This is a genomic window from Holdemania sp. Marseille-P2844, from assembly GCF_900120005.1.
Taxonomy (GTDB): Bacteria; Bacillota_I; Bacilli_A; order Erysipelotrichales; family Erysipelotrichaceae; genus Holdemania.
The window spans coordinates 288,357-403,699 of the sequence record NZ_LT635453.1; the positions used below are offsets into that span (position 1 = coordinate 288,357).

Here is a 115,343-nt window from a genome sequence, read left to right on the forward strand (position 1 = left end):
GGAACTGGCGGGGATCTTCAAGTGCCGGATCGAGCTGCGTCAGATCGGTCCGCGCGATAAAGCGAAGATCATCGGCGGTCTGGGCACCTGCGGCATGGAAACCTGCTGCTCGCGGTTCATGGATGATTTTGACGTCGTGTCGATCAACATGGCGAAGAACCAGCTGCTGGCTCTGAACATTCAGAAATTGTCGGGACAGTGCGGCAAGCTGATGTGCTGTCTGAAATTTGAGGATGAGAATTACAAACAGCTGCGCGCCGGATTACCGAAGATGAACGCTCAGGTCGAATATGAAGGCAAGCTGTACCGCGTGACGTCGATGAACGTGATCAACGGGACCGCCAAGCTGGAAAATCGGGAAAACGTACAGTTTATTACGCTTGCGGATTTAATGGAAAAGGGCGTGTTCCGTCGCCCGGAAGCCCAGAACGCAAAAAACAAAGAGAAAGAAAACCGGCCTGGCGAACGCAAGGATGACCGCCGGGATAACGAACGGAAAGAAAACAACCGTAAGGAAACGCACGAGCGTCGGGAAGCGGAGGCGAAGGAAACCGAGCGTCAGGACGATCGGAAAGTAACCGATCGAAAACCTGCCGAAGAGAAAAAGCAGGAACGCAGAGAACCTGCCCGGCGTCCGGCTGAGAAAAAAACGGAAAAGAAGCCGGAAGAAAGAAAACCGGAAGAAAAGCGCCGCGAGGATCGCAAACCGCAGGAGAACCGCAGACATCAGAAGCCGCGGGAGAGCGGGAAGGAAGTCAAACCGGAAGGCGAAGTTAAGGCGCAGGAAGGTGATGGCGAGGCGAAAACTCAGGAGCGGAAACGGCCGAATCGCCGCCGGCGGCACCCTGGCCGCAAAGAGGGTCAGCCGAAAAATGCGCCGGGAGAGGATCAGAAATGATTCGCCAGCAAAGCTTTTCCAATGAAAAACCGACGCTGTATCTCGTACCGACGCCGATTGGGAATCTTGAAGAAATGACGCCTCGGGCGATTGAGATTTTGCGCACAGTGGATGTGATCGCCGCGGAGGATACCCGCAACACGATGAAGCTGCTTCAAGTGTTCGATATTCATACCCGCATGATCGCCCATCATTCTCATAACGAACGGGAAAGCGCCAAAGGATTGTTAAATCTGCTTGAACAAGGTCAGTCCGTCGCGGTGGTTTCCGACGCCGGGTATCCCCTGATTTCCGATCCGGGGCAGAATATCGTCGAGCAGGTAACGGCCGCGGGGTATAACGTCGTGCCGGTGTCTGGCTGCAGTGCTTCGATCAACGCGCTGGTCGCGTCCGGTTTGAAAGCTCAGCCATTCTTGTTCAAAGGATTTCTTTCCAGCAATGACCGCGAGTGCGTGAAGGAGCTGGAAGGGTTGAAATCCTTGCCGTTCACCATGATCTTCTATGAAGCGCCGCATCGGATTGAGCGGATGCTGGGGCATTGTCTGGACGTTCTGGGCGACCGCAAAGCATGTCTGGCCCGGGAAATCACCAAGCGGCATGAGGAATTTCTGCGCGGAACCTTAAGCGAGCTGAAAGCGGCGGCGGCCGGTCTGAAAGGCGAAATGGTCCTCGTTGTGGAGGGCTGCGGACAGGAAAGCCAGCCGGCTCTGGATATGGCGCAGATCACCGATCAGATTAACGAACGGATCCGTTCCGGGATGTCCGCCGCTGATGCGATCAGGCAGATTGCGAAGGAATCCGGCGTGTCCAAGAATGAGATTTACCGCGCATATCATCAGGAATCATAAAGAAGAAAGCTCTTTTTGGATCGGAAATCCCCGATACCGAAAGAGCTTTTTATATCGAATTGGGAAATAATGAAAAAAATGCCGAAAGGATCAGAACGGATTCAACATAGACTAATGCGTTTTCTGCCGGATTTCCTTAAGTAAAGTTTTGAGGAAGCACAGGCAGAAACCGGTCAGCCCTGAAGCAAGAACTGTAAAAAAGATTCCCTGCGCACCTTTCTGCCTGGCAAACAGAACAATCGCCAGAGAACCGGATCCAAGGGTGATGACGGTAAGCACAAGAAATAAGCCGCTGAAGAAAATCAACCCCAAAATACGCAGCGGCCGGGGCGCGGAAGGATTTTAGGCAGACCAGCCTGACAAACGCACGAGCATTGCCGCGGCAAAATCAAGGAACAGCTGCATCATTCCACCTTCTTTTCATGGTTCTTTCCTTTATCTGCTTTCACAGCTTTTATAAACTTACGGCAGAAGGAAACAAAATCAACAGCCCGATCAACCAGAAAGCTGTAAAAAAGACTGATCCAAAAACAAAACGTCAGGGCCCGGATTATCCGGTATACCTGATTTTTTGTTTTCTTTTGTTCCACGGCAGAAGTCTGCCTGTCAACTTCTGTTTCCATTTTTGGCAATGCGCTTCATTCAGGATTTTTCCCCTCGTTGCCCACCGGAAGATCCCGGTTCTCAAACGTCGGCGTCCAAGGGGGGATATTCAGCATATCCGTTCGGAAAACCAATCAAAAATTTAAAAAATTTGAACGCAGCGGCTTGACTCTCAGAAAACTTATGCTATAATGATAACAGTTATCGTTATTAGGAGGTGAGATGATGATTCGCAGGAATTCAAGGCAACGCCAGCTGATCCTGGATGTGATGCGCGGCGAAGGAATTCACATGAATGCCGAGCAGGTTTACCAGAAGGTAAAAGAAGCTGATCCTTCCATTGGAATCGCAACCGTCTATCGCAACCTGAATCTGTTGTCGGAACTGGGTGAAATCCAGAAGTTCCAGGACCGCAGCGCTGGATTCATGTACGATGGAAATCCGAAAAAGCATCATCACTTCTATTGTCGATACTGCAAGCGGTATTTCGACGTTTCCTTCTCCGTTGAGGAGCAGATGATCAGCCAGGTGGAAGACCAGATGGGCGTCAGCGTGGAAGATCTGAATATCTCGTTGGAAGGCTGCTGCAACCAGTGTAAAGACAAACAGGAAAAAGAGAAAGAAAGAGGTAAAGAACAATGGAATTAAAAGGATCAAGAACTGAACAGAACTTAATGAGCGCTTTCGCCGGCGAATCTCAGGCCCGCAACAAGTACACTTACTATGCAATGAAGGCTCGTGCCGAAGGCATGGAGCAGATCGCGAATATCTTTGAGGAAACAGCGCGCAACGAACAGGAACATGCGATGCTGTGGTTCAAGGCTCTGCATGGCGATCAGATTCCTTCGACAGACGTTAACCTGCAGGATGCGGCCAATGGCGAAAACTACGAATGGACTGACATGTACGCTGAATTCGCCAAGATTGCGCGTGAAGAAGGCTTCAACAAGATCGCGGCCCAGATGGATATGGTTGCCAAAATCGAAAAGCGTCATGAAGAACGTTATCTGGCTCTGTTAAGCAATGTGAAGGAAGACAAAGTCTTCAAGAAGGAAGAAGACGTCATGTGGAAATGCCAGATCTGCGGTTATACTCTGGTCGGCAAGAACGCTCCGGGTCTGTGCCCGCTGTGCGGCTATGCGAAGTCTTTCTTCGAAGTTGAAAAAGCCAACTATTAATTTCTCTGATTCACAGGATCCGCTCGCCGGGTCCTTTTTCTTTTAATCCTTATTTCTATTTCAAGCTTTCGCTTCAGATTCCGCTCCGGTTTATCACCGATCTCATACATATTTATGGATTCCGGGACATACATTGGAAACAGAATCGGAGGAAAACGCAATGAAAATCAGAATCCTGCAATGCGATCCGATTGACCCGCAGGCCGAGGATCAGGTTCACCGGATCCGCCATCAGACGGGCGATCTCGTCATTGAGTACATCCAAATTCAAGATGCCGGCAGCCGTCCCGAAAAATGGGATCAGACAATTCTATGTTCCTCGAAAGCTGTGGATCCGCAGCTGGCCGCTTCCTTTCCCCAGCCAATTTTAATTATCAGTCCTCAACCGCTGGCTGATTATCCATCCTGGCAGATTCGCAGCCGATTGACGGACCCCTGGAATGGCGAATGGCTGGTCAAAATGATCAGTCAATTAGTGCATAACGGACAGCCGCTGAACCAAAGTCAATGCCTGGAATTTGTTAAAGTGAAAAAGGAGCGTAAAATCAGCGCGGAACTGGAACATCTGCTTTCTGGCATCAAGTCCCGGGATTATCCTGCGGCGTTATGGCTGTTTGTGCAGGATCGGCAGAATGAGGCGATGGAGCCGGAGGGAGAGGCGCTGCCTTTTCCTGTCCATTGTTACTGGATGAAACAGAAAGCAGACGTGAACGTCGCTTGTCTGATCTATCCCCAAGTTCCCTCAACTGTCTGAGGCAGGGGACAGGCTCAGACATTTCTCTTTTAAACCCTGAACCAAGAAGAAAAGCACTCGCAGGAGTGCTTTTCGCATGTCTGATTCGAAAAGACAATTAAAGCTTGCAGACGTTCGCAGCCTGTTCGCCGCGATCGCTCTGGACGACTTCAAAGCTTACCGCTTCGCCATCGTCTAAGGTTTTAAAACCTTCTGTCTGAATCGCGGAATAATGAACGAAGACGTCTTTTCCTTCATCCGTCGTGATGAATCCGTAGCCTTTTTCAGCATTAAACCATTTGACTTTTCCTGTAACCATGAGCTGTCCTCCTATGCCACTATAATAAAAGACACATGAGCGCGGGAATTAACTATCCTTTCCTCATGTGAAATTATAGTTATAGCCTTGAAAATCTAACTACAATATAGCACGATTTCCTGGCGGAATCAATCCGGATTTCATGATAAATTTGGACGAAATAGTCGGTTATTGTTCGAAATTGTAATAATTTTAATGGATTCCCGATAAAAATCAGAAGCGAAAAGAAGACAGAATCAGTCCTTTTTTCAAAGCTCTGCATCCTTGTTTGAAAGAGAATTCCCCGGGTCTGAAAGACCCCGCAAAATTGATCAGCAGGAAGCATTCTGATAGAAATTTGTTCAGAATTTGACTATGATAATCAGGAAAGAAAAGATTTCTGTTAATTTCCAGAATATTGGGAAAGAATGAATAAAGGAGTGATGCAGGATGGCAATCAATCAACAAATAACCAACGACCTGACCTGGGTAGGTGTCCAGGATCCGCAGCTGAAGGTATTTGATATCATCATGGAAACGGAATATGGAACGACGTACAACGCGTATATCCTTAAAGGTACAGCGAAAACGGCGCTGATCGAAACGGTCAAGCTTCCGTTTTTTGATGAGTTTGAAAAGCGTGTTGAAGCGGTGCTGCCAGTCGATCAAATCGACTATTTGATCGTGAATCACACCGAGCCGGATCATGCCGGTTCGATCGCGAAGTTGTTGGAAGTGAATCCGAATCTGACCATCGTCGGCAGTCCGGCGGCGCTGCAATTCTTAAAGGAAATCGTCAATCAGGATTTCCGCTCACTGACAGCGGCAGAAGGCATGACGCTGGATCTTGGCAAAAAGACGCTGCGGTTTATCATGGCGCCCAATCTGCATTGGCCGGATACGATGGTTACATTGGCACAGGAAGATGGGATTTTGTTTACCTGTGATTCGTTTGGCGCACATTATGCGTTTGAAGGGCTGCGCGTGAGTGAGGTCGAGGATCAAACGGCCTATCAGAGTGCGTTAAAATACTATTATGATCATATTTTAAAGCCATTTCGCCCATTCATGCGGAAAGCGCTGGACAAAGTGGCCGGGCTGGATGTGAAGATGATCTGTCCGGGTCATGGACCGGTGCTGGATTGCGGGCTGGAGGAGATTTTAAACCAATATCGTAGGTGGAGCGCGGAACCGCAGTTGGAAAACAAGCTGATTCTGGCCTATGTCAGCGCTTATGGCTACACGGAACAGCTGGCGCAGGCGATCGCCCGGGGCATTGAAAGTGCCGGCTGGAAAGCGGAATTGATGGAACTGACGCAGATCCCGGTGACGGAAGTGGTGGAAAAGCTGGAACAGGCCCGGGGATTTCTGTTGGGATCGCCGACGATTCTGGCGGAAGCACTGCCGCCGGTCTGGATGCTTCTCTCTTATTTGAATCCGGTCGTGCACGGCGGAAAGTTTGCGGCAGTCTTCGGCAGCTATGGCTGGAGCGGGGAAGCGTTCGCTCATCTGGAAGAACGGTTAAAACAGCTGCGGATTACGGTCATGCCAGCCTTGAAAGTGCGGTTTAAGCCGTCCATGGCGCAGCTTGAGGAAGCAGAACAGGCCGGACGGCGCTGGGTGGAACAGATCGCCGGGAAATAAACTGGGTTTATTAAGCAAACGGACTTCCTTTCAATTAAAGAAGGAGCTGCTTTCTTTCAAATTCATTTCAAGCGCATAATGGGAAGTCACGAAAACAGATGGCTGCCGCTGGGGAGGTTCTTAGTCGAATTTGCATGATGAAATGGGCAGGATAAACGGTTATACAACGCTTTATCCTGCCTGTTTCTTTGTATGGAAATTCTATTCTTACCCTGAGCCAGGGAAGAATTACTGCGGATACCGTCTGTTTTTTAATTGTCCTCAATCTTCAGAATCGCAGAGGGACTTTTGCCATAAGGAAAGTTTAAAACGCAGGGGAATGCCGCCGCTAAGAAAACGGTTCCGTCTGAAATATGATTCTTTTCGCCAGATTACAGGAACTTCCAGAAATCCGGTGAAAGGACGCTTGCTTTTTTTTCACAGTCATGGTAAGCTGATTACGCTTAAGGTTAGATATGGCTAACTAAAAAATAAAAGAATCGATCTGACGTCGACTCTTTTATTTTTCCATCAATGTTAGATTAAACTAACATTCAACGATGAAAGGAGAACGTTATGCTTCAACGATTTAAAAGTACGCTGATTCTGACCGCAGTTCTCTTGGGCTGTTCCGGGATTTCGTTATTGATCGGCGCGGCGGATTTCGGCGTATCCGACGTGCTGAATGGAAACTGGGAGGCGCTGGAGATTCTGGTTCTTTCCCGCCTGCCGCGGCTGCTGGCGATTTTATGCACTGGCATGGGCATGAGCGTGGCCGGCTTGATCATGCAGCAGCTGTGCATGAATAAATTTGTTTCCCCCTCGACCGGCGCGACGATTTCCTCCGCTCAGCTGGGAATTCTGTTCGCTTTTCTGTTCATGCCCGGCTCGACGCTGTGGGTGCGCGCGGGCTTTGCCTTCGTCAGCGCGATTGCGGGAACCTGGATCTTTGTGGCGTTTATCCAGCGGATTCAGTTCAAGGACGTTGTGATGGTGCCGTTAGTCGGCATTATGTTCGGCAATGTCATCGGCGGAATTACGAACTATCTGGCGTATAAATACGAAATGACGCAGGCGCTCTCCTCGTGGCTGGTCGGCCACTTCTCCCTGGTGATGAAGGGGCGCTATGAGCTGGTCATTCTGGTTGTGCCGTTAGTTCTGGCGGCGTTTGTGTTTGCCAACCATTTCAATATCGTCGGCATGGGCAAAGACTTCTCAAAGAACCTCGGCGTGCCCTATAACGCCGTGTTGTTTCTGGGATTGACGATCGCCGCGATGATCACCGCCAGCATCGTCGTGGTGGCCGGCAGTATTTCCTATGTTGGACTGATCGTTCCCAATCTGGTCACGATGTTCAAGGGTGATAAGCTGCGCGGAACATTAGCCGATACCGCGCTGTTCGGAGCGCTGTTCGTGCTGGTCTGCGACATGCTCGGCCGGATCGTGATCGCTCCGTATGAACTGCCGATCGAGCTGATCGTCGGGATTTTGGGCAGCCTGATCTTCATCGGCCTGCTTTGGATGCGGCTTAACGGAAAAGCCCGTATCGTCAGAAAACCGGAAGGAGGCTGCAGAGGATGAAGCGCTGTGATGCCAATCATTTTAAAGCGGCGGTTCTGATCACGCTGGCTATTCTGGCGGTGATCGGCTATCTGACGCTCAACGTCAATCCGAAATATGTCGAATTCGCAATGCGCCTGCGCGTGCCGAAATTATCAGTTATGCTCGTGACAGCCTTCTGTATCGGCGGCGCGTCGATCGTCTTCCAGACATTGATTCAAAACACGATTGTGACCCCCTGCCTGCTGGGGATGAATTCGTTGTACGCCCTGATCCATACCGCAGTGGTGTTCTTTCTTGGCTCCGGCAGTCTGATCGCCCGCCATCCGCAGCTTTCGTTTCTTGTCGATCTGACGATCATGGGGGCAGCCGCGATCCTGATTTACGGGACGTTGTTTAAGAAGATGAAGCATCAGATTCTCTATGTGCTGCTGGCGGGCACGGTCATGTCGACGTTGTTCTCCAGCATGCAGACGACGCTGACCCGGATCATGGATCCCAACGAATACGACGCGCTGTTAAGCTCGCTGGTCGCCAGCTTTTCCAACGTCAATTCCAGTCTGTTGGCGATCTCAGCCGTGCTGATCGGCTTGGTGATCTTCGCGCTGCGGAAGGAGCTGAAGCTGCTCGATGTGATCGCGCTGGGGAAGAATCAGGCGATAAATCTGGGCGCGGATGTGGACAAAACGATCCGCCGGTTATTGCTGGGCGTAACGGTGCTGATCGCGATCGCCACGGCGCTGGTCGGTCCGATTTCCTTTCTGGGCCTGATCATCGCGAATCTGTCGCGGCAGCTGTTTAAGACATACAGGCATACCTGGCTGATTTTTGGCGCGGCTGTGCTGGGGATGATCATTCTGGTCGGCGGACAGCTGATCGTCGAGCATGGTTTTTCTTACAGCATGCCGGTCAGCGTGTTCATCACGATCGGCGGCGGTTTGTATTTTTTGATTCTGTTATTTGGAAAAGGGAGGCAGCGGGCATGATTATTAAACAACTGACAAAGCACTATGGCGCAAAACGGGTCGTCGACGAGGTGAGCTTCGAAATTCCCAAGGGCAAGGTCCTGTCCCTGATCGGTCCCAACGGCGCGGGCAAGTCGACGGTCATGGGGATGATTTCCCGGCTGGTCGCTAAAGATGCGGGACTGGTGCAGTTTGAAGGAAAGGATCTGGCGAAGTGGAACAGCCGCGACCTGTCCAAACGGCTGGCGATCCTGACGCAGTCCAACAACATTCAGATGAAGCTCACGGTGCGCGAACTGGTCAGCTTCGGCCGTTTCCCTTATTGTCAGGGGCGGCTGCAGGAAGAAGACCGGCGGAAAGTGGATGAAGCGCTGGCCTACATGGAGCTGGAAGCGATCGCTGATCAATTTATCGACGAGCTGTCCGGCGGGCAGCGGCAGCGGGCAATGATCGCGATGGTGATCGCTCAGGATACGGATTATATTCTGTTGGACGAACCGACGAATAACCTCGATATCTACCACGCGTCAAACATGATGAAAATCGTACGCCGGCTGTGCGATGAATTGGGAAAAACGGTGATTCTGGTTCTGCATGAAATCAACTACGCGGCGTTCTACTCGGATTATATCTGCGCGTTTGTCGGCGGTAAGGTAGCACGATTCGGGACTGTTGAGGACGTGATCACCAAGGAAAACCTTTCGGCGATCTACGGCGTGAATTTCGAGATTCAACAGGTCGCGGGCCGGCCGCTGTCGATCTATTATTAATAGGTTTCTAAAATTTGAAAAAAGGCGAGAGAGAAATTTCAGCTGAATCGGAAAGGAAAGTCAGTTTGAATGATGTGAATCACAGGTTTTCCCGCAACAAATCATAGTTCACAAAGGAAAAACAAAAAGGAGAAAAGAATATGAAGAAATTAACGGGTTTCATGGTCGTCGGCTTGTTGATGCTGAGCGCCTGCACCGCAAAACCGCAGAAGGAGGAGCAGCCGAATCAACAACCAGTTGCGACGATGACGATCACCACACTCAACGGAAATCAGGAAAAAGGTCCGCTGGAAGTCCCGGTCGATCCGCAGCGGATCGCAATTCTGGACATGGCGGCGCTGGATATGCTGGACAGCTGGGGATTGGGCAACCGCGTCGTCGGCATGCCGAAATCCTCAACGGTCGATTATCTGAAAGCATATAATGAAAATAAAGCGATCGTAAATCTGGGGACGCTGAAAGAAGTCGATATGGAAGCGCTGATGGCCAGCGAACCGGATGTGATTTTCATCGGCGGCCGGCTGAGCGCGCAGTACGACGCGTTGTCTGAGATCGCTCCGGTTGTGTATCTGAGCACCGATGCCGAGCTGGGCATAGTGGAAAGCGTGAAGCAGAACGCCATGACTATCGCTTCTTTATTTAATATGGAAGACAAAGCGAAGGAACAGCTGGCTGGTTTCGACAGCCGAATTGAAACGCTGCGTCAGGCGGCCAAAGGCAAAACCGCGGTGATCGGCATGGTGACCTCCAGCAACTTCAATACCCTTGGCAACGGCAGCCGCTGCTCGCTGATTGGCAATGAAATCGGCTTTATCAATCTGGCGAACGATGTGGATTCCACCCATGGCAACGAATCGTCGATGGAATTGTTAGTCAAGCTGAATCCGGAATATCTCTTCGTGCTCGACCGTGATTCCGCGATCAATACCGAAGGGGCGAAGCTGGCGGAGGAAGTCATGAACAATGAACTGACCGCCAGGACGCTGGCCGCGCAGAACGGTAATATCGTCTACCTCACGCCGACGGTCTGGTATCTGGCAGAAGGCGGGATTACCGCGTTAGACGTGATGCTTCAGGATCTGGAAGCGGCGTTATTGAAATAAACAAAGCAAAAAGGATGAAGGTGACTTCCCTCAATGAGAAGTGCATGTTCATCCTTTTTTGTGAAAAGATTGGGAGGGAGTGTGAAGCAGGGAGAGAGAATCGGGATGTTATTGCAGCGTGACGTAGCCGTAATACGGTGTGGTTCCTTTCTTCGTGGCATTCTGGACTTTCTCACTCTTGAGGATCGGTGTGTTATAGCTGAACAGCGGAATGATATAGGCCTGCTGCTCAATCAGGTATTCTTCAGCCGCATGCAGTGCATTCATATACTCCGTATGATCCACAATCTTCGCAGCGTCCTCAATCATCTGATCATAAGCGGGATCCTCGACCGCAGGAACGACTTGTTGTCCAATAGTCCACAAGGTCAAAAACTGGGATGGATCATCGCTGGCGGTGTAGCCGTACCGGGAGAGTTCAAAGTCGCCGTTGTCGATCTGATTATAGAAGACGCCGGATTCCACAACCTCCAGTTCGCAGTCGATTCCGATATTTTTCCACATCGCTTCCAAAATCTGCGCAACGTCGGCGTGGATGAAGGAAGAAGAATATTTGTATTTGATTTTTAACGAATGGGCTTCGTCATAACCGGCTTCTTTCAGCAGCGTCTTCGCCTGTTCCGGGTCATACGCCTGCAGAGTCCCTTTCGCGTCGGCTTCCTTCCGGAAATCCCCATCTGCGCCGTTAAGTCCGGATGGGACATAGCCGCCTAATGCCTGATAGTATTCCTCAGGGCCCAGGGTGGAAGCCAGAGCTTTTTTGTCGATGGCAAGGGCCAGTGCTTTCCGGACCCGGCTGTCTTTCAGGCTTTCCGGAGCGGTAGAACCAGAGTTTATTGCGATGAAGTAGGAGGTTGGAGACGGAATATTCCAGACTTCGTTCTGGTTTGGATAATTGACGCCAACATCAACCGGAACGTTTAACGCGACATCAACTTCGCCATTTTTATAAGCGAGCGACTGGGCGTCGCTGTCCGGCATGACCAGAAATGTAATCTGATCCAGCGTGATTTCATCAGCTTTGTAATAGCTGTCATTTTTGACGATGACGGCTTTTTCGTTCTCATTGCATTCCGCCAGCTGGTAAGCGCCGATGCTTGGATAACCGGGTTTTAATGCCCATGTGGAATCGTGCGCATCCGCAAAATCTGGTCTTAACGGCGCAAAGACGTTGCCAGTTAACAGATTCAGGAAAAAGGCGCAGGGTTGTTTCAGAGTTAAAACCAGCGTAGACTCATCCGGCGTCTGGACTCCGTCAATTTCGATCGTTTCCGCGTCCAGATCGGTATTTGCCGCAATTTCTTCCGCGCCTTTTAAATAGGTGGTCAGATTGTAAATCGTCAGGGAGTTTTCCGCGCCATAGGTCAGGTTGCGCAGGATGGCATATTTAAAATCCTGTGAAGTCAGAGCTTTTCCATCACTCCAGGTCAGCCCTTCCTTGATTTTTATAGTATAGGTCAGACCATCGTCGCTTACGGTGCAGTTCTCGGCAAGCTCAGGAATGACGTTGCCATTTTCATCCTTGGTCATCAGACTGGAAAGGGTATGGGCAAGAATGTAATTGTTGACAGTCTCTGTATTGAAACCGGGGTCGAGCGTTGTGATCTGGCCTCCAACCGCGACGACAATGGAATTTTGTTTTGTTTCCGGTTCTGGTGAAGAAACATTAGCGTTGGAAGAACAGGCGGTGTTCAGGATGAATAAGCCTGCGCAGAGAAGCATATTTAATTTTTTCATGGTTATTTTCCTTTCTTAGATGAGTTTCGTTAAAGATGCAGAAACATCGTCGATAACGTTTCCTGGAATGTTGGATTTCTGATTTCTGTTTATGAATTGATATGTTTACAGCGGGAATCATCAACATCACTCCTTTCCAGAATCCTGAGGGAAAATAAAAATCGTCCCCAGCCTATGCTAGAGACGATGGATTCGCGGTGCCACTCTAATTGCCGGTTTATTCCGGCCTCCTCAAATCCTTAACGCGGATATTCGGACTTTCCTACTGAATTCAGAAAGTCATCTCCCAGATGCGTTTTCATTGGAAACGTGCCGCTGACCTTCCACTCTGTATCAGCTCGCTGATGGATTTTTCCAATTACTTTTTCTGTTCATTGATTTTATGGTTCTTAGTTTAAACGAGAAATGAAAAGATGTCAATGCTAGAATGATTATATTTTCATAAAATAAGAAATATTTTTCATGCGGAAAAGAAAGAGAAATTCATACTCTTTATTTTATTCCGGTCTCGTTTTGCTGACTATCAAATTTCTAAAAGCAGACAAAGAAAAATGAGGAGTAGTTCATCCTCATCTGTTCGTAAGTAAAGTTCTTCGGATCAGTTTGCTTTTTCAACTTTGACGGTAGTAAATTCAGTATCGCCGGTGACGCTGAGTTCGCCTGTGTAGGTGACTGTTACCTGATCACCATCTTTGATACCCTCCATTTTGAAATTTTCATCAATCGGGAAAACATAGGCGTCTTTTCCATCATCCAGAATAAACATGACATTTTTGATATCGCTGATTTTTCCGGTGATGGTTTTTTCTTCACCTTGTTTCGCTTCGGGAGCCATTGTCGGTTCTGTGGTTTCCGGCTTATCCGCCGGCGTTGCCTCCGGCATACTGGACGTTGCTTCCGGTGTCGGCGTTGTTTTGTCTTCCTTGGATTGGCAAGCGGCAGCCCCGAATAACAGACCTGCGGCTAAGATGATCATCACTATCTTTTTCATTTCTTTATCCTCCATGTATCCTTTTGGGTGATACTATAAGATTAGAGAAATTGAAAAAGGAAAAAATTGAAGGAAGCAGGAAATGTCATGAATTTGTCATAATTTTATTCGCTGTATTCGACAGGCTTCCAATTATTAGCCTGCATTTGAGTCCAAATATCATCCCAAGTACTGTTCATTACTTGAATATTTGCTGATGTGTGATAAAGAAGTAGTAGAAGTGTAAAAAATTTTGCCGTTCCTATCCGGCGTTTGCGCATTGCGCCGGATAGGTCGGGCGGTCATTCGGGCAGGTCTACCTTGCCAACGAAAGAGTAATAAATATCAATGTCCTGTCTGCGTGTGCCGTTCTCGTCATAGCTGCACTCATGCACAACGATTTTCTCCACAAACTCACGCAAAAGGGTAGGGGTAAGTTCTTCAAAGCTGGTGTACTTGCGGACAACATTCATAAACTTTTCTGCGTTTACCGTGGCTTCCTGCGCTTTGGAAAGCTCTGCCCGGATAGCGGCGGCTCTCTCTTTCAGTTCTTTCTGCTCGGCTTCATAGTCTGCCGACAGCTCCGTGAAACGCTCGTCTGAAATGCGCCCGGTCACGCTGTCCTCATACAGCCGCTTGAAGATAGCGGATAACTCGCTGATACGCTTCTCGGCGGCTTCCAGCTCCTTTTTCCTTGCGGCGTTCCTGCGCTTGCCCCCGTCCTCGTTCTGCTCGATCAGCAGCTTCATAAACCGGGCTTCGTGCTTCGCTGCATAGCTGGTGACTTTCCGCAGATTGTCGGTCACTCCGGCGGTCAACAGGTCGGTGCGGATAAAGTGCGCCGTACAGTCACGGGTACGCTTCTTGTAGCTCCCGCAGATATAACAATCCTGCTTGCGGGTGGCGTTCTGGTAACGCTGCTGGTAAAGGACGCTGCCGCAGTCGGCACAAAAGAGTATGCCGGAGAATAAGCCCACTTCATCATAGCGGTTCGGGCGTTTGCGCTGCTTGCGTAACTCCTGCACACGCTCCCACATCTGGGTGTCAATGATAGGCTCATGGTGGTTCTCGAAAATCGCCTGTTTCTCAATGGGGTTCTCTACGCTGTGCTTGGTCTTGTAGGACGGCTTCTCCGTCTTGAAGTTTACCAGACAGCCCGTGTACTCCCTGTTTTCAAGGATATGTACCACGGTATTGGTCGCCCACTTGCACTCATAGCCGGGGTGGTAGCGGCGGGTGCTTCCCGTCCGACGGTATTCCAGCGTTCCCGGCGTGGGGATCTCCTGCTCTGTGAGCATACGGGCTATCTTGGTCGGCCCGTTCCCGGCAAGGCACAAGCTGTAAATCTGCCGCACAACAGGGGCGGCTTCCCCGTCAATGATAAAATTTTCGTCCTCGTCCATAAAGTAGCCGTATACGGGTTTGCTCGTGACGGGCTTCCCGCTCATACCCTTAGACCGTTTTACTGCTTTGATTTTCTTGCTCGTATCTCTCACCAGCCATTCGTTAAAAATGTTCCGCAGAGGGGCAAAATCATTGTCGCCCTGTGCGCTGTCCACTCCGTCATTGATAGCGATAAAGCGGACGCCTTTCTGTGGGAAAATCATTTCCGTATACATTCCCACTTGCAGATAGTTTCGCCCTAACCGTGACATATCCTTGACGATAACGGTGCCGACTTTTCCGGCTTCAATGTCCGCAAGCATGGCTTGAAAACCGGGTCTTTGGAAGTTCGCCCCAGAATAACCGTCATCTGTGTACCATTGCAGATTGGAAAAGCCGTTCTGCTTCGCATAGGTTTCAAGAATACGCTTCTGGTTTGAAATAGAATTGCTCTCACCTTGCAGCTCGTCCTCGTGGGATAATCTCGGATAAAGGGCGGTAATAAGGTTTCGGGTGGTCTGTCTTAACATAGTGTCCTCCATTTCCGACAGCCAGCCCCACTATTCCGTATGACTATCATACCACACGCCGGGGCTGGCTGTACAGTCCTTTCTGCTTCTTTACGTCCCGTCAAATTGCCGATTTTTGTGTAGCAGCTTCCGCTTCCAGCACTTTCAGCATTTTATCGGCGGCGGTGGCGGTGGTGTCCTGCTTGAAATAGCCGGAAACGACAAGGACAGAATTACCTATGCGGATTTCCGTCACGCAATCCGGGCGGCGGGTGCTGCGGTCATTCTTTGGGGTGTTGGTCATAGGCGGCTCTCCTTTCTGTTCATCAGCTTTTTCAGTTGTCCCATTTTCTCCTGCGCCGTGGCTTTTCGGAAGTTGCTCCCGGTAAAGCGGACAGGAGAACACATTTCAATCAGACGGTCATAAATGCGGGCGTGGGCGGTGTCCTCCGGGTGCTGCAAGTCCTCCAGCGTGAGATTAGTCGTGACGATCAGCGGCCTGCCGCTGCGGTAACGGCTGTCAATCACGTTGTAGACCTGCTCTAAGCCGTATTCCGTTCCCCGTTCCATTCCAAAATCGTCAAGGATAAGCAGCGGGAAGCTGCAAAGTCGGGAGATATATTCATTCCTGCCCTCAAAGCTGGCGGCAAGGTCACCCAATATCAATGCAAAGTTTGTCATGCACACGGGGATTTCACGCTCCATAAGGGCATTTGCGATACAGCCCGCAAAATAGCTCTTGCCTGTGCCAACGCCGCCCCATAGCAGATAGCCAATGTTGCGCTCTTTCATGGTTTCCCAGTTCTCCACATAGAAATGGGCGTGTTCCATTTGCGGGCACTTGCCGTTGTCGTTCTCAAACGTCCAGCCCTGCATAGCCGGGTCTGTAAAGCCCCGCCGCTTCAACCGCTCGACAGTTTCAAGGTGACTGCGCTGTTTATCTGCGGCTTCCCGTTCCTCACGCTCTGCCCGCTGGCAGTCACATTCTGCCGGGTGGCGGTCACGCCCCAGCCATGCGGCGGTTTCTTTGGGGAAATAGCCCTCTTTGGGCTTGTGGCACTTCCCGCAGTATAAAAGCCCGTCCTCGCCGGTGTAGTCCTCCGGCTCCGGCGTGGTGTCGGTCATATTCAAAATCATTTCATCAAATCCATTCGTCATAAGCTCTCGCCCTCCTTACAGGTATAATCGGGTATGCCCTTTTTCGGGGCTTTCTTGGCTGCGTCCTCCTGCGCCCACTTGAAAATCGTGGCTGCATGGCTCTTGTATTTCCTCCCGCTGGAAGCGATATGGCAGGATAGGCGGTCAATGTAATACTCCCACTTGCCGGGAAGCTCTGTTTTCAGCCCGTCAAGCTCCGTATCGGAAAGAATGACATTGTGGTATCTGCCATAGGCGGCGGGGGCGGGGTGTCCCGTTTCTAACTCTCTCTCTTTTTCTATTTCTATATCTATCTCTTTCTCTATCTCTATCTCTGGTGGACAAATGTCCGCTCGATATGGTGGACATTTGTCCGCCCCTGTCTGCGGCAGGGCTTTTTGTTCCTGCAAAGCCAGCCGCGCCCTGCGCTTGCGCTCCCCCTCGGTAGAGGACTGGCCGATTAAAAGCTCAATGTTGCTCATGTAGAGTGCGCCGCTTGGCAAAGGCTCCACAAGCCCCAGCTTCATAAAGATTTTCAAAGCTCTCTCTACGGTACCTACCTGCTGGCGGGTAATGGTCGCAATCATCTGGGCGGTGTAGGGGATATTCTCGTCAAGCTGCAATTTCCCGCCGTTTTTCAGCGATTTCAAGTACAGCTTCAAGAGAATGTTGGAATAGATAACGCCGTCCTGCATACTTTCCAGCAGAACGATTGCATCATCGTCAAAATAGCTCTCTTTCAGCTTGAGGTAGTAATATTTGCGGTTATCTGCCATAGGCTGCGTCCTCCTTTTTCCAGCGTTTGGAATAATAGCGAGGGCATAGTATGATAACCGCCCGGAAGCTCTGTTTGCAGTCACGGGTGCAGCCCCGGCATAGGTCGTTGTAAGTGATACGGTTGCGGTGGTTGAGGAAGAAAGACCATTCCAGCCGCCGCTTCTTGCTCATTCTCGGCAATGGTAAGCTCCTTTCTGCCGTTCCTATCGGTGTAGCGGGATAGGGGGCATTTTCTGTATGTTCTCGGTATCATTTTCGGGCTTTTTCTGCCCTGTAAGCCCCGTTTGGAAGTCGGGGAGTATTGCGGTAAGGGTTCATATCATACCTGTATTTTTGTAGGGTTTCGGTATCATTTCGGGGCGGTCTTTAACGCTCCTGTTCACGCTTTTTCTGCTGGCTCGGTGCGCCCCTTAAAATCTGGTCGATATTGCGTCTGACTGTCTGAAGCTCCTGCGCCCGCTGGCGTTTCTCCCGGTAGTCGTTATATCCGGCGTTCTTCTGGACGGTAAGCTGCTCAATCTCCCTTTGCAGGGCTTTGCTGGCTGGCAGCTTGGTTATTCCATGCTCCCGGAAATAACGGGCGGCTGTGTCCGCTATGATAAAATCGCTTTCGTGCTGTTCCCGGTAGGCTCTCCGGGCTTTCTCCGATTTCTGCGCTTTCAGACCGTCACGGGCGGGCTTCGTGCCGATATAGCCCAAAAGGTTGCGCTGCAATTCCTTTTTCTCCCGGATAGCGGCTTCCAGCCCTTTCAGTCCGGCAAGGCTCTCCTGCGTGGCGGTGTTGGCTGCGGAAATGGCAGCGTCCAGCTCGTCCGGGGAAGAAAAGCCATACTGCTGGTAGAGCATGAGGGTAGCCGACATCTGTTTGAGGTTGTGCATGGTCGCCCACTTCTCATAGCCCCGTCCTTTCCCCTCGGCTCGCTTGGCGGCTATGTCTACCATGCGCTGTACAGCGTCATTGTTCGGGGCGTTTTTCGCTTCTTTTTTCGTCCGTAAGCGGTCTTTGATACTGCCGGGGTATTCCGCTATGGCTGCGGGTTTTTCGGCGGCTCTGGCGGCGTTCTGCTCCAAAACGGAGAGGACAGCAGCCCGGTCAAAATCGTCCCCCAGCTTCCGGGCGGTAATTGGCTTCGTCCTGTCCGGCGTGAGGTAACTTAGCCGCCCCCGGCTCTCCTTGACGGTCACACCATGCCGGAGAAGCAGGGCGGCAAACTCATCAAAGCCGGAAGCAGCGGCAAGGGCTTCCCGGATAGTCCGGCGCAGCTTCGCCTTATCCGTTTCAAACTTGGTCTGCCGGGGCGCGATACCGTCCGCAGCAATAGGGGCGTTGGCTCTGTCAAGGGCAGCCTGTCCTTTCTTCTGCGCCCAATACTCACGCTCGGTAATGCGTTCTTTGCTGCCGTTCAAAAGGTCTATCTGGTAAAGCCCCTCGCTGTGGCACATCTCCATGACTTCGGCTTTCAGATAGTTCATAGCTGCGTCCGTACAGCGGTGCTTGCAGCCTGCTTTCCTGTCCGCTGGCCTGTCCATGTGGGGCAGCATGGGAACCTCCGCAATCCGCAGACTGTTAATGACGATATGCACATGGATATTTTCGGTGTGGCTGTGTCCGTCCGGGTGGGTGCAGACAAGGGCCTGGTGTCCGGGGAAATGCTCGGCGCAGAACTTCTCGCCCAGCTCCTGCGCCCGATCAACGGTCAAGCCGTTGTCCGGGCCGTCCCGTGGGTCAAAGCTGATGATGTAGTGGTGGCTCTTTACGTCCTCCCGTTTCTGGTTCTTGCCGTAGCGGAGATTGGAGCGCATACAGGCAACGGCAAAATCCTCCCCGCCACAATTCAGAGAGGATATGCGGTAGTCTACCCTCGGTATGAGCCGCCCGTCTGCGTCAAGGGTGGGCTTCATGGTAAACTCGTCATGCTCGAATGTGAGGTATTTTTCAGCGTCCCCGTAGTTGGCATTTTTAGAGCTGATATGTTTGAGTATCGCCAACGGCTTCACCTACTTTCTGCAAGACTTCAAACTTCAAGGCGGCAAGGTCGGCGGCGGCTCCCCGCACTTCCTTTTCCAGCCCCCGGTAGGGGCTTCCGTATTCGTTCAGGCTCCGGGCAATCTGGTTTAAGTTGCCGCCGATTTTCCCGTACTCTGCCGTGAGCTTGGAGAGGGCGGCAAGCAGCCCGTCATTGACCGGGGAAACGGTGACAATGGGGCGTATGGTCGCTTTCCGTATGGCTTGCCGGATAAACTCGGACTGGCTGATTTCATAAGCCGCCAGCCGCCCGGTGAAGTCGGCGTATTCTTCATCGGTCATGCGGGTCTTTACCACATGACGGCGGTGGGGCGTATTGTATTTCTTTCGCATGGTCTGTGACCTCCTTTCTCGCCCGACAGGGCGCATAGCAGGGTTTGGGGAAGGCACTCCCCAACAAGATTCCCGCAGGGGCAAAAATAAGCGGAGAGCGAATTTTGGCACCTCGGTAGAATCTTGCTCTGAAAAACTCCGGCGTTCCCCGGCTCCCGTCCTTTCCGCTAACAAAACGTTTCAAAAGGGCTTTGCTACCCGCTATTCCGGCTTATCTTGAAAATTTTCCTTTCACTACCTACAACACCACGCAAAGCAAAATGGACGGAGATTTTTAGAATTTCCCCTCTATTCCCTACAACACCACGCAAGCCGGAATAGGCGGACAATGGCAGTATTTTTTTCTTTGATACCCTCTACGGATAAGTAAGGGATTTTGCCAACTGCGGCGGCTATTTTCCCTTTTGTTTTTTCATACTGGGGATTTTCAAAAATGCCAAACAGGAACGAAAAAAAGCAGCAAATCTGTTGAATAGATTTACTGCTTTCTGGTTGCCGGCGAAGCGGCGGTTATTCAGTTGTAGGCGGTAGGGCTATCTCCCAAAGCGGAACTTGAAAATAGCTGTGAGAAGCGTCTGGGTGATGTAGTCCTCTGTATCTTGGTCTACCCGTCCATTCACACGGGCGGCACATTGTATGCGGCGGCGGTAATACTGCAATACAGTTCCCACCGCTTCCGGCTCCCCGCTGGCGGCTTGGACGATTGTTTCATAGGGGAGAAGCCTATTATTTCTCATATGCCATTCCCTCCATTTCCGCTTGGAGCTGCCGTAGGGCTTTTCGGATATGGTAGCCCGCTGTGCTGCGGCTGCGCCCGTACTGTCTGCCAATTTCGTGCTGTGGAATACGCTTGAAAAAGGACAGGTAAATCATTTCCCGCTCCCGTTCGTCCAGCCGTGACAGGGCTTCCGCAAGTAAACCGCTGCTGAAAATGACCGTATCGCCGCAAAGGGTAAGTATGTATTCCTCGTCCGGCTCCGGGGCTTGGAAATATTCATCTGTCGTGCCTAAAGGGTAGTGCTTTTCGTCTGTGAGGTATTCAAGGGATATTTCTCTTTTGTGCTTCCTGCTCCGTGTCCTCGCTGCGTTGATCGTTGCATTTCGGATAACGACTTTGCAAAAGGCATGGAAAGTGTACTCGATATGTTCCCGATATTCTTCTGTACAGGTCATGGAAAATCCCCCTTTCCTCCCAAAAGGGCTGTGGCTGGTTAGTAGTTGCTTTTTATGATAGTAAGGGGCGGCAGCACTTTAGGCTGTCGCTCCTTGACTGCCTAACTGCAAAACCGGGCGGGGCTGTCAACGGCGGGCGAAGCCCGTTCATCTTGACCGTTGACTGGCTCGGCCGGGTTTGCTATTTATCCGGCAAACTTGAATTTATTTTAAGCTATCACGTTTTACCTTTTTAAGCCTTACTATCATTACCATAGGAATTTCTTTATTGTTTTTGAAACATTCTTCATAAAATCCATCAATGACAAATCCAGCTCTGAAACAAAGGTTAAAAATATCTTGTATGGAACGATGATAATAAATCTGCTCCTCCGGCTGCCCTTCGATCGCTATATCATAGTAACTGTGCGGTGTCATATATTTTTCAGTCAATGTGATAAAACAAGGGTGCTGCGTTGCAAAGACAAAAATCCCGTTTTCCTCCAATAGTTCATAAACAGCCATAAAAAGCGGTTCAATATCCGTAATATCCATAATTGCCATATTAGAAACTGCTTTCGTAAAGGCTCGATTTCTTTTTAATCCTAATAAGCTTTCTCTATTGGTCGCATCCGCTACGCAAAACTCAATTTGTTTTGCATATTGTGATCGCCGTCTTTTAGCCAATTCTATCATTTTTTTGCTGTAATCAAAAGCGACGACCGAAGCGCCTCTCTGTGCAAGATACGAAGAATAATTTCCATTGCCGCACGCAATATCCAAAATGTAATCCGAAGGATCAGGAGAGAGAAGTTCCGTTACTTTGGGACGTACTACCTCTCTGTGAAATTCATTGGATTCGTCACCCATTGCATCATCCCAAAATTGTGCGTTTTTCTCCCAGATCTTTTTGCTTTCCTCTGTTCCCATGTTCTCTCCCACTCCCAAAATTTGCCTTTTTGCTTCCATTAAATCTTCCTTACTATATTCCATTGTTACCCTCCATAACTTCTGATTGTTGCCGTCTTGACTATTATGTATCTTTTCTTTCCAAAATGGTATAGGCTTTTATTTTTATAATGCTGCAAAACTTTTCTTCTGTAAGGTATTCAAAGGATATTTCCCTTTGCCGCCGCTATTGGAAAGCCAAAAGCAGCGGCTTTTTTACGCGATATGACCGAAAAGACTAGAAAGCAGGATATGTCATCATTTGTCATTTCTTCTCAATGTAATAACTGCATGGCATATCAAGCCAAATACAAGAGAAAAACAGCCACCGCCAAATAGTGATGCTCCCCACCCTGCACCCGACATTGTCATAAAACCGCCAACAAAGAAAATACCAATGCCAAGAAATATCCCGACACCATAAAAAAGTCCAATTGCCATATCATACTTATTAAATTGTCGTTTCTCTTTTTTTCACATGTTTCCATTTTTGTTATTACCTCCTTCGCAAAATCGTCCATGTGGACTCCAAAAAGAAAACAAATTTTTTTCAACGTATTTAAATCGGGTTCATTAACATCTCTCTCCCAATTCGATAGCGCCTGCCGGGTAACATTCAATTTCCCAGCCAGTTCTTCCTGTGTCATTCCCGATTGTGTTCGCAGATGACGTATTTGCTTTCCTGTTGTAATATCCGTCTGTTTCTGGTTCAAAATGGTTCCTCCTCTCTGATGCTGATTTTATCAATGATATTTCGCAATAGCCAGCAATGAACGTTTGCATTGCGCAAGATGTTACATTATCTTCTGAAACATATGCCGGATCTTGTCTAAACGGCTGTTCGGGCGGCGTGGCTGAAACACAGGCTCGCCGGAAGTTTCCTGATACCCTTTTAATTCTGTAATGCAGACACTTCTTCCATTTGTATAAAAATTCAAATCATTTCTATATTCACCAATACAACGGGCAGGGATTTCCCCCTTAAAAATAACTTCATCTTTTTCAAGTCTGGTTGATTCAATGATTGCGCAATACTTTGGTGCGTCATTATAAGCCCGTGAAAGATATTCCTGCGGTGCAAAAAGGGTAAAGGAAAGGTATGGTTCCAACAGTTGTGTTCCTGCTTTTTTCAATGCCTGCTCCAACACGACAGGCGCAAGAAAACGAAAATCAGCGGGGGTGCTGACCGGGCTGTAATAAACTCCATAATCAAAACAAATTTGGCAGTCTGTCACTCCCCAGCCATATAAGCCCTGCTCCATTCCATAACGCACACCCTCCATGACGGCATTTTGAAAACTTTGGTTTAAATAGCCGAGAGATACCTCGCTTTTATATTGTGTTCCGCTTCCAACAGGAAGCGGTGTTACAGTCAAACCAATAGATGCCCAAAACGGATTCGGCGGCACTTCAATATGAATCGTGTAGCTCGCTTTTTTTTGCGGTCTTTCCAGATAAATAACCGAAGGCTCTTTCATAGCCACGCCCACATGATATTTTTCTTCTAATAGCGAACAAATAACTTCTAACTGTACTTTTCCCAAAAAAGATAATATAATCTCATGTGTAACAGTATCAATGTCAAAATGCAAAAGAGGGTCTGTATCAGCAATCTCTGTGAGGGCATTTAACAGGGCTTCCCTTTGCTCCGGCTTTTGCGGCTCTACCGTTGTCCGAAGTAATGGCATGGGATTATCAATCCGTGTTTTGTGAGGCAGGAGTTTTTCATTTCCCAGAATGTCGTTCAGTTTCAAAGTATCATCAGCTAAAATAACAATTTCTCCCGGACAGGCATGGTCAACCGGGACGATTTCACCATTTGACGGAATACACATTTCTGTAATCTTTATTTTTTCCTTTTTTGACAGCAGCAGGGTATCCCGTAAATGGAGCGTCCCATGATACAGGCGTAAATAAGAAAGCCGTTTTTTCCGCTCTGTATACTCAACCTTAAAAACATATCCACATAATTCAGACTGAATATCGTCTGTTTCTGTAATGAAAGTTTCTGTAATCGCTTCAATCAGTTTTTCTGTTCCTAAATTGTCTTTTGCACTCCCATGATAAACAGGAAACAAAGAGCAGCATCTGGTTCTTTTGCACTTTTCATATTGTAATTCCTGTATATCCAAAGAATCCTCTGCAACATATCGTTCTAATAGTTCATCGCTTCCGGAAATAATCATATCCCATTTGTCCAAATCAGAAATATCGGTCATGGTTATCTTTGGCGACAGGGAAACCTCCTGCATGACAATCATATCACTGGTAAGTTTATCTTTAATGCTTTGGTAAACACGCCGCAGGTCGATCCCATTTTGGTCTATCTTATTTATAAAGATAATTGTCGGAATGTCCATTTTCTGAAGCGCATGGAATAATATACGGGTTTGTGCCTGTACGCCGTCTTTTGCCGAAATGACTAAAACAGCTCCGTCAAGGACAGATAAAGAGCGGTATGCTTCGGTTAAAAAATCCATATGACCGGGAGTGTCCACGATATTGATTTTATAATCATTCCAGCAAAAAGAAGTAACCGCTGTCTGAATGGTAATTCCGCGCTGCCGTTCCAAAATCATAGTGTCTGTTCTTGTAGTTCCTTTATCCACGTTTCCTTGTTCCGCAATCGCTCCACTGGTGTACAGCAGGCTTTCCGTCAATGTTGTTTTTCCTGCGTCTACATGGGCGAGAATTCCAATATTGATTATTTTCATGTGATTGTCCTCCTTTTACAGCCCCAAAAGGGCATAAAAATCCCCAGCAGTAAAATACTTTTACCACTGGGGATTATAATTTGCGGACATACACATATACAGCATACACCTGTTTGTGATTGCTGTTTTTCGGATATGTCAAAATTGATAAGGCAAAAGTATTCTTAAATTGGGTACAAAAAACCAAGCCCCCACAAAAGGGACTATCATAATCCTTTGTTCCCACTATTTGATTATAGTTTTATTTAAGAATACCTTGCCGCATATTTTTTACTCCTTTTTTGGAATGATGCTATTATATCACATTAGTTTTAGGAAAGAAAGTACCTAAAAGAAATTTTTCTTCCCCTTATATGTAACAATCATACCGACTTTCTGGCGTTCAGAATGGTTTCTGCTGTCTGCTGTGGTGTTTGGTTGGAATTGTCCAGCCAAAAGCCGATCCGTGGTGTTGTCTGCATAAATGTATCGTATAAGGTTTCAACCGTAAAGCCGGAATAGCCTGTTTTCTCCCTGTATCGTTCCCTTCCTTTTATTGTTTCCACATCTGGACAAAGAACGACAACCTCAACAGGGTATTTATGCGGCACAAAAAATATGTACATGTAACTAATTCAACACATTTATAATTTGAATAGGGACATTATAGCATTTACTAAATACAAATTCAATGTATACGGAAATAAAGATATAAGGAGTGGGAAGGATTCCGCCGTAGTCGGCATTGTAGGAAAATCCAAAAGTTTAGATTTTCCCACAATGCTTATCTTTTGGTCTTTGGTTCGGAATAGTGTAGTGCTGGCGGTCTATCTCTTGTTTTCGGTTGCTTGCTTCCTTACCGTACATGAGCATTATTAGACCCGGTATACCATTTATTATTATCAGGATTATAAATAAGACGTGTATTCCAATTTCCTTCTTGAATTGTGGAAGCATAGATGATCGCATTGTCCATGGTAGGATTATTATAGGAGCTTTTATGATTGAAACAGATTTGGATCTTATAGTCCCCTGATGGCAATTTCGCTGTTTCAACGACTCCCTTTTCCAAAGAAGGCCAGTCCCCTCCATAAATTTCATTTTTCATAAACTTACGTATTTGATCGTTATTCATATAACCAATACATTCTTTCATGAGATCTGAATCTTTTACAAATTCCTGCATGATGGAAATCATCGTTTGTTGAATTCCTTTCGGCGTGTAATCCAGATTATCGCTGGCAATGCTGCCATGTTTTGAACATTTGATTAAGGTAACGACACCTTTAATTTCGATTGCGGTCAATTTTCCTCCCGACGCGCATTTCGGTGTGGAAATAAAATATTCATCATCTTTGTTCTTTAATAAATCCCCAATCGACACCGGTTCACCTTTGATCTGGTAAGCATTGTACATTTCCATGACTTTCTGCCGTGTCTGCTGACACTGGACTTCAGCCGCAGTGGACGTAAAGCCTGTGAGTCTTGGAACCAATATGAGTAACAAAGCAACCAGGATCGCAACGACGACGATTAACTCGATTAATGTGAAACCGCGCTTCTTTTGTTTTTGCATAATTATACACATCCCTCTTTGATAACCATTATATCATGCTTTAGCGATTGAGAACCAGTGAAACAATCGTAAGAAAAAAGCGTTGACAGACGAGATTAAGGCTTTACATCGGCAGTTTCTGTGACTATAATTAAGAACGTAAAGGTAGAGAAAAGAAGAGTAGCTTCTCCATTTTCTGAATCAGAGAGCCTGAGTCGGTGAAAGCAGGACAGAAAACAGAAGCGAACATGGTCTTGGAACTGATTATCCGAACAGCGTAGGATAAGACGTGACTTCGCGTTAAGAAGCAAGCGCATATCGAAAAGATATGAAGTAAGGTGGTACCGCGCGAAATCAGCGTCCTTTCAGGGACGTTTTTTTATTATCAAAAAGGAGGAATTATCATGAGCGAAAAATATTACATTACAACGGCGATTGCCTACACGTCGGGCAAGCCGCACATCGGCAATACCTATGAAATTGTTCTGGCCGACAGTATTGCCCGGTATAAGAGAATGTTGGGATACGATGTTTTCTTTCAGACCGGAACGGATGAACACGGCCAGAAGATCGAAGACAAAGCCAAAGCCGCAGGCGTAGCGCCGCAGCAGTTTGTCGATCAGGTCGCAGGGCAGATCAAGGAAATCTGGGATCTGATGAATACGTCCTACGATAAATTCATGCGGACAACCGATCCGGATCATGAGCGGCAGGTTCAGAAGATCTTTAAGAAACTGTATGATCAGGGCGACATCTACAAATCAGAATATGAGGGCTGGTATTGCAAGCCTTGCGAATCATTCTTTACCGAAAGCCAGATCGTCGATGGGAAATGTCCGGATTGCGGTGCGCCGGTTGAAAAAGCGAAGGAAGAAGCCTATTTCTTCCGGATGAGCAAATATGCGGATCGCCTGCTGAAGCATATCGAAGACCACCCGGAATTCATTCAGCCGGAATCCCGCAAGAATGAAATGATCAACAACTTTATCAAGCCGGGTTTACAGGATCTCTGCGTTTCCCGGACTTCCTTTACCTGGGGCGTGCCGGTCGACTTTGATCCGAAGCATGTCGTCTATGTCTGGATCGACGCGCTGACCAACTACATCACCGGTCTGGGTTATGACTGCGATGGCAATCATGGCGAAAAATTCAAGCACTACTGGCCGGCGGATGTCCATCTGATCGGCAAAGATATTCTGCGTTTTCACACGATCTACTGGCCGATCATGCTGATGGCGCTGGATCTGCCGCTGCCGAAGCAGGTGTTCGGTCATCCATGGCTGTTAGTGGGCGAGGGCAAGATGTCCAAGTCCAAGGGCAACGTGATCTATGCGGACGATCTGGTTCGTTACTTCGGCGTCGACGCCGTGCGCTACATCATGCTTCATGAAATGCCGTTTGCTCAGGATGGCACGGTCACCTATGAATTAATGATCGAGCGGATCAATTCCGATCTGGCGAATATCCTCGGCAATCTGGTCAATCGCACGCTGTCGATGACCAATAAGTATTTCGGCGGATTAGTCCATAACGCGAACGTCAGCGATCCGATTGATGACGAACTGATCGCCTTGGCTAAAGCGACGCCGGCGAATGTTCAGAAAAAGATGGACGAGCTGCGGGTTGCGGATGCGATCGACGAGATTTTCGCTCTGCTGCGCCGAAGCAATAAATATATCGACGAAACGATGCCGTGGGCGCTGGGCAAGGATGAAACGAAGAAAGATCGTCTGGCTACCGTATTGTATAACCTGCTGGAAAGCATCCGGATTGCGGCCGTTCTGTTGGAAAGTTATTTGCCGGAAACGTCGAAAGCCATTCTCGATCAGCTCAATACGCAGCAGCGCAGCTATGATTCCGTGCTGACTTTCGGTCAGCTGGAAGATGGGATTCACGTAACGCCGAAGCCGCAGATTCTGTTTGCGCGGATTGACGAAAAGGAAATGCTGGAAAAGATCGAAGCGGAACAGCCGAAGAAAGCGCCGGTAAAACCAGCGGAGCCGGTGAAGCCACAGATCACGATCGACGACTTTGCGAAGATTGAAATGAAGGTCGGACAGGTTCTGTCCTGCGAAAAGCATCCGAAGGCGGATAAGCTGTTGGTGTCTCAGATTGACATCGGTGAAGAAAAGCCGCGGCAGATTGTCAGCGGGATCGCGGGCAGCTATAAGCCGGAACAGATGATCGGTAAGAAAGTCGTCGTCATTACCAACTTGGCGCCGGCCAAGTTAAGAGGCGTCGAGTCGCAGGGCATGATTTTAGCCGGAATGGGCGAGGATCAGATCGAGGTGCTCTCCGTTGAAAAGCTGCCGGTCGGCAGCACGGTTCGCTAAGTCTCAGGAATTCCTTGCTGGAATAAAGAAAAAAGAAAACGCAGAATGAGAGAGTTCTCTCACGCTGCGTTTTTTTGAAGGTGATCGCCAGTGATGACGTTGATTTTATCACCTGTAAAAAATTTTGCGAATTTCCGTTTTTCAATACTGCGTGTAAATCGGTTCGATCCGATCAAGCAGGGAATCCGTCGAATTGCTGAACCATCCTGTCGAATAAGCCTGATAGTTAAGGCGAAGAGTATGATCGCCGTAGATCTCAAGATTCCAGGTCTGATTTCCATCGCTGAGAAACAATTTTCCTGTTCTTACGGGGATTTCATGAGCGGTTTTCTGAGAAAAGAAGAGAGTACGGGTAAAACGATCTTTTTGAAAAAGCAGACTGAGCTCCCTGATTGTATCTTCCTCAGTGATTTCAATCGGCTCGCACGCTGTATCGCTGGTTATGATTTCACAATAGGTCAGGCTGATTATCCTGGAATTGGCAATGAGCATTTCTAAAGAAACCGTCGTTTTGATTTTAAAGCCGCAAAATCCAAGAAACAAGAGAATGAAACTCAGACTCAGGCCGATACTTTTTTTCATTTTTGTCCTCCTTGACGAAGTGAATTCTTGTAAATATCCTGCCGGTCAGCTGACTTTGCATCCAGAACCTTTGCAGCCGCGTTTAACGAGCGACCGTCAGACAGGACTTCTGACTTTATATTATCATAAGCCGGCGGCGAACTTCCATGATATAATCAAACCAACAGAGAGAGGGAGGATCAACTCATGCGGATTGACGATTATGCAAAATGGCTGCGGACATTGGTTTCCGAAGCTGTCGTTCAGAACTATATCAAGCGCTGCCGGCGGGTGGAAAAGAATCTGGACGTCAGTCTTGATCTGGAATTCAGAAAAGACGGGGGTGCTTCCCTGCTGGATCAACTAACGTATACAACGGAAGACTGGCAGAAACATCGTCCGCTGCGCTGTTCCTTAAACTTCAAGGCCGGATCAGACTGGTACAACGGGTTGGCTTCCTTAAAAACAGCGGTTAAAAAATATTTTGAATTCTGTCAGGTTTCCGTTTCATCGCAGGAATATTGAACTTTCAATCAGATTCAAAAAAGAAGAAAACGCGCGGCAGGGACAGCGCTGATGTCCGCTTGATGAAAAGCTGGAAATGGAGGATCAGAAAATGAACGACACACTTCAATTCGCCACGCGCGGAGAATTCAGGGCATGGCTGGAAGACCATTGCTTATCTGAGGAAGGCATCTGGCTGGTGTTGGGCAAGGCAGGCGGGCCGAAAACGATTAAAGCGGGCGAAGCGCTGGAAGAAGCGCTTTGTTTCGGCTGGATTGACGGTCAGATGCAGAGTCTTGACGATAAAACGTATCGCAAATACTTTTCGCAGCGCCGCGGGAAGAGTAAGTGGTCGGAAAAAAACAAGCAGCTTGTTCAAATGCTGGAAGAACAAGGCCGGATGACTGATTCAGGTCGGAAAAAGATTGCGGAAGCCAAAGCGAACGGACAATGGGACGCGCCGAAACCGGCGGCGGTCACCGAGGAACAAATTGCGTCGCTTTCCGCCGTTTTGGAAGCTTATCCCCAAGCCTATTCCAACTTCCAGGCGATGTCCATGTCGGTTAAAAAAACATATACCCGCGCTTTCCTGGATCCTATAACCGAAGCCGGGCGGGTTAAGCGCATCGCCTGGATCGTTGACCGGCTGAACAAGAACTTAAAACCGATGTGAGAGAGAAGTAAAATTAAACAAGCAGGAAAAAACGCTGTCAGATTCAATGATTTAATGGCAGCGTTTTCTCATGGACTATAAAGAACCGGCGGATCGGTATTAAATAAAGACTGGCGTCAAAAGAACGCCAGTCTTTCGCAAGACTTTAAAACGAATTGACCGGTTGATGAAGGAATCAAAATTGACTATTTATTTTCCAATCGCCTGAGTGAAAAATGCCCGCATATCCGCTCCGAGCAGTTTCGCGCTTTCTTCTCCCAGATAGGCCATGTGACCCGACGGATATTCACCGATCACAACCCGGCTTGGATCTAAATGAGAATGTGTTGCCAGATAACGGGCGTTGCCGGCCGTCGTGCAGAGATCGTACAAACCGCTGGCAAAGAAGACGCGCAGCTTCGGATTACGCCGCATCGCTCCGGCTAATGCCTGAGCCGGCGAGGATTTCGACTTTCGCTGCCACGTTTCGTTGACGTCGAAGACCAGTCCCTTACTGCTGCGGTTGAAACTGATGTTCAGCTCCTTGCAGATCAGCGCGAAAGCGGTCTGGAAGGCAGGCGTGTACTGGCCCATCGCCGGATCATCCGCAATGACGTTGGCATCCCGGATCGCCGGATCGTCTTTCCAGGTATAGCGGCCGTCATAGAAACCGACGGCCAGTCCCTGATCCTTTAACAACAGATGCGCAAATTCCTTCTGCATATCAATCCGCAGATGATGGCGAATCCAGAACTCGGTTTCAATGCCGGTGAAATACGTCAGTTTTTCCGCGATGGCCGCCTGTTTTGCTTCCGGCAGCGCGTCGCCCTGAAACAAGGCGCTCAGGTATTCTGTTTTGGCGAAATCGAAGGCCTGAGCGATAAAAGCATCCCGATCCGGTTTGCCTTCCGGATGATGATAGTGATTTGTTGCCGCCATCGTGATCAGATTCACGGCAGACGGTTCTGCCGGATTGGCTTCAAAGAACGTGCTGCCCAAAAGCATGATGCCGCTGACGGACAGCCCCAGCGTATCCGGTTTGACCGGCCCCGCGCCCATCAGCTCCGCCGCTAACAAAGCCGAACGGCCGGTGCCATAGCTCTCGCCCGCTAACAGGATCGGGCTGTTGCGCCGGTTGTAACGGGTCAGCCATTGTTCGATGAACATCGCCATTGCCTTCACGTCGCCATCCGCGTCATAGAATTCAGCGCGCGCTTTTTCCTGAATCAGGCGTCCGAAGCCGGTGCCCACCGGATCGACCAGAACGATGTCGCACAGATCCAACAGACAATGCGGATTGTCTTCCAGCTCAAAGGGCGGCACGGTCGGCAGATGCAGCTCATCTTCCAGCTTGATGCGCCGCGGACCAAACAGTCCGGCGTGGACCCATAAACTGGAGCACCCCGGACCGCCGTTATAGGCGAACAAAACCGGACGGGTTGCCGGATTCGCAACATCGCTGCGGAAATACGCGTAAGAAAAGATCGTTGCGGTCGGCTGCCCTTCCTCATCGACAAAGAAATTATCTTCGCTGACGGTGCGGTATGGGATCGTCTGACCGTTCAAAACGACCGAGCCTTGCGATTCAAAACGGGACTTTTCAAGACATTCTTCAATTCTCATGGATTTCTCCCCCACTTTCTGATTGCTTAATTTTTAGTATACACCACGGCGGAAGCGGATGACAAGCAGGGAAGTCGGTTCAGAGCGAACGTGCGCTATAACTGAACGGGAGCGTGGATGCAGGCGAGTGTGCCTGAGGGCAGCCCGGTGCGTTCCGCGAGAACGGCACATTTGACTTTTAACAGGAAGTAACGGTTTTTATCCGGCTGATCGATCAGGCATTCGAAGTTGGCCTGACCTTTGCTTATCAGGACGTCGGCCTGACGGTAAACGGTCTGGAATTCTGCGCCAGTCCGCGCAATCAGCGTGCCGGGCGTATCGTCGCCGCTGCTTATTATTGTTGCTCATCGTTCGATTCCAGCCTGCCGAGCATCGGCAGCGATCACATCGTTGACAACCGGACAACCGCGCACGGCATAATAAAGCTGTAGTTTCGGATTCAAAATACGGATCTGTTCCAGAAGCAGCCTGTCGATCATCACTTCACCGAAATTATCGCCCAACACCAAAACGGTCTGCGCCCGGATCAGATCCTGCCGGAAAGTGTCCGTTTCCTTAAAGGGTGAAGAGGAACTCAGAAGGACATGTTGGAAATCCTGAAGCATCTGCGTGAAATCTGGCTGATGAAGCGGATTAAAATCGAAACTGTTGGCCAGCGCAGCCAGCCGCAGTGCTTCCGCAAACGGATCGGCTGCCGAGCGGATTCGCCTGATCAGCGCCGGGATTTCTGCCGCCACCTGTGTGTTGACCTGTTTTCGAAGTGAAGCGTAGGGATCCCCGGTTTTTGCTTTTTGCTTGATCAGGCGGTAAAGCAGGCCAATGGCCAAAGGCGCGGGCTGATCAAAATCAACGTTGGCGAGCGTGTGGAAAAAATCGCGGTAGAAAGCGGGACGGGAAGCGGCGGGGATCAGGGCGGCGCAGCGGACGCCCAGCGATACCAGACAGGGCAGACATGCTTCCTGGATTTTCATGATTTACCTTCTTTCGTTTTTTTTGTCAGATTCTGGTTTGAGTATACCGGAACCAGATTGGAAGAGGCAACCCCGGACTGTCAGCTGACAGACTGACGCGTTAATCGAGTCAGCCTGAACTACCTGCCATGACATCAGGTGGACGTCATGGACTGACGCCATAAAAAAGCGGCAGGTCCGGGGGAAATCCGCCGGACACATGCCACTTTGAATACTTTTAAACGTTGGATTATTTGTTAGCCGCAGCCAGCTGACCTGCGATCCGTCCATAGTAGACAGCGCCGCCGATGGCCATGCCGCAGCACGGATATTCGTCGCCGAACAGTCCGGTGAAGGCAACTTCGCCTGCCGCATACAGACCCGGGATCGGATTGTTTTCCGTATCCAGAACCTGAGCGTTGATGTCCGTTGTCAATCCGCCGAAGCTGACGGTAACGCTTGGATTCATCGACAAGGCATAGTAAGTGTCACCCTCGATCGGGATCATCTTTTCCGCCGGCTTGCCGAAGTCTTCGTCAACACCCTTGGCGCACAGCTCGTTGTAACGGGTAACCTGATCCGTCAGAACCTTGGCGTCAACGCCCATTAAACCTGCCAGTTCTTCCAGTGAGGAAGCTTTCAGCGTGGAATCCAGCGTCAGCGCATACTGGACAGTCGGCGCAGTTTCGTTCGCGCTGGCGATGTACCAGCCGTGATCCGTTCCCGATTTGAAGATCGCGTCCGCGACATGATACATATAGGTATATTCGTTGGCAACCCGTTCGCCGTTGCCATTGAGGATCAGACCTGCTTCTTCGTTGATGCCGACGCCGGAATAGTAGTTCAGGTAAACTGTCTGAATTTCCGGAGCGTCAAAAATCTTGGCGTTGACCTGTTCGCCCAGCTTCAAGCCGTCGCCGAGGTTGCCGGCCGGAACGCCTGTTGCATATTTATCACCGATCGAAGCGGCATACCGGCTTGTCATTTCACGATTGCTGGCATATCCGCCGGTAGCGATGATGACGTTTTTGGCATTGACAGTCACCTTACTGCCGTCAGCTTTGGTTCCGCTTAAGCCGATAATCGCCCCGTCCGCATCCTTCAGGATGGTATCAGCGGTGGTGCCGTAGAAAATCTCACCGTTGTTTTTCAGATATTCTTCCGTCATCGGCACTGTGATGTTGCCGCCGAAGCCGTCGGTCATGCCGCCGCCATGATGGCCTGCCGCATTGGTCGTGTTATGAACGCGCCACGGCGTCAGCGACTGATGGATGGCTTCCACGTCGTAGATCATCACGCCCATGTCTTCCAGCCACGTCATGTTTTCAACCGAATTGTCGCAGAATGCCTTGACCATTGCTTCATCCAGCTGATCGGCGCCGGCCATGGTTTTCATGTATTCAAGCAACTGATCCGGGGTGTCTTCATATCCCTGTTTCTTCTGCCATTCAGTGCCGGCTGCCAGAAGCTTGCCGCCGCTGCGCGTCGTCGCGCCGCCGGTAACGCCCTGCTTTTCCAGAATGACGACTTTCGCGCCGGCTCGGGAAGCTTCGATACCGGCCGCCAGACCGGCTGCGCCGGCGCCCGCGATGACAACGTCTGCGTCGAGCGTGACATCTTCAGCTGTCTTCTCAACCGGAACGTTTTTCAATGCTTCCGCATCGCCGCCCGCTTCGGTCACAGCGCTGGCTACTGCCGTTTTGATCGCCGCGGTGGTGATCGTGGCGCCGGTGATGTTGTCGACGCCTAATGACTGAGTTTCGACAATCTGCATCGGCAGAACTTCAACCGGGGAAGTTTCCAGGCCGTAGCCGATTCCGTAGGTTTCCTGATGATCTTTGACGACGATGTCTGTAATCGCGTCTTCGCTGACTGTCACTTCCACGGTGACGTCGCCCTTCATGCCGGGCGCGGCTGCCGTGTAGGTGCCGGCTGTGTAGGTCTGTTTGGCGGCTGCGTCCGGGCTTGGTTCGGTTTTCTTACCACTGTCGCCGCAGGCTGCCAACGACAGAACCATCGCTCCGCACATCAGCAGCGCCGCAAACTTGCTTGCTTGTTTCTTCATTTCTTTCCACTCCTTTTTGTTAAGGCTTTCGCAAAGTGATTATACAATGTCCTGTCGCAGGAAGGTCAATCCCTACTTTTATGCGGTCAAAGATTAGTGTATAATGAAGAAAAAGGACAACTATGTGAATATTTACAGCGCTTTCACAGAATAATCCGAACAAAACCGTTCCCTAAGAGGATGGTTTTGTTGTCTGATTTCCGGATCCATTCTCCATTTCGGATCCGATGCGCTATTACTGCGCCAGCCGGCAGTTTTCGGCAGGAACCGGGATAACGATTCAGAGAGAGAAGAGGTGATTCCCTTGCGGATTCAACAAGTCTGCCGGCAGACCGGTCTGACCAAAAAAGCGATCTACTTTTATATTGACCAGGGATTGATTCATCCCCGCCGCAGCACGGAAAATAATTATCTGGATTTCAGCGAGGCGGATGTCGACAGTCTGCGGATCATCGCTTTTCTAAGACAATATAATATTCCCGTGGGTGAAGTGGAGAATTTGATCAGTCATCCAAGCATGACGAATTTTTGTCTGCATAAGCAGCTTGCCGGATTGCGCATGCAGCTGCTGCGGCAGCTGGGGCTGATCCGGTCGTTGTCCTCCTTGTTGACGGAACTGCCGCCGCAGTACAATGTTAACGATCTGACGGAACAGATCAGCCGGCCGACGGCGCCCAGCGAGGCGGATCAGTCGATGCTTGATCTGGTCTGCCCGGATCAGGATGCCCGCATGATATCAATTTTTATCTGGAGTTCGTTTTTAAACGTGCCGAAAAGCGAATATAGGCTGTTTCTGTGGGGAAAGATTACCGAGCAGGCGCAGCAGGATCTGAAAGGATCGCTGCGTTATGTCGCCCGGATTATTTATGCGCTGGAATTTGAACAAATTGAAAACGATGCACGTCTGCGCTATTATGCCGCCCGGGCCATCTTAACGATGGATGAAGCGTTGTTTGCGAAGTTGAAGCGGCAGGTTCTTGATCAGCTGCGGAAGATGGCTGAAAATCCGCTGGATCAGGCGTATTGGAAAATGAACTATGAAAAAGTCACGCTGCCGCTGGTTCGCTTTGTCAACGGGCCATTAGGCGATTTGATCGGCGAATATAACTGCGAGTATCTGACTTATACTAAAAACATGCAGCGGCTGGCGGCCAGCGTGCGCCATGAACTGCTCGAAGGCACGGAACAGGAACTCTACCGGCGTCTGCTGCTGGTTTTGGACGGGAAGCTCGATCTCAACGGGTATCCGGGACTGGTCAGCTTTTACACGTTTGAAATGGGCCTGTATATGATTTTGCCGCTCGATCAGCAGCGCCGGCTGCTGGAAAGCTAGTGCCTCATCGTTCTTTTGTTTTTTCCTGTCACTCTGTGCGGAAACTGAAGATGCCTGACTTCTAAAAGCAGTCTTCTTTACGCTTACTCCTTACGTTTGTTCAATGGATAACTGTTCAATGGATAACGGCTTATCCAAAATAAAAACTCCCTGCCTTTGCACGCTTGCCATGGATCCGGAATTCCGGATTGACCAGACAGGCGGGGACGCAGCCCTTGAAGCGGCGGCACGGGAGTTTTTTTTATTTTATTTTGATTCGGGATTCCAGCTGCTGAATCCGGTCTTCCGCCCGTTTCTTCAGCAGGAAGACGCTGAGAATTTCCGCAACATAGGTCAGCACGTTGATCTGAACCTGATCCCACAGCCGCTTTTCCCGGCATTCATCAAAGCCGATGTAGCCCCGCGGCCGGCCCCGGTCCTTGATCAGACATTGAAGCATGGATTTGATTTTCTGCGGTTCCAGCAGGCGGATCTGCGCCGGGTTCAGGGTGTGAATATCCTGACAATAGAAAATTCCATTTTCATCGAAGTTTTTCAGATATTGGCCTTCAAGGTCTTCTTGATAGGAAATGTGCTGGAGATTCTCTTTTTCCGCAGGAATGCCCTGATTGCACCATTCGAACGTGTTAGTGCAGAACTGATCGTCGTCGCTGTTTTCAAAGATATAGACGCGGCTGACGTCAAAATGCCGGCCGATGATCCCCAGAATTTCCTGAATGCAGCGTTCCAGGTCCTGCGCGTTGTAAAGCTTGTTGAAAATGAATTCGCTGATCTGCGGCGTCTCGTCGGTTTTGCTCGTGTTGGAATCGATCCGGGCATTGACGGCCGACGCGCCCTCCACCATTGGGAAAAACGCGTTCTCATCAGCCAGCTGATTGTAAAAAGCGAACTGGTTCTTGCCTTTGCTTTTCATCGAATACAGCGCCTGATCGGCACGGTGGAACCAGTAATGGAAATCCGGATTGACGGGCGAGGTCATCGCGATGCCGACGCTGCAGGATACTTTCAGGATCTTCTGATTGCGCAGTTCAATGGACTGGAAGGCGTCGATAATCTGCCGCGCCTTCTTTTCCACCTGTTCTTTGGAGGGAATATTTTTCATGAAAACCAGAAATTCGTCGCCGCCGACCCGGCCGAGGATATCCTCGCTGCGAAACAGCCGGCGAATCCGGGACGTCGCTTCGATTAAGAAGGCGTCGCCGAACAGATGGCCGAGCGTATCGTTGACCCTTTTGAAGTCGTCGATATCAATGATCATTAAGGCATTCTGCGTCGACTGGGTGGTCAGCCATTCCTGAATTAACGTCTGCGCCGTCTCCTTATTATAATATTGCGTCAGCGGATCGCGCTGCGCTTTCTCCAGCAGTCTTTGCGACCGTCGTTTTTCTTCGTCGATATTGGATAGAATACCGATCGCCTTGACGGGTTTCTGATTTTCATCCAGCTGCGTAGTCACGCGGATCCGGAACCAGACCGGCTGATGCTGGGCGTTGTGCAGCTGCAGTTCATCTTCGATGTAGGCTCGGCCGGCGCGGATCTGGCAGCACAAATCAGTGAATAAATGCCGCTGTTCCGGATAAAAATTCGTATTCTTTTCATCCAGCAGTCCGGATACCGTCAACTGCAGCGGATATCCCAGATACTGCTTCCAGTTCTCGGAGAACGTGAGTTCATCCGTTGGAATATTCCATTCAAAAATAATATCCTGCGTCTGGTTCATGATGATTTCATAACGCTGCAGGCTTAATCGGAATTCCTCGGCAATTCGCTTGGATTCGGAGATGTCGACCAGAATGCAGCAGAAATACTGCCGCCCCCATTCGTCTTGAAGATAGCGTCCTTTATCCAGAACCCAGATCGGCTCGGCGTTTTTGCGCAGCAGCCGAAACTGTAGTTCCTTATCGCAGCCATGACGCAGCTGTTCGCGGACCTCGGCGAGCGTATTCTCAAAATCACGCGGATCGATCAAGGCGCGGAAGCTGTTGTGCAGCTCAGAACGGATTTCTTCCCGGGTGTAGCCGGTCAGCTGCAGGAAGCTGTCGCTGGTCTGCAAGAGCGTCAGCGGTTCGTCGAACAAGCAGTGAAAAATACCGCCCGGCATCTGATCCGGCAGAAATGTTAACGACAATTCCTGATTTTGATAAGCGCTGGAAGCGATCTGAGCCGGACTGATCTGGACGAAACAGAATTTCCCGCGGATTTGGTCGCGGATCAGCGTCAGGATCAGCGAATGACATTCTTCTCCCTGCAGCAGGGCCTTAACGGTGGTCAAACAGTACCGTTCGTTTAAAACCGAACTGATCGGCGTCGTCGTACAGATTAAGGTTTCGTGATGCCGCGACATCTGATTTTTAATATGGCTGCGGACTTGTTCGCGGCCGGCATAGTCCTGCGGCGGTTCTGTGGCGTGCCATTGGACGTTTTCATCCAGCAGCGATTCTAAACAGTTCCAGTCGTTGTCGACAAATAACGCCTGAATGAGGGAAAAAACCTGCGGTTCGCCAGAGAATTCCGAATTGTTCATGTGGACGATCCTTTCTTCAACGTTAAGCGATATGTTCATTATCCTAAGTGTACACCATTTCCCAACTTTGCAAAAGAGCGGAAAGGCTAAAATGCAATCTTTGTCGAAAGAACTCAAAAACGAGGGAATCTGCGGTCTTCGCCAAAGCTTCGCCGGAAATTCAGTTTACTATCATGAACTATTCAAAAACAATTCACATTCCCATGGGAGAATAGCGATGCTTATTAGAGTGTGGAAAGCGAGCGTGATGAAATGAAATTCCAATTCTCACTGAAATCCCTGCATTGGACTAAAAAGAAAACACTGATTCTGGCGATTGGTCTTTGTCTGGCTGGGGCGGGGGGTTTTTATTTTTCCCGTCAGGGGACAACCCGAAAAAACAAAACGCAGGCGTCGTTTATTCGAACAACGGTGCTGAAAAAGACGACGCTGAACAATTCGATCAGCCTGACCGGCACGGTGGAAAGCGCGTCGGTCTCCAATGTGACAACCAATCAATCGCTGGCGGTCAAATCAATTCCGGTTCAGGTCGGAGACTGGGTGGAAGCCGGGGATATCATCTGTGTTCTGGATACAGAGGAAATCGACAAGAATATTGAGAAGACACTGGAAAGCTTACAGGAGAACATCGACAACGCGAAGGATTCACTGACTTCGGCAGAAGAAAATCTGTCCTGGGCGCAAAGCGATGCAGACAGTGCCTGGAACACGCTGGCAGAGAAGGAAAGCGCAATGAACAGCGCAAAGACGGCGTATGAATCCGCGCGCAGCTCTGTCGATGCGTTCCAGGCCAATGTCGATCAGGCACAGGCGGCTTATCAAAGTGCGGTGGAAGCTGAAAATCAGGCGCTTTCCACGTTGAACAGCGCGATCAGCGAGGGGACCTGCACGGGTCTGGAAGATACAGCCTGCCCTGCCGGGTCGGCATACAACACGGCCAGGCAGACCTCTGCCGACGCGAAAGCGAAAGCCGACAGTGCTCAGCAGGATCTCAAATCCGCCCAATCGGCGATGAATTACGACTCTCTGGCTGCGGCTTACAATACAGCCCAAAGCGCCTACAACGCCGCGCTTACCGCCTGGAATACAGCCCGCAATAACCGCGACAGCTGGCAGACGAAAGTCGAGGACGCCAAAGAAGCCGTCACAAAGGCTTCTTCCAGCGATACGCTCAACGATCTGTATGAGAAGAAGGAAAACTGCACGCTGACTGCTAAAACCGCCGGCAAGGTCACAGCGATCAACGTCACAGTCGGATCAATGGCGACCAACAACACGACGATCGCGACGATTCAGGACACAGACGCGCTGAAAATCACGGTGACGATTCCGGAATATGAAATTCAAAACGTCGAATTGGGGATGAACGCCAAGATTACGACGGACGCCACCGAAGGCGAAATCGAAGGGACGCTGACACAAATCTCGCCAACCGCTTCTTCGCAAAACGGCGGATTCCCGGCCGAGGTGACGGTCACGACGTCAAACAGCGGACTCTATGTCGGCATCAACGCCACGGTGGAGATTATCCAGTCCACCGTGGATAACGTCTTCGTCGTTCCGATCGACGCCATCGGCACCAATGACGCCGGAGAATCCATCGTGTTCGTCAAGGAATCCGGTTCCGGCAGTGACGCCATCTTTAAAGAAGTCGTCGTGACAACCGGGGAGGAAAACGACTATTATGTGGAAATCAGCTCAGCTGAACTGAGCGAGGGCATGGAGGTGCGCAGCAGCGCAGACCCAAAACAAGCTCAGGTGAGCGGCAGCGAAAGCAGCGAACCGGTTCAAATGAACGGCGGCATGCAGATCGACATGGGCGGGGCGATGCCTTCCGGAGAAATGCCTGCCGGTCAGATGCCTGCCGGCGGATCGGGCGGAAACGGCGGCGGAGCGCCAGGCGGCCGGGGAGGCAACGGATGAGTGCGGCTCAGCCTGTTATCGTGATGCAGGGCATCGTCAAGCGGTATTCCATTGGCAAGCCCAACGAGCTTGAAATTCTGCACGGTATCGACCTGCAAGTGGAACCGGGCGAGTTCGTCGCGATCGTCGGCGAAAGCGGCAGCGGCAAATCGACGATGATGAACATTCTGGGCGCGCTGGACCGGCCGACGGAAGGCCACTACAAGCTCAATGGCGTCGATATCCAGACGGCCGGGGATAAAGAACTGGCAAACATCCGCAACCGCCAGATCGGCTTCGTCTTTCAGACCTTCAATTTGATCGGCCGGATGAGCGCGCTGAAAAATGTCGAGCTGCCGATGCTGTACGCCGGGATGACGGCCCGCGAGCGATCCCAACGGGCGGCAGAACTGCTCGATCTGGTCGGGATGAGCGAGCGGAAAAAACACCAGCCCAACGAGCTTTCCGGCGGCCAGAAGCAGCGGGTGGCGATCGCCCGGGCGATGGCGAACGATCCTTCACTGATCCTGGCCGATGAACCGACCGGCGCGTTGGACACGGCGACCAGCCGGGTCGTCATGGATCTGTTTCACAAGCTGCACGAGGAACAACACAAAACGATCGTGCTGATCACCCACAATCCCGAGCTGGCGGAGGAAACCCAGCGCGTGATTACGCTGCGCGACGGTCAGATCGTCAACGTTCGGAAAGGAGCGGGCGTCCATGGGCGTGCTTGATAATATCCTGATGGCGCTGTCCAGCCTGAAAGCGAATAAAATGCGCTCGCTGTTAACGATGCTGGGCATCATCATCGGCATCAGCGCCGTCATCGCGATCATGACCGTCGGCGACTCCTTGACCGGTTCGATTACCGACAGTATGTCGGGGATGGGCGCAAGCAACATCACCGTATCGCTGCAGAAAAAAAGCAGCACGTCTTCCAACAGCGATGGCGGCGGCCGGGTGTTGATGTTCGGCCCAAGCAATCCCGATGAGGAAGACCTGATCTCGGAAGCGATGATTACGGAATACCGCTCGCTGTTCGGCAGCCGGATCACAGCGCTATCCTGCTCAGAGAACGTCGGCAGCGGCACGATCAGTCAGGCCGGGGTATCCGGCAGCGTCAGCGTGAGCGGCGTTAATCCCGACGCCCTGACTGTCGAGGATCTGGATATGATCACCGGCCGGTTTATCAATGAGAAGGACAATACGCAGACTAAACGTTCGGCCGTCATCTCGGACTATCTGGCGGAAAAGCTGTATGGTTCCGTTGAGAAGGCGATGGGCGAAAAACTGGAGGTCAGCCTCAACAACGACGTGCAGGTGTTCTATGTCGTCGGAATTTACCATTATGACACTTCCAGCAGCATGATGGCGGCGCTCTCGGACAGCGATAACCTTTCGACCTCGATGTATGTTCCGGTTGCCACGGCGAAGAAAATCACTCAGGCCAGCCAGGGCTATCAGTCCGTCACGGTCGTCGGCGCGGCAGGCGAGGACGTCGATACGCTGCTCAGCGATACCGAGGCATTCTTCACCAGCTTTTATACGCATAACGATTCTTATACCATTTCCGCATTGAGCATGAAGGAAATGCTGGAAACGATGACCGAGATGCTGGACACCGTCAAGGTCGCGATTGCAAGTATCGCGGCAATCAGTCTGTTGGTCGGCGGGATCGGCGTTATGAATATCATGTTGGTCAGCATCACCGAGAGAACCCGTGAGATCGGCACCCGCAAAGCGCTGGGCGCGCCGAACCTGGCGATCCGGATCCAGTTTATCATCGAAGCGATGATCATCTGCATGATCGCGGGACTGTCAGGTGTTTTATTAGGCGTGGCGATGGGCGCAGGCGCGGCGAATTTGTTAGGCTATCCCGCCAAGCCGTCGGCTGCGGCCTGTGCCCTGGCGGTCGGCTTCAGTATGGTGATCGGCGTTTTCTTCGGGTACTATCCGGCGAACAAAGCGGCGAAGCTCGATCCGATCGACGCGCTGCGCTATGAATAATTGGAAAATCCAGTTCGATTGAACCATAGCGGATTTCATGAAGTCTGAATGCAAGTCAAAGATGTAAGAACTGTCCAATTTCCGAATTGAATTGTGAATTTACCAGAAAGACCAGAACCCTGATTATTGTTTCCTGTTATAATAAAGAAAAAGGAGATGACGATCATGAAGCGGATCGAAGCTGGTTTAATTCGCAAAGCCATGGCGGAACCATGGGAGAAGCTGGGCTTCGCGTTGACGCTCAATTTGTTGACGCTGACGATTTCCTTTTTCAGCGGAACGCTGTGGCTGTTGTTTTTTGCCAGTCTGATCATCGACGGTCTGGCCGGCTTGGAAGCATGGGTTCAGAAGGTGCGCGCCAGACGCTTTGTCCGGGATCTCGATCTGAACGAATCCCTGCCGTTGTGCAGGCAGGCGGACAGCACGTTTTTTCTGCCCAACAAGCTGATTTCCTGGTACCGCGGAAAAGGCTTATGCGTGCGTTACGAACAGATCAAGAACTGTTATCTCAATCAGATCAACGAAAATTCACGGATGAAATTTGACAGCCGAAAACGCAGCTGGAAATTACAGATCAACTGCCGCGACAAGCGCTATACCGTTCTCGCGCTGGAACGCAAGGACGATTGCATGAACGTGCTGCGGTTTCTCAAAACCGTGAATCCGGCGATCGTCGTCTATTACGAAATCCCAGCCAAACCGCTGACGCTGGCGGAACTGCCTGAATATGAATGAAACCGGGGGAAATGGATGTTCACAATCCTCCGGTTTTTTTGTACACTTTCCGGAATCTGTATAAGAAAAGAATAATGAATACGAGAAATAAGAAAAATATGATACAATGACAATAACGGAGGTGATGGTAATGAAACACATCACGGAACTCATTCAGAAACAGGTCGTCAAAAAACACAGCCGGGCGCTGATGTTCTATTTATTTTTGTTGGTTGCAGCGGCCATTCTGGCCTGGATCAGTCAATCGCTTTACGTCAGCTTGTTCATCGTTGTCTTTCTGGCGGCACTGGCGGTTCGCTTAATCCAGGCGGTGCATGAGCTGGGGCAGGTCAAGCGCTTTACCCAAAGCCTGCGGGGACCACAGCGGCTGCTTTACCGGCAGGTCGATACGACGTTCTTTCTCGAAGACCGCTGGATATCCTGGTTTAACAGGCAGGGCGTCCAGGGGACTTATGATGAAATCACAATGTGCAGCTACGCGCAGGTGCCGCTGCGGAAGTCGGAGAAGCTGTATGCTCCATGTCAGCTGCAGATCAATGCTCAAGGCCGCAGGACAACCTTGATTCAGCTGCAGCACGATCAAGACGCTCAGACCGTCATGGCGTTTTTAAAAACGCAGAATCCGGCAATCCTGTTCTCGGAGAAGCTCGGCGAACGGAAAGTGCGGCTGGAAGATCTGCCGGAAAAAATGGAGTGAATTTGTGAGATTGTGTGAAGTGAGGCAGAAGGCTTGTCAGAAACCAGGACTGGAACTATAATCTTCAACAGATAGATATTCAATGCATTGAATATTTAGAAATGGAGGATTTATGAGCGAGCAAGTCATGGAAATGATGTCGCTTTTGCGGCAGATTAATATGCGCCTGCATCATTGCCTGAAGGAACTGTACGAACCGTTGGGCCTGACTGGTCCGCAGGCGGTCGTGATGATCGAGCTGTTTAAAGAAGACGGTCAGCGGATCTGCGATCTGGCGGAGGCGGCCGGCATGACCGTCAGCAATATCTCCGCGATCTGTCAGCGGCTGGAACGCAACGGCTTTCTGCATCGCGTGCGTTCCCAACAGGATCAGCGCACGGTACGGATCTGTCTGTCAGAGAAATCACTGCAGCTGATCCGCGACTGCGATCATCAGATCGCGCTCCAAAGTGATCAGATTTCGCTGAAAATGACAGCGGAGGAATTGGATGAAATCAATTCAGGGTTACGCAAGTTAAACGAGTTCCTGGATCGGGAGGATTTATGAAAACAGAAAAACCAAAAAATAAGAAACCGTTAATTTACTATTATTTCGTGATGTTGATCGCGCTGATGGCGTTCAATTTGTTCGTGACGCCGATGATCCAGAACCAGCGGATCAAGGAAGTCGACTACAGCGATCTGATCGCTGCTCTGGATGAAAAACAGGTCGACGAGGTAGAAGTGGACAACCAGACCGGCAAGATCGCCTACACGATCAAGGACAACAGGAAAAATGTGTTCGTAACCGGCATTATGCCCAACGACACGACGCTGACAGAGCGGCTGGAACAGAGCGGCGCAAAGTACACCGCAGTCATTCCGCAGCAGAATTCCTTCTTAATGGATATGTTGATGTGGCTGGTGCCGATCATCGTCATTCTGGGCGTCGGTCAGCTGTTTTCCAAACAGCTGGCGAAGAAAATGGGCGCGAACACGATGACGTTTGGAAAATCCAGCGCGAAAATCTATGTGTCGGCGGAAACGGGCAAGACGTTTCAGGACGTCGCGGGGCAGGATGAAGCGAAGGAAGCGCTGAGCGAGATCGTCGACTTCCTGCACAACCCGGATAAATATAAGAAGCTGGGCGCAAAGATGCCGAAGGGCGCGCTGCTGGTCGGGCCGCCGGGCACCGGTAAGACGCTGCTGGCCAAGGCGGTGGCGGGCGAAGCGAACGTTCCGTTCTTCTCAATCTCCGGTTCGGAATTTGTGGAGATGTTTGTCGGCATGGGCGCCGCGCGGGTCCGCGATCTGTTTAAGCAGGCACAGGAAAAAGCGCCGTGCATCGTCTTCATCGACGAGATTGATACGATTGGCAAAAAGCGCGACAGCGCCAACGGCATGGGCGGCAATGATGAGCGCGAACAGACATTGAATCAGCTGTTAGCGGAAATGGACGGCTTCGATGGAAGCAAGGGCGTCGTCATCCTGGCGGCGACCAACCGGCCGGAAACGCTGGATAAAGCACTGTTGAGACCGGGGCGGTTCGACCGGCGGATTCCTGTCGAACTTCCGGACTTAAAGGGCCGCGAAGAAATCTTGAAAGTTCACGTCAAGGACATCGTCGTCGACAGTGACATCGACTACCGTACGATCGCCCTGGCAACCTCCGGCGCTTCCGGCGCAGAGCTGGCGAACATCGTCAACGAAGCAGCGTTAACGGCAGTGCGCAACGGACATTCCAAGGTCATGCAGCACGACTTTGACGAAGCGGTCGACACGGTGATCGCCGGGAAGGAACGCAAAGGAGCGGTTATTTCCGAAAAGGAAAAACGGATTATCGCCTATCATGAAATTGGTCACGCCCTGGTGGCCGCGGTGTCGAAGAATTCCGCGCCTGTGCATAAGATTACGATTATCCCGCATACCAATGGAGCGCTGGGGTATACGATGCAGGTGGCGGAGCAGGAAAGCGTCTTAATGAGCAAGGATGAGATTCTGGACAAGATCCGCACGCTGACCGGCGGCCGGGCGGCGGAAGAATTCATGTTCAATATCTGCACCTCCGGCGCATCCAACGATATCGAACAGGCGACCCGGCTGGCGCGGGCGATGGTGGCCCAGCTGGGCATGAGCGATCAGTTCGGCATGACGGCGCTGGAAACGGTGAACAACCGGTATCTGAGCGGCGACGCATCGCTGGTCTGTTCGAATGAAACGGCAACCTTGATCGACAAGGAAGTCATGGCGATCATCAAGAACGCGCATGTTGAAGCCCGGAAGATTCTTGAGGACAACGCGCAGCTGCTGCATGAGGAAGCGGAATATCTGCTTCAGAAGGAAACGATTACCGGGGAGGAATTCATGGAAATCTTCAGCCGGCATCAACAGCTGAAGGCGCTGCCGCAGCCGAGCGCGGAATAAAGAAAAGAAAGATTGAACCTGACGCATCATGGCATGCCGGGGGTTCAATCTTTTTTGTATAAGCTATTTACCGCCTGAATAAATATAAAATTTATTCAGGCTTTAGTTGAATTCGCATGATAAAATTGCGTACAAGGAATATTGATATTCAGAAGATACCTGTTCTTATTTTTCTATAATAATTTCAAAACCTGATGGGCAAATTTTCAGGTTGGCCAGTTTGTCTTTCTAAGGAATAACAAGTTTTAGAAGAGTGGAAGTTGAATGTCAAGTTTGGCAGACTTCAGCTCTCTTTTCAAAAATCACGCCTGATCTTTTCGGTTGATCTCCTGCTAAAAACCCGGGAATGGCACAACTCAACCACCCGTCGGTCGATGTTTTTCAACTTCTGTTATAGAATAACGGCAGGAGGAGGAAGTTATGTTTGAATTAGATAAGCAACAATTCGGGGCGTTCGTTGCCGATCAGCGAAGACAGAAACAAATGACGCAAAAAGAGCTGGCACAGAAGCTCATGATTTCAGATAAAGCGGTCAGTAAATGGGAACGCGGTTTGAATATGCCGGATATCACACTGTTAGTGCCGCTGGCTCAGGCGCTCGATGTGAGCGTGGCGGAGCTGCTGGAATGCCGGAGAATTCCCCAATCGGAACCGATGAGCGCCAATCAGGTCGACAAGCTTGTAACAAAAGCAATAACGATGGGCGAGGAAGATCCGCAGCCGCGGAAGCAACGCCGTCAGAAAAACGGTTTGCTTCTCCTGCTTTGTCTTGCGGTTTCCGCGGGAGAAATAGGGATGCTGCTGCACTTTCATCTGGTTTCTTCCAGGATGTTCAATGATTTATTACTCGTGGAGCTGCTCAGCGTGATCTTTGGCCTCTATTTTTGTCTGTTCGCGCGGGAAAAACTGCCCGCCTATTATGATGAGAATAAAATCAGCAGTTACAGCAACGGCGTTTTCCGAATGAATCTCGTTGGAATTTACTTTAATAATCGCAACTGGCTGCCGATCATGAATGCCGGCCGCAACTGGGCGCTGGGTTCACTGGTGCTGATGCCGGTGGTATATGAGTTTCTGATGCTTCTTTTCAATGGTGATCCTTGGCCTGTGAAGATCGTTCTGCTTCTGATCTATCTTGGAGGATTGTTCATCCCGATGATCTACGTGGGAAGGAAATATGAATAAAAAGCTTTTATGATTCGTCAGCGATGCAGTTGCCGATATTGCTTCCGGTTTGTTTCTGGTCTGAGGAAAAGTGTTATAAAAAGCGATGGCGCTCACAAATCGGATATCCAATACGCAAAGGGGCAGGAAACGAAATTTTGAACCGTTCTATTCCTGCCCGCTTGCTATGGCTGATCGGCATATGAAAATAAAAAACTCCCGACGATGAAGTCCGCCAGAAAGCGGTCGATTCCCCAAGAAGGAATCATTTTAAAGCCGGGAGTTTTTATCACCTGATCCTGAATTTCAAAGGATTGCCGGAATTTACCAAACGAAGAAGCTTAAAGTCTTTTAACAGTGAACTCAGAACGCCACTTCTTTCTTGATAATCTGCGAAGTCATGCGGTAGAAAATCAGATAGAAGATCGTGAAGATCACAGCGCATACGCTGACGCAGGCATAGGTGAAGATCGGATTTGTCAGTTTCAGCGCCACTAACAGCGTCTGCATCAGCGGCGTCGCGAAGCTGGTGTGAATCAAAGCGGTAATCAGCGGCAGGAAGAAGACGAGCATGACCTGACGGTTGATCGTTGCGGATACCTCCTGTTCGTCCATGCCGACTTTCTGCAGGAGGATATACTGTTCACGATCGTCCATCGCCTCCGAGATCTGCTTGAAATAAATGATCAGCACGGTCGCCGTTAAAAACAGAGCGGAGAAGAACACGCCGACAAATAACAGTCCTCCATACATGCTTTTGAATTCCTGCCGGTCGTAGTCAAGACAGGTGGCAAATTGAATCGGAACGCCTGATCCGCGGACACGTTGGTTCAACGCCTCGTAAAACGCCGTGCGGTTTTCCAATGTGCCGCTGTAATTCACGCCGATCCGTGTGCTGGTTTCCCATTTCCCTTCCTGCAGATAATCCTGAACCGGCAGCATCGCCGCTTCATCCGCGAAGACCAGGAATAACAGCTCGCTGGAATCCGATGAATTCGTGCCGCCGCCGTTGTTGTATTTGCGCTGAGTGAACGGCGTGCTGCGCTGGATATCGCGGACCGCATAGGTTTTTCCATTAATCGTTAATGCTGAAAGATGAATCTGATCGTTGCCCGTCAGGATCAGAAGCTCATCATTTTGCAGCGCCGCAATCTGACCGGTAATCCGCTGGTAGGTATCGCTCTGAATCAGAAAGATATCGTAGCCATAGTCGATCACCGCACTGCGGAAACCGACGAGATAGTCGTTGTCGGTAAATGTTCCCAACGTAGAACCAATAAGTTTGGAATACGCTTCGCCATAGCTGTAAATCTGGACATCCTCCAGTGTGACATGATGCGTTTCGGCCAGCTCGGCCGCAGCCGCGGTGATTTCATCCCGCTGAGAAGAAGTCAGTTCCTCGCTGAGCGTGTAGGTCAGATCATCCGGATTGGATTCTGATAACGCATTATCCTCGCCGAAAAACAAAGCTGCGCAGCCGCCCATCGTCACTAACAACATCGTGCTGAGGATGCAGATCGTCGTCAGGCTGGAAGCATTCCGGCGGATCCGGTGGGAAAGCATCGACACCGCGACGAAGTTGTCAGGCTTGTAATAAAACGTTTTCCGCTTTTTCAGCCAGCGCAGAAAGAATGTCGTGCCGGATTCAAAGAGAATGGAGGTCGCGAAGATGACAAGCATGCAATCGAAGAAAAAGACCATCAACGCGGTAAACATATTGTTGGTGAACAAGGCGACGGCATAGGCCACGATCAGGCAGATCAGGCCGAACACCGTCTTAACGGCAAGAAAACGCACCGGTTTATCCGCCTGTTTTTCGCTGTGAAGCAGCTCGATCGGATTGAGCCGATGAATCTGAAACAGTGAAACGGCGGTGGTCGCCAGAAACAAGCCGATAAAAACAGCGGCCGTCCAGCCCAGCGCAGTCCAGGAAAAGGCGTAGGGCAGGCCGTTGGGACTGTTGAGTATCCTTAACAGGATCATCCAGATCAGGCGTCCGCCGACCAGTCCCAAAAGGAGTCCCAATCCCAAGGAAGCAAGTGTTTGAATCCAGTTTTCCCAACATAAAATCAAAGAGATGTGTTTCTTTTCCATGCCCAGAATCGTATATAAGCCCAATTCCTTTTTCCGCTTTTTTAAAAGCATCTGATGGATCGAGATCATAAACAGAATCGCAAAGGTTGTGATGACGAACACGCCCAGCTGGAAAATAAAGGCCAGCGTCGCGCCGCCGCGGATTTCCGGCACATGCGGATTAAACATCATCGTCATGATCAGAAAATGCAGAAACACCGTGACGGTACTGGCGATGAAAAACGGCAGCGTCACATTTTGACCGCGTTTCAGATTGTCGCAGGCCAGACGGAAAGCATAGCGGATCATAAGCTCTCCCCATCCTGCCGCGTCGCCATGGACAACGACGCGGTAATCCGGTCGTAGAAGACTTGCTGAGACTGATCGCCGCGGCATAATTCTGCGAACAGCCTGCCGTCGCGGATAAACAACACCCGCCGGGCATGGCTGGCTGCCAGCGAGCTGTGCGTCACCATCAAGAGCGTCTGTCCCTGCTGGTTCAGCTGATCAAAAATGTCAAGCAGCTGTTGAGATGACCGCGAGTCCAGCGCCCCGGTCGGCTCGTCGGCCAGAATTAAGCGCGGTTCGGTAATGACCGCCCGTGCTACTGCAGTCCGTTGCTTTTCACCGCCGGAAATCTCGACCGGGAAATGTTCCAGCAGCGGTTCAATGCCCAGACTGGCAACGACCGGTTTTAACCGTCGTTCCATTTCCGCTAACGGCGTGCGGCTGAGCACCAGCGGAAGCAGGATGTTGTCGCGGACAGTGAAGGTGTCCAGTAAATTGAAATCCTGGAAGACGAAGCCCAGCTTTTCCCGCCGGAAGGCCGCCAGATCCTTTCCTTTGATCTGTTTCATGGATTGACCTTCCAGATAGACTTCACCGCTGGTCGGCGTATCCAAAGTCGCCAGAATATTAAGCAAGGTCGATTTGCCCGATCCCGACGCGCCCATGATCGCGACGAATTCCCCGGCTTCTATGGAGAAGCTGACTCCGGCCAGCGCGCGGCACGGTTTGCCTCCGGCGCGGGTGTTGTATACTTTTTGAATGTTCTCTGCTCGCAGCAGTTCCATTTTGCATCCCTCATTTCTTTCATCTGATCCCATTTTATCGCAGCGCTGAAATTCGCTCCATCGACTTGACGAACAATTTCCCGGGCAATCGAACATTTCTGTCACGATGCGCAAAGGAAGGAATCAGCGATAGAAAAACAGATCGGGAGAGGGGAAGATCAGATGAACCTGCGTACCTTTCTCTTTTTCGGATTCAAGATGCAGCTTGATATTGAGCGAATCGGCGGTTTTCCGGCAGAGATAAAGCCCGATCCCGCTGGCCTTGAAGTCATGGTGGCCATTATAGCCGGTATAGCCCCGCTCAAACAACCGTGCCTGATCCGCGGCGGCGATGCCCCGACCGGTATCGGCGATGATTAAATGCGGTGTCGGATCACAGCGAAACGTGACGCTGATCATGCCGGCGTCAGTGTATTTTAAGGCATTGGACAACAGCTGTTCCAGAATGAAGCCCAGCCATTTCCGGTCGGTAATAACAGGTTGATGAAACGGCGTGAAGTTCAGCTGCAGCTTTTTCAGGATGAACGGCAGCGCCTGCTTGCGGATCACTTCCTGGCACAGCTCGCCCAGATCACACGGCTCTAAAATCAGATCCTCTTTCAGATTCTCAATCTGAATCGCCTTGAGCGCGGTCTGTGCATACTGTTCCGTTCGCATCAGCGCGAGCTTCATTTCGTTGAGATGACTGGCGGAAATGGTGTCTTCCGGCTCGAGACTTTCAAGAATCAGGCTCAGTGAAGCCAGCGGCAGTTTAATTTGATGCATCCACATCGTGACCAGCTCTTCCCGCTGTTTTTGTGCGGCGTTTTGCTTTTCCTTTTCTTCCGTCAGGATGACGCGCTGCTTCAGGATCAGCTGTTGATAGCGCAGCTCCAGCGGATCACGCGTTTCCGGCATTTCTTTTTCCAGACTGATCCACGCCTCTTCCAACGCTTCCAGCTGCCGCTGCCGACGTTGATAACGACGATAATCCAGCGCGGAAATCAAGGTCAGCAGCGTCAGGACGATCAGGGCGGTGTAGCCGATCGAATCCAGCGGATACCAGTAGAGATATTGCAGGAAGGCGTAGATCGCCAGCACGATCCCTGTCCACAGAAAAAGAAACGAGCGATGACGCAGATAGCTTTTAAGCATGAAGCAAATACCCCAGTCCTTTGCGTGTTTCGATGCAGTCGTCGATGCCCAGCTGTTCCATTTTTCTGCGCAGCCGGTTGACGTTGACGGTCAGCGTGTTCTCATCGACGAAGCAGTCGTTGTTCCATAGCTTCAACATGATCTTTTCCCGGGATACGACTTTATTTTTATTTTCCAGAAGCAGCTGCAGGATTTTAAACTCATTCTTGGTCAGCTCGCATTGCCGGCCGTCTTTGCTTAAGGAAGCGTCGGCGAGATTGAAGACGGCGCCCTGAAACTCCATCAGCGTTCCCGAAGGCTCGTAGCTGTAAGCCCGGCGCAGCAGCGCCTGAATCCGGGCGACCAGAATTTCCATGGAAAACGGCTTGGTCAGATAATCGTCGCCGCCCTGATTCAACGCCATGATGATATCCATGTTTTCATTATGTGAGGACAGAAAAAGAATCGGTACCTTGGATAGTTTGCGGATTTCCGCACACCAGGCATGACCACTTTTCCCCGGCAGCGAGACGTCCATGATGATCAGCTGCGGCTGCACGCTTAAAAAATCCTTGTCCAGCTGATCAAAATCTGTCGCCGCTTCGCAAGGATAGCCCCATTTAGTTAAATTCTCCGAGATCAGCCGGGCCAGGCTGGCGTCATCCTCAATAATCCAGATCTTATTCATATCAGGCCCTCCTTCATCTTCCTTATTATAATTGAAAAAAGGCGGGAATTGGAGATTGTGACAAAAATGATCGGTTGCGCTTGTTTGATCAGGCGTCGTTAAAATCAGCTTCAGTCTCGGGGGCCGAGATCAACGCCGGCGGCGCTTTCAACCGAGTCCAGCTGATTCCGATCAAAATCCACGGGCAAAATTAGAAATGAGCGTTCTCTGTCAAAGATAAACCACTGGGTCATCGGACGGTTGACGACATATTTCAGATCCGGCGCGAAGGGGGAGATTTTCAAGTCCCAAAACTGATATTCTCTGTTCAAAAAATAATGACGCGGGCATCATGTTCCTGTTTTCCAGCTTGATTTCCAACTCACCAACCTGTAAAAAACCGTTAAACTGATGAAACTGATCGACATTTCCTTGTAGATGAAGATCCATGAATTCTGATGGACATGCGCCGACGCAGCGCATGGACAGTGTCTGATCGACGCAGCGCGGCCGGATGATCGAAAAGGTCTGAATGGCGAGAATACCGACGATCATCAAGCTTGCAATTCCAATCGCGGTCAGGATCCGGAACCAACGGCGGGGTTGTTTTTTCATAAAAGGGACTCCATTCTGAATTAAAGAGAAAGAAAACACGAGAATTTAAGATCAGGTCTGTCCGGCAGAACAGATAAGCAACAGTCTGTGATTTCAGCCTGCGCGGCAAATCCGGGATAATTTCGTACTTTATAACGAGATTTCGGGATCGACTCTTTCTTTAATGCTTAATTCTAGTTTATAATAAAAAGATAGAGAAAGAAAGCGGATGGCGGACAGGGATGAGGGAGAACAGAATGAATCAGGAAAAAACGAATGAAAAACGACTGCGGATTCTGAAGTCGGCTGCGAACTTGATCGCTCAAAAAGGCTACTACGGCGTCGGCCTGAAAGAGATTCTGGATACCTGCGGCATCCCCAAAGGATCGTTCTATTATTTCTTCCCCGGCGGCAAGAATCAGCTGGGCGTTGAAGTGCTCAATTATGCCTATGAGCGCATGGAACAGGGCATTCTGGCCTTGATCTTCCCGGTATCGGACAACGCGGTGGACGTGTTTGTCAAGATGGCGCATCACATTGCGGATATGCTGGAAAATCACAAGGGATACGCGACGTCGCTGGTCATCACGTTCATCGGCATCGAAGCTTCCGATATCAGCGCCGACATGGAGGAAGCCGCGAAACAGGTCTATCAGCGCTGGATTCGCTTATACTGCGATAAGCTGATGGCTTGCGGATACAGTCTGGAACGGGCCGGACACATCGCCCCGCAGATCTGCGCGCTGATCCACGGGATGACGCTTTCCTGCTGGATCCGCAAAGACACCTCAGATCTGTTGGCGCTGGAACCGGCGATCCGCGCCCTGCTTCAATGAGAACTATTCTCAATGAGGAAGGGAAACGACAGCGAAAAAATAAAGCTCCGCTTTTAAATCCCCCTTGGGTCAGATTTTTGACTGGGAAAGTATTTTGGGCGGAGTTTTTTTGTGGAAACAAAATGGGAGGCAGCCGGAAAAAGCGGAAAAGAAGACATGAAAAGTTCCCTGAACAGAAGGGAATTCAGGGAACTGCAATGGGATAAATCAAAGCGATCACGCTGCGGGGGTCTGCCGTTCCTGTTCAAGAAACGCCAAGAGTGAAGGCAGCATGCTTTCGTTTACGGTAAAGAAGAAGGCCATATACCGACATTTCTGAAACAATTCGCCATCCATTGTGAACGTGTAGCCCGTCTGGCAGCGGGGGTTGCAGTCGTCTGGATTGATCAACCGCTTACAAACCGAGGCTTTGCGGATCGCTTTTTTCATCGCTTCCGGCAGCGTGCTTAAAAACGCTTCATACCGGGATATGCTTTCCGGATACAGGCGCAGCTTGACGCCACTTTTCCGGCAGACGAAGTTGGCCAGCGTTTTGCGGTCCGGCTTCAGGTAGCTGACGGTGTATCCGCTTTTGGCTTCCTTGATCTCCGCCTGACAGCCCTGATTTAACAAAGCCTCATGCAAAGTCTGAACTCCCGCTTGTTCCGCAGGCTTCAGACTCTGCTTAAAATCGTCAAAGGCGGCGCTCATTGCGCGTTGCCGGATTGAGCGCATACCACGGGAATCCACACTTCAAAGCGGGCCTGGGATGGATCGGGTTCCAGATAAACCTCGATGTCCGGGCCGTTATCGTATTCATACCCGGAGGTCGGCAGCCATTCCGTGACGATTCTTCGTTCCAGATCCTGAATCGCCTGCGGACAAACCCCTTCCCCGGAGAAGATCGCCCACGTAAACGCCGGCACGACATACTCTTCTAACGGCGCTTCCGCCGGCAGATCGGTCGCCACGGAGATAAAGTATTTCCAGTTTTCATGCTCAAAGCAGGCGCTGACGCCCAAGATCCCCATCGGCTGAGCGTTCATCATCGCCGCCAGTTTTCCGATCCAGCATTCCTCTGCCGCCCGGCCCCACAGCTGCGGGACGACGCTGAAATTTTCCTCGGTGTTGCTTTTCATCGGGGCGGATAAGCCCACGATCCGAAACGCTTCTTTCTTTTCAATCCGATAATTCATTTCTTCCACTCCTTTGACAGTGATCCGGAAACTGATCGGCGGGAAAGTTTTGATGGAGCAGCCCGGCTTGCGGACGGCTGAAGGGGCAAGGCCATGCACGCTTTGGAATGCCCGATTGAAGGCGGTCGGCGAAGTATAGCCGTATTTCAGGGCAAGGTCGATGACCTTGATTTCACTCTGCTGCAGCTCGACCGCGGCAATCGACATCCGCCGCCGGCGCAGATATTCGGAAAGCGGAATGCCTGCGATGTAAGTGAACATGCGCTGATAGTGATAGCTGGAACAACAGGCGATCCGCGCAAGCTCCTCGAGCCTGATTTCTTCCGTTAAATGTTCCTCGATGTAATTCAGCGAGGCGTTGAGGCGGTCAATCCATTCCATAGTTTCCAGATCCTTTCTGTATTTTTGATTGTACTTCATGCTTGGGAGAATATCCTCGCATTTTAAGACCGGAAAAAGCGAGCTGTCAGAGGTTGATCGCGGCTTTGCGGGCCTGGCGGGTGAGTTCCTTGACCGGCAGCGTATAGAGCCGGCCATCCTTGATGAAATGCGTTCCGCATTGGCGGAATTCAAAGTGCGTATGCTGGCGTTCGCACTGGGCGCGCAAATCCAGAATCCAGGCGTAGTCTAACGGGCGGGCGCAGCGGTCCGATTCCCCGCCGGCGACAACCAGTTCGATCGTTTCATCACGCAGCCATTTTTCCAGATCCATCGCTTCCAGCATCGGCTGGCAGATAATATTCTTATGGGCGATCGGCAGCGTGGCCAACAGCGCTAACCGTTCATCCGCGCGGCGCTGATTCTCAACGGTACAGCCGATCGTCACATGGGGATAGCCCGCACCCCAGTCGTCCGGCAGACCGATGGAAAACCGTTCGATGCGCTTGGTCAGAAACAGAAAATGAAGATCCGGACGCTGACGGATGATCTGCCAGGCCTCCGCGCGCCACGGATCGGCGTCTTCGACAAAGAAGTCGGAGGAGAAGCAGACGTAGACGATCTGTCCGCCTTTCATTTTCCATTCACCGTTGGCTTTCTTTTCCAGCGGCGCGTAAAAATGCTCGCTGCGTACGACTTGGTTCGTATCGACGCCGCGGCGGGCGTCGCCTTTGTGGATATAACAATAGCGGCAGCCTTCACTTTGACGGTGACAGCCGCGCCAGGGTGTCCAGAATGCCATGATTTTCCCTCCGTGATTCTGCGGCTGACGGCCGATTGCCGGAACCTCCTAAGATTTGCGCCGAATCGTTCAATTTAAAATAAGAATCCGATTCGTTATGTTTCTCTTTCATTATGCGAAAGGAACGCGGGAAAGTAAACCGGGAAATTCAGGTTTTTCCGACGGAAAAGGGAAGGTGTGTTCCGATTGAAAGTGAGACTGAGCTGCGGCGCAGCGCATCCGGAAGCGTATTTTCTCCGCTTTGACTCCGGTGAGAAAAGGGGGTTAACCGTTGCCGGCTGGAGGGGTATTTCCACAGGATAAGGGTTGATCAGGACAAGCCGAAAATAAAACAAAGGTCTGCCGCAGGGGACAGACCTTTTTCAATCCTGGATGTTGTGGCATTACAGCGAGCAAACCTTCATGAATCATTGGTGTTGATGCGCTGCAATGGGACGTTTATTCGCCCAGGCTGTTGACCGCGCTGATGCCGGCCAGACGTCCGGACGTATAAGCCCAACCCTGAGCTGCGCCGCCATAGGTGACGTATTCACGCTGTTCTGAGAACAGAACGCCCAGAGAATCCGTGCCGACCGCGTACAGGCCGTTGATCGGCGTCGCATTGTCGGAGCCTAAGACCTGCATGTCAGTGTTGACGTCCAAGCCGCCGACCGTGGAGTAAATGTAGGAAGCGCCGACAAAGGCGTAATATGGGCCTTCTTCGCCGATCTTCATCGTTAAGAAGTCCGCGGCCTTGCCGAATTCCTCATCCTTGCCTGCTTCCACCGCGGCATTGTAGCGGTCGACATTGTCTTTTAAGACCGCCGGGTCGATCTTCAGCTGCTTTGCCAGATCTTCCAGCGTATCGGCTTTATAAGCGATGCTCTTTTTCACGCACAGGTCGATCAGCTCGTCCACCGGCAGCGGTTTGCCTGCGTCGATGCCGCCCTGGCAGGTCAGATCGTCGTTGAAGCTGACCGGCAGACCGTTCTTTTCAACGTCGCGGAAGAAGTCGTCCGACCAGATCGTGTAGTAGCGTGGACCGGATTTCCAGGTCTGGAAGGTGCCCGCTTCGTTGGAGAAACGTTCGCCCTTCATGTTGACCTGCAGCGCGTAAGCGGCGCTGGCCAGCGCATTCGGGAAATCATTGAGTGAGTTGCGGCGCGGCAGCTGTGTCCAGAAGCCCACGTCGTTTTCATCGCCGACGACCTCAACCGGATATTCGTGCAGCGTGATCGGCGCGCCCTGCAAGTGAACCATCGGCGGCATCCCGATATTGTAGGTACCGGCGCCCAGATCCAGCGCGGAACTGATCATCGTGCCGTCGTTCTGCTGCATGCCGTACATCAGCCAGCTGCCCTGCAGCGGGTAATACTGGTTGGACAGGTATTTTTCCTGCAGCGCGGCGTTGTTGGAGAAACCGCCCGTGCCGATGATGACTTTCTTGGCGTTGATGGTGTACTGCTTGCCATCGTAACGTTCCGCCTTGACGCCGGTTACGGTGTTGGTGTCCTTGTCATAAATCAATTCCTTGGCTTCGACTTCCAGCAGATACTGGCCGCCAACCTTTTCATAGTCGGCGATCATGCTGTCAAACATTTCGCCGGTTTCTTTCTTCCAGTTGCCGTAACCCTGGCCGGTATACTGGAATTTGACGTACCAGATATCCTCGTCGGTGAAACCGCGCTGCGGTCCGCCGTATTGATAGCCTTCGCCCTCCGGGGAACCCTTGCCGTAATCAAAGCCGTGGCTGATCAGCCAGTCGACCGTCTTGCCGGATTCGTCGAAGAACAGATCCAGAAGATCCTGCTTCGCGTCGCCCTTGGTAAAGTTGTTCCAGTCTTCCTTCATCGCTTTGGCGTCGACATAATCCTTGCCGCCGTGGTAGGTCTTGTCGTATTCCGGGGCGTTGATGCCCATCGTGTCCGCGGTGATGCAGGAGGTGCCGCCGTATTTGCCGGCTTTGTCAATCGCCAGAACGCTGACCTTGGAGGCGTCGTTGCCATTGGCTGCGTACTGAGTTTCAGCCGCGCTCATCGCCGCCGCTGTGCCAGAGCCGCCCAGGCCGACGACTAAGACGTCGACGTCGATCGTTTCCTGCTCTGTGGATTTGGCTGGCGTCTTATAGAAATTCTTGATCGCCGCTGCCTCGGAACCACCTTCGGCCAACGCCTGGGCAACGGCTTTTTCCGTGGCCTGCTTGATGCCGGTGCTGGAACCGGTGCAGCCGGAGATCGAATCGACGGTGACTGACTGATTTTCCAGAATCCGCGGAATCAGTTTTTCCTTCGCCGCTTCCAAAAACGGATAGGTGTCGCCGTTGTCCAGCACTTCAATGTTTTCAATCTTGTCTTCGCTGACCGTGACCGCGACTTCCATTTCCTTCAACAAAGAGAAACCGCTGGCGGTGACGGTGTAGGTGCCGGCCTTCATCTTGGCGGCCGGAATTTCCGCGCTTGTGCCGTTGTATTCGTCGATCGCTTCCTGCACCGCGGTTTTAATTGCGCTGGAAGTGATGGTTGCGCCTGCGACGCCGTCCACGTCCGCGCTGCCTGCCTCGGCGATTTTCGCCGGCAGTTCCTGGATCGCCTGACCGCCGATCGTTGGTGTTTCCTCGTCGCCGGCCGCCTCCACGCTGGTCAGCTTGCCGTCTTTGTCAAAGTTCACGGTGACGGTGACGTCGCCGCCGAAACCTTTGGCTGTTTTTGTGATCGTCGCTTCGCCTTTTGAACTACCGCTTCCCTGGGCCGGTTCGTTCTTCGTCCCGCAGGCCGCGGTGGTCATCATCAGGCCCGCAAGCAGAAGCGCCGTCAGCTTTTTACTGCTTTTCATCATTATTTCCTCTCTTTCTTCCTCTGCGGTTAACAAAAACTTCCGCAGATTTCGTCTGTATTCTATCATGAGAAAGAATTATCAAGGATTAAGTGAAGATTAATTTTTTGATTTTTAGTTCTAATACTGAACTGTAAATGGTTATGAATTCAGATCACGCGCACGGGCCCGCCGCTTTCCAATTCATCCCTCAGGCAAGAAAATCTGATGGAAAGAATTGATTTTCCGGCGGGGGTTCACTATAATGGAACGCACAGAACAGGAGTGAAAAAATGCTCAAAGAATTTAAGAAATTTGCGCTGAAAGGCAACATGATCGATCTGGCGGTCGGCGTGATCATCGGCGGCGGCTTTAACGCGTTAGTCACGTCGATGGTCAACGATATCATCATGCCGGTGATCAGTCTGTTTACCGGCCGGCTGGATTTCACCAATATGTTCATTGCGCTGGATGGCCAGCATTACCCGACGCTGGCGGAAGCGCAGGCACATACTTCCACGATCGCTTACGGCAGCTTCATCACCGGACTGATCAATTTTCTGTTAACCGCGTTTGTCATCTTCCTGATCATTCGCTGGATGAACAAGCTGCGTGCCAGGGAAGAACCGGCGCCGCAGCCGAAGACGACCAAGGTCTGCCCTTTCTGCAAGACCGAGATTGATCTGCATGCCACCCGCTGCCCGCACTGCACTTCCCAGCTGGAAGCGGAATAAACGGATTCTGTCGAAAGCTCTCCTTCGAGGAGAGTTTTTCTTTTTTCTTACAATTTTTTGAATTCAACTTTCATCAGATTGATTTGTGGTACAGTAAACGTATTGAATCATAGAAAGAAGGCGGTTGACTTGGAAAATAAAACGCTGCTGCAGGCCTTCGAGTGGTATCTGCCCGAGGATCAGCAGCATTGGAAGCGGTGCGCCGCGATGGCGGAAAACTGGGCTGCGCTGGGAATCAGCGGTGTCTGGCTGCCGCCGGCCTATAAAGGCACGGGTGGAAAAAGCGACGTTGGCTACGGCGTGTATGATACGTATGATCTGGGAGAATTTGATCAGAAAGGGACTGTCGCAACGAAATATGGAACACGCGCGGAGTATCTTGAAGCTGTTGCAGCGCTGCATCGGGCCGGAATTGAAGTGATGGCCGATATCGTGCTGAACCACCGGCTGGGCGCGGATGCGCAGGAGGAAGTGCTGGCGGTGCAGGACGCCGGGAACAACCGGAACCAGACTGTTGCGGATCCCCGGACGATTCAGGCGTGGACGAAGTTTACATTCCCGGGGCGGAAAGGAAAGTATTCCGATTTCACCTGGAACTGGAGTCATTTCGACGGCACGGATTGGGACAGCGATTGGAAGTACAGCGGAATCTTCCGCTTTGTCGGGAAACAATGGGATCAGGAAACCGACAGCGAGAATGGCAATTATGACTATCTGATGGGCGCGGATCTCGATCTGTCCAATCCCGAGGTCATCGCGGAACTGGACCGCTGGGGTCAGTGGTATTACGATACGGTGAAAATGGATGGCTTCCGTTTGGACGCGGTAAAGCACATGGATTTTCAGTTTTATACTCACTGGCTGGGCGAGCTGCGTCAAAACACCGGTCAGACATTGCCGGCCGTGGGTGAATATTGGAGCTGGGAGCTGGATAAGCTGCGGCATTATCTGGACGTTTGCGGTCATTGCATGCGGTTGTTCGATGTACCGTTACATTATCAGTTTGTCAAAGCCGCCACCAGCAACGCTCAGTTTGACATGGCTCAGATTTTGAGCAACACGTTAGTTCAGACGGAGCCGGACGCTGCCGTGACGTTTGTCGATAATCACGATACCCAACCCTCCCAGGCGCTGGCATCATGGGTGCCGGCCTGGTTTAAGCCGCTGGCCTATGCGCTGATCCTGTTGCGGAAGGAGGGCATTCCGTGTGTTTTTTACGGTGATTTAGTTGGAATTCCGCATGACCGCATTGCGCCGGTGATGGGGTTGGAGCGAATGATCCGGGCGCGCCGGGATTACGCCTATGGTCTTCAGCGCGATTACTTTGACGACGCCAATATCATCGGCTGGACGCTGTCCGGGGACGATCAACATCCGCATTCCGGTCTGGCGGTGATCATGAGCGATGCGCCGGGCGGAACCAAAACGATGGAGCTGGGCGCGGCTCTGGCGGGCAAGACGATGCTGGATGTGCTGATGAATCAGGCGGAAATCATACAGCTGGATGAAAACGGATGCGGTACGTTCCCGGTCGGCGGGGGCAGCGTGAGCGTCTGGGCGCTGGATGAAGCCTACGACGCGCTGACGCTGACCTTATAAAGTGGATTTCATCAACGATACAGAAAAAGTAAAGCCATCGCAGGCTGCCGATTGATCGCACTGGTATCCTTTAGAAAGTTGTGGAAAGGCTGCCCTTTCGGATTTCAGACTTTGCCTTCATTCAAACAAATTTACTTGCCGAAATCCGACCGATCGGTTATCCTGAAATCAGAAATCAGAAATCAGAAATCAGAAATCAGAAATCAGAAGACAGAAGACAGAAAACAGACCGGAGAAATCCCCGGTTCAGGAGGAATGACGCATGAATCAAGCGGAAGCGGCACGCAGAGCGATGGCCGAATGGCTGGCTGACGAACATGAACTGGGCAGTGTCCCTGAATGTTTGGAACAAACGCAGGAATTTGATCTGCATGATCTGCATTATTATATCTTCCGCTACAAACCAACCCGGAATCATCCCGACTGGCTGCTGGGGGTCGCGGGCGGTTATGAAAAGGACGCGCTTGATCATTGCGGACATGTGTTCAGCGAAATGGAAGTTTATCAGGAAGCAAACGCTGTCGATCAGGCGGTCGCGCTGGTTGAACAGGTCCGCGCCTATTGCATGCGGGAAGCAGCAAAGCAGGAGGAAGCAGCCGGGATCGGCCCGTTCGCCGGTTTTGTGCTGCTGCGGGAAGCGCGTTGGGATCCGCGGAAGCTGGCGGACGATTTGCGCGAAAGGTGGCAGATTGAGATCCGTGAGCTGCCGGACGATCCAGATCAGCCGCTGGTAGCCGAAGTCGACGGGATGACCCTGGCCGTCAGCCTGATGGGCGCGTCGGTTCCCAATCAGGAAGCGGAACGCAATGCGGAAAACAATTACCTGTGGCCGCAGGCTGTCGAAATGACGAAACAGCATCAGGCTCATTTGCTTGTCGCGGTGTTAGGCCGGGATCAGGCGGCGCTGATTCAGGCTTCGCTTTATACGAAGCTGATGGCCAGCTGCTGCCGGCAGGACGGCGTTCTTGGCGTCTATACGACCGGTACGGTGTACGAACCAAAGCTGTATCGAGAAGTCGCAAAACAGATGAACGAGGGCGAACTGCCGATCTACGACTGGGTGTATCTTGGACTGTACCGCAGCGAAGCGGGGATGTGCGCGTACACCTATGGGCTTCAGGCCTTTGGAAAACGGGAGATGGAGGTGCTGGACAGCGCCGCTTCACCGCAGCAGCTGCACGATTTCCTCTATGCCATTGCCAGCTATGTCCTCGATCAGGACGTGACGCTCAACGATGGGGAAACGATCGGCTTCAGCGCCGAAGAAAAACTGCCGATCACCTGCGGGCCGGGCCGGTCGCTGGATCAGACGATGCTGCAAATCCGCTATCAGCCGGCATAAAATAAATAAAAAAACGTTGATTCCCAACCGCCGGGCCAAAGCCGAAGCGGAGCGCACGGATCAACGTTTTTCTTATGAAATTGGCCTGTACAGCGAACAGGACCCTCAATGAGAAGGCAAACAAAGTGGAAATCGCTGTTGAGTTGAAAGCGTGGCACTTTGGACACGGAATACCCTTGATTATCCATCCTTCCTGCGATCTGGCGAAGGGGTGGCGGGAAGCCTGACTTTTACAGAAGATTCAGATTTTCCAGCCGCTCCTGTTCGTTCTCCTTCAAAATCAAATCAATGCACTCCGCGACGGAATCCACAACCGTTTTCGCCTTCGCCTGGATATCCGGGCGGGCATGACTCATACAATAGCTGTGCGGGATCATCGCGAACATTTCAAAGTCGTTTTCCGAATCCCCGATTACTGCAACTTCATCCAGACCGACGCCGGTCAGCGCCGCGATCTTGGCAATCCCGGTCCCCTTGTTCGCGCCGTCTTTCAAAATGACGATCGAATACGGACTGGTCTGAATAATCTGATACCGTTCGAAGAATTTCCGCTTTAACATATCCTTATAATAATCGACGCCCTCTTCCTGCTGGAAGTGGCAGAAACAGGCGGTGATGTGCGTATGGTGCGGATCCCGGATATATTCGGAAATCGACTCGTCCAGCACCCGCCGGCAATCGCGGATCCGGTGCTTGGGATTGAGCTTATATTCCATCGCCTGTTCCCCGAAAGGATCCTCAAAAATATAGTCGTTGTCCTGTGTGACGACAAGAAAACGATGCTCGTAGGCACTGTCGGAGAAAACCTCCAGAAGCGCTTCAATTTCATCGTGGTCGAAATCTGTCTGATAGATGAAGCGGCCGTTGAGCCGGATGGAAGCGCCGCAGATGCCGACGGTGTCAAACACCAGATCGGAACCAAAATGATGCGGCAGAAAATTCACAGACCGGCCGGTCGCAATCGCAAACCGTACGCCGTGATCCTGCAGCCGGCGGATCGCCGCGCGGTTTTCCTCGCTGACGCCGCTGGTCAGCACCGGCGGGATATACAACAACGTACCGTCCAGGTCGGAGAATAAGATTTTGATCAAAGAAAATCACCTCAGTCCCATTATATCAGGAAATCGCTTATTTTCTTTTCCGCTTTGTTAAAAATGCCGAAAAAAGAAGAAAACAGGCGAATTATTGATCCAGAACGCAGCGCGCGTATTTTGACCGTCTGTTTTCCCGATAAGTCAGCCCTGCCTGACTTAACAGATCCAGAAAAAAGGCTTTTCCCGCCTGCGGATCACCGGTGACCTCAAATTCGATTTCATAATCGCTGCGGCCGTTGATCAGGCTGTGATCCAGACATAACTCGCCTAAAGGATAAACGCGCAGATGCCGGTGCGTGATCATTTGACCGCAGACATGAACGGGCAGCGTAAGCCCCAGCTTGTCAAACAAAGCCCGAATTTCCGGGTTGTCAAACGCTTCCGGACTGTTTTCCGGCAGCTCCATCTCGATCTCCCGCACGCCCTGAGCCTGGGGAATCTTCATGGTGAACAGATGCTTGCCCCGCACGTCGCGGATCCGCATCGCGATCTGCTTTAACGTTGAGCTGGGCGTGCAGTCATAATACACGTTGGACTGCACGAGGACCTGATCAACGCCGGTCAAATCACGCAGCTGGCTGAACTCCTGTTCGCTGACCAACATTTTATATTCAATTTCAAGATTTTCATTCATTGGAAAGTTCACCTCTTCCCTGTATGATATAATAAGGAAGCAGAAAAGAAAAGGAAAACCGCGTGAGAGAAAGCTTCGCGGCATAAAGGAGATGCGCATGAATCAACGACCGGCACTGATCTGGGATTTCGACGGAACACTGGCTTATCAGGAAGGCAAATGGTCCGGAGCGATGCTGGCGGCGATGAACGAGCTGGCGCCGGGGCATGGGTTGACATTGAAGGACGTCCGCCCGCTGATGCACAGCGGATTTCCATGGGACGAACCGGAAAAGCTGCACCCGGAGCTGACGGATCCGCAAGCCTGGTGGACCTTTTTGGAGGCGTATCTGGTTCGAGTGGCGCTTGCACTGGGCTTCACTGGTGATCAAGCGCAGCGAATCGCCCGACGGGTGCACCGCGTTCAGGCCGACAGCCGCTCTTATCATCTTTATCCTGATACGCTTGCAACGCTGGATTGCCTGAAACGCGAAGGCTACCGGATGATCATCCTGTCCAATCATGTGCCGGAGCTGCCGCAGATTGTCCGCGGCCTCGGCTTGACGGACGCCTTTGAAGCCGTGCTGGGCTCCGCGCAGACGGCCGTGGAAAAGCCCCATCCTCAGGCGTTCAGGCTGGCGATGGAAACCTTGGGAAATCCATCGGCGGCGGTGATGATCGGTGATAATCCGATCGCGGATGGTCAGGGCGCTCTTCAGGCGGGCCTGCAGCCGTTGTTAGTGCATGGTTGTGATGAATGCGCATCGTTTTGGCATTGCGGTCAGCTGTGCGAGATTCCTGCGCTGCTGGCGTCCAAGTTCAAAGACAGGGAAATAACAACGCAATAGAATAAAGCGTGCAGCCTGAGTTTTCTTCTTCTTTGAAAATCGGGCATGCGAAAAGTCAGAAAGACGGCAGGCAAAGCTTTGAAAGCCACGGAAAAAAGCAGGCGAAAAGCCGTGAAAAAAAGCAGCTTAATGCGAATGGATGAAAAGCATTGAAGCTGGGAAAAAAGCGAAGAAAGCGAGAAAGAGTATGAAACAAAAGTTTGCGGTCGTTCACCGGCCCGATGAAACATCCCGGCAGCTGAAAAGCGAGCTGGCGGATAAATTGCGTGAGAAAGGCTGGACGGAAGAGGAACGGCAGCCCGATCTGGTCTTTGCGATCGGTGGGGACGGCACATTTCTCTATGCCGTGCACGAATATCTGGATCAGCTGGAAAATGTAAAGTTTGTCGGGATTCACAGCGGAACACTCGGCTTTTTCTGCGATTACCGCTGCGATGAGATGGATCTGTGCGTTCAAGATGTGACCCACCGCAGTCCAAAGTGCGAAAGCGCACGTCTGCTTCAGGTCACGGCACGCGGTGAGAAACAGGAAAAAACGATCTATGCGTTAAACGAAATGCGGATTGAAAACGTGACGAAAACGCAGCTGATGGATATCGAGATCAACGGTTCTTTCTTTGAAACCTTCCGCGGAACGGGGTTGTGTCTGTGTACGCAGATCGGTTCCACGGCTTATAACCGCTCCTTAGGCGGGGCGGTGATCGAAAGCGGCCTTCCGCTATTGCAGCTGAGCGAAATTACGGGAATTCATCACCGTGCTTACCGCTCGTTGGGTTCGCCTCTGATCCTGCGGCCGGAATCCGTGATTAAGCTGCGGTCCGCCAACTTCGAAGGCGCGCTTCTGTGCTATGATCACCTGTGCTTCAACCTTGATCAGGAAACTGAAATCGAAGTGTTCCAGAGTCCGAAGCAGGTTCAGATTGCCCGGTATCGGGATCTGGCTTATTTGCAGCGGCTGCGGATTCTGTTTTAGACTGGGCTTAATCAGCGGTTGAATTCGGGGTTAAACCCGCGGCTTGACCGGAAGATGGATTTCGGCATAGTTCCGATCAATCCCCAGCTGAAACTGAAATTTGATCGGAGATGAAAGAAAACCGTGGGCAGAAGAAACCTTAAAGAACAAAAGGAAGGTCGGGACTGAAAATTAAACTGGGAATCAGACTCAAAACAAATAAAGAAAAGGAGCGATGAAGATGAAACCGAACGTAATTATGATTTTGATCGACGATTTGGGATGGATGGATTTAAGCTGTCAGGGAAGCTCGTTTTATGAAACGCCGCACATCGACCAGCTGCGAAAAGAAGGCATGGCTTTTGATCAAGCCTACGCCGCCTGCCCGGTTTGTTCGCCCAGCCGCGCCAGTATTCTGTCCGGCAAATATCCGGCCCGCTTAAAGGTGACTGATTGGATCGATCATGAGAACTATCATCCCTGCCGCGGCAAGCTGATCGACGCGCCGTATATCAAGGAGCTGCCGGTCAGCGAGTTCTCGATGGCGAAAGCCTTTCAGGAAGCCGGCTATCAGACCTGGCATGTCGGAAAATGGCATCTGGGAAAAGAAGCGGCGTATCCGGAGCATCACGGCTTTGATGTCAACCTCGGGGGCAGCTGGTGGGGCCATCCGAAGAAGGGGTATTTCAGTCCGTATCACATGGAAAACCTCAGCGATGGACCGGAAGGGGAATACCTGACCGACCGGATCGGCGCAGAAGCGGCCGCCTTGATCCGCAGTCGTGACCGTCAGCGTCCATTTTTCCTGAACCTCTGGCACTATGCGGTGCATACGCCGCTGCAGGCCAAGGCGGAAGATATCGCCTACTTTGAAGAAAAAGCGAAGCGGAGGGGACTGGATCAGCAGGATCCGTTTGAGATCGGCGATCCGTTTCCGATCCTGCAGAAAAAGGATAAGCGGATCACCCGCCGGATTGTTCAGTCGGATCCGGTGTATGCCGCGATGATCAAGGCACTGGACGACAGCGTCGGCCAGCTGATGGCGACGTTAAAAGCGGAAGGGCTGGACGAGGACACAATCGTGATTTTCACTTCGGATAACGGCGGACTGGCAACGGCGGAACATTCGCCGACCTGCAACTTCCCGTTGTCGGAGGGCAAGGGCTGGATGTATGAAGGCGCGGTGCGGGAACCGTTGTTTGTGCGCTGGCCGGGGAAGATCGAGGCGGGAAGTCTTAGTCACGCGCTGACAACCAGTCCGGATTTCTATCCGACATTGCTTGAGCTGTGCGGTCTGCCGCTGCGTCCGCAGCAGCATTGCGACGGCGTGAGCCTGGCTCCGGTGCTGTTGAATCCGCAGGCGGAATTTGACCGCGGGCCGATCTTCTGGCATTATCCGCATTATGGCAATCAGGGCGGAACCCCAGGCTCGGCGCTGCGCTGCGGGAAATGGAAATACATCGAATTTTATGAAGATCACAGCGTCCGGCTGTTTGATCTGGAACAGGATGTTTCGGAAAAACACAATGTGGCTGAGGCCAATCCGGATTTAGTCCGGCAGTTCCACAGCCTGCTTCATGAATGGCTGGAAGCGGTGGATGCGTGGTATCCGGAGGTGAATCCCAATGCAGAACAGGACATGGCGTGATGCCATCCGCGCTTACGTTCCCTTCAACGAACAGGAACGCAGCGATAAAGCCCGGTTTCTGGAAGTGCTGGATCTGGAAAATATCCTGACCCGGGAGAATGAAGAAGCGCATGTTTCCTCCTCGGCCTGGGTGATGAACGAAGCGCTGGATCAGGTGCTGATGGCTTATCATAATATTTATCAGTCGTATTCCTGGCTCGGCGGTCATGCGGATGGGGATCCGGATTTGTTTGCGGTCGCGCTGCGGGAAGCGAAAGAGGAAAGTGGAATTACGGAGCTGACGCCGTTTTCCCGGGAAATTCTGGCATTGGATATCCTGCCTGTCCCGGCGCATATCAAGCGGGGCAAGCCGGTGAAGGAACACGAACATTTGAACGTGACCTATTTGTTTATCGCACCGACGGATCAGACGCTGAGTGTCAAAGCGGATGAGAACAGCGCCGTTGCCTGGATTCCGATCGCGGATCTGCCCAAGGTGGTCAGCGAAGCGCGGATGCTTCCAGTCTATGAAAAGCTGATCGCGCGCTCCCGTCAGTGGAAAGGGGAAGCACTGCGCGAAAAGGAGCCGCAATGAAAAAAGAAATCGTAGTGGCCGGCGGTTGTTTCTGGGGTGTTCAGGAATATTACCGACGGTTAAAGGGTGTTGAGGAAACACGCGTCGGATATGCTCAGGGAAGTCTTGAAAACCCAAACTACGCGCAGGTGAAGCGGCAGATCAGCGGGCATGCGGAATGCGTGCGGATCGTGTATGATTCCGATCAGATCACGCTCGAACAGCTGCTGGATCATCTGTTTCGAATCATTGATCCGACGTCCCTGAATCGGCAGGGCAACGATGTGGGAACGTCCTACCGCACGGGAATTTATCCGGCTTGCGCGGAAGACGAGGCGATCGCGCGGCAGTTTGTGAAGGAGCGGCAGAAAAACTATGCCCGTCCAATCGTGACGGAGGTCGAACGGTTAGTCTGCTTTTATGACGCCGAACAGGAACATCAGGATTATCTCGTGCGTCATCCGCAGGGGTATTGCCATGTTGATTTTTCCGTGATGCGGCCGCAGGAGCGGAAAGCGCAGCGGGAAATCACAGGGATGCGGTCGGATCATGTTGGATTGGATTGAAGCGGAAGCAAAGTTCAAAATTTAAGAGTTTCACGCTTTTTCGAACTTTTAGAAAAGGAAAGAGAGTTGTCGGCAGCGGCAGCTTTTTTCCTTTTCTTCAAGGAGGGCGGCCGTTACCGCAGCGCTGAGTTTCATGCATTCTCTAACATGATTCGGGAATTTCGCTTTTCAAAGCGGGAGAACTCCGGTATCATTAAGGTAGAAAACAGGAGGAAATTCGAATGTTGAAAGACTATGCGCTTCATTATTATGAGCAGGGATATAATTGTGCGGAAAGCCTGGTTTATGGGGCGAACGCGGCGTGGCATTTAAATTTGGATGAAAATGCTTGTCATCTGATGGCCGGTTTGGGCGGCGGCTTGCAGGTGGGGGATGTGTGCGGCGCACTGACTGGAGCCGTGTGCGCGCTGGGGTGTCTGATCGTGAAAACCAAAGCGCATGACTGCGCGGAGTTAAAGCCTTTGACGCAAGCGGTAGTCGAACAAGTGCGCCAGCGGCTGGGATCGCTGCGCTGCGAGGAAATCAAGCCGCGGCTGTTTCAGCCGGAGCGCCGGTGTGCGGCAACGGTGGAAAACTGTGCGGATATTTTGGAAGCGGTGCTGCGGGATGTCGGCTTGTTGCCGAAACCGCTGGAAGGCGTGGACGAAACGGCAGCCTGACGCTGAAAATAAGAACCATCACGAAAGGGGACCGCAGCGGGAGACACTTTTGATTTTTCCTGAATTTGAGGAGGATGAGAATTGGGGGCTTATCCGATTCTTAACGGTGCGTGCAGCGGTTATCTGAACAGGAAGAAAGCGAGGAAGAACTATGCAGATAAAACCTCATCTGCCTTATGTACTTTTGATGGCGGTTAACTTGTGGATTCTGCCGGCAGTCATCAGGGACACAGGAACGGCCATGGTCATGATGTTGGCCGGCCTGCCGCTGATCACGTTGATCATCGCGGCGGCGCATGCGCGGAAGGCGGGTTTTGTGGCCGCTTTTGCGATCGCCACGGGAATCTTGTTTATCCCTGCGATTTTTCTATATTTTAATGAAAGCGCGTGGGTTTACAGCCCGGCGTATGCTTTGATCGCGCTGATCGGTGGCGTCGTTGGAAAGGGCCTGAGCTCGGAAAGAGGAAGCAAGTAAACGATGCCGTTGGAAATTGTCAGAAAGGATTTGAGCGAAGTGACCGCCGACGCGGTTGTGAGCTTCGTCAATTCCGGCGTTGAAGAGGGTGCCGTTCGCGTAGATCATCAACAAAGCTTTCCAGCGGGATGTGAGATTGAACAACGGACTTGTCAGGCTGCGGTACTGATCGAGGTGATCATGCCGCAAAATGCGGGTGAAAATTCCGGGACGGCGGTGTTATTGGCGCGAGCGTATCGGCAGGCGCTGGCGGCGGTGGTCCGGGAACATTGCAGGTCGGTGGCGGTCGAATGGCCAAAGATGAGCCTGCCTGGGATATCAGAAGATGAACTGTTATCCATAATCGTGCAGGGAGAACGTGAATTTCTGGCAGAACAGGAATTATGGGTGACGCTGGTTGTGGAGGATGTTAGTCGATTGCGGCTGTCGGATTCGTTAATCGGTGCAGTCAGTCAATACATTGAGAATTATTATGATCAGGCGCTTCCGCAAGAGAAAACAGGCCATGTTCTTGCGAAAATGAAGAACTTCATCGCGCCGGTTGACGAAGATAATGCAGCGGATGAGGAACTTACAGATATTCCTGCAGAAGAAATGTGTCTTTTTGAAGAAATCGCAGAAAAGGCTCCATCAGATGATTTTCATGTGGAACCGAAAATACGGGCGGTGAATCCGCATTTGTTTGAACAGTTGATCGCGCAGCGTGAGGAATCATTTTCCAAATCGCTGCTGCGGCTGATCGACGAAAAGGGAATGACTGATCCGCAAGTCTATAAAAGAGCGAATCTTGATCGGAAGTTGTTTTCCAAGATTCGAATTCAGAAGGATTACCGGCCAAGTAAAACGACGGCGCTGGCGCTGGCGATTGCGCTGGAGCTGAATCTGGATGAACTGAAGGTCTTGATCGGCCGGGCCGGCTATGCCTTGACCCATGCCAGTAAGCTGGATATTATCGTTGAATATTTCCTCAGTCAGGGGATTTATGATTTGTTTCAGATCAACGAGGTGTTATTTGCTTTTGATCAGCCGCTTTTGGGCGGTCGTTCGTTTTAATTTGCTTTGTCGCCTGCCAAGCGACCTTCGCTGATGTCTTTCGGCTTAAACTGGAAGCACAGAGGAGGCAAAAGTAATGAAGAAAACAATGAAGAAAACAATGAAGAAAGTCATGAAGGAAACAATGGAAATTGTATTTATTCTGGATCGCAGTGGCAGTATGGCGGGTTTGGAACAGGACACGATTGGCGGATTTAACAGCTTGATTGAAAAACAGAAGCAGAGGACAAGCCGGGCGAGGGTTTCGCTAATTTTATTTGACAACCGAACCGAGGTGATTTTGGATCGTGTTCCGATTGAGAACGTCGGATGCTTGAGTGAAGAAGAATATAATGTCCGGGGCAGCACCGCGTTATTGGATGCGGTTGGCCGTTCAGTACGGCATATCGAGCGGGTGCATCAAAAGATGAACGTGGAAAACCGTCCGGAAAAGACGTTATTTATCATTACGACGGACGGCATGGAAAATTCCAGCGTTGAATATTCTCTGGATCAGGTAAAACAGTTGATCGAGCGGCAGAAAGAGCGGGATCATTGGGAATTTTTATTCCTGGGTGCGAATATCGACGCGGTGCAGACTGCAGGCAGGATGGGAATCGAAGCGAGCCGGGCTGTGAATTTCCATGCGGATAAGCCGGGAATGCGAAAAAATTTCTGCGTTCTGGTGAATGCGATATCGAGTTTTGCGGAATCCGAAGAATTAAACGAAAACTGGGCCGAGGATATTCAGAAAGATTTTGAAAGCTGCAAACAAGAAGTTCGTTTTTCGAAGTAGGAAGAAATAGAAAAATCATAATGAATAGAGTTTTGAATTGGATATCCACGGATGTTTCTACAATGATCAATATCGGAAAAGCGGCAGTCAGAGCTGCCCTTTTTATTTTGATTTCTATGGGTAAGTAAAGCTGCTGAGAAAGTGGAAAGCTAAATTGAAATCAAGACGTTTCTGAGTTATAATGAAATTGTAAAATTAACTCAAGAAAGTATTTTTGATTTTTTTAATTATTTTAGGAGGCTTTTTCCGATTTTCCGCAATATTAATGATAGGATGTTTCCTATTATGCAGAAAATCGATCGGCTCAGAACTTTAAACAGACAGGAAATTCAAAAAATCAGATTTGTGTACACTCCCACCCATCCCGTCTTAGCGGCTTTGGATTATCGCAATAACGATCTGTTTCGTTGTACTTTTGGCTCGGAGGACGAACTCTCCCAAAAAATTTTGACCGCTTTTTTATCCGATCTGCTTGACTTTCAGATTACATGGCTGCGGTTTCGGAATACGGAACCGGTTAAGACGAGTGAAAAAGAGAAAGGCATTCGCTTTGATCTGTTAGTAGAGATTTACGATGATCAGGGGAGAATGATGCTGGTAAATCTGGAAATGCAGAATTACCGCATGAAGGATTCCTTATCTCTGCGTTCTCAGGTTTATTTGTCACGGATAGTCAGTGATGAGGTTGTTGCCGGGGAGGATTATGAATTCTGTCCGGTTATTCAGATTATGATCGTTAACCGGCTGCCCAACATGAAAAAGCATTCTCATTTTACTCATCAGAGTCGATATTTCGTGATGGAAGATCACATCATGATGCCGGATGAGCGCTGCCGGATCCTCTGGGTAGAGATGGATTATCTAAGTGAGATGGCGAAGAAACCGATCGAAGAGTGGCGGATGGCAGAAAAGATTCTTTATATGACACGGTACAGTTTAGATGCGGAAAAACAGGAAATCATTCGGGAGTTAAAAGAAAAAGAGGAGGTCATACAAATGATGGAAGAAAAGAAGATGGAGTTTTTGAGGGACACAAGTTTGTCTATCGCATTGATGAGGACGCGGTTTGATGAAATTGACGAACAGAAGATTTATGAAAAAGGGCAGCGGTTAGGGAAGAAGATCGGGGAATGCATTGGCAGGCGACAAGGAGAACACATTGGCAGACAGCAAGGGGAACGCATTGGAGAACGCAAAGGGGAACGTAAAGGGGAAGCAAGACAAAGAATGATGCTTCAACAGATGTTGAGTATTCGGATTCCGATGGATGAAGAAGAAACGGCGCTGCTTCAGCAGTTAAATGGCGATGAGCTTCTGTTATTATCGGAGCGGTATGAAATGATAAAAACGTCGGACGATCTGGTTGAACAGGTTCATCAGATTGTAAATCAGAGAACTCACCGTTAGCCTGGGTTCAGGTGAATTCCTGTTTTCTGAAGAAAGGTTCTAATTACAGAAAAATGCCAGGATTAAGGAAGAACCCTGGCACAGGAGCGTAAAAATCAAATGTTTGTTTCTTAACTATTTCATGAATTTCCGAACAAGCTTTGCTTTCCAAGGAGAAACAGGCTGATAGCGGATTGGCAGGTCGATGAATGTTGATTTATTGACGATGCTTTTCATATGGGAGAAGGCTGCGAAGCTGGCATAACCATGATAACCGCCCATGCCGCTGTATCCAACGCCGCCGAAAGGCATCGCCGTGGTCGCTAAATGAATGATCGTGTCGTTAAGGCAACCGCCGCCGAAGGAACATTCGCGCAGGAAGCGATCCTGATGTTTATGATTTTCGCTGAACAGATAAGCGGCCAGCGGTTTCTCCCGCTGTTGGATAAAGCGCAGCGCTTCGCTGAAATGCGTATAGGTCAGAATCGGAAGGATCGGGCCGAAGATTTCTTCCTGCATTAAACTTGAATTGGGATCCGGATCGACGACCAATGTCGGCATGAGTTTGTGCTGGTTCCAGAGTCCGCCGTAAACAACCGGCTGATCCGCCAAGAGTTCATTCAGCCGCTGTTCATGTTTCTCATTGATGATTCGCGGATAGTTTTCATTTAATGTCGGATTTGTACCATACTGCCGTGTGATTTCAGAACGCAGCGCTTCGATCAACGGTTCTTTTACACGGGAATCCACTAAAATGTAGTCTGGGGCCACACAGGTTTGTCCGGCGTTGAGCAGCTTGCCGAAAATGATCCGGCGTGCGGCCAGTTCGATATCGGCGGATGCGTCAACCAGACACGGACTCTTTCCGCCTAATTCCAAGGTTACCGGCGTCAGCCAGCGTGATGCCTTTTCCATCACCAGCCGGCCGACCTGGACGCCGCCAGTGAAAAAGATCGTGTCGAAACGTTGTTCTAAGAGCTCGGTATTTTCTGCCCGGCCGCCCTCAATGACGGCGACATAACATTCGTCATAAATGATGTTCAGCAGCTTGGCAATACAATGGGAGGTTGCCGGTGCATAAGCGGACGGTTTAACGATCGCACAGTTACCGGCGGCCAGTGCGCCGATCAGCGGACTCATCGTCAGCTGGAATGGATAATTCCACGGCGCCATGATCAAAGCCACGCCAAGTGGTTCGGCCATCGTGAAGCTGACAGCTGGAAATTGAGCTAACGGCGTCGGGACACGTTGGAACCCCATCCATTTTTTTAAATTTTTTCGTGCGTAATTCAGTTCCTCAAAGACCATGCCGATCTCGGTCATATAAGACTCAAAATTAGATTTTCCCAGATCCTGTTTCAGAGCTTCCATGATTTCCAGTTCATGTTCCTGGATCACGCGTTTCAATAGCGTCAGCGCTTCGAAACGAAACGCATAGCTCAATGTCGCGTGCGTATTAAAATAAGCCCGCTGATTTTCTACACAGGTTTTAATATTCATACATAAATCCTCCTGTTTTCCTTATTGTATCACGAAGCGGGAAATGGCAGGTGAAAGAATGCTGAGATTCGTGAAAGGGAAGCGGATAAGCACTCCTTCTATTCCATCGACAGAATCTTCAGGTCTTCGCCGGCAATCAGATCTGATCGTTTTTGTGAAGAATTATGTTGATGCAGAATTGTTGATGAGTCTGTGATCTGAAAGTATCTTTAAAGCTGAAATTTTCATTCCCAACAGAATGAGAAAATCCAATAATAAAATAAAAAATTAGAATATTTTGTTGCAGGAGTTCAACACCTACTTCATTTGAATTGACTTCAAGGAAGTCCCTCAATTTCTGATGTGAACGGCACAGGATCATTGCTTTCATGGATCAGGATAATCAAACTTAGTGGAAAGAATGATAAGCTGAACGGCAATCGGTTTGATCGCGCTGATTGTATCGCGGAGCGTGCTGGTGAATAGTTCAGGGTAGCTGAACGCTTAGCCTTGTATTAGTTTCTCTATTCCCGGTTTTCAACGAAAGAAAAAGAAGGTCTTAATCAAGGTCAAAAAGAACGTCTTCGTAATTTTGGACATAATATCGAAGATTCTTTCGACCTTTGCGAACGATCGTGTGTCCTTCGGCTTCCAACTTTGCTTTTTGCGCCAGGACGCCGCCAGGATATTTCGGGTTCAGTTCCCCTTCCGCTTTAAGCGTCCGCCAATAGGGTGTTTCATCCTCTGATCGCTGGAAGCTGGCCCAGGCGGCAATCGACACGAAAATGCCGGCGGTGATCGGTTCTGTAAAATCAGTGCCGCTGGTTCGGGCGAAGTATTCACGAAGCGTCCCGACAGTGATCACCTTACCCCAGGGCACACGTTTCATCATGCGGTCGTAGTCGATCGGCGGGGCAAAAAACATCCGGTTTCCACCGTATTTCTCAATACTTTTGGGATCGGTGATGATCTGAATTTTTGGCATGTCTTTTTTGTCCTGCAGCATGGCGTTGAAATCTTTTAATTCTTCGTTGGCCATAAAATCACCTCTTGCCTTAAGCATAGCGGCTTTTGTAACTTCCTGCAATGAGACTGTTTTATAAATTTCCAACTATTTCATAACTCAAATTTTATTTCTCGTTACTGTTTGCCGTGCAGAGGAAAAATTCAATTTGCCCGCACAGTTTGGAAAGAAGCAGGATGACAACGGAAAAGATCCGTATTCTTTTCATGCGGGTGAGTCGAGACTGCCGGTCAGCTATGCCTGAGATGGGAGATGGTAGAGAAATACAATTCCTTATGCGACCATGCTGCGCGGATTTCTTTGAACGCTCTGCCGCACGGTGTTCGCTCACTACTCAGGGGAAAGTCAGACTGGGGATGACGTTTAATAAAAGGTCAGGAACTGTTGAAGTGAATACCGTGATCAAGACGGCCGGCATGAAATCCAAACGGGAAGAAGCGCTGGCATTCTATGGCATTACGCCGCAGACGGCGGTGATCGGCGATTGTAAGCGCGTCGGCTGGGTGATGGAAGCGACGCATGTCGGATATTTCTTCGCAATGAGCTTATAGAGGGAATCAGTTCTCAATCCTCATGATTAAAATGAAAAAGGAAAGCCGACAAAGACTTTCCTTTTTTACGGTCAATTAACAGACAAGATTGCTTTGAAATCAGTTTTTCTGGGAAACAGGCGAAAGAAAAATTGCATTATCCGCAATTTCGGGCATGGTTCCAATGGATTCCGATATGACCGATACCCAAAATCACAACAGATACGCAGAGGAATGGATTGTGGTTAGCGATTCCCAGCAGGAAAAAAGCCATGACCGGCAAAGTCGCGCCCGCAACCGGAATCTTGAGAAAAGGGGCATAGAAATCCCGCAGCGTCTGCGGACTTCGAAAATAATGGATCCAGAAGCCTTCGTAGCCCAGCATCATCGCCAGGGACAAAAGAAAACAAAGCTGTTCCCGAAATCCTGAATAAGCTGATTGACTCTCGAAGAAGGCAAACACGGTAACCAGAACCTGACCGATTCTTTCCATGCGTACCAGCGATGGTTTTTCTTTTGCCACCGCGACTTCGTAACCTTGCGGTTTGTGCCACGTCCAGAAGAGATTGGGCAGAAACAAGCCGGTCAAATAGATCAGACCTGGGAATGAGAATTTCCACGACATAGGAACACCTTTTTCTAAAATTATCAAAAAGAAAAATATGACTTGAATTCATCAGAGATGCAGAGGTTAAGCTGGAAGGTTTAAATTTAAAGCAACTTCCAGCGCTTTGCCGATACAGGCTGAAAACATTAAATCAAAGTAAACCGCAAGTTCTTTCGCGGGTATAGTCATCCCTTCTTCAACCCAATCCGCAATTACGGCCATGGATCCTTTGGAATGATAATTGATGACAAAGTTGATTCGTTGGGTATCGACTTCTTTTAGCAAGCCCTGATCTTTATAATCCCTGATTGTCAATTCTGCGCACATCCGGAGGTTTTCCTGTGTTTCTTTCAGCATATAGCTGATCAGATCGTTTTGTCCGCGGATTTTAAGTGCTTGCAGATAAAAGGCTTTAGCCCTTTCCATTTCGCCAAGATAGAGAGGAGAAATCGCATCCCAATTTGAGGTTGGACCATCAATAATTTTGCGAACTGGCAGCGTGATATCCTGATGAAAAATCCAACAGATCAGTTCTTCTTTGTCACAGAAATGATAGTAGAAGGTTCCCCGATTGATATTACATTGATCAGCTAACTCCTGGACAGTGATGCTTTCTAATTTTCTTTGCATACACATTGATTTTAAGGCATTTGCTAGTAAATTCCGTGTTAAGCTGTTTCGCATTATAGATCCCCTCCCTTTCTAATTTCAACATTTTATGTGAAATGTTGAACAATTCAACAATAATCCTTTAGTTGTCGATATAATTTAAGTTTAACACATGCTATTCTGGAGTCAACAATAGTCATGATAATGGACTAATCTGAAGGAGGAACTTATGCGAAGCGTAAAGAAATTAACGACAAGTTTTATCAGTCTTTTGCTTATGGTCTCTTTAACGGGATGCCAGAATGAACCAACGTCACAGCCAGCATCTTCGACAGGCTATACGCCGGGTACTTATGAAGGAGTTGGAGCGGGCATGAATGGAGAAGTTCATGTCGCTGTTACCTTTGATAAGGATTCTATTACCGCGATTGAAATCAAAGATAATGTGGAAACCATTTCAATCTCGAAACCGGCTTTGACAAGACTGCCACAGGATATTGTGCAAAATCAATCGTTAAATGTGGACTTGGCCAGCGGCGCAACGATTTCCAGCAATGCGGTGATTACCGCTGTCGGTGAGGCCGTCAAGCAAGCAGGTGGAGATGTAGATGCTTTAAAAAGCAAAGCGAAACCTGAAATTGAAGTCCAACCGGATGAGCAGACGGAAACGGATATTGTTGTCGTCGGCAGCGGTCTGGCTGGAGTGTCAGCCGCGTTGGAAGCCGCAAATCGGGGAAAATCGGTGCTGTTGGTGGAAAAGATGGAAGCCTATGGCGGATCCTCTGCACAATCCGGAGGGGCTGTTTGTTACACGCTGGAAAATTCTGATTTTACAGAACAAGATTATGCGGAATGGTTGATCCAGATGGGGCATGACGGAGAAAACATCAACGAAGAATTAATTCGGAAGATCGCCTCAATGACAGGGGATAGTCTTGAATTTTTACGCGATCGAGCTGGTGTTGACATTTCTTTTCCGGTTCGGGAAACATTGGCACACAATACGGTTTCTTATCTGGTTTCAACAAAGAAAAGTGTTGTTCTCGGAGCAGGCGGTTTAATTATTGAACCTTTCATCGAAAAATTAACTGCGATGAATAACGTTACACTGTTAAACCGGACAAAAGCAGAATCGTTGATTGTTGATGATACAGGCGCTGTATGCGGCATTCAGGCAGTCAGAGCTGATGGTAGTTCACTGACGGTAAAAGCGGATGCGGTAATTCTCGCGACAGGCGGCTGGGACCGAAATTCGGAACTTACAGAAAAACTGGCTCCAGGCTTTGCCAACAGTGTTCATTTAACTGGAACCGGAAATACTGGGGATGGCATATTGATGGCGGAAGCTATCGGTGCAGCGATCAATGAACAATTACCAGCTTGCGTGGATGGATTTATGGGCTTGCCGGTTACGCTGACCAGTGATTTTATTTTAGTAAATCAACAGGGAGAACGTTTTGTCAACGAGAACACAGTGAATATTGAAGTCTTTAATGCCATTGCCCGGCAGGAAGGTGGGCTACATTATTATATTTATGACGCGAATGAACTCTTTGAATTCGTAAATACGACAGATCGTGCAGCACTGGAATCTGCAGCTCAGGCAGGCACTGTGCTGAGCGCGGATACGATTGAAGAATTAGCTGAGCAAATAAAGGTGGATCCTTCAGCTTTACGTGTAACGGTGGACCGTTACAACAGTTTTGCAGGAGGTCAGGATTCAGATTTTGGCAAAGATATGACAAACGTGCAGCCATTTGAAAACGGACCTTTTTATGCAATGTCGGGTGTTCCCTATATTATGACGGCTTATGGCGGACCTGTTGTCGATGAAGAGTGCCGCGTTCTTAATCAGGAAGGGCATATCATTTCAGGGCTATACGCAGCTGGTGAACTTGCGGCTTCTAATTGGACCGGACAGGATTCGATTGGACATGGGATGAGCCTGCAGGATGCGATGAGTACGGGACGGCTCGCCGCGCTATCAGCATCAAGAGAATAAAATACGTCAGATTGCCCATCAGGAAACGAGGTTTTCATGAAGGTCTCGTTTTCCTGTTTTTCTATATTACATAAAAAACGGAAGACGCTTTGATCTTCCGTTTATCATTTTCTGCATTCCCGGCATTGGGACAGGGGCTTAAGCTAGTGCATCAGCCGGCTCTTGTTTTCTGAACTCATCTGGAACACGATTGCCAGCGGAATCATATACGACAACATACTTGAGCCGCCGTAGGAAATAAACGGCAGCGTAATGCCGGTGATCGGAAACAAACCGGTGATCATGCCCATGTTGACCAGCTGCTGAAACAATAACATGCCGATCATCCCCGCGACCATATACCGCTCGCGCGGCTGATCATGCCGCGAGGCGATGCTGATCAGCTTTAAATCGAACGCCGTCAATAACGCGACGACCGAAGTCGTGCCGAGAAATCCGAAATTCTGACCAATGACAGAGAAAATGAAGTCAGTTTGCGGCTCTGGAAAACGAATCAGGACTTCGCGGAAGCCATGGCCCGTTAAGCCGGAGGAACCGATCGTTAATAACGAGGTATACAGCTGGTTGCCCCAGGTATTGATGTATTTCTCCGTTTCCAGCCAGCCGTAAATCCGCCGCATTTTATAACCTCCGCCTAAGACGGAGGATAAAAGATTCGGATAAAACTTGAACATGAAGATCAGTCCGCCGAAGCCGATGACTAAACCGGCCGCGCCCAGCCAGACCCATTCCTTGCGGACGCCCGAGACCGCCAGCATGACCAGGATACTGACGATGATGATTAGCGGGATCCCGGTATCGGGTTCCAAAAAGATCAGAATCAGCGGCGGGACGGCGATCTTGCCGACTTCCCAGAACAATTTGAAATCACTCGCAAACGACATTTCCGTCTTCCCGAGGTTATGCTCGTGGATAATATTGGCAACCATGATGATCAGCACGACCTTCATGAACTCGCTGGGCTGAAAGGTGCCCAACCCGGGGATCTGATACCAGGCCGTCGTTCCGTTGATCGGTCGGATAAACCGGTCCGGCAGGTTGATCACATACTTATCCACCAGTAAAATCGCTAACAGCACCATCAGAATCCAGTAAAAGATTTTGACGCCGGTAAATAACCGGTCGCTGCCAAACCGCGTCAGAAAGGCCAGCATCAGAAAGCCGATCGCATACCACATGCCCTGTTTCAGCCACAGATGCGTACCCTGCAAGCGCGTCGCCATGATCGGATCGGCGCAGTAGATCGCCAATAACGAAACGCAGGTCATCGCCAAAAGCAGAAGCATCAGCGTCCGGTCGATATGGAATTTCTTGTGGATCCGTTCCGGCTGTTGGCTCATAGCACTTTCTCCATCGTGACGTGACGAATGCCGGCCTCATAAAATGGCTCGGACACCGTGGTATATCCCAGCGATGCGTAGAAACCTTCAACTTGCGCCTGAGCATGCAAAACGATCTTCTTAAAGCGTGCCAGATGCGGATCTTTTTCAATCTCACGCATCATCAACGCTCCGACATGCTGCCCACGATAAGACTTCAGGACGGCTACCCGTCCGATGTGAATTTCCTCGCCGAAGTCCAGTCCCCGGCAGCAGGCAACCGCTTCGCCCGCCTCGTTTTCCACCAGCCAGTGCATGGCGGTATCGTCGTCCTGATCCTGTTCAATATGCAGGTCGACCTGTTGTTCTATGACAAAGACTTCTGTGCGGATTCTGACAATCCGGAAGAAATCCGCCTGTGTTTCAGCAAACTTGGTTTTCATGAAAGTCAAACCACTCCTTTCATTTGAATCTGATGTACAATAATGGTATCATAATAGGCGAGGTGATGGTATGAGAAGATGGCATTCTTTGTTAGAAATCATTCAATTTCCATTGAAAATGCTGTTTGTGGCAATCATCCTGACGGGGCTTGGAACCTTGATTACCAACCAGAGCTTATCGGTGTTCTGGTTGGTGAATGACCGCAATATCCTGCTGCTGGCAGATCTGTTCAAACGGACGGGCAGTTTTATTATCGTCAATTTTCCTTTCTTTGTCATGATAAAGTTTTTAGCGACGAAAAGCAATTCGTCGGTTCCGATTATGATCGGAATCACCGGCTATGTGCTGGTGCTGGTTATTACGATGTTATTCCAGCCGGCGGGCCTGCCGACGTCGGCCTCCTCGGCGATTCTGGGATTAAGCTATTCTTCATCCCTGTTCGATCGAACCCGCTATCCGCTGCAGACGGGGTTCTTTGCCTGCGCCGCGGTCGTTCTGGCATCGCGGATCGCGTATTCCAAGTCGCGGACGAAGTCGATTTACGGTTTCTTCTCGTTTGTCGACCGCGATACCTGGGGTTTGATTTTAACGTTGATTTTATGTATGATCACCGGTTTCGCGCTTGTCTGGCTGTGGCCGATCGTGCTTAATCTTCTCAATACGATCTTTGAGTTCATCGCTACCGATATTACCAATCCGATGAACCTGTTTGTTTACGGCGTCATGGACCGGCTGTTAGCGGATCTCAACCTGGGCGCGCTGATGCGCACCTTGTTCTGGTATGGCGAACAGGGCGGTACCTGGATCAATAATTTAGGCGTTAATTACATGGGCGACGTGGGAATCTGGACAGCGCAGATGAACAGTCTGATCACGCCCAGCGGCGTCGGTCGGCTGATCACGCCGTATTATGTTTTGAACCTGTTTGCGGTTCCGGGCATGTTGATCGGATTCTATACGATCTTTACGGATAAAATGGAAAAACGGCGGATTCGTCTGTTCTTCCTGCTGGCAATTCTGGTGTCGTTAGTCACAGGCACACTGCTTCCGCTGGAGCTGTATCTGTTGATTCTGACCCCGTTGTTGTTTGTCTTCCATCTGGTCATGACCGGTGCGTTGTTCGGTATCTTCCAGTCGATGAGCGTGACACTGGGCTTCAGTTATACCGGCAGCACCGTCACCGCCATGCCGGGAACCTTATTTGATTTTATGCTGTATGTGCGGAATCCCAATATGCAGCACACAATTCGGATGATTTTCCTGGTCGGCGTGATTCTGTTTGTGCTCTACTTTGCGTTCACTCGTTTCTACTTCAAATATCTGGCATTGGACTTATTCAATACCGGCGCCAGCAAGCGGCGGGTAGAAGGCTTTATCTTAGCGGTAGGCGGATTGGAAAACATCAAGATGATGCATTCCTCGCCGACGCGGTTAACCATTCAGGTTGTGGATTCCTCGCTGATCAACTTCTCACAGATTCAGCGCTTGGGAGCCAGCCGGGTGGTAGAGAGCCGTGCCGGATATTCCGTTAACTTTGGGGCCGGCAGCACGATTATTAAAAATGAGATTAACAAGCGGATAAAGGAAATGAAGCGCAGCGCATAATCAAAAACACTTGGGATTGAAACGATACGAGAGATCGGGACAATTCCTTTTCTTTTCTGGTAATGTTAATGTGTTTTATAGGTAATATAATTTATTCTGATTCAATGTGGGCTATGATAAAAAAGAGGGGATGACGAAGCAATGCCGAAAACGATTAGTATAGCAAATAAGAGAATTATTGGACCCATGATTCGCTTAGAAAGGCTAAGATTAGGTTTAACAAAAGAGCAACTAATTCATGATAATCAAGGTAAATCTATCTGTTCTCTATCCACCTTATACCGGATAGAAAAAGGGAAAGTAATACAGGACGACATCATCTATTATGATTTGATTAAGAAGCTAAATAGAAGTTATGAAGAGAATAGTTTATTAGATAATGCAGTAAAGGATCTAAGCTATAATTTAGTGAACTATTTTGAGACGCTGAATGCAGTTGATGCTGATGAAATCTTATCTTATCTTAAATCATTTAATAAAATTAACAGTTTTTATTATAAAGAAATCTTTTCCAGCTGTACAGACATACTTCACGTTAGCTTAAATCAAAGAAAGTTAACACCTAATGAATATCAATATTATCAGCGAATGATGGAATTTATGCCGGAGCCATATAATATCCTTCTGCTTCATCTCTGTTTTTGTCATGTGCATAATTATAATCAGGATATTTCAGAGATTTGCAGTTATGAGCCAATTTTAATGAAATATCAAAGCTATTTATTCATCCAAACGGATTTCTTACTGCTTTTAAGATGCGAAAGAAGATTTATTGAATATCAAAAGATTCATTCTACGGTTATGGATAAAATAGATAAAAGAAACTTAATTAATCAAAAATGTAAAGTTTTAAGTTACTATGTTGGAACTATTGCCGATATACAAAAACCTGAATTATGTAATACTTTGAAAGAATTAGAACAATTACTGAATAATGAGAAACAACGTTTGAATTCGGCGATTTACAGTAATGTCTTATTAATGCTGGCAATGACATATTATGTTGATTTAAAAGATTACAGGAAGGCTTCATTATTATTTGAAAGCTTGTTTATTGAAGATCCGCTGAAGATCTATTCTTCTGGAATATACTATTTTTCAGCCTGTGATTTAAGCAGAATCAAACCTTTACAAGAAATATTGGACAAGATAGACATAAATCAGGCAAATATCTACTTACGATATTTCTATTATAAATACTTAAATGGTTTTAAAATAACGGATTTAGTTCATTATTTAAAAACGGAAGTATTGGATGAACTTAAAGAAAACGGTAATCAATTAAAAATTGGTGTGTTTAAAAATCAATGGAATCTACTGATAAGTGAGAGTCCTAATAAATATTATAAAGACTATTATCGATTCATTAAGAACTTTGAATGATTCTCCAAAAATAATAAAGAAAACGGTGAAAATTTAAAGAACAGTTCAATTTCAAGAAATTCATAATGATTATGCTAAAATGAAATCAACAAGGAGGATTATGTTCATGAAAAAGATCTTGCTCTTACTTCTATTAGGATTGGTTTTATCCTTCAGTTTCATTCCAACAAATACAACCGAAATAAAGGCAAGATGTTCTTTTCCCGAATGTGGTTTTGGGGGATAAATTACTTTTTATTTCCCAAATTGTTTAAATTTTTGAAGCACAAAGTGTTTAAAGAACTTTAGGTATAATATTAGGAGGAAAAATGTTAAAAAAATTAGCTGTAACATTGATTACAATGTGTATTACCATTTCTGTTTTTGTGCCGATAAATGCTGAAACAAATATAGATGAAGAAGGTAAATCAAGAAAAGAATATTATAATGAACTGTTAAAAAGTAAAAGCTCTGGGGAAGAATTACCTTTACCATCTGAAGATTATTTACGAGAAGATTGGATAGATATGACATCTAGCATTTTAGAGTCAAGAAATCAAGGGATTCATGTGTCTAATATAATTACAGATGATCATTCTGTGACTTTTATTTTTGATCCAATTCAAATTCAGCAAAGAATTTTAATCAATTCATACAATAAAAACGCACAAGAAATTACTTATTTAGGAAGCGTTAGTTATGAAGAGGCAACTCCATTTGCAGCATCGACAAGAACTGCCTACTGGTATAACAGTGAACCTTTTGTTAATGTTGATGGTAAAACGCTGAAAGATCTATCAAATTTAGCTGGTATAACCATCGCTATCCTGGGGTTAGGCTTTTCAAATCGTATTCTTGCAATTTCTTCTGTTATTCAAGCGGCAGCGTCATTTTGTAATGTGACTATGAATAATAATTTAAAAACTATTGTAACAACAAACGTACAGAATGGTTATACAACAAAACAAGTTTCAGCATATTCAGTAAGTTGGATTCCTGGTGCACAAGTTCAACGTCATGAACAATTTACGCAATATATAGTTAATCAATATAAGAGCAATGGTGATGGCACTAATTCTGCTATAAAAACTAATTATCCTAACTCTACCCACTCAAATTATGATGCGTGTGAGAAAAAGGAACATTATGACGACGATGCGTGGCTACAAGAAAGAGCACGACAAGTCGCAACAGGAAATAATACGTTATATTATAATGTTTATAAAGACTATATACCAAATAACTAATAGAATATGTAGTGCGAAATAAGAGGTGTGATGTTCACCTCTTATTTTCAAGAAAGTCAATTTCAAGAATTATGTGTGGTACCAGAGCTTAAAATGATAAAGAATACCTTCCAGTATAATTAAAAAGAAGTCTAATAGGTAAAAACAAAATAAAGGAAAATATTTGTCAAATGAATTATACTTAAAGTTTATTACGCATGACATGGCAATCTAAAATACGTTCAGTTTTTGTGTATCTATATTTAATAATAGTTGTGTGCTTTTACTCTATTATCAAGAATTCTTTTGAATAGGTTCTTATAAAGGTTTGTATATTCTTGCTTTTAATGACTTCTAATATTCGTATATTAGTGCAATATATTTCCTTATACTTCAATGATAACATTCTTTGCGCAAATATCTTTCTGAAATGGTAGTAGAATGACATTAAGGGCTTAAAGATATTTTCTTTAAAATTAGGAACTCTATATGTTTATCTATTTTGTCAATAAACAATATATTTGTAGTGATAAAAGTGCTAGACAATGAAAAAGTAGTTGCCAAAAGACTTCCGATTTGATTTTGACATAACATCTTTACGGTGAGAAATATTTTTTTCGCCAAATGATGGATGTAGAGTAGGCTATTGCATATATTCTCAGCTATTTCTATAACAATTTTTCATTTTACGAATAAAAGTCTTTATATATAGGAGCTAATATATGTTATTAGTTAACGTTAATGTTCAGCTATCTAAAGGAGATGAGGTCACAAAGTAGTGCTAAGCGATTACTTAAATAATTCTGTATTTAACTTAATTATTTATAGTATAAAATTTATCGGTAAATTGATACTTTTAGAAAAGAAAGTTAAGGAAAACTGAAGAAGGTGTATCATGAAAAAATGTTTATTAATTATAGTATGTTCGATAATTTCACTGCTATTTTTTAATGTATTAACTTTATTTGTTTATTGCACACAATCGGAGTTTCTAGGTGTGAAATTTCTTCGTACTGCCTCTATAAATAATGTTAATAGTCAAATAACGTATATGAGCGATATGGAACTTAACAGTGTTACCGCTTACATCCAATTGAACTTTGAAGGGAGAAGCTGTAAAATAAATAAACCCGAAGGTTTAATCGGAGGCTACTATAAAGGGCCATATTATTGTGATAATGATGTGCCATGGATCATATATTTTGGGAAAAAGTATAATACGATCATAATTGAAGATGTTTATGATATGAAAAAAGAAAATAATGGAGGAGTAAGTTATAAGCATTCTGGTATATTTTATGTAGGAATAAATGTAGATGAGTACAAGATGCTGAGAATGACAAGACACGATTATATCAAAAAAATAACAGCGCTAATTAAAGAATGGTCACCTGAATTTGACTAAGGTGATTATAATGTTTATTTTTAAAATTTTGTGGATTTTAGAAAGACGAGATTTAAAATCATTTATAATTTAGGAAAGATTTTATCACCAGAATGAGTATTGAAAAAAAGCCTATAAAACAAGCCAGGAAACTTGCTGACGATCAATTTGTTAAGGTCATTAACTTAACCATGAGTCTCTCGCTTAGCCCTAACATACGACTTTTTCTATAGAATTCATTCACTTTGAACATAATGATATAATCCTGTAAAAAGGCATAGCTGACCCCTCTGAAACGCTGAAGATATTGTTTAAGATTATTATGCAGTAAATTGACTTTGTCCAACGTGTAAGTGTTAACCTTTCTCTTTCCACTCGGAATCTTATGCCACTTTACCTTTAACGCTTTTACAAGTCGGTGGTAAGATCGCTGACTGTCTGTGACCAAGTCACATCCTTCTTTAATCTTTCCTTGAAAAACATGAATTAAGCTGGAGGCTTTGATTCGTCCGACATCACTGGCTTGAATTACGCTCCTGCCCTGGATATCAATTGCACAGCATATGTTGACCTTCTGCTTACTAATTCCTCGTTTTTTTGAGCCTTTCAGTTCTTCCTTTCCTTTTTCTATCCGTTCAACAAAAGTTTCATCCAGATAGACTGTTCCCTCTAATTGATCCTGGTTCATCAATGCATTTAAAGCATCATTGACTTTGTGCCGCCACCGAAAGGCAGTATTTCGATGAATTTGAGCTTCGCGAGCACAAACATCTAAGCTTTCTCCACGAAGATAACATTCTAAAAATCGTTACCATGGGTCATAATTTTTATGTGTTTTATAGAAAACAGAATGGACGTTATAAACAAAGACCTTATTACAATTTAGACAATAAAATCGCGGAATTCCTGCTTTTTGTTTGACCATGCGGATAACAGTGAAGTCTGCCACAATGCGGACAACGGGCTAGGGCTTGATTCTCTTGTAGATATCGAGATAAGTATTCATGGTTGAGGGCTTCCCGTTTTTTTTCTCAAAGCTTCAAGACTGATTTCTTTTTTCATATTCATCATCTATTTATTATTAAAACGTTTTTTCTTTGTCCCTTTAATCGGACAGTACTGCATCTGGTGATGAAATTTTTAGGAAAAGAGAATAATTGATAGGAGGTCAGCCTTGTAATGAACAAAAAAGCTGAATATCCATATTTATTTGTGGTCAAAATCAAGCAACTATGATCTTATAATTTTAAGCTACAATAAAGTTAATACGGGAGATATACTTATGAAAAGATTATCCTGAAAAAAGGTTCTAACAAGGATTCCTGAAGTTTATCTTTTGGATAGTTCAAAACACGCAAACAAACAATAGAGTTGGAATAATCGAAGGGGAAAAAATGAAAAAATTCTTATATCGTCATGGATGGTCTTATGATCAAGTTCGTAGCCTTAAAGTGGTTCCTCTTTGTTTTTTGGTATATATCTTAGTAACTTATGGTTTTACGGCAATGACCAGGAATCAATCTATAGGCCAGGAAACTCCGCTAATAATTTATCTTTCGGATCTTGGTTTTGTGGATGAAAGCGTAGAAAAAAATCATAGCTGGACTGATGGATAAGGAAATAAACGAGTTGAATGTATCCTTTTGGGAGAGGATCCGGCTGCCAATCAACATGTTAGATTTAATGTTCAAGTGGTTGATTACCAAGAAAATATAAATCCTGTGGTTGGCTATCTGCGTGAGATGGGAATAAGCGTTCATCAAAATACGTTTCAAAAGCAAGATCTTGAACACTATCTTGAAGATATGCATGAATTAGACGCTGAACAATGGGGATCGGAATTGGCCTATTCAAGTCAGACATTTGATGTTGAACTCACATCCTATGGCATACCGAATAATACAATTTATCTGCTTTCCGAAAACAGAGCTATAATATTTCGCTATTATACTAAAATCGAAATAAATCAGGAACTCATTGACAGCGTGGTTTCTATCTACCAAAAATCGTTTTACTAATGAGGATTGGGTTCTTATTCATAAAGAGGCAAGAGGACGATCTCAATCTGTTAAGCATGAGATGTTTTTCGAAAATCAAAACAAGCAGAGAGGCGGCCGCTGCCTGTGGGAATCCCGGATTATCGTTTCGCTTCTTTTGAATCTTGCTATGCAGATCAAAGAAGCTGATCAAAGATTTTATTAATGAACATCCGTTAGTATTCCTGTTCACCCGACTCCGGCATATTGGAGAAACGCTGAATATAGATATGCTATGAACAATTTTTAAAAAGACAGGGAAAGATACTTCGGTTTTAGCCTGACAAAAATATCAACGATATTTTCACTGCTGCTCACAAAGCAAAAAATGAAATTTACCCGTGATCGGGATAATAACAATTTTAAGATTTCCATTTCATAAAGTATTTGGGGAAACTGAGGGGCAGGGAAACGAAATCTGATGCACGAAGGGCTGTTTATTCATCCCGGACTACATCTGTCTTTTCTGCGGATATCGTGATCTCAAAAAGTCAGCCAGATTTTCAGCCGCTTTCTGGTTCACATAATCTCGCCGCACAAGCAATCCAACGAACCAGTGATAATCACGAAACGGCGTCATGGTTAATCCCGGCAGCGGAAAGGCTTCGATTAAAAGATCAAAAATCATGCCTTCATTCGCTGAAATTCGATAAAACGTCTCAATCGTATTCGGGCTGTTTTCAAATAGAAAAGACTGTCCCCTTTTCTTCAGGTCGCGAAACAGGGGCGGATATGTATTTTCAAGGCTGCCCATGCCGAAAAAGCGGTATGGCAAAATGTCATCAAGGGTTAAGCAGGATTTTTTAAAGTCCAGTTTGGAACTATGCGTACAATAAACCGGACATTCAAAAATTGGGAATTTATTGAATTCTGACATGTCATCATGGAATTGAAAGATCAGCGCCGCATCCAGCTGCTTCTTGCGAAGCTGGCTGAGACATTCGTCCAGTTCTAAAAAGTGCCGTTCTATATGAAGGTCTGCCCGCTTTTCATAAGCTGAAAATTCAGCGTCGCTGACCTGAAACTGAAACGGAATCATCGAGGAACAGATGCCCAGCTGCAGCTGATGAAACTGCGGATTCAGGGCCGCCATTTTCTTTTGCAGCAGGTCAAACTCTTTCAACAGCGGAAGACTTTGTTCGGCAAGATATTTCCCTTCTGCGGTTAATGTGATCCGGTTGTGGTCGTTTTGAAACAAACGACAATGAAGCTCGAGTTCTAAGAATTGTATTTGCTGACGAAGCGCTTGCCGACTGATATAGCACTCTTGCGCCGCTTTTGTGTAATTCAGCGTTCGTGCAGTTGCGGAAAAATAACGCAGCGATTGAATATCCATAATCTCCTCCAACCGCAGGTTTTTCCTGCGTTTGTGTGATCATTATAACTGCTTTTGTCCTGGTTGAAAAGATGTTATCCTCTAACTGGATGATTTTTTCACAAACGAGGAGGAAAGAAGATCATGAAAACTGTATCACGCCGTGAGTTTCTCAAAGGCGCTGCATTGTCTGCGGCAGGTCTTGCCGCCGCGGGACTGCTTGCCGGCTGTTCCAGCGAAAACAAAGACGCTTCCCAGCAGCCGGCTCCTACTGAAGCACCTGCCGCTTCCGATTGGCTGGGCAAGGCTCCGGAATTCAAGGAAAGCGATTTCGTCAAAACCTATGAAACGGATGTTTTAGTCATTGGTGCTGGAAACGGGGGCCTTTTTGCCGCATCGGCGGCGGTCGAAGAAGGAGCCAAAACCATTTTAATTGAAAAATTCAGCGAAGAATTCGGAGGTTCCGGGATCCGCGATACGTTGGGAGCCATCAATTCCAAACAACAGATTGCCAATAACGATAATCCGGATCGGCTGGAAGTGATCACTGAACTGTACCGCGTATCGAACGGATATGGCGATATGCGGTTGTATAATACCTGGGCCGACCATTCTGGCGAGATGATCGACTGGTTTACTGAGCGGCTCAATGAAGAGGGCTGGCAGTTTCTACACGAAATTGACGGGAAAACAGAAAAGATGCGTTATGCAGCATTTGACACGGGTCACACGCTGCAGCTGGGAACCAACGCCTACGACCCGAACAATTCCGCCCGCGTTTTAAAGAAATACGCCAGCGGCCTGGGATTAACGATCCATTATGAAACCAAAATGGAAGCTTTGATCAAGGAAGAAGGAAAGGTAACCGGCGTCATTGCTTCGACGCAAGACGGTTTTGTGAAATATATTGCCCACAAAGGGGTTATTGTCTGCACTGGCGGCTACAGCCTGAATCCGCAAATGCTGCAGGCTCTCCAGCCGGAAACACTGCTTTATGACAACAACAACAGCTCTTTCCCGGGATCGACAGGAGAAGGAATTAAAGCGATGCTGTGGGCCGGAGCTAAAATGGATGACGTTCATGGCTCCGTTGTTTTCGATCGCGGCGCAATCAAGCCGGATGCGGTCGGCAATGAGGAAGGTTATATGTTCTGGATGGGCTCGCAGCCATTCCTGAAGGTTGATTTGAAGGGTCAACGTTTTACAAATGAAAGTGGTTTTTACGATCATATCCTGCATGATTCGCTGAATCTTCCTCATCATACCTACTGCATGGTCTGGGATGCTGATTATGTTGCGGATATTGAACGCTTCGATACTCACGGCTGTTCCAGAATGTTCCCGCATTCCAATGGTACCGAACCGGTTATGCCGATTCAGTACATCGACGGCGTAGTTTTGCCGCAGGCCCGCGAAGACGGCTATATTGTCAGCGCAGATACGTTAGAAGAGCTGGCTGAAAAACTTGGACTTCCCAAAGAAAACTTCGTCGCAACCTGTCAGCGCTACAATGAATTATATGACAATCAGGAGGATCCGGATTTCGGCAAGGAAGCATTCCGGCTTTCGCAGATGCGCAAAGCGCCGTTTGAAGGCATCCGCATGAGCGGCGGCTATTTCATCAATACGTTTGACGGCGTTAAGGTTAACTGCGACATGAATGTCCTGGACGAAAACATGCAGCCGATTGAAGGCTTATATGCTGCAGGCGACTGTACTGGAGGTTATTTCGCCACCAGTTATCCGAATCTTCTGGCCGGTGCGGCTGCTGGAAGAACAGCTACTTTCGGCCGCCTGGCGGGCAAAAATGCAGCCAAGCGCTCCGTCTGAGCGACTGATCAGAAAAATAGATTCAAGCTTTAATCAGGCCACGAAGGGATAGATCCGTGGCCTTTAACGATGGGGAGAACGCCACAGGAAGGGGAGCTCTCGTTATGATGAAAAGACACCCGGTATGAAAAACAGTCCGGGTGTCTTTTGCGATTTGATGACACTTCGCATCAAAATTCAGGCTTTCGATGAAAGTCCGGCTGCCTGCAGCCTTCCTGATCAATAATAAATCTGTTTCTGAATGAATTCTTTCTGCTCGGTTCCCTGCAGCTTCTCAATGATCGCAAACGCGAAATCAATCGTGGCCGCCGCGCTGCGGCCGGTGATCAGATTGCCGTCGGTGACAGTGTATTGATCGACATAGGTACCTCCGAAGTCCTCGTTCATGCTTGTGAAGCAGGTGTACCGCTTCCCTTTCAACAAGCCCAGATGTCCCAGAATCGTCGGCGCCGCGCAGATCGCCGCGATCGGCTTATCCAGCGCTTTGAATTTCAGGATGATCTGTTTCACATCCTCGCTGCTTTCCAACAAAGCATAATGCGGCCCGCCCGGCAGCAGCAGGCAATCATAATTTTCAGGGTTCAAGTCGGATAACGGAAGCAGGCCGCAGATCGGCAGATCATGCTTGCCCGTCGTCTTTTCTCCGCTGATTCCAAACAGATCCGCTTCCAGTCCGCTGCGCTTCAATAACGCCAGCGTGCCGATCGCTTCGATCTCCTCATAGCCCTTGCCTAAAATCGTGCAAATTCTCATATCCGCACCTCCATTTTCCTTATTATAAACCCAAAACTCCCCTGACCTGCAGAAAAAATGATGGTATAATAAGAACAGTTTTTTTAGAGGTGAAAGTATGGAACAATATACGCCGATGATGCAGCAGTATCTCGAGGTTAAAAAGAATTATCAGGACGCCCTGGTTTTTTATCGTCTGGGCGACTTTTATGAAATGTTTTTTGAGGATGCCAAGATCGCGTCCTGTGAGCTGGACCTGGTGCTGACCGGCAGAAACGCCGGGGTGAAGGACCGCGTGCCGATGTGCGGCGTGCCGTTTCACGCCGTGACGGGCTATATACAGCGTCTGGTTCAGAAAGGCTACAAGGTGGCGATTGTCGAACAGATGGAAGATCCGGCTTTAGCCAAGGGACTGGTCAAGCGCGATGTGATCAAGGTCGTGACGCCCGGCACGGTGATCGACGAGCTGTTTGACGAACGCTCCAGCATTTATCTGGCGGCTGTTGTGGACTATCAATATGGATTCGCCTTGTCGATCTGCGAAATGTCGACCGGCGAAACGACGGTAACGCATATTCCGCGCAATATTCTCCATTTGCAGCAGACGCTGCTGAAAAACAATATTCGCGAGATCGTCGTGAAGGAAGGCTTCGACGAGAAGTTTATCCGTGCAGTCCGCGATCTGTCCGCCGTGGCAATTTCCTATTGCGCCGAAGACCAGATCGGCGAGGAATACCTGCCGCTGTGCGAGGAAGTGAGCGACGGGGCGCAGCGGGAAGCCTATGGGCTGATGCTCAATTATCTGATCGAAACGCAGAAGCGGATGATGCATCATCTTCAGACTGTCGAAATTGAGAATGAAAACGACGTGCTGTATATGGACTTCTCAACCCAGCAGAATCTGGAACTGGTCGCTCCGCTGCGCACGCAAAGCAAATCGGAGACCCTGTGGTCGTTTCTCGACCGCTGCCAGAGCGCAATGGGGTCCCGCCTGTTAAAAAAATGGATTGAACGGCCGTTGGTAGATAAAAAGAAAATCCTGTTCCGCCAGGACCGGATCGAATACTTAATGAAAAACTATCTTGTCCGCGAGGATCTCAAGGACAAGCTGAACCAGATCTATGATATGGAACGGCTGATTGCCAGAGTGGCCTATGGTTCTGCCAATGCAATCGACTGCCAGCGTCTGCAGAAAACACTGAGCCAGGTGCCGGAAATCCTGGCGCTGTTTCAGGATGCGCCGGTTTTTCAGGAATACCGGGACGTCGACTGCTGCCTGTCGCTGACGGAGCTGCTGGACGGAGCGTTCGTTGAGAATCCACCGGTGTCCGTGAAGGAAGGCGGGATGTTTGCGGAAGGCTTCAGCGAACAGCTGGACGAATACCGTCATGCCCAGAAGGAAGGAAAAACCTGGATTCTCCAACAGGAGAATTACGAACGCGAGCGCACCGGAATTAAGACACTGAAAATCGGCTACAACCGGGTGTTCGGCTATTATATTGAAGTGTCCAAGGGCGCATCAGCACAGGTGAAGGAAGAATACGGCTATGTCCGCAAGCAGACGCTGACCAACGCCGAGCGCTACATCACCTCCGAGCTGAAAGAAAAGGAAGACGCGATCCTGCATGCGGAGGAGCGCTCCATTCGTTTGGAAACCGAGCTGTTTGCCAATCTGCTGGAACAGATCCGCAGCTATCTGCCGAAGCTGCAGAAGCTGGCCTTGATGCTGGCGAATATGGACGTCTATTACGCCCTGTCCTCGATCAGCGCGGATAACGGCTACGTTCGTCCCCTCTTCACGGAGGACGAGCTGAAAATTGAGGAAGGCCGCCATCCGATTCTGGAAAAGATCAGTCCTAACCGCTATGTTTCCAACAGTCTGGCGATGGATAAAGAAAATCAGATCCTGATCATTACCGGTCCGAACATGGGCGGTAAAAGTACCTATATGCGGCAGGTGGCGCTGATCATCCTGATGGCGCAGATCGGCTGCTTTGTGCCGGCGAAGAAATGTGAAATGCCGATTTTCGATAAGATTTTTACCCGCATCGGCGCCAGCGACGACATCCTGTCGGGACAGTCGACGTTCATGGTGGAAATGACGGAAGCGAACAACGCGTTATCTCAGGCCACGGAGCATTCCTTAATCCTGTTTGACGAAATCGGCCGCGGCACTTCCACGTATGACGGCATGGCGCTGGCTCAGGCCATGATCGAATACATCGCCGTCTGCATCCACGCGAAGACGCTGTTCTCCACACATTATCATGAACTGACCAGTCTGGATGAAAGTCTGCCGGTGGTGAAGAACGTGCATGTCGAGGTGCATGAGGACAATGGCGATGTCACCTTTATGTACCGCGTTAAAAAAGGCAAAGCCGACCGGTCTTATGGCATCAACGTCGCCCGGCTGGCAAAGCTGCCGGAAGCGGTGCTGGAACGGGCCGGCGATCTGTTAGCGGAATACGAATCGAAAAAACGCGTCGTTCAGCAGTCGCTGGGCATCGTCGAAATGGTCAAAGCGCCGGTCAAGGAACAGGGCGTGCTCGATAAATTGGAAATGGTCGATCCCAACCAGCTCTCGCCGATTCAGGCGCTGCAGATGATCATGGATTTGCAGCAGGAACTGAAGGAAGCGCAGAAAGCATAACAGCTGACTGCGATCAGTCTCACGCCGCTTTCGCCGTGGGAAAGAAGCGAAAGTCAAATCAGAAATAACGAAAGTAAAACCGAAAATAACGAAAGTAAAACCAGAAACGAGGAAAAGCGATGAAGATGTTTCGAATGCTTTGCCTGGCGTTAAGTCAGGGTTTAATTCTCGGCTTGATCGCCAGCGCAGTCCGGCAGACGCTGCGCCGCCGCAACCATCCGGATTTCACCTATACGCCTAAGCAGCTGGAACAAGGCCGCCGGCGCTGGAAGGTAGGTTCGCGGATTCTGACCTATGTCACCTTTGCGATGCTGATCCTCGGTTTTATCTGGTGCCTGTATTTTCTGGTGCTGGCGCTGGCCGATCCGACGCAGGCAGAGTACGCCAACAGTTTGTCGGAAATGATCGTCGGGCTGTTGACGATCATCTCGATCGGTTTCGCGTTTTACGAGTTTCTGCGGCATGGACAATAAAAGATGCGGCATGGACAATAAAAGATAAGGCAAACCGGCAGTTCGCCGGAGCACTTGAAAAGGATGACCGGTTCCCTGAATTTATCGCATCCTCGGGGAATCAATCGGAAACAGCTTCACAGAACAGGAGGGTGAATCCACGATGGCAAAAATACAGCAGCTGGACGCGCATTTAACCAACATGATCGCCGCCGGGGAGGTCGTCGAACGGCCGATGGGCGTCATCAAAGAACTGGTTGAAAACGCGCTGGACGCGCAAGCGACCCGGATTGAAGTTAACATCAACCAGGGCGGCACCGAGCTGATGGAAGTGATCGACAACGGCGTCGGGATGGATCGGGAAGACGCGTGTCTGTGCTTTGAACGGCATGCCACCAGTAAAATCAAGACGACGGAAGATCTGTGGGCGATTCACACGCTGGGTTTCCGCGGTGAAGCGCTGCCTTCGATCGCTTCCGTTTCCAATCTGACACTCTTGACCAACAACGGCGAAGATTCCACGCGTGTGGAAATCCGCTACGGTCAGCGCCAGTCCGCGCGGCCTTACCCCTGCAATCAGGGAACGCAGATCACGGTCAGCGGCCTGTTTCAGAAAACACCGGCCCGGCTGAAGCATCTCAAGTCGATTCCGTATGAAACCTCGCTGATCCTCGACGTCATTCAGAAGTTTGCGCTGAGCTATCCGGACGTCGCGTTTCGGCTTGTCCACGACGGCAAGGAAGTGTTCCGCAGCGCCGGCAACGGCAGTCTGCTGGAAGTTATGGCGATCATCTACGGCCGCGATCTGGCCCGTCAGTGCATCGAGGTGGAAGGGCAGGACTTCGATTACACGGTCCGCGGTTTGATGGCGCTGCCGGCGCAGACCCGCGCCAGCCGCAATTACATGACGGTCTTTATCAACCGCCGGATGATCCGCTCCTACCGGATTCAGAAAGCGATTTTGGAAGCCTATAAGAACTATATTCCGCAGGACCGCTATCCGATTGTCGTGCTGGATATCGAGATGGACAGCCATCTGTGCGATGTGAACGTCCATCCATCCAAATGGGAAATCCGGCTTTCCAAGGAGCAGCAGCTGGAATTTTTAATCCGCGATACGCTGACCCGCACCCTGCGCGAGCACATGCAGGCGCCGGAGGTCATGCGCGTGGAAACGCCGAGGGAGAAAGTGGAAATGCCGCAGCTGTTTGAAACGCCCGCGGCTGTTCCCGCCAATCAGGTGCGCGAGGATTCCGTCGAAGCTAACGAATGGCGCAGACAGGCGGCCCTGATGAGCGAACAGCGCGAACGGGAACAGATCACCGCGTCGCTTTCCCGGGAAATAACGCAGAATCCGGAAGCTGCTGGAAAAGCGGAAGAATCCGCAGTCTTGCCAGCGGAGCCTGAAGCCCTGATTAAAAAAACAGAGGTGGAAAACCGGGAAGGATCGTCGCTAACAACGCCGAAGCCAACCGCAAAGACCTCATCTGCGGACAGCCTTTCCGATCAGCTGTCAAAGCCGGAGCCGCTGGATCCCCGGGTTCAGTCGACAGAAGCTTCGGCCGAAGCGCTGCGCTCAGTTCCAAAACAAACCTTCCCACAGATGCAGGTGCTGGCTCAGATGCATGGCAAATACATTCTCGCTCAGGACGAACACGCGCTTTATATTGTCGATCAGCATGCCGCGCAGGAACGTGTCCATTTTGAAGAAGTCCAGCAGCGCTTTCTGGATCAGGAGCCTTTAATGCAGGAGCTGCTTGTGCCGATCATTTTGGAAGGCAGCGCGTCCGTGGCGGCCCGGCTGCAGGAAATGAACGAACTGCTGGAACCGATGCACATCCATCTGGAAAACTTCGGTCAGAACAGTTTGATCTGCCGTCAGCTGCCGGCCTGGATGAGTGAAATTGACGAACAGGCGTTCTTACAGGACGTGCTGGATTTGTGGAAAGACGGCCGCGAAGTCCGTGCGGAGGATCTGCAGCGGCACCGGCTGGCAACGATCGCGTGCCATCATTCAATCCGTTTCAACCGCGTATTGTCGTTAGGCGAAATGCAGGAGGTAATCGAACAGCTGGCGCGCTGTGAACAGCCGTATCACTGCCCGCATGGCCGTCCGACGTTCATCACCATCACGGAAAAGCAGCTGATCAAGGAGTTCCAGCGATGAAGAAAGTGCTGGTACTCGTCGGTCCGACCGCCGTCGGCAAGACGGCGTTTTCGATTGAACTGGCGAAACGGTTTCACGGTGAGATCATCAGCGGCGATTCGATTCAGGTCTACCGCGGGCTGGATATCGGATCGGGGAAGATTACCGAAGCGGAAAAGCAGGGCGTGCCGCATTACAATATCGACACGCGGAATCCGAAAGAAAAAACGAGCGTCGCGGATTTTCAGCGGGAAGCCCGTGCAGCGATCGAAGCGATCAGCGCCCGGGGCAAGCTGCCGATGATCGTCGGCGGCACGGGTTTGTATATCAAAGCGGCCCTGTATGATTATCAGTTTCAACCCGAGGATCCGCGCGCGCAAAGCTTGAGCGAAGAACTGGAACAACGCGATGAAGCCGAGCTGTATGCCTGGCTGAAACAGGTCGATCCGCCAACCGCGGATCAGATTCATCCCCATAATAAGCGCCGGATCATCCGCGCGCTGGTGATTCACGAACTGGCGCAGACGCCGAAAAGCGAGCTGGAAAGCCGGCAGGAACACAGAATGATGTACGACACGTTCATTTGCGGTCTGACTTGCCAACGGCAGGCGCTGATAGAGCGGATTGAAAAACGCGTCGACGGAATGATCGCCGCCGGGCTGATCGAGGAAATCCGCGGCTTATTGCGGCAGGGCGTCAGCTTTGACGATCAGTCGATGCAGGGCATCGGCTATAAGGAATGGCGCGGCTATTTTGAAGGCCGGGAAACGATCGATCAGGCGCGGGAACAGATTTTAACGCATACCCGGCAATTTTCGCGCCGCCAGATGACCTGGTTTACCCGGCAGACGCCGATCCGCTGGGCGGCGGTCGATCAGCCGGGTGAGAAAGAACAGGCAGTGGCGGAAATCGCCGTCTGGCTGAAGGAGGAATGTGCGTGGAAACACCGCTGCAAAGACTGGAATTGTTAGTCGGTCCGGCCGCGATCGGACGGCTGAAGCAGGCGTGCGTGCTGATCGTCGGCATCGGCGGGGTCGGCGGGTATGCCGCGGAGGCACTGGGCCGCAGCGGGATCGGAAAATTAATCCTGGTCGACGCGGACACGGTCGCCCCCAGCAATCTCAACCGACAGATCATCGCCACGCTGGATACTTTGAACCAGTCGAAAACCGAAGTCATGGCCGCGCGCATCCGCAGCTTTGCCCCGGAATGCGAAGTCCAGGCGGTGAACGTGTTTTTCAACGAGCAGAGCGAGAGCCTGTTCGATCAGAAGATCGACTACGTGATCGACGCGATCGACACGCTGTCAAGCAAGCTGGCGTTGATTGAAATGGCGCAGCGTCATTCTGTGCCGTGCATCAGCTCGCTGGGAATGGCGAATCGGTTTGATCCGACCCAGCTGACCGTCACGACGCTGGATAAGACCTGCAATGATCCGCTCGCCCGGGCCCTTCGCCAGATGGTGCGCAAGCGGGGCTTCAACGCGAAGATTCCGGTTGTCTGGTCCAGGGAGCTGCCGCGCACGCAGAATCAGCTGGTCAACGCCGAAGGACAAACCTTGAAGCAGAAATATCCGCCGGCCAGTACGATCTTTGTGCCGGCCGCCGCCGGGCTGACCTGCGCTTCGGTGGTGTTTCAGGCACTGATCAATTCCATCGAAGAATAGGCGGAAAGAACGAAAGCTTTCAGCGGTTCCGGTTGAAGGAAGAGCCGCATTCTTCTCGGGATTTCCCATGTGTTTGCCAGATTGAGCTTTTCAGCCTGCGAAAGTAAAGCTGATAAGGACAATGAAAATTCAAAGGAAACGGTGGAAATAGTAAAAACAAGAAGGCTTGTCTGTGATTTTGCCTGAACTGATCGGGCAAAAGGCGGCAAGTCTTTTTCTTCTTACTCATTCGGCAAAGAAACATTCTTCACTCTTCGTCAGGGATAAATAAGCCAAAAAAAAGGTTGTTTTCAAGAAATTGAACGTCGGAAGGATTAAAAACTGAACAAAGGATTAAAATTTACGAAAGAAGGATGAAATTACTGAAATAAGTGTACTCATCGCTGTCAGTTTTCGATATAATACCACCGTTGAGGGGGTATTTTATGAAGCAAATCAAGAAACTGGCCCGCCGGGGCATGGCGCAGACGCTTGCCTTGCTGGCAGCCATCTTTTTCGGCGTCACCGCCGTCTTCGGGCTGATCATGCTTGGCGAAGGCGTCGAGCAGGCGCTGATGATGGTTGTGGCGATGGTGCTGATGTTCGGAATAATCATGTTGATCTTCGTACTGATCGGCAGCGTTCCGTATCTGCGCATCGGCAAAATGATTAAGCGTCAATGCGAGGATTTGGGAATCGAATTGAACGAAGAGGAAGAATTTGAGTTCGTGACCAAAGAGATTTCGATGAGTAAGAACTGGATTGTCAGCGGTCTGTACGGTTCCAATTTCGCGCTGCACCGCCGCAGTATCGACCATGTCGAGGAAACGAGCTACTATCAGAAGGGGCGCACCTATCCGATGATTCTGTTGTTTGTCGGACTGAAGAAAAAGTATAAGATTATCTGCAGCCGCAAGGGCGATTTCGAGCGGGTTACGGATGCGCTGGATCAGTGGTTCCCGCCGTTGGAGACGCCGGAAAATACAGCCGGAGAGTCTGCCGATAAGACACCGGTCAATCCGGCTGTGGAAGATCGTCAGGCTCGTCGGGACCGGATTCTGCGGCAGGAGCAGGGCCAGAGCGGTAAGAAAACCATTGCGGCGATCCTGGGCGTTGTTGGAATGGTCGTCGTGTTCTCTGTAATCTATAACCTGCTGCCAGCGCGCACATCCGCGCCGAAAACAACGCCGAATATCGTGAGCCAGCCGCAGAAACCAAAGGCGAAAGACCGTCAGGTTGACGCGTATATCGCAACGGTCAAAGACGATCAGTTCCAGCAGATTGCCAAAGGGTTGATCGTCGAGACAGACGGCGATGAGGATTCGATTGAACCGTTGATTGTATCCAGTGAAAACAATCAGACGAGGTTCGCCATTTACAACGGAACACCGTATTTCTTCTACGGTCAGATGGTGGTCTACGATGAAAACAACAAAGAATTAGGCACTCTTGAAATTCCGCTGGCGAAGCCTTATGAATACTGTTTCCTGAACGACTATGTCGAAGGGGCTGCCAGCAGCTACGATTATTCTGTCGCAGAATATTACTCGTTAAGCTATGCCGCAACGGAAGCTCGTTATCAATTCACGCTCAATGGCGACGAGGAGAGCAGCTGGAGCGATATTCTGTTAGCGTCGGAAGATGTAAGCGAGGACAACGTGGAGGAAATCTGCATGGCGGAATATTATTCCAACGTTCTTTCGCAGATCTCGTCTGAGGAATTGATGTTTTATGATGAAAATGAGCTGAGCTATGTCAATGAGGATGAAAATCAGAGATTGGACCGAGCTTCGGCGAAGTATCGCGCAGTATTGGATATTGATCGCGGCGTCATTGAGTGGTATTCTAATAACAACGGATCGGAGACGGCGTTGTCTTCGATTTCTATGAAATAAAGGAGGATATATTATGGATCGTCAGGAAGTTGTTTCGTCCTTAGGAGGCGTCAGCCTTTCGCAGCATCTCACCCATACGTTTTTATGGATGACTGCCGGTTTGGCCGTCACGGCGATTGTTGCTTTTCTTACTCTGTTCAGCGGGCTGTGGATTACGATTTATTCGTTCTCGTTGGCGCCGTTGGTGTTGTTGGTCGCACAGCTGGGCGTGGTTATTTTTCTGACCGGCAAGCTGGCTAAAATGCAGCCTTCGACGGCGAAGCTGTTGTTTCTTGCGTATTCGGCGCTGACCGGTATTACGTTCTCAATTCTGCCGCTGGCCTATGGCTTCGGCACGATGTTTATCGCTTTTGGGTTCACCGCGCTGATGTTTGGAAGCATGGCCGTCATCGGCATGACCACAAAGAAAGATTTAAGCGGTCTGGGCCCGATTCTGATGGCCGGACTGATCACGATGATCGTCATCACGATCGTCGGCTGGTTCATCAATCTGGACGCCATTTCGATGGTGATGAATTATATCATGATCGGAATTTTCCTGGGCTTGACCGCCTACGACATGCAGAAGATGAGAGCGATGTATTATGCCTGCGAATCGGAACCGGAAATGCTGGATAAGATTTCCATCTATTCCGCACTGGATCTGTATCTCGACTTCATCAATATTTTCCTGTATGTTCTGCGGATTTTAGGCCGCAGTCAGAAAAATTGACAGCCAGGCTGATCTGGAAAGCTGACTCCTGCGAAGAGGTCAGCTTTTTTTGCATGGCTTGGACTCCTTTTTCAGCTGAATACTGTTCGAAGTCCGAATGACGATTGGAAAACGGCAGGGGGATCAAGTTTAAGCCATAAATGACTACCCTTTTCGCTCTCTTTCTGCAATAATAGAGATAAGGAAAGACACGTTTGAATGGGTATGTTGAAAATCGCGTCGTAAAAAAGGGAGGATAAGATGAAAAACATAAGCCGGACAGTCAGCCGCTTCTTTGTCGAAGTCATGGACGACTGGAAAATGGACTCACAATCGGCCGTTCTGACGATTACGGACAATGAACTTCGAATTGAGGGTGAACAAATTCTTTGTTTGCCCCGGGCGCAAATCCGCAAGGTGCAGCCGTTTTTGAACGCCAGCCGCGTGGAGGCGGATCCGACATCCGGGAAAGCTCTGGAGGCGGAACCTGATCTGGCGCTGACCGTAGCCAGTCCGTCTGGAATTGACCGGCTGTTATTGATCCGGGTGCTTAAAAACGAAGGAACACGAACAGAAAGTTTATTTGAACAGCTTCGCCAATAACCGCCGCCGCGGTTATTTTCGTCTCGCCAGGCCGGCGGTTATGGTGTAAAATAAAGAAGTCTATGCGAAACAGAACAAAAGGTGGGATGAGCGTGAGAAAATGGATAAGAGCACTGGCGGCCTGGGCGCTGGTCATCGGCATGATCCCGGCGATGCCGGTCAAAGCCGAAGAAGAACTGAATCTGGATGGCGAATCGGCGGTTTTGATCGACGCCGACAGCGGCGCGGTGCTGTATGAGAAAAACGCTGACGATCGCCATTATCCTGCCAGTATTACAAAAATTATGACGGTTTATCTTGCCTTAAGTCAGGGGCATCCCGATCAGATCCTGACAGCGACCGATACGGCGATTGACAACATCGACCGCAAATCCAGTCATATCTGGCTGGATTATGGCGAAGAATTATCGTTAAAAGACGCCTGTTACGCGGCGATCATGGCCAGTGCAAATGACGCGAGCAACGTTCTGGCCGAAGCGATCGGCGGATCTCAGAGCGAATTTGCGGAGATGATGAACGAGGCGGCTGCGGCGGCCGGGGCGAAGAACACCCATTTTGCCAACGCGCATGGTCTGCCGGATGAGGACCATTACACCACCGCCTACGACATGGCGATGATTACCCGGATGGCGATTCAGAACGCGGATTTCGCGGAGATCTTCGGCACGGTGAAATATGAAATGCAGCCGACGAACAAGCAGAAGGACGTCCGTTACTTCGCTTCCGGCAACGATATGCTGAAAAAAGGCGAGTTTTTCTATGAATATGCCACCGGCGGCAAGATCGGCTGGACGGAAGATGCCGGCTACACGATCGTGACCACCGCCTCCAAAGACGGCGTGAATCTGATCGCGGTCGTTCTGAAGAATTCCAACAAGAACGCCCGCTATACCGATACCCGGACATTGTTCGATTATGGCTTTGCCAACTACAAGCAGATCACCATTCCCGCCTCTTCCTTTGAAGAAAAGACGGTGGAGATCAAAAAGCGCGGGCAGCTGTGGGCCACGGCAAAGTTTACAATGAGCTATGATTTCAAGATTCTCGCGCAGGCTGACGACGATGAAAGTCAGTATACCGCCAGCGTAATCGTCGAGAATGAAAAGGATCCGGACACGGTTCAGGCTTACGCAATCCTGAATAAAAACGGCGTGGAAATTGCCCGGCAGGCGATGGAGAAGGAACTGGCAGTCAATGATATCAGCTTCAAGGCGACGACCTGGCCGATCATCCGAAAAGGGCTGGATCTGTTCAGCGTCGGCGTGTTCGCCGTGTTCATGGGATTGTTTTTCATCGCAGCTCTGGGGCGAATAAGCCGCCGGCGTTTGTGAGTAAGGGAAAGAGGAAAACCTCTTTTTCTTTTTGGCAAATTCAGGTACAATGAAAAGCAAAGAGAATGATAAGGAACAGAAAAAAGGTAGAGGGGACAGAAAATGCTCAAATTGTTGGTTACCGATCTGGATGGAACATTGCTGAAAATTGGAAACGAGCTGTCAGCCGGGATCAGTGATGAAAACCGGGAAGCTCTGACGGCGTTTGTCAACGAAGGCGGGCATGTGGCGATCGCCAGCTCGCGGGGGGCGGACGCTCAGACCCTGATCAGCGGTTTACTGGGGGTTCCGGTCGCTGCGATCGGAATGAACGGGTTTATCATTTTAAATGAAGACGGAGAAAAAATTAACGAGCACTGGATGGAGTTTGACGACTTTGCGGAACTGGCAGAATTCATTCAGAAACATCGGATCAACGGTTCCCTGATCACCCGCGGGGATGATGGCGGTTCCTATGGTTTTGGCAGCGAAGCGACTTATCCCCAGCGGTTAACGCCGGACAGTCCGGTTATCCGGCAGAACTGGCGGCTGGAATTTGCGGATTTTGCCTCGCGCTCGGGCCGCTGTTCAAAGATCAGCTTGTTTGTGGAACCCGCCCAGCACAGCGAAGCGTCGCGGCTTTTGCACGCCGCCTTTGACGGTCGGTTTGAGATTGCGGCTTCGGATGTGGATATGTTGGACGTGAGTCCGGTCGGGATCAACAAGGGCAGCGGTATTCTGGAACTGGCGCGGGCGGCAGGAATTCACAAAGACGAGATTGCGGTGGTCGGGGATAATGAAAACGATTTGTCGATGTTCAAGGTCATTCCGTTAAGCTATTGCATCGACCATGCGGCCCCGGCTATTCAGGCGCAGGCTTCCTGCAGTGTCGCAACGGTGGCGCAGGCGTTGGCACTGGCGCGGAAAGCGGCGGAGTAAACGGTTATCCATCGGAAAGAGAGAGCACAGGCATAAGTAAAAAAATCTGGACATCCAGATTTTTTTTCAGGAGAGATGACCAATGAAATGGATCAAAATCGGGCGATCCTTTCCCAGCATCGGCAGCTGAGTCCTGCCCGATTTCAGACATGGCAGAAGATCGCGCATGCTGCAGAGGAGCTGACTTATCGTCTGCAAGCTTTCCTGATGGAATAGCTTCTCGATCTCCTGCGGCGTCGTACAGGTGCGGTTTTTTACATGCGGACTGCCGTTCAAATCAAAAACCTTCCTTCCGATCACGTCCCTTGTCTGCTTTTATTACAGCGTGTTCCTCGAGGAAAAAGAAAAAAGGATGATCTTCATCAAGAAGAACATCCCTTTCCGGGTTTGTTATTGATAGGCGATCGCTGCCCACATCTTACCGGAGTAGCCGATTGCGATCTTTGTCGAGCTGCTGCTCAGGATGATCGCCCGATGGCCTGAAGAATTCATCCACCAGTTGAATTTATCCTGCACAGTGCTGCCGGCGTAGGTCAGAATCTCCAGCGGATGACTGTAAGAAACGCCGTATTCATCAAACGCCGTTTTATAATGGGAACCATCCGGACGTTTGTGGGAAACATAACCTGCCGCTTCCGAAGCGCGGACGCCAATCGCCGCCTGCGCGTTTTCATCGCCCAGCGACAACGGATCCAAACCGGCATCGGCGCGGGCATTGTTGATCAGGTTCAACATGGATGTAATCGCGTCGCCAGCGACCACGCCGCTGGATTTCGGCTTCGGTTTTTCCTTGACCTGGACGCCCAGCGTGGCAAAACCCACGTTGCCGGAAGCGTCAGCGATCGAGAAATAAACTTCATATTCGCCGCTTTGAGAAGCGTCGACATAATTCTCTACCCACAGCTGCTGGATGTCTAACGGTTCCAGACTGTTGTCGGAAACAGATTCCACCCAATCCAGCGGATTCCATTCCTCTTCGTATTCCAAACGGATGTGCGGATACTTTAATTCAATGACCGGAGCGGTTGTATCCTGAATGTCCAGGGTCACTTCGCGCGACAAGGTTGTCTGCAGCAGACTGTTCTGCGCAGCGCTGTTGTTCAGCGTCAAATGAACCATGACATCCTGTTGTCCAATTTTGCTCAAGTCTAACTGATCGATTTTAATTTCGGCATTCGTCAGATCAGCGGCCGGGGCCATCAATGTCGTTTCTTCGGCCGGGACACTGACAGCGGCTTCCTGAAATAACGCTGTTTTAATTTTATCAGCGGCATTCAGGTCGTTAATTTCCAGACGGATCGTTGGCTTGACGTCTGCTTCGGATTCACCCTCGGCTCGGATCGGAGAAGTGATCGCCGCAGTGGTAAAGCATGTAAGCAAGGTAACGATCGTTAATGAACTGGAAAGAGCTTTATGTTTTTGAGTCATAATTTCCTCCTTCGGTTCACGACCATGATTATTGTATAATGAAATAATTTCGATGGCAAATTGAATAAGGAAATTTTCACAGAATTCACATGAAAATCCCACATTTGAAGGCCTTTTTGTTAAAAATGGGAGAAAATTCCTTCGTTTTTCTTTCCCGGAAATTCATAAAAATTTAAGAATTCCGTAGACACTTCTTCAAAAATGACTAGCAAAACCGACTCATTCTGAGTGAATCCGCAGACAAAATGACGTTTTTGTCAGATTTCCAATGCGGGCGATCGGTCAAGATTCTTCTTGAAAAAAGGTAAAAATATCAGATTTTTTAACCTTCAATTTTTGTGATGGCACCGCTTGCATTTTCGGGGTGAAAGGGCGGTGCGGGCAGCCTGAAAATTCAGCTGAAAACCAAGCTTGAGATGCGATAAGCATAACCGAAGCGGGTGGAAATTTTGAGACGGTGCATAACCGAAAATGAAAAAGTCCGGATCGTTGCGAAGACGTCCAGACCTGTTAAAACGTGAGCGAAGCGGAAATTCGCAGCGGGTTATTTTCCCCGCTTCAATTCTGCCAGATTTTTGGAGCGAACATAGCGTTTTAATGATTCATAGTTGGCCGCCAGCTGTTTTTCATAGGCCGAGGTGGCCTGCGGTTGGTAAAACCGTTTGGTTCGGATCGCGTCGGGCAGATATTGAATCTTGTGCCACAAATCGGGACGATCATAAGGATACTTGTCTTCTTCCTTCATGCCGACCGGGGTGAAACGCAGATAGGCCGGCACCGGCGGATCGCTGGCTTCCGCTTCCGCCATCGCGGCCTGGATCGCCAGTTCGCCTGACTTGGATTTTGGGGACAGCGCCAAGTCGATCACCGCAACGCCCAAGGGAATCATGCCTTCCGGGAAACCCACGCGCTTGGCGGCGTCGATCGCCGAGATCGTGCGGGCCACTGCGGCCGGATTGCCCAGCCCGATATCCTCATAGGCGATGACCAGCAGCCGCCGCTCGATCGAGTCCATATCACCCGCCTGAATCAGCCGCGCCAGATAATATAAGGAAGCGTCCACATCGCTGCCGCGGATCGCTTTCTGAAATGCGCTGACGGCGTCGTAATGTCCGTCGCCGTCCTTGTCGATGCCCTGTACCGGCCGCTGGACATATTGCCGCACCAGTTCCGGGCTGATCACCGGTTCATCGCTGGCGATCGCGCACAGCTCGAGGACGTTCAAGGCATAGCGGATGTCTCCGCCGCAATAGCTGGCGATCAGTTCGGCTGCTCTCGGATCCAGTCTGACTTGTCCGTTTAAGCCCTTTTCACTGGCTGCCGCACGGTTGAGCGCCGCGATGATATCGTCGGTTTCCAACGGCTTGATCGCGAACAAATGACAGCGGGAACGGATTGCCGGATTGATCGCCATCGTCGGATTGGAGGTCGTCGCGCCAATCAGGATAATCCGCCCGTTTTCCACATGCGGCAGAAGCAGATCCTGCTTGTCCTTATTTAAGCGGTGAACTTCGTCGATGATTAAGACGAGTCCGTCGTAAAATTTAGCTTCCTCAAAAATGGTGTCGAGTTCTTTTTTATTGCCGGTGACGGCGTTGAACAGCCGGTAAGGCAGATGCAGCTCGTTGGCCAGCACTGAGGCCAGCGTCGTTTTGCCCGTCCCCGGCGGCCCGTAAAAGATCATCGAAAACAACCGGCCCTGTTCAATACAGCGCCGGATCACCTGCCCGGGTCCGATGAGATGCTGCTGACCGATCACCTCGTCCAAAGTTTCCGGCCGCATTCGAAAGGCTAAAGGTTGTTTCATGCGATCAACTCCTTCGTCTTATTTTACCATCTGAAAACAAAATAGGAAACGTTTCTTCTTTCCGGCAGCCGAAGTGCTTGGGCAGGTCCGGAAGAATCGTGCTTTTCAGGAGTTTGCGCAGAGAAATTAGGAAAACAGAAACGAGAGTGAGAACTGATTCTGTTTGATAACGACCGCTTTGCATCCTCTCTGTGCTTGCGGTGCAACGGTTTTCCGTTATAATTAAAGAGAAGAAAGACAGAAAACTAAAAATGAGAAAGGTTTCTTATCAGGGAGGAAGTCATGAGAGTAGTTTTGCAGCGGGTGAGTGAAGCGTCCGTCACGATCGACGGGCAGCTTGTTAATGAAATTCAGCAGGGATATCTTTTGTTAGTTGGAATCGTCGACGGCGACACTGCGGAAACCGTTGAGAAAATGGCTGCGAAAGTACATGATCTGCGCATTTTTGAAGATGAAAATGGTAAAATGAATTTATCCATTGAGCAAATCGGCGGACAGGTGCTGTCGATTTCCCAGTTCACACTGTACGCCAACTGTAAGAAAGGCCGGCGTCCAAGCTTCGATCAGGCAGCTCGGCCGGAGATCGCCAGTCCGTTGTACGACGCGTTCAACGACGCGCTGCGAAAGACAGGCCTGGTCGTCAAGCCGGGCATTTTCGGAGCCGAGATGAAAGTCCGGCTGCTCAACGATGGGCCGGTGACGTTAATTCTGGACAGCCGCGAATTATTTTAAGCGCGGGCGGTCTTAAAGCCGCTTGAAACAAAAGCGGGCAAAGAAAGCAGGAAACAGACGGAAAGTCTGATCAAGGAGGAAGACGATGGCACAGGTGATTTATGGCTCTGAAGTATCAAAAGACATCCGCGCAGAACTGAGCGAACAAATCGGGGCGCTGCGGGCTGCCGGACGGCGGATGCCGAAGCTGGCAGTGATTCTGGTTGGGGATAACCCGGCTTCGCTTTCGTATGTCACCGGCAAGGAAAAAGCCTGCACGCAGGTTGGAATGGAATCGGAGCTGATCAAGCTGCCGGCTTCGACTTCTCAGGCTGAACTGATGGCGGTGGTCCGGCGTTTGAACGAGGATCCGGCGGTCGACGGCATCTTATGCCAGCTGCCGCTGCCTCAGGGATTGGACAGCGCGCAGGTGATTCGCGAAATCCGGCCGGACAAAGATGTCGACGGCTTTCATCCGATCAATGTCGGCAAGCTGCATTTAAAAGAAGACGGCTTTGTGCCGTGCACGCCGCTGGGTTGTATGGAGCTGCTTCATCGGATGGGAATTAATCCGGAAGGCAAGCGCGCGGTCGTGCTGGGCCGAAGCAATCTGGTCGGCGCGCCGGTTGCGCGGCTGTTGTTAAATGAGAACGCGACCGTCACGATCTGCCATTCCAAAACGGAAAATCTTGCGCAGGTGTGCGCGGAAGCCGATATCCTGATCGCCGCGGTCGGCCGGGCCAAAATGGTCACGGCGGACTACGTGAAGGAAGGCGCGGCGGTGATCGACGTGGGCATCAACCGCAACGCTGAAGGCAAACTGGTCGGCGACGTGGACTTTGCGTCAGTCGAGCCGAAGGCCGGATTCATCACGCCGGTTCCCAAGGGCGTCGGGCCGATGACGATCACGATGCTGCTGAAAAATACACTGAAGGCTTATCGTCACCATGAAGGGGAATAACCAATGATTACGGATTACGATTTAAACGACATTGTGGAGATGAAGAAGGAACATCCCTGCCACAAATCAAAATACTGGAAGATCATCCGCATGGGCGCCGACATCAAGATCAAATGTCTGGGCTGCGGTGCGGCGATCATGTTTCCCCGTTCGGAATTTGAGCGGAAATGTAAAAAACTGATTGAGAAAGCGGACAAGGCGGAGTAAAATCCGTCTTTTCTGCCGCTGACCGTCCGCTGCATCTTGAGAATCAGACTGAAAAAAGGTAAACTAATAAAGGATTTCCGCGGCCAGCTTTGCTTGAGAAGCCGCGTGAGTGAAAGGATGAAAAACTTATGTCATTAACCGCAGGTATCGTCGGACTGCCCAATGTTGGCAAGTCGACCCTGTTTAACGCCATCACCCAGAGTCAGGTCGAGGCGGCGAACTATCCGTTCGCAACGATTCAGCCCAACGTCGGCGTCGTCGAAGTGCCGGATGAGCGCATCGACAACATCGCGGCGCTGTTCAACCCGAAGAAAATTATCCGCACGACTTTCGAATTTACGGACATTGCCGGTCTGGTCAAGGGCGCGTCCAAAGGCGAAGGTCTGGGCAACCAGTTTTTGAGCCACATTCGTCAGGTCGACGCTGTGTGCCATGTCGTGCGCTGCTTTGACAACCCGGATATCACGCATGTCGAAGGCTCCGTTGATCCGATCCGCGACATTGAGATCATCAATCTGGAGCTGGCGCTGGCCGACTTGCAGACAGTGGAAAACCGGATCACCAAGGTTGAACGCAAAGCCCAGGCGAAAGATAAGGAAGCCGCTGCAGAATACGCGGTGTTAAGCAAGCTGGTCGAAGCGCTGCGCGAAGGCAAAGCGGCCCGCAGCGTTGAATTAGGCAAGGAAGAAGCGCTGATTGCCAAAAGCTATCAGCTGTTGACCGCCAAGCCGATGATCTACGTCGCCAACATGTCGGAAGACGACATCGCCGATCCGGAAAACAACGCTTACTACAAGCTGGTCAAGGCGTATGCCGAAGCGGAGAACAACGACGTCATCGCGATCTGCGCGCAGATCGAGGAAGAACTGTCGTCATTGGAAAAAGAAGAGAAGCTGGCATTTCTGGAAGAGCTGGGAATTCCTGAATCCGGTCTGGACCGCGTGATCAAGTCTGCGTATCATCTGTTAGGGCTGAAGACTTACTTCACCGCCGGCGAACCGGAAGTCCGCGCCTGGACCTTCCGCGAGGGCATGACGGCGCCGGAATGTGCCGGGATTATCCACACCGATTTCCAGCGCGGCTTTATCCGCGCGGAAACGTACAGCTATGACGATTTGATGACGTATAAGAGTGAAACCGCCTTAAAAGAGGCGGGCAAGCTGCGGCTGGAAGGCAAGGATTACATCGTGCAGGATGGCGACGTCATGCATTTCCGCTTCAACGTTTAAGCTGAATATCCTCATTGATTGTTAATGCAGAGTAACATCCCGGCTTCATCGCGGGATGTTTTTGCGTGGAAACTGCGTTTGCCAACCGACTTCCCATTTTGTTTGGAAAGAAATGAAATCAGTTTGGGAAAATCAGGAACTTTGTTCAATTCCGTGCGCTTTTGAGGACTTCCCTACGGGTTATTCCTTGTCATGGAACAACGGTCTATGGTAAAATTAAAACAACAGGTTGGTAAAAAAAATGAATCCACAAACAGCCCAGAAAAAAACCAAAATTGCAATCATAGGGATTTGCCTGTGCTTTTTATCGGGCAGTCTGGGGTATGTTCAGTATATGCGCACGCAGAGCGAAAACGACAGCGTTCAATATCTGGACAATGCCGCCGCCCAGCTGCAGAACACGATGATCAAACAGATTGACGGTGATTTTCAAACGCTGGAAGCGCTGGCGATCGTGCTGGGGGAAACGGGAATCAACGACGCGGAGCGGATGATTGCCATTCTGGAAACGATCAACAATCAGAATCAGTTCGTCCGGATGGGCTATGCCGATTTAAGCGGCAATGCGGATCTGGTCGATATCCGCAGCAATCATCATTTGAAAAAACAAGTAGGCCGGGAACCTTTTTTTCAGCAGACGGTGAGGGAAGGCCGCAGTCTCTCCAACCCGCAGCTGGATGAAAAACAGGAATGGATGGGCAGCTATGGAATGTTGATTAAAAACAACGACGGCGAACCGACCGGTGTTTTAATCGCGGAGAATCTGATGGATGTTTACAGCTCTATTCTGGATGCGCCGCTGCTTAACGGCGAGGGATACAGCCTGCTTGTGGATGAAACCGGCGCTGTATTGATGCGCCCGCATCATGAGCCGCAGGCCAGGAAGCAGACATTGGCGGAGTTGGGACAATTCACGGATAAAACGCGGGATACGCTGCGGAACTGGCTGACTGAGGGACACGCCGGAAGCCTGCGCTACCGCTCTTTTACCGGACAGCCGGCGATTGCGCAGCTGGTGCCGCTGGGCGTAAATCGCTGGTATCTGTTCTGTGCGGTGCCGACGGCGGCGCTGCATAAAAATTATGACAAAACCTCGCTGGGAATGACGCTTGTCATCACGCTGGCTGCTATGATTTTTTTACTCTTGATGGAATGGCAGAACCGCAGTATGCAAGCAAATCAGAAAGCGCTGGAAACCCTGGCGTATCAGGATCCGTTAACGCAGGAAGGCAATTTTGCCTCGTTTCAGAAAGACGTTCCGGCGCTGCTCAAAAGCGGCTGTACCGTATGGTACTGCGATATCAAAAAGTTCAAATATTTCAACGATCTGTTCGGCTATGAACAGGGCGATGCACTGCTGCGTGATTTTTCCGCCGTCGTGAAAGCGTCGCTGGAGAAGGACGAGCTGTTCTGCCGGGTGTCCGGCGATAATTTTGCCGGGCTGCTGCAGACTCTGGACCCCCAGCGGCTGGCCGCCTGGTTTAACCAGCTGTTAGTGCAGCTCGATCAACAGCTTAACGAACATTCTGCGCTTGTTCATCTGGAACTGTGCATGGGCTTTTTCCCTGTCTGCGAAGACGATCTAACGCTGTCGGTGAACGAGATGGTCAACCGGGCCAACATTGCCCATCGTTCAGTAAAAGATCAGCCGGGCAATCAATTCGCTTTCTTCACCCCGCAGCTGCGCGCTCAGACGCTGCGGGAATCCGAGCTGGAAGCTCAGGCAAAAAAAGCCCTGGCACGCGGGGAATTCGAACTGTACGTCCAAGGCAAGGTCAATATTCAGCAGGACTGCCGGATCGTCGGCGGGGAATGTCTGGCACGCTGGATTCATCCGGAGAAAGGGTTGATTCCGCCCGATCAGTTCATTCCGCTGTTTGAGCACAACGGCATGATTACCCAGCTTGACCGGCTGATGTTTGAAAAAGCCTGTGCCTGGCTGCACGCCTATCTCAAAGAAGGACGCCCGCCGATCAACCTGGCGGTCAATGTATCGCGGCTGGATCTGTTTCAGGATGATTTCCTTGACTGGTATACGGCGGTCAAGCAGCGCTATGCAATTCCCGACGGTTTACTGGAACTGGAATTTACGGAAAGCGTGATGTTAAAAGACGATCAGATCTTCCTGCACGTCGTCGAGGAATTACGCCGGCGGGGATTTATCTGTTCGCTGGATGATTTTGGCAGCGGCTATTCCTCGCTGAATATTTTGAAAAATCTGCCGATTCAGGTGCTGAAGCTTGATATTCTGTTTTTCCGCCAATCTGTGGATATCGGCCGCGAACGGATCATCATCCGCAATATTCTGACGATGGCGCATGAGCTGCAGATGAAAACGATTGCGGAAGGGGTGGAAACGGCGGAACAGGTGGAGTTCCTGAAGGCTGCCGGCTGCGATATCGTCCAGGGCTATGTGTATTTCAAACCGATGCCGCTGGCGAGCTTCGATCAGGTGCTGCGGGAGGAACTGGATCACCCACAGAACTGCCAAACACGCGAAGCGGCGGTCGGATCACGGCGCTAACGTAAAAACATAACGCAAAAACCCACTCGCAAGGTGGGTTTTATCGTAACTTTGGATTACAGGAAACTTCTGCGATAAAGCCGCAGGGACAACCTCATGGTTTGTCCTTGATTCTTAATTCATTCCGGATTAAGCAGCATTTCGTTGGAGCTTAACAGCTGCTGCCGATAGACGGAGGGCGAACATCCGGTATATTTGCGGAAGCTGGCTGAAAAATAATCAGCGTTCGCAAAGCCCAGCTGCTGCGCGATCATCTTGATCGGAACATCCGGATTGCTTAAGTATTCCCGCGCTAAATGCAGACGATATTCCAGAATGAAATTCTGCGGCGATTGCGAGGTATGTTCCTTAAACAGTTTGTACAAATAGATCTCGCTGATATTCAGGCTGTCCGCGACTTCTTTTACCGTCAGATGATCGCCGATGTGCTGATAGACATAACTGACGGCCCGGCTGATCAGATAATGAGTGGAACTGATCGGAATCGGCCGCAGAGTCAAAACGGCTTTTCCCTGTTGGGCCATACGCACCATTTTGATCAGCAGCGAACAGAACAGGTTCTGAACGATCAGACAGGAACCCATTTCAGCATCGGCGGCTTCGTCAAAGATCCGTTCCAGCAAGTAGCGGAGGATCTGGCGATCGTTGTCGCGGACCTGATAGAAGGGGAACCATTCCAACAAGCGCGTCATGAATTCGCTGCGCATCGCCAGATTGCTGACGTCAAAGTTAATGAAGTAGGTTTCCACTTCTTCCTTCGGATTGGCCTGCGTTAAAATCCCGCGCGGAGGAATGATCACGGCGTGGCCGGCATGGACGGGAAGCGCCTGATCGTCAATCAAAAGCAGAGCTTTGCCGCGGACAACGTAATTGACGCGGAACAAATGGACGTAGGACTGCGGATTTTCCTCAGCCTGCGCTAAAATGCGGCCGGCGCAAAACGCTTTCAGGCGGTAATGGTAAAGCCGCTCGCTCAGCGGATCGGATTGAATCATATATTGAAAAAGTTCGTTGGACATGCCGATCACTTCCTTGAAATCAGTATACCAGAATTTCCTTGAAAGATTATAAAAATGATCGAAACGGCAGGACAGGGCTTTTCTGCCGTCATGAAAAGCTGTTTGTTTCATGGATTCTTATCTCTTTTGTGTTCTGCCGCAGCGCAGATTGTTTTTTTAACGCTTCATGAATTGGATTAAAACAGAAAGAAAAGCGGGATTGCGGCTTAGCGGGCCGGCTCTGAAAGAAGGATAAAGATTCTATGAAAATCATTGAAAAGGGATTTCAAGGCGGGCAAAATATGATAAAATAGAGATATATAAAAGGAGGCCTTGATTATGAAACTGATCTTAGCCATTGTCTCGAATGATGATAGTTCCAGTGTTTCTTCTGCTTTAACCAAAGCCAATTTCCAGGTGACCCGGCTGGCGACGACCGGCGGATTCCTGCGGGCAGGCAATACAACGATGATCGTCGGTACAGATGACGATAAAGTGGATCAGGCGATTGAAATTATCGGCAATGAAAGTAAGCGCAGAACAGAAATCGTTCCGTCAACCGCTTCTTACGATATTGGCCGTTATGCTTCG

The 115,343-nt window shown here is 49.7% G+C and carries 107 protein-coding genes, 2 pseudogenes and 2 other annotated features (2 of these 111 cut by a window edge); of the genes and pseudogenes, 62 read left to right on the plus strand and 47 right to left on the minus strand.

All coding sequences use genetic code 11. The features are described from left to right. Both ricT and rsmI read left to right on the plus strand, forming a co-directional pair. A protein-coding gene (gene ricT / locus BQ7364_RS13965; RefSeq protein ID WP_072685287.1) for a PSP1 domain-containing protein crosses the window boundary here: on the plus strand, positions 1–898 show its 3' portion. 446 nt of this gene lie to the left of the window's left edge; 898 of the gene's 1,344 nt are visible here — the last part of the coding sequence; the start codon falls outside the window, past its left edge; the stop codon is at positions 896–898. Beyond that, complete coding sequence (rsmI, locus tag BQ7364_RS13970) at positions 895–1,746, plus strand: 16S rRNA (cytidine(1402)-2'-O)-methyltransferase (protein WP_072685288.1); 852 nt, start codon at positions 895–897, stop codon at positions 1,744–1,746. The genes ricT and rsmI overlap by 4 nt, the downstream gene beginning before the upstream one ends. Before the next feature lie 111 nt (positions 1,747–1,857). Here the strand turns inward: rsmI and BQ7364_RS18430 are convergent, their stop codons facing one another. Then, positions 1,858–2,025, minus strand: a complete 168-nt coding sequence (locus BQ7364_RS18430) for a hypothetical protein (RefSeq protein WP_234973192.1) — start codon at positions 2,023–2,025, stop codon at positions 1,858–1,860. A gap of 549 nt (positions 2,026–2,574) precedes the next feature. Between BQ7364_RS18430 and BQ7364_RS13980 the strand changes: the two genes are divergently transcribed. The 3 genes from BQ7364_RS13980 (at position 2,575) to BQ7364_RS13990 (ending at position 4,281) form a co-directional block, all read left to right on the plus strand. Beyond that, positions 2,575–2,997: a Fur family transcriptional regulator gene (locus BQ7364_RS13980; RefSeq protein ID WP_072685290.1), complete on the plus strand. Its 423-nt coding sequence runs from the start codon at positions 2,575–2,577 to the stop codon at positions 2,995–2,997. After that, a complete protein-coding gene (gene rbr / locus BQ7364_RS13985) occupies positions 2,988–3,527 on the plus strand; it encodes a rubrerythrin (protein WP_072685291.1) in 540 nt (179 codons plus the stop codon). The genes BQ7364_RS13980 and rbr overlap by 10 nt, the downstream gene beginning before the upstream one ends. Before the next feature lie 160 nt (positions 3,528–3,687). Further along, positions 3,688–4,281 carry a hypothetical protein gene (locus tag BQ7364_RS13990; protein WP_072685292.1) on the plus strand — a complete coding sequence of 198 codons (594 nt, stop codon included), beginning with the start codon at positions 3,688–3,690 and terminating at the stop codon, positions 4,279–4,281. Between the two features lie 97 nt (positions 4,282–4,378). On the opposite strand, the gene BQ7364_RS13995 is transcribed toward BQ7364_RS13990, so the two are convergent. Then, positions 4,379–4,579, minus strand: a complete 201-nt coding sequence (locus BQ7364_RS13995) for a cold-shock protein (RefSeq protein WP_072685293.1) — start codon at positions 4,577–4,579, stop codon at positions 4,379–4,381. 429 nt (positions 4,580–5,008) lie between these two features. On the opposite strand from BQ7364_RS13995, the gene BQ7364_RS14000 reads away from it, so the two are divergent. From BQ7364_RS14000 to BQ7364_RS14020, 5 genes are all read left to right on the plus strand, one after another. Beyond that, positions 5,009–6,202: an FprA family A-type flavoprotein gene (locus BQ7364_RS14000; RefSeq protein WP_072685294.1), complete on the plus strand. Its 1,194-nt coding sequence runs from the start codon at positions 5,009–5,011 to the stop codon at positions 6,200–6,202. Positions 6,203–6,757: 555 nt separating this feature from the next. Next, complete coding sequence (locus BQ7364_RS14005) at positions 6,758–7,762, plus strand: ABC transporter permease (RefSeq protein ID WP_072685295.1); 1,005 nt, start codon at positions 6,758–6,760, stop codon at positions 7,760–7,762. Then, the gene (locus BQ7364_RS14010) at positions 7,759–8,727 is read left to right on the plus strand and encodes an iron chelate uptake ABC transporter family permease subunit (RefSeq protein ID WP_072685296.1); all 969 of its coding nucleotides are present in this window, start codon (positions 7,759–7,761) and stop codon (positions 8,725–8,727) included. The genes BQ7364_RS14005 and BQ7364_RS14010 overlap by 4 nt, the downstream gene beginning before the upstream one ends. After that, positions 8,724–9,476 (plus strand): iron ABC transporter ATP-binding protein, encoded by a 753-nt coding sequence (locus BQ7364_RS14015; RefSeq protein ID WP_072685297.1) that lies wholly within the window; start codon positions 8,724–8,726, stop codon positions 9,474–9,476. Before BQ7364_RS14010 ends, BQ7364_RS14015 begins: the two co-directional genes overlap by 4 nt. 140 nt (positions 9,477–9,616) lie before the next feature. After that, positions 9,617–10,579 (plus strand): siderophore ABC transporter substrate-binding protein, encoded by a 963-nt coding sequence (locus BQ7364_RS14020; protein ID WP_072685298.1) that lies wholly within the window; start codon positions 9,617–9,619, stop codon positions 10,577–10,579. A gap of 108 nt (positions 10,580–10,687) precedes the next feature. Here BQ7364_RS14020 and BQ7364_RS14025 read toward each other — a convergent pair whose 3' ends face one another. The 16 genes from BQ7364_RS14025 to BQ7364_RS14110 all read right to left on the minus strand — a co-directional run bounded on the left by BQ7364_RS14025 (position 10,688) and on the right by BQ7364_RS14110 (position 25,820). Continuing rightward, entirely contained in the window at positions 10,688–12,316 is a 1,629-nt protein-coding gene (locus BQ7364_RS14025) for a peptide ABC transporter substrate-binding protein (protein ID WP_234973193.1), read from the minus strand. A 176-nt stretch (positions 12,317–12,492) separates the two neighbouring features. Further along, positions 12,493–12,700, minus strand: a binding site (T-box leader). Between the two features lie 214 nt (positions 12,701–12,914). Beyond that, positions 12,915–13,307, minus strand: a complete 393-nt coding sequence (locus tag BQ7364_RS14030; protein ID WP_072685299.1) for a DUF1344 domain-containing protein — start codon at positions 13,305–13,307, stop codon at positions 12,915–12,917. A gap of 281 nt (positions 13,308–13,588) precedes the next feature. Further along, positions 13,589–15,199 (minus strand): recombinase family protein, encoded by a 1,611-nt coding sequence (locus BQ7364_RS14035; protein WP_002605633.1) that lies wholly within the window; start codon positions 15,197–15,199, stop codon positions 13,589–13,591. A gap of 100 nt (positions 15,200–15,299) precedes the next feature. Continuing rightward, a complete protein-coding gene (locus BQ7364_RS14040) occupies positions 15,300–15,482 on the minus strand; it encodes a transposon-encoded TnpW family protein (RefSeq protein ID WP_002605634.1) in 183 nt (60 codons plus the stop codon). Next, entirely contained in the window at positions 15,479–16,336 is an 858-nt protein-coding gene (locus BQ7364_RS14045; protein ID WP_072685300.1) for an ATP-binding protein, read from the minus strand. Before BQ7364_RS14045 ends, BQ7364_RS14040 begins: the two co-directional genes overlap by 4 nt. Beyond that, positions 16,333–17,091, minus strand: coding sequence for a phage replisome organizer N-terminal domain-containing protein (locus tag BQ7364_RS14050; protein ID WP_002605636.1), 759 nt, complete (start codon positions 17,089–17,091; stop codon positions 16,333–16,335). Before BQ7364_RS14050 ends, BQ7364_RS14045 begins: the two co-directional genes overlap by 4 nt. Continuing rightward, complete coding sequence (locus tag BQ7364_RS14055) at positions 17,081–17,272, minus strand: hypothetical protein (protein WP_006058351.1); 192 nt, start codon at positions 17,270–17,272, stop codon at positions 17,081–17,083. Before BQ7364_RS14055 ends, BQ7364_RS14050 begins: the two co-directional genes overlap by 11 nt. A gap of 186 nt (positions 17,273–17,458) precedes the next feature. Then, a complete protein-coding gene (locus BQ7364_RS14060) occupies positions 17,459–19,081 on the minus strand; it encodes a relaxase/mobilization nuclease domain-containing protein (RefSeq protein WP_002602093.1) in 1,623 nt (540 codons plus the stop codon). Next, the gene (locus BQ7364_RS14065) at positions 19,053–19,451 is read right to left on the minus strand and encodes a plasmid mobilization protein (RefSeq protein ID WP_002602094.1); all 399 of its coding nucleotides are present in this window, start codon (positions 19,449–19,451) and stop codon (positions 19,053–19,055) included. Before BQ7364_RS14065 ends, BQ7364_RS14060 begins: the two co-directional genes overlap by 29 nt. Before the next feature lie 533 nt (positions 19,452–19,984). Further along, the gene (locus BQ7364_RS14075) at positions 19,985–20,188 is read right to left on the minus strand and encodes a helix-turn-helix domain-containing protein (protein WP_002602095.1); all 204 of its coding nucleotides are present in this window, start codon (positions 20,186–20,188) and stop codon (positions 19,985–19,987) included. Next, positions 20,178–20,624 carry an RNA polymerase sigma factor gene (locus tag BQ7364_RS14080; protein WP_002602096.1) on the minus strand — a complete coding sequence of 149 codons (447 nt, stop codon included), beginning with the start codon at positions 20,622–20,624 and terminating at the stop codon, positions 20,178–20,180. The genes BQ7364_RS14075 and BQ7364_RS14080 overlap by 11 nt, the downstream gene beginning before the upstream one ends. A 204-nt stretch (positions 20,625–20,828) precedes the next feature. Further along, entirely contained in the window at positions 20,829–21,596 is a 768-nt protein-coding gene (locus BQ7364_RS14090; RefSeq protein WP_002602097.1) for a class I SAM-dependent methyltransferase, read from the minus strand. A 323-nt stretch (positions 21,597–21,919) separates the two neighbouring features. Then, positions 21,920–22,264 (minus strand): helix-turn-helix domain-containing protein, encoded by a 345-nt coding sequence (locus BQ7364_RS14095; protein WP_002602098.1) that lies wholly within the window; start codon positions 22,262–22,264, stop codon positions 21,920–21,922. A gap of 81 nt (positions 22,265–22,345) precedes the next feature. Then, entirely contained in the window at positions 22,346–24,265 is a 1,920-nt protein-coding gene (gene tet(32) / locus BQ7364_RS14100) for a tetracycline resistance ribosomal protection protein Tet(32) (RefSeq protein WP_002602099.1), read from the minus strand. A gap of 362 nt (positions 24,266–24,627) precedes the next feature. Next, positions 24,628–24,870, minus strand: a complete 243-nt coding sequence (locus BQ7364_RS14105) for a hypothetical protein (RefSeq protein ID WP_005946711.1) — start codon at positions 24,868–24,870, stop codon at positions 24,628–24,630. A gap of 230 nt (positions 24,871–25,100) precedes the next feature. Then, complete coding sequence (locus BQ7364_RS14110) at positions 25,101–25,820, minus strand: prepilin-type N-terminal cleavage/methylation domain-containing protein (RefSeq protein WP_200798809.1); 720 nt, start codon at positions 25,818–25,820, stop codon at positions 25,101–25,103. Between the two features lie 138 nt (positions 25,821–25,958). After that, positions 25,959–26,167, plus strand: a binding site (T-box leader). Between the two features lie 36 nt (positions 26,168–26,203). Here BQ7364_RS14110 and metG point away from each other — a divergent pair. Further along, on the plus strand, positions 26,204–28,132 hold the full coding sequence (metG, locus tag BQ7364_RS14115) for a methionine--tRNA ligase (RefSeq protein WP_072685302.1): 1,929 nt from the start codon (positions 26,204–26,206) through the stop codon (positions 28,130–28,132). Positions 28,133–28,273: 141 nt separating this feature from the next. Here metG and BQ7364_RS14120 read toward each other — a convergent pair whose 3' ends face one another. Further along, positions 28,274–28,714: a hypothetical protein gene (locus tag BQ7364_RS14120; protein WP_072685303.1), complete on the minus strand. Its 441-nt coding sequence runs from the start codon at positions 28,712–28,714 to the stop codon at positions 28,274–28,276. A 186-nt stretch (positions 28,715–28,900) separates the two neighbouring features. Here BQ7364_RS14120 and BQ7364_RS14125 point away from each other — a divergent pair, with 186 nt between their 5' ends. Then, positions 28,901–29,218, plus strand: coding sequence for a hypothetical protein (locus BQ7364_RS14125; protein ID WP_072685304.1), 318 nt, complete (start codon positions 28,901–28,903; stop codon positions 29,216–29,218). A gap of 91 nt (positions 29,219–29,309) precedes the next feature. After that, positions 29,310–29,870: a YdeI/OmpD-associated family protein gene (locus BQ7364_RS14130; protein WP_072685425.1), complete on the plus strand. Its 561-nt coding sequence runs from the start codon at positions 29,310–29,312 to the stop codon at positions 29,868–29,870. A gap of 189 nt (positions 29,871–30,059) precedes the next feature. Here BQ7364_RS14130 and BQ7364_RS14135 read toward each other — a convergent pair whose 3' ends face one another. The 3 genes and pseudogenes from BQ7364_RS14135 to BQ7364_RS14150 all read right to left on the minus strand — a co-directional run bounded on the left by BQ7364_RS14135 (position 30,060) and on the right by BQ7364_RS14150 (position 34,487). Continuing rightward, on the minus strand, positions 30,060–31,472 hold the full coding sequence (locus BQ7364_RS14135) for a S10 family peptidase (protein ID WP_072685305.1): 1,413 nt from the start codon (positions 31,470–31,472) through the stop codon (positions 30,060–30,062). Between the two features lie 95 nt (positions 31,473–31,567). Then, positions 31,568–32,443: pseudogene (locus tag BQ7364_RS14145) on the minus strand (DUF89 domain-containing protein). 229 nt (positions 32,444–32,672) lie between these two features. Continuing rightward, on the minus strand, positions 32,673–34,487 hold the full coding sequence (locus BQ7364_RS14150) for an FAD-dependent oxidoreductase (protein ID WP_083538619.1): 1,815 nt from the start codon (positions 34,485–34,487) through the stop codon (positions 32,673–32,675). A 304-nt stretch (positions 34,488–34,791) separates the two neighbouring features. Between BQ7364_RS14150 and BQ7364_RS14155 the strand changes: the two genes are divergently transcribed. Further along, positions 34,792–35,820, plus strand: a complete 1,029-nt coding sequence (locus BQ7364_RS14155; RefSeq protein WP_159432819.1) for a MerR family transcriptional regulator — start codon at positions 34,792–34,794, stop codon at positions 35,818–35,820. A 241-nt stretch (positions 35,821–36,061) separates the two neighbouring features. Here BQ7364_RS14155 and BQ7364_RS14160 read toward each other — a convergent pair whose 3' ends face one another. Next, a complete protein-coding gene (locus BQ7364_RS14160) occupies positions 36,062–38,344 on the minus strand; it encodes a sensor domain-containing diguanylate cyclase (RefSeq protein WP_072685308.1) in 2,283 nt (760 codons plus the stop codon). A 252-nt stretch (positions 38,345–38,596) separates the two neighbouring features. Between BQ7364_RS14160 and BQ7364_RS14165 the strand changes: the two genes are divergently transcribed. The 8 genes from BQ7364_RS14165 (at position 38,597) to BQ7364_RS14200 (ending at position 47,276) form a co-directional block, all read left to right on the plus strand. Then, on the plus strand, positions 38,597–40,267 hold the full coding sequence (locus BQ7364_RS14165; RefSeq protein WP_139248648.1) for an efflux RND transporter periplasmic adaptor subunit: 1,671 nt from the start codon (positions 38,597–38,599) through the stop codon (positions 40,265–40,267). Continuing rightward, positions 40,264–40,983, plus strand: coding sequence for an ABC transporter ATP-binding protein (locus BQ7364_RS14170; protein WP_072685310.1), 720 nt, complete (start codon positions 40,264–40,266; stop codon positions 40,981–40,983). Before BQ7364_RS14165 ends, BQ7364_RS14170 begins: the two co-directional genes overlap by 4 nt. Continuing rightward, positions 40,970–42,256, plus strand: coding sequence for an ABC transporter permease (locus tag BQ7364_RS14175; RefSeq protein WP_072685311.1), 1,287 nt, complete (start codon positions 40,970–40,972; stop codon positions 42,254–42,256). The genes BQ7364_RS14170 and BQ7364_RS14175 overlap by 14 nt, the downstream gene beginning before the upstream one ends. A gap of 165 nt (positions 42,257–42,421) precedes the next feature. Beyond that, a complete protein-coding gene (locus BQ7364_RS14180; protein ID WP_072685312.1) occupies positions 42,422–42,991 on the plus strand; it encodes a hypothetical protein in 570 nt (189 codons plus the stop codon). Between the two features lie 130 nt (positions 42,992–43,121). Beyond that, positions 43,122–43,688, plus strand: coding sequence for a hypothetical protein (locus BQ7364_RS14185; protein WP_072685313.1), 567 nt, complete (start codon positions 43,122–43,124; stop codon positions 43,686–43,688). Between the two features lie 112 nt (positions 43,689–43,800). Beyond that, on the plus strand, positions 43,801–44,235 hold the full coding sequence (locus BQ7364_RS14190) for a MarR family winged helix-turn-helix transcriptional regulator (RefSeq protein WP_072685314.1): 435 nt from the start codon (positions 43,801–43,803) through the stop codon (positions 44,233–44,235). Beyond that, positions 44,232–46,091 (plus strand): ATP-dependent zinc metalloprotease FtsH, encoded by a 1,860-nt coding sequence (gene ftsH / locus BQ7364_RS14195; RefSeq protein ID WP_072685315.1) that lies wholly within the window; start codon positions 44,232–44,234, stop codon positions 46,089–46,091. The genes BQ7364_RS14190 and ftsH overlap by 4 nt, the downstream gene beginning before the upstream one ends. Positions 46,092–46,511: 420 nt before the next feature. Further along, positions 46,512–47,276 carry a helix-turn-helix domain-containing protein gene (locus tag BQ7364_RS14200; protein WP_072685316.1) on the plus strand — a complete coding sequence of 255 codons (765 nt, stop codon included), beginning with the start codon at positions 46,512–46,514 and terminating at the stop codon, positions 47,274–47,276. A gap of 342 nt (positions 47,277–47,618) precedes the next feature. Here BQ7364_RS14200 and BQ7364_RS14205 read toward each other — a convergent pair whose 3' ends face one another. The 5 genes from BQ7364_RS14205 to BQ7364_RS14225 all read right to left on the minus strand — a co-directional run bounded on the left by BQ7364_RS14205 (position 47,619) and on the right by BQ7364_RS14225 (position 52,796). Beyond that, a complete protein-coding gene (locus BQ7364_RS14205) occupies positions 47,619–49,637 on the minus strand; it encodes an FtsX-like permease family protein (RefSeq protein ID WP_072685317.1) in 2,019 nt (672 codons plus the stop codon). After that, on the minus strand, positions 49,634–50,401 hold the full coding sequence (locus BQ7364_RS14210) for an ABC transporter ATP-binding protein (RefSeq protein ID WP_072685318.1): 768 nt from the start codon (positions 50,399–50,401) through the stop codon (positions 49,634–49,636). Before BQ7364_RS14210 ends, BQ7364_RS14205 begins: the two co-directional genes overlap by 4 nt. Positions 50,402–50,524: 123 nt before the next feature. Further along, positions 50,525–51,535 carry a sensor histidine kinase gene (locus BQ7364_RS14215; protein ID WP_072685319.1) on the minus strand — a complete coding sequence of 337 codons (1,011 nt, stop codon included), beginning with the start codon at positions 51,533–51,535 and terminating at the stop codon, positions 50,525–50,527. Continuing rightward, positions 51,528–52,202, minus strand: coding sequence for a response regulator transcription factor (locus tag BQ7364_RS14220; protein ID WP_072685320.1), 675 nt, complete (start codon positions 52,200–52,202; stop codon positions 51,528–51,530). Before BQ7364_RS14220 ends, BQ7364_RS14215 begins: the two co-directional genes overlap by 8 nt. Before the next feature lie 210 nt (positions 52,203–52,412). Continuing rightward, positions 52,413–52,796, minus strand: a complete 384-nt coding sequence (locus BQ7364_RS14225; protein WP_072685321.1) for a hypothetical protein — start codon at positions 52,794–52,796, stop codon at positions 52,413–52,415. 236 nt (positions 52,797–53,032) lie between these two features. Between BQ7364_RS14225 and BQ7364_RS14230 the strand changes: the two genes are divergently transcribed. Next, positions 53,033–53,611 (plus strand): TetR/AcrR family transcriptional regulator, encoded by a 579-nt coding sequence (locus BQ7364_RS14230; protein ID WP_072685322.1) that lies wholly within the window; start codon positions 53,033–53,035, stop codon positions 53,609–53,611. A gap of 216 nt (positions 53,612–53,827) precedes the next feature. Here the strand turns inward: BQ7364_RS14230 and BQ7364_RS14235 are convergent, their stop codons facing one another. From BQ7364_RS14235 to BQ7364_RS14250, 4 genes are all read right to left on the minus strand, one after another. Next, positions 53,828–54,325 carry a hypothetical protein gene (locus BQ7364_RS14235; RefSeq protein WP_229100726.1) on the minus strand — a complete coding sequence of 166 codons (498 nt, stop codon included), beginning with the start codon at positions 54,323–54,325 and terminating at the stop codon, positions 53,828–53,830. After that, positions 54,298–55,206, minus strand: coding sequence for an AraC family transcriptional regulator (locus tag BQ7364_RS14240; protein ID WP_229100727.1), 909 nt, complete (start codon positions 55,204–55,206; stop codon positions 54,298–54,300). Before BQ7364_RS14240 ends, BQ7364_RS14235 begins: the two co-directional genes overlap by 28 nt. A 46-nt stretch (positions 55,207–55,252) precedes the next feature. Further along, on the minus strand, positions 55,253–55,966 hold the full coding sequence (locus BQ7364_RS14245; RefSeq protein ID WP_072685324.1) for a DUF5131 family protein: 714 nt from the start codon (positions 55,964–55,966) through the stop codon (positions 55,253–55,255). Between the two features lie 438 nt (positions 55,967–56,404). Next, positions 56,405–58,777 (minus strand): FMN-binding protein, encoded by a 2,373-nt coding sequence (locus BQ7364_RS14250; RefSeq protein ID WP_072685428.1) that lies wholly within the window; start codon positions 58,775–58,777, stop codon positions 56,405–56,407. A 272-nt stretch (positions 58,778–59,049) separates the two neighbouring features. On the opposite strand from BQ7364_RS14250, the gene mscL reads away from it, so the two are divergent. The 3 genes from mscL to BQ7364_RS14265 all read left to right on the plus strand — a co-directional run bounded on the left by mscL (position 59,050) and on the right by BQ7364_RS14265 (position 62,431). Further along, positions 59,050–59,490 (plus strand): large conductance mechanosensitive channel protein MscL, encoded by a 441-nt coding sequence (gene mscL, locus BQ7364_RS14255; RefSeq protein ID WP_072685325.1) that lies wholly within the window; start codon positions 59,050–59,052, stop codon positions 59,488–59,490. Positions 59,491–59,619: 129 nt separating this feature from the next. After that, positions 59,620–61,089 (plus strand): alpha-amylase, encoded by a 1,470-nt coding sequence (locus tag BQ7364_RS14260; protein ID WP_072685326.1) that lies wholly within the window; start codon positions 59,620–59,622, stop codon positions 61,087–61,089. A gap of 262 nt (positions 61,090–61,351) precedes the next feature. After that, the gene (locus BQ7364_RS14265; RefSeq protein WP_072685327.1) at positions 61,352–62,431 is read left to right on the plus strand and encodes a DUF4261 domain-containing protein; all 1,080 of its coding nucleotides are present in this window, start codon (positions 61,352–61,354) and stop codon (positions 62,429–62,431) included. 230 nt (positions 62,432–62,661) lie between these two features. On the opposite strand, the gene BQ7364_RS14270 is transcribed toward BQ7364_RS14265, so the two are convergent. Both BQ7364_RS14270 and BQ7364_RS14275 read right to left on the minus strand, forming a co-directional pair. Beyond that, complete coding sequence (locus BQ7364_RS14270) at positions 62,662–63,522, minus strand: HAD-IIB family hydrolase (RefSeq protein WP_072685328.1); 861 nt, start codon at positions 63,520–63,522, stop codon at positions 62,662–62,664. 91 nt (positions 63,523–63,613) lie between these two features. After that, a complete protein-coding gene (locus tag BQ7364_RS14275; RefSeq protein WP_072685329.1) occupies positions 63,614–64,159 on the minus strand; it encodes a CYTH domain-containing protein in 546 nt (181 codons plus the stop codon). Positions 64,160–64,256: 97 nt separating this feature from the next. Between BQ7364_RS14275 and BQ7364_RS14280 the strand changes: the two genes are divergently transcribed. From BQ7364_RS14280 to BQ7364_RS14325, 10 genes are all read left to right on the plus strand, one after another. Beyond that, the gene (locus BQ7364_RS14280) at positions 64,257–64,985 is read left to right on the plus strand and encodes an HAD family hydrolase (RefSeq protein WP_072685330.1); all 729 of its coding nucleotides are present in this window, start codon (positions 64,257–64,259) and stop codon (positions 64,983–64,985) included. A gap of 187 nt (positions 64,986–65,172) precedes the next feature. Next, on the plus strand, positions 65,173–65,958 hold the full coding sequence (locus BQ7364_RS14285) for an NAD kinase (RefSeq protein ID WP_072685429.1): 786 nt from the start codon (positions 65,173–65,175) through the stop codon (positions 65,956–65,958). Between the two features lie 220 nt (positions 65,959–66,178). After that, positions 66,179–67,585 (plus strand): sulfatase, encoded by a 1,407-nt coding sequence (locus BQ7364_RS14290; protein WP_229100728.1) that lies wholly within the window; start codon positions 66,179–66,181, stop codon positions 67,583–67,585. Further along, entirely contained in the window at positions 67,563–68,159 is a 597-nt protein-coding gene (locus tag BQ7364_RS14295) for an NUDIX hydrolase (protein WP_072685332.1), read from the plus strand. Before BQ7364_RS14290 ends, BQ7364_RS14295 begins: the two co-directional genes overlap by 23 nt. Next, entirely contained in the window at positions 68,156–68,704 is a 549-nt protein-coding gene (msrA, locus tag BQ7364_RS14300) for a peptide-methionine (S)-S-oxide reductase MsrA (protein ID WP_072685333.1), read from the plus strand. The genes BQ7364_RS14295 and msrA overlap by 4 nt, the downstream gene beginning before the upstream one ends. Before the next feature lie 221 nt (positions 68,705–68,925). After that, positions 68,926–69,363, plus strand: coding sequence for a C-GCAxxG-C-C family (seleno)protein (locus BQ7364_RS14305; protein ID WP_072685334.1), 438 nt, complete (start codon positions 68,926–68,928; stop codon positions 69,361–69,363). A gap of 151 nt (positions 69,364–69,514) precedes the next feature. Next, entirely contained in the window at positions 69,515–69,838 is a 324-nt protein-coding gene (locus BQ7364_RS14310) for a hypothetical protein (RefSeq protein WP_072685335.1), read from the plus strand. Positions 69,839–69,841: 3 nt separating this feature from the next. Beyond that, positions 69,842–70,891, plus strand: a complete 1,050-nt coding sequence (locus tag BQ7364_RS14315; RefSeq protein ID WP_072685336.1) for a macro domain-containing protein — start codon at positions 69,842–69,844, stop codon at positions 70,889–70,891. Positions 70,892–70,967: 76 nt separating this feature from the next. After that, a complete protein-coding gene (locus BQ7364_RS14320) occupies positions 70,968–71,666 on the plus strand; it encodes a vWA domain-containing protein (protein WP_072685337.1) in 699 nt (232 codons plus the stop codon). Between the two features lie 285 nt (positions 71,667–71,951). Next, positions 71,952–73,073, plus strand: coding sequence for a hypothetical protein (locus BQ7364_RS14325; protein ID WP_139248649.1), 1,122 nt, complete (start codon positions 71,952–71,954; stop codon positions 73,071–73,073). 114 nt (positions 73,074–73,187) lie between these two features. On the opposite strand, the gene BQ7364_RS14330 is transcribed toward BQ7364_RS14325, so the two are convergent. Then, the gene (locus BQ7364_RS14330; protein ID WP_072685339.1) at positions 73,188–74,552 is read right to left on the minus strand and encodes an aldehyde dehydrogenase; all 1,365 of its coding nucleotides are present in this window, start codon (positions 74,550–74,552) and stop codon (positions 73,188–73,190) included. A gap of 538 nt (positions 74,553–75,090) precedes the next feature. Further along, positions 75,091–75,570: an MGMT family protein gene (locus BQ7364_RS14335; RefSeq protein WP_072685340.1), complete on the minus strand. Its 480-nt coding sequence runs from the start codon at positions 75,568–75,570 to the stop codon at positions 75,091–75,093. 341 nt (positions 75,571–75,911) lie between these two features. Here BQ7364_RS14335 and BQ7364_RS17830 point away from each other — a divergent pair, with 341 nt between their 5' ends. Beyond that, positions 75,912–76,106 (plus strand): hypothetical protein, encoded by a 195-nt coding sequence (locus BQ7364_RS17830; protein WP_139248650.1) that lies wholly within the window; start codon positions 75,912–75,914, stop codon positions 76,104–76,106. Positions 76,107–76,242: 136 nt separating this feature from the next. Here the strand turns inward: BQ7364_RS17830 and BQ7364_RS14340 are convergent, their stop codons facing one another. Together BQ7364_RS14340 and BQ7364_RS14345 are read right to left on the minus strand one after the other, a co-directional pair. After that, positions 76,243–76,710: a hypothetical protein gene (locus tag BQ7364_RS14340; RefSeq protein WP_072685341.1), complete on the minus strand. Its 468-nt coding sequence runs from the start codon at positions 76,708–76,710 to the stop codon at positions 76,243–76,245. Between the two features lie 66 nt (positions 76,711–76,776). Next, entirely contained in the window at positions 76,777–77,376 is a 600-nt protein-coding gene (locus tag BQ7364_RS14345; RefSeq protein ID WP_072685342.1) for a TetR/AcrR family transcriptional regulator C-terminal domain-containing protein, read from the minus strand. A gap of 154 nt (positions 77,377–77,530) precedes the next feature. Here BQ7364_RS14345 and BQ7364_RS14350 point away from each other — a divergent pair, with 154 nt between their 5' ends. Further along, positions 77,531–79,303, plus strand: a complete 1,773-nt coding sequence (locus BQ7364_RS14350) for an FAD-dependent oxidoreductase (RefSeq protein WP_072685343.1) — start codon at positions 77,531–77,533, stop codon at positions 79,301–79,303. 143 nt (positions 79,304–79,446) lie between these two features. Here the strand turns inward: BQ7364_RS14350 and BQ7364_RS14355 are convergent, their stop codons facing one another. Then, on the minus strand, positions 79,447–80,643 hold the full coding sequence (locus BQ7364_RS14355; RefSeq protein ID WP_072685344.1) for an FtsW/RodA/SpoVE family cell cycle protein: 1,197 nt from the start codon (positions 80,641–80,643) through the stop codon (positions 79,447–79,449). Next, positions 80,640–81,065, minus strand: coding sequence for a GNAT family N-acetyltransferase (locus BQ7364_RS14360; protein WP_072685345.1), 426 nt, complete (start codon positions 81,063–81,065; stop codon positions 80,640–80,642). The genes BQ7364_RS14355 and BQ7364_RS14360 overlap by 4 nt, the downstream gene beginning before the upstream one ends. A gap of 70 nt (positions 81,066–81,135) precedes the next feature. On the opposite strand from BQ7364_RS14360, the gene BQ7364_RS14365 reads away from it, so the two are divergent. The 4 genes from BQ7364_RS14365 to BQ7364_RS14380 all read left to right on the plus strand — a co-directional run bounded on the left by BQ7364_RS14365 (position 81,136) and on the right by BQ7364_RS14380 (position 86,664). After that, entirely contained in the window at positions 81,136–82,671 is a 1,536-nt protein-coding gene (locus BQ7364_RS14365; protein ID WP_139248651.1) for a PTS sugar transporter subunit IIABC family protein, read from the plus strand. Positions 82,672–82,812: 141 nt separating this feature from the next. Then, positions 82,813–84,054: a helix-turn-helix domain-containing protein gene (locus BQ7364_RS14370; RefSeq protein ID WP_072685347.1), complete on the plus strand. Its 1,242-nt coding sequence runs from the start codon at positions 82,813–82,815 to the stop codon at positions 84,052–84,054. Positions 84,055–84,362: 308 nt separating this feature from the next. After that, the gene (locus tag BQ7364_RS14375; protein ID WP_072685348.1) at positions 84,363–85,280 is read left to right on the plus strand and encodes a hypothetical protein; all 918 of its coding nucleotides are present in this window, start codon (positions 84,363–84,365) and stop codon (positions 85,278–85,280) included. A 1,030-nt stretch (positions 85,281–86,310) separates the two neighbouring features. Further along, complete coding sequence (locus BQ7364_RS14380; protein ID WP_159432820.1) at positions 86,311–86,664, plus strand: hypothetical protein; 354 nt, start codon at positions 86,311–86,313, stop codon at positions 86,662–86,664. A gap of 142 nt (positions 86,665–86,806) precedes the next feature. Here BQ7364_RS14380 and BQ7364_RS14385 read toward each other — a convergent pair. Then, a pseudogene (locus BQ7364_RS14385) lies at positions 86,807–87,430 on the minus strand (IS1595 family transposase); the annotation flags it as partial. 607 nt (positions 87,431–88,037) lie between these two features. On the opposite strand from BQ7364_RS14385, the gene BQ7364_RS17835 reads away from it, so the two are divergent. Beyond that, positions 88,038–88,259 carry a hypothetical protein gene (locus BQ7364_RS17835; RefSeq protein ID WP_139248653.1) on the plus strand — a complete coding sequence of 74 codons (222 nt, stop codon included), beginning with the start codon at positions 88,038–88,040 and terminating at the stop codon, positions 88,257–88,259. A 27-nt stretch (positions 88,260–88,286) separates the two neighbouring features. Then, positions 88,287–88,661 (plus strand): hypothetical protein, encoded by a 375-nt coding sequence (locus tag BQ7364_RS14390; RefSeq protein WP_072685351.1) that lies wholly within the window; start codon positions 88,287–88,289, stop codon positions 88,659–88,661. 469 nt (positions 88,662–89,130) lie between these two features. On the opposite strand, the gene BQ7364_RS14395 is transcribed toward BQ7364_RS14390, so the two are convergent. Next, positions 89,131–90,015 (minus strand): LysR family transcriptional regulator, encoded by an 885-nt coding sequence (locus BQ7364_RS14395; protein ID WP_072685352.1) that lies wholly within the window; start codon positions 90,013–90,015, stop codon positions 89,131–89,133. 123 nt (positions 90,016–90,138) lie between these two features. On the opposite strand from BQ7364_RS14395, the gene BQ7364_RS14400 reads away from it, so the two are divergent. Then, positions 90,139–91,824 (plus strand): FAD-dependent oxidoreductase, encoded by a 1,686-nt coding sequence (locus tag BQ7364_RS14400; RefSeq protein WP_072685353.1) that lies wholly within the window; start codon positions 90,139–90,141, stop codon positions 91,822–91,824. A gap of 219 nt (positions 91,825–92,043) precedes the next feature. Here BQ7364_RS14400 and BQ7364_RS14405 read toward each other — a convergent pair whose 3' ends face one another. Then, on the minus strand, positions 92,044–92,577 hold the full coding sequence (locus BQ7364_RS14405; RefSeq protein WP_072685354.1) for a DJ-1/PfpI family protein: 534 nt from the start codon (positions 92,575–92,577) through the stop codon (positions 92,044–92,046). Between the two features lie 97 nt (positions 92,578–92,674). Between BQ7364_RS14405 and mutS the strand changes: the two genes are divergently transcribed. The 11 genes from mutS to BQ7364_RS18435 all read left to right on the plus strand — a co-directional run bounded on the left by mutS (position 92,675) and on the right by BQ7364_RS18435 (position 105,103). Further along, the gene (gene mutS / locus BQ7364_RS14410; RefSeq protein ID WP_072685355.1) at positions 92,675–95,206 is read left to right on the plus strand and encodes a DNA mismatch repair protein MutS; all 2,532 of its coding nucleotides are present in this window, start codon (positions 92,675–92,677) and stop codon (positions 95,204–95,206) included. Positions 95,207–95,325: 119 nt separating this feature from the next. Further along, a complete protein-coding gene (locus BQ7364_RS14415) occupies positions 95,326–95,679 on the plus strand; it encodes a hypothetical protein (protein WP_072685356.1) in 354 nt (117 codons plus the stop codon). A 142-nt stretch (positions 95,680–95,821) separates the two neighbouring features. After that, entirely contained in the window at positions 95,822–97,825 is a 2,004-nt protein-coding gene (gene mutL / locus BQ7364_RS14420; RefSeq protein ID WP_072685357.1) for a DNA mismatch repair endonuclease MutL, read from the plus strand. Beyond that, entirely contained in the window at positions 97,822–98,775 is a 954-nt protein-coding gene (miaA, locus tag BQ7364_RS14425; RefSeq protein ID WP_072685358.1) for a tRNA (adenosine(37)-N6)-dimethylallyltransferase MiaA, read from the plus strand. Before mutL ends, miaA begins: the two co-directional genes overlap by 4 nt. Continuing rightward, positions 98,742–99,470: a tRNA threonylcarbamoyladenosine dehydratase gene (locus BQ7364_RS14430; RefSeq protein WP_234973195.1), complete on the plus strand. Its 729-nt coding sequence runs from the start codon at positions 98,742–98,744 to the stop codon at positions 99,468–99,470. Before miaA ends, BQ7364_RS14430 begins: the two co-directional genes overlap by 34 nt. A gap of 425 nt (positions 99,471–99,895) precedes the next feature. Continuing rightward, positions 99,896–101,344 carry a phage holin family protein gene (locus BQ7364_RS14435; RefSeq protein ID WP_072685360.1) on the plus strand — a complete coding sequence of 483 codons (1,449 nt, stop codon included), beginning with the start codon at positions 99,896–99,898 and terminating at the stop codon, positions 101,342–101,344. 13 nt (positions 101,345–101,357) lie between these two features. Next, complete coding sequence (locus BQ7364_RS14440) at positions 101,358–102,056, plus strand: Bax inhibitor-1/YccA family protein (RefSeq protein ID WP_072685361.1); 699 nt, start codon at positions 101,358–101,360, stop codon at positions 102,054–102,056. A 240-nt stretch (positions 102,057–102,296) separates the two neighbouring features. Next, the gene (locus tag BQ7364_RS14445) at positions 102,297–102,638 is read left to right on the plus strand and encodes a hypothetical protein (protein WP_072685362.1); all 342 of its coding nucleotides are present in this window, start codon (positions 102,297–102,299) and stop codon (positions 102,636–102,638) included. Positions 102,639–102,730: 92 nt separating this feature from the next. Then, positions 102,731–103,969: a D-alanyl-D-alanine carboxypeptidase family protein gene (locus tag BQ7364_RS14450; protein ID WP_072685363.1), complete on the plus strand. Its 1,239-nt coding sequence runs from the start codon at positions 102,731–102,733 to the stop codon at positions 103,967–103,969. 102 nt (positions 103,970–104,071) lie between these two features. Further along, positions 104,072–104,887, plus strand: a complete 816-nt coding sequence (locus BQ7364_RS14455) for an HAD-IIB family hydrolase (protein WP_072685364.1) — start codon at positions 104,072–104,074, stop codon at positions 104,885–104,887. A gap of 75 nt (positions 104,888–104,962) precedes the next feature. Next, positions 104,963–105,103, plus strand: a complete 141-nt coding sequence (locus BQ7364_RS18435; RefSeq protein ID WP_234973196.1) for a hypothetical protein — start codon at positions 104,963–104,965, stop codon at positions 105,101–105,103. Positions 105,104–105,277: 174 nt separating this feature from the next. Here BQ7364_RS18435 and BQ7364_RS14465 read toward each other — a convergent pair whose 3' ends face one another. The 3 genes from BQ7364_RS14465 to BQ7364_RS14470 form a co-directional block, all read right to left on the minus strand. Then, positions 105,278–106,315, minus strand: a complete 1,038-nt coding sequence (locus BQ7364_RS14465) for a CAP domain-containing protein (RefSeq protein ID WP_072685366.1) — start codon at positions 106,313–106,315, stop codon at positions 105,278–105,280. A 282-nt stretch (positions 106,316–106,597) separates the two neighbouring features. Then, positions 106,598–106,744: a hypothetical protein gene (locus tag BQ7364_RS18055; protein ID WP_159432821.1), complete on the minus strand. Its 147-nt coding sequence runs from the start codon at positions 106,742–106,744 to the stop codon at positions 106,598–106,600. Positions 106,745–106,859: 115 nt separating this feature from the next. After that, positions 106,860–108,122, minus strand: coding sequence for a replication-associated recombination protein A (locus tag BQ7364_RS14470; RefSeq protein WP_072685367.1), 1,263 nt, complete (start codon positions 108,120–108,122; stop codon positions 106,860–106,862). A 282-nt stretch (positions 108,123–108,404) separates the two neighbouring features. Here BQ7364_RS14470 and dtd point away from each other — a divergent pair, with 282 nt between their 5' ends. The 5 genes from dtd to BQ7364_RS14495 all read left to right on the plus strand — a co-directional run bounded on the left by dtd (position 108,405) and on the right by BQ7364_RS14495 (position 113,754). Further along, positions 108,405–108,854: a D-aminoacyl-tRNA deacylase gene (gene dtd, locus BQ7364_RS14475; RefSeq protein ID WP_072685368.1), complete on the plus strand. Its 450-nt coding sequence runs from the start codon at positions 108,405–108,407 to the stop codon at positions 108,852–108,854. Positions 108,855–108,939: 85 nt separating this feature from the next. Continuing rightward, on the plus strand, positions 108,940–109,794 hold the full coding sequence (gene folD, locus BQ7364_RS14480) for a bifunctional methylenetetrahydrofolate dehydrogenase/methenyltetrahydrofolate cyclohydrolase FolD (RefSeq protein ID WP_072685369.1): 855 nt from the start codon (positions 108,940–108,942) through the stop codon (positions 109,792–109,794). Between the two features lie 3 nt (positions 109,795–109,797). Then, positions 109,798–110,001, plus strand: coding sequence for a DUF951 domain-containing protein (locus BQ7364_RS14485; RefSeq protein WP_072685370.1), 204 nt, complete (start codon positions 109,798–109,800; stop codon positions 109,999–110,001). Between the two features lie 128 nt (positions 110,002–110,129). Continuing rightward, a complete protein-coding gene (ychF, locus tag BQ7364_RS14490; protein ID WP_072685371.1) occupies positions 110,130–111,230 on the plus strand; it encodes a redox-regulated ATPase YchF in 1,101 nt (366 codons plus the stop codon). 241 nt (positions 111,231–111,471) lie between these two features. Then, positions 111,472–113,754, plus strand: a complete 2,283-nt coding sequence (locus BQ7364_RS14495; RefSeq protein ID WP_072685372.1) for a bifunctional diguanylate cyclase/phosphodiesterase — start codon at positions 111,472–111,474, stop codon at positions 113,752–113,754. A gap of 119 nt (positions 113,755–113,873) precedes the next feature. On the opposite strand, the gene BQ7364_RS14500 is transcribed toward BQ7364_RS14495, so the two are convergent. Continuing rightward, entirely contained in the window at positions 113,874–114,884 is a 1,011-nt protein-coding gene (locus BQ7364_RS14500; RefSeq protein WP_072685373.1) for a helix-turn-helix domain-containing protein, read from the minus strand. A gap of 207 nt (positions 114,885–115,091) precedes the next feature. Here BQ7364_RS14500 and BQ7364_RS14505 point away from each other — a divergent pair, with 207 nt between their 5' ends. Further along, a protein-coding gene (locus BQ7364_RS14505; protein ID WP_006058515.1) for a cyclic-di-AMP receptor crosses the window boundary here: on the plus strand, positions 115,092–115,343 show its 5' portion. The gene runs 72 nt beyond the window's last position; only the first 252 of its 324 coding nucleotides appear in the window; its start codon is at positions 115,092–115,094; the stop codon falls past the right edge of the window.

Coding starts and splice junctions, on each gene's coding strand:
- rsmI (WP_072685288.1), top strand. CDS start 895: ATGATTCGCCAGCAAAGCTTTTCCAATGAAAAACCGACGCTGTATCTC.
- BQ7364_RS13980 (WP_072685290.1), top strand. CDS start 2,575: ATGATTCGCAGGAATTCAAGGCAACGCCAGCTGATCCTGGATGTGATG.
- rbr (WP_072685291.1), top strand. CDS start 2,988: ATGGAATTAAAAGGATCAAGAACTGAACAGAACTTAATGAGCGCTTTC.
- BQ7364_RS13990 (WP_072685292.1), top strand. CDS start 3,688: ATGAAAATCAGAATCCTGCAATGCGATCCGATTGACCCGCAGGCCGAG.
- BQ7364_RS13995 (WP_072685293.1), bottom strand. CDS start 4,579: ATGGTTACAGGAAAAGTCAAATGGTTTAATGCTGAAAAAGGCTACGGA.
- BQ7364_RS14000 (WP_072685294.1), top strand. CDS start 5,009: ATGGCAATCAATCAACAAATAACCAACGACCTGACCTGGGTAGGTGTC.
- BQ7364_RS14005 (WP_072685295.1), top strand. CDS start 6,758: ATGCTTCAACGATTTAAAAGTACGCTGATTCTGACCGCAGTTCTCTTG.
- BQ7364_RS14010 (WP_072685296.1), top strand. CDS start 7,759: ATGAAGCGCTGTGATGCCAATCATTTTAAAGCGGCGGTTCTGATCACG.
- BQ7364_RS14015 (WP_072685297.1), top strand. CDS start 8,724: ATGATTATTAAACAACTGACAAAGCACTATGGCGCAAAACGGGTCGTC.
- BQ7364_RS14020 (WP_072685298.1), top strand. CDS start 9,617: ATGAAGAAATTAACGGGTTTCATGGTCGTCGGCTTGTTGATGCTGAGC.
- BQ7364_RS14025 (WP_234973193.1), bottom strand. CDS start 12,316: ATGAAAAAATTAAATATGCTTCTCTGCGCAGGCTTATTCATCCTGAAC.
- BQ7364_RS14030 (WP_072685299.1), bottom strand. CDS start 13,307: ATGAAAAAGATAGTGATGATCATCTTAGCCGCAGGTCTGTTATTCGGG.
- BQ7364_RS14035 (WP_002605633.1), bottom strand. CDS start 15,199: ATGTTAAGACAGACCACCCGAAACCTTATTACCGCCCTTTATCCGAGA.
- BQ7364_RS14040 (WP_002605634.1), bottom strand. CDS start 15,482: ATGACCAACACCCCAAAGAATGACCGCAGCACCCGCCGCCCGGATTGC.
- BQ7364_RS14045 (WP_072685300.1), bottom strand. CDS start 16,336: ATGACGAATGGATTTGATGAAATGATTTTGAATATGACCGACACCACG.
- BQ7364_RS14050 (WP_002605636.1), bottom strand. CDS start 17,091: ATGGCAGATAACCGCAAATATTACTACCTCAAGCTGAAAGAGAGCTAT.
- BQ7364_RS14065 (WP_002602094.1), bottom strand. CDS start 19,451: ATGCGAAAGAAATACAATACGCCCCACCGCCGTCATGTGGTAAAGACC.
- BQ7364_RS14075 (WP_002602095.1), bottom strand. CDS start 20,188: ATGAGAAATAATAGGCTTCTCCCCTATGAAACAATCGTCCAAGCCGCC.
- BQ7364_RS14080 (WP_002602096.1), bottom strand. CDS start 20,624: ATGACCTGTACAGAAGAATATCGGGAACATATCGAGTACACTTTCCAT.
- BQ7364_RS14090 (WP_002602097.1), bottom strand. CDS start 21,596: ATGGAATATAGTAAGGAAGATTTAATGGAAGCAAAAAGGCAAATTTTG.
- BQ7364_RS14105 (WP_005946711.1), bottom strand. CDS start 24,870: ATGTACATATTTTTTGTGCCGCATAAATACCCTGTTGAGGTTGTCGTT.
- BQ7364_RS14110 (WP_200798809.1), bottom strand. CDS start 25,820: ATGCAAAAACAAAAGAAGCGCGGTTTCACATTAATCGAGTTAATCGTC.
- metG (WP_072685302.1), top strand. CDS start 26,204: ATGAGCGAAAAATATTACATTACAACGGCGATTGCCTACACGTCGGGC.
- BQ7364_RS14120 (WP_072685303.1), bottom strand. CDS start 28,714: ATGAAAAAAAGTATCGGCCTGAGTCTGAGTTTCATTCTCTTGTTTCTT.
- BQ7364_RS14125 (WP_072685304.1), top strand. CDS start 28,901: ATGCGGATTGACGATTATGCAAAATGGCTGCGGACATTGGTTTCCGAA.
- BQ7364_RS14130 (WP_072685425.1), top strand. CDS start 29,310: ATGAACGACACACTTCAATTCGCCACGCGCGGAGAATTCAGGGCATGG.
- BQ7364_RS14135 (WP_072685305.1), bottom strand. CDS start 31,472: ATGAGAATTGAAGAATGTCTTGAAAAGTCCCGTTTTGAATCGCAAGGC.
- BQ7364_RS14150 (WP_083538619.1), bottom strand. CDS start 34,487: ATGAAGAAACAAGCAAGCAAGTTTGCGGCGCTGCTGATGTGCGGAGCG.
- BQ7364_RS14160 (WP_072685308.1), bottom strand. CDS start 38,344: ATGAACAATTCGGAATTCTCTGGCGAACCGCAGGTTTTTTCCCTCATT.
- BQ7364_RS14165 (WP_139248648.1), top strand. CDS start 38,597: ATGAAATTCCAATTCTCACTGAAATCCCTGCATTGGACTAAAAAGAAA.
- BQ7364_RS14170 (WP_072685310.1), top strand. CDS start 40,264: ATGAGTGCGGCTCAGCCTGTTATCGTGATGCAGGGCATCGTCAAGCGG.
- BQ7364_RS14175 (WP_072685311.1), top strand. CDS start 40,970: ATGGGCGTGCTTGATAATATCCTGATGGCGCTGTCCAGCCTGAAAGCG.
- BQ7364_RS14180 (WP_072685312.1), top strand. CDS start 42,422: ATGAAGCGGATCGAAGCTGGTTTAATTCGCAAAGCCATGGCGGAACCA.
- BQ7364_RS14185 (WP_072685313.1), top strand. CDS start 43,122: ATGAAACACATCACGGAACTCATTCAGAAACAGGTCGTCAAAAAACAC.
- BQ7364_RS14190 (WP_072685314.1), top strand. CDS start 43,801: ATGAGCGAGCAAGTCATGGAAATGATGTCGCTTTTGCGGCAGATTAAT.
- ftsH (WP_072685315.1), top strand. CDS start 44,232: ATGAAAACAGAAAAACCAAAAAATAAGAAACCGTTAATTTACTATTAT.
- BQ7364_RS14200 (WP_072685316.1), top strand. CDS start 46,512: ATGTTTGAATTAGATAAGCAACAATTCGGGGCGTTCGTTGCCGATCAG.
- BQ7364_RS14205 (WP_072685317.1), bottom strand. CDS start 49,637: ATGATCCGCTATGCTTTCCGTCTGGCCTGCGACAATCTGAAACGCGGT.
- BQ7364_RS14210 (WP_072685318.1), bottom strand. CDS start 50,401: ATGGAACTGCTGCGAGCAGAGAACATTCAAAAAGTATACAACACCCGC.
- BQ7364_RS14215 (WP_072685319.1), bottom strand. CDS start 51,535: ATGCTTAAAAGCTATCTGCGTCATCGCTCGTTTCTTTTTCTGTGGACA.
- BQ7364_RS14220 (WP_072685320.1), bottom strand. CDS start 52,202: ATGAATAAGATCTGGATTATTGAGGATGACGCCAGCCTGGCCCGGCTG.
- BQ7364_RS14225 (WP_072685321.1), bottom strand. CDS start 52,796: ATGAAAAAACAACCCCGCCGTTGGTTCCGGATCCTGACCGCGATTGGA.
- BQ7364_RS14230 (WP_072685322.1), top strand. CDS start 53,033: ATGAATCAGGAAAAAACGAATGAAAAACGACTGCGGATTCTGAAGTCG.
- BQ7364_RS14235 (WP_229100726.1), bottom strand. CDS start 54,325: ATGCGCTCAATCCGGCAACGCGCAATGAGCGCCGCCTTTGACGATTTT.
- BQ7364_RS14240 (WP_229100727.1), bottom strand. CDS start 55,206: ATGAAGTACAATCAAAAATACAGAAAGGATCTGGAAACTATGGAATGG.
- BQ7364_RS14245 (WP_072685324.1), bottom strand. CDS start 55,966: ATGGCATTCTGGACACCCTGGCGCGGCTGTCACCGTCAAAGTGAAGGC.
- BQ7364_RS14250 (WP_072685428.1), bottom strand. CDS start 58,777: ATGAAAAGCAGTAAAAAGCTGACGGCGCTTCTGCTTGCGGGCCTGATG.
- mscL (WP_072685325.1), top strand. CDS start 59,050: ATGCTCAAAGAATTTAAGAAATTTGCGCTGAAAGGCAACATGATCGAT.
- BQ7364_RS14265 (WP_072685327.1), top strand. CDS start 61,352: ATGAATCAAGCGGAAGCGGCACGCAGAGCGATGGCCGAATGGCTGGCT.
- BQ7364_RS14275 (WP_072685329.1), bottom strand. CDS start 64,159: ATGAATGAAAATCTTGAAATTGAATATAAAATGTTGGTCAGCGAACAG.
- BQ7364_RS14280 (WP_072685330.1), top strand. CDS start 64,257: ATGAATCAACGACCGGCACTGATCTGGGATTTCGACGGAACACTGGCT.
- BQ7364_RS14285 (WP_072685429.1), top strand. CDS start 65,173: ATGAAACAAAAGTTTGCGGTCGTTCACCGGCCCGATGAAACATCCCGG.
- BQ7364_RS14290 (WP_229100728.1), top strand. CDS start 66,179: ATGAAACCGAACGTAATTATGATTTTGATCGACGATTTGGGATGGATG.
- BQ7364_RS14295 (WP_072685332.1), top strand. CDS start 67,563: ATGCAGAACAGGACATGGCGTGATGCCATCCGCGCTTACGTTCCCTTC.
- msrA (WP_072685333.1), top strand. CDS start 68,156: ATGAAAAAAGAAATCGTAGTGGCCGGCGGTTGTTTCTGGGGTGTTCAG.
- BQ7364_RS14305 (WP_072685334.1), top strand. CDS start 68,926: ATGTTGAAAGACTATGCGCTTCATTATTATGAGCAGGGATATAATTGT.
- BQ7364_RS14310 (WP_072685335.1), top strand. CDS start 69,515: ATGCAGATAAAACCTCATCTGCCTTATGTACTTTTGATGGCGGTTAAC.
- BQ7364_RS14315 (WP_072685336.1), top strand. CDS start 69,842: ATGCCGTTGGAAATTGTCAGAAAGGATTTGAGCGAAGTGACCGCCGAC.
- BQ7364_RS14320 (WP_072685337.1), top strand. CDS start 70,968: ATGAAGAAAACAATGAAGAAAACAATGAAGAAAGTCATGAAGGAAACA.
- BQ7364_RS14325 (WP_139248649.1), top strand. CDS start 71,952: ATGCAGAAAATCGATCGGCTCAGAACTTTAAACAGACAGGAAATTCAA.
- BQ7364_RS14330 (WP_072685339.1), bottom strand. CDS start 74,552: ATGAATATTAAAACCTGTGTAGAAAATCAGCGGGCTTATTTTAATACG.
- BQ7364_RS14335 (WP_072685340.1), bottom strand. CDS start 75,570: ATGGCCAACGAAGAATTAAAAGATTTCAACGCCATGCTGCAGGACAAA.
- BQ7364_RS17830 (WP_139248650.1), top strand. CDS start 75,912: ATGACGTTTAATAAAAGGTCAGGAACTGTTGAAGTGAATACCGTGATC.
- BQ7364_RS14340 (WP_072685341.1), bottom strand. CDS start 76,710: ATGTCGTGGAAATTCTCATTCCCAGGTCTGATCTATTTGACCGGCTTG.
- BQ7364_RS14345 (WP_072685342.1), bottom strand. CDS start 77,376: ATGCGAAACAGCTTAACACGGAATTTACTAGCAAATGCCTTAAAATCA.
- BQ7364_RS14350 (WP_072685343.1), top strand. CDS start 77,531: ATGCGAAGCGTAAAGAAATTAACGACAAGTTTTATCAGTCTTTTGCTT.
- BQ7364_RS14355 (WP_072685344.1), bottom strand. CDS start 80,643: ATGAGCCAACAGCCGGAACGGATCCACAAGAAATTCCATATCGACCGG.
- BQ7364_RS14360 (WP_072685345.1), bottom strand. CDS start 81,065: ATGAAAACCAAGTTTGCTGAAACACAGGCGGATTTCTTCCGGATTGTC.
- BQ7364_RS14365 (WP_139248651.1), top strand. CDS start 81,136: ATGAGAAGATGGCATTCTTTGTTAGAAATCATTCAATTTCCATTGAAA.
- BQ7364_RS14370 (WP_072685347.1), top strand. CDS start 82,813: ATGCCGAAAACGATTAGTATAGCAAATAAGAGAATTATTGGACCCATG.
- BQ7364_RS14375 (WP_072685348.1), top strand. CDS start 84,363: ATGTTAAAAAAATTAGCTGTAACATTGATTACAATGTGTATTACCATT.
- BQ7364_RS14380 (WP_159432820.1), top strand. CDS start 86,311: ATGAGCGATATGGAACTTAACAGTGTTACCGCTTACATCCAATTGAAC.
- BQ7364_RS17835 (WP_139248653.1), top strand. CDS start 88,038: ATGAAAAAATTCTTATATCGTCATGGATGGTCTTATGATCAAGTTCGT.
- BQ7364_RS14395 (WP_072685352.1), bottom strand. CDS start 90,015: ATGGATATTCAATCGCTGCGTTATTTTTCCGCAACTGCACGAACGCTG.
- BQ7364_RS14400 (WP_072685353.1), top strand. CDS start 90,139: ATGAAAACTGTATCACGCCGTGAGTTTCTCAAAGGCGCTGCATTGTCT.
- BQ7364_RS14405 (WP_072685354.1), bottom strand. CDS start 92,577: ATGAGAATTTGCACGATTTTAGGCAAGGGCTATGAGGAGATCGAAGCG.
- mutS (WP_072685355.1), top strand. CDS start 92,675: ATGGAACAATATACGCCGATGATGCAGCAGTATCTCGAGGTTAAAAAG.
- BQ7364_RS14415 (WP_072685356.1), top strand. CDS start 95,326: ATGAAGATGTTTCGAATGCTTTGCCTGGCGTTAAGTCAGGGTTTAATT.
- mutL (WP_072685357.1), top strand. CDS start 95,822: ATGGCAAAAATACAGCAGCTGGACGCGCATTTAACCAACATGATCGCC.
- miaA (WP_072685358.1), top strand. CDS start 97,822: ATGAAGAAAGTGCTGGTACTCGTCGGTCCGACCGCCGTCGGCAAGACG.
- BQ7364_RS14435 (WP_072685360.1), top strand. CDS start 99,896: ATGAAGCAAATCAAGAAACTGGCCCGCCGGGGCATGGCGCAGACGCTT.
- BQ7364_RS14440 (WP_072685361.1), top strand. CDS start 101,358: ATGGATCGTCAGGAAGTTGTTTCGTCCTTAGGAGGCGTCAGCCTTTCG.
- BQ7364_RS14445 (WP_072685362.1), top strand. CDS start 102,297: ATGAAAAACATAAGCCGGACAGTCAGCCGCTTCTTTGTCGAAGTCATG.
- BQ7364_RS14455 (WP_072685364.1), top strand. CDS start 104,072: ATGCTCAAATTGTTGGTTACCGATCTGGATGGAACATTGCTGAAAATT.
- BQ7364_RS18435 (WP_234973196.1), top strand. CDS start 104,963: ATGACCAATGAAATGGATCAAAATCGGGCGATCCTTTCCCAGCATCGG.
- BQ7364_RS14465 (WP_072685366.1), bottom strand. CDS start 106,315: ATGACTCAAAAACATAAAGCTCTTTCCAGTTCATTAACGATCGTTACC.
- BQ7364_RS18055 (WP_159432821.1), bottom strand. CDS start 106,744: ATGCTTATCGCATCTCAAGCTTGGTTTTCAGCTGAATTTTCAGGCTGC.
- BQ7364_RS14470 (WP_072685367.1), bottom strand. CDS start 108,122: ATGAAACAACCTTTAGCCTTTCGAATGCGGCCGGAAACTTTGGACGAG.
- dtd (WP_072685368.1), top strand. CDS start 108,405: ATGAGAGTAGTTTTGCAGCGGGTGAGTGAAGCGTCCGTCACGATCGAC.
- folD (WP_072685369.1), top strand. CDS start 108,940: ATGGCACAGGTGATTTATGGCTCTGAAGTATCAAAAGACATCCGCGCA.
- BQ7364_RS14485 (WP_072685370.1), top strand. CDS start 109,798: ATGATTACGGATTACGATTTAAACGACATTGTGGAGATGAAGAAGGAA.
- ychF (WP_072685371.1), top strand. CDS start 110,130: ATGTCATTAACCGCAGGTATCGTCGGACTGCCCAATGTTGGCAAGTCG.
- BQ7364_RS14495 (WP_072685372.1), top strand. CDS start 111,472: ATGAATCCACAAACAGCCCAGAAAAAAACCAAAATTGCAATCATAGGG.
- BQ7364_RS14500 (WP_072685373.1), bottom strand. CDS start 114,884: ATGAAACAAACAGCTTTTCATGACGGCAGAAAAGCCCTGTCCTGCCGT.